The sequence below is a fragment of the Rhizobium grahamii CCGE 502 genome (assembly GCF_000298315.2).
GTDB lineage: Bacteria > Pseudomonadota > Alphaproteobacteria > Rhizobiales > Rhizobiaceae > Rhizobium > Rhizobium grahamii.
In genome coordinates, this window is record NZ_AEYE02000035.1 from 171,099 (window position 1) to 282,100 (window position 111,002).

A 111,002-nucleotide genomic window follows, 5' to 3' on the forward strand; every position below is an offset into this window, starting at 1 on the left:
TCGACCACTTCGCCGGCAATATAACCATGGGCTTCGCGATGCACGCATTGCGCGGTTTCGGCATCCGGCGCATCGATCAGACAGAATGCGGTCCCGCGCCGCTGGTCGTACCAATAGGTGAGGAACTTCACCCCATACCTATCTTCGACAGCCAGATCCTTGCGATGCGCTTCTGCAATGTCTTCAGCGGATGTACCCGCAAGATCATGCCGGTCCATGAAGATAGCCACGTTCGTGCATCCTTCGGAGAGCCCCTCAGCATTGGGCGCATCCTACGCCGTTGCCACCGCAACGTCCACAGCACGGGACGTCGAGCCTCACAGCATCGTCGTGCCCACCACTTCGCGGAGCCAGCCGCGGAAGGAAGCCATCGCCGGGGTCTCCGGTCGGGACTGCAGCCGGGTTAGCCAATAGCTGCCCATGGTGACAGTGATGTCGAAGGGTTGGCGGATCGCCTCGGCAAGCAGATGCCTGGAGAACATCAGCGGCGGCGCCAGCGCAACGCCGACGCCCTGCAGTGCGGCCTCCATCATGGCAAGCGATGAATCAAAGACGATGTTTTTCAACGGCAGCAGGCTCGCCTCCATCCCGGCGGCAGCAAACCATTGCGACCACTCATCGGCCCGGTACGATCGCAGCAACGTCTGCTTCACGAGGTCGCCCGGCGCGCTCAGTTGCGCGGCGATCTCTGGCACACAGAGGGCTGATAGCGGCGCATCCAAGAGCCGCAACGCCTCGATGCCATGCCATGCACCCGAACCGAAACGGATCGCGTAGTCCAGCCCCTCTGCGGCGATATCGACCCGGTTGTTGTTGGTTGAGAGGCGCAGATCGATGAAGGGGTACTGGGCTTGAAAGGCACGCAACCTCGGCAGCAGCCAGCCGACGGCAAAGGTGCCGACAGCGCCGACGCGCAGCACTTCGCGATAGTGCCCGCCCTCGAACTGCTCCAGTGTTCCGGCGATCCGGTCGAAGGCATCACGTAGCGCCGGCAGCAGTGTCTCGCCTTCGCTGGTCAGCATCAGACCGCGCGGCAGCCGTTCGAACAGCGTCACATTCAACCGCGTTTCCAGGCTCTTGACGTGATGGCTGACGGCAGCCTGCGTGACGCAAAGCTCAATCGCGGCCTTGGTGAAGCTGAGGTGCCGGGCGGATGCTTCAAAAGCTCTGAGCGCATTCAGCGGCAGATGCGGACGAACCATCGGATACCCAAATTTTTCTAATGCTTCGCTCTAGATATCGTCGTTTGAGACGGCCGTACAGGCCTCGTATATCAATCGCGCCTGACCCGATCCGTTTCGTGAAAACCGCCGAAACCGTCGGACTGCCCCATATCTCAAGGCATTTTGCATTGGACGCCGCCGCGGTGCCGAGACACCGCGACTATTCCACCAACCTGAGGCACCGTATCCATTATGAGAAATATTTCGCAATCCACGCTTGGCATTCTCGCCACCGCTTCAGTCCTCATCGGCGCCGGCGCGCACGCCGCGGAACGCCAGAGCGAGCTTGCCGGCGTCGTCAACGCCATCGCCGTCCCTTTGATGGCGAAGAACAATATCCCCGGTATGGCAATTGCCGTCACGGTCGGCGGAAAGCATTACACCTACAACTACGGCGTGGCGTCGAAGGCAAGCGGACAGAAGGTGACCGACGCGACGCTCTTTGAAATCGGCTCGGTCAGCAAGACCTTCACCGCGACCCTCGCGGGCTATGCTCAGGCGAGCGGCGACCTCTCCTTTACTGACAGTCCCGACAAATATCTTCCGGAATTAGCCGCCAGCCGCCTTGCCGGTGCCACAATGCTCGACCTCGGCACCTACACGGCCGGTGGCTTGCCGCTGCAGTTCCCCGATGACGTCACCGACCACAAGGCGATGGTCGGTTATTACAAGAGCTGGAAGCCGGCCTATGCCCCGGGAACCTATCGCGTCTATTCTAATCCGAGCATCGGCTTGTTCGGCTACGCCGCCGCAAAGGCGATGGGGTGGCCCTTCGATGATCTGATGCAGCAGAAGCTTTTTTTGGCACTCGGCCTTAGCCATACCTTCATCGCGGTTCCGAAGGCTGACGACGAGAACTACGCCTATGGATACTCAAAGGCCGGCAAGGCCATCCGTGTTTCGCCTGGCGTTTTGGATTCCGAGGCCTATGGCGTGAAAATGTCGGCAAGCGACATGCTGCGCTTTGTCGAAGCCAACATGGATGGCTCCGATCTCGACAAGACCATGCAATCGGCGCTCGCCGCGACCCATACCGGCTATTACAGGATCGGCAGCATGACCCAGGGTCTCGGTTGGGAAATGTATAAATATCCCACCACCCTCGACCAGCTTTTGGCCGGCAACTCGGCCGACATGACACTGAAGGCCAATGAGATCGAGAAACTGTCGCCGCCAAGGCCGCCGGCAAAGGATATGCTTCTGAACAAGACCGGGTCCACCAACGGCTTCGGCGCCTATGTCGCCTTCGTGCCATCGAAGAGTATCGGCATCGTGCTCTTCGCGAACAAGAACTATCCGAACAGCGAGCGTGTAAAGGCGGCCTACAAGATATTGGCGACGCTCGACGACGATCTGCCGGCCGCCAACGCCGACTGAGCGTCTGCAGATAGGGGATAAGGCCGCGCGGCTTCTGCAATGACATCATTGATTATAGCAGCCTTCGTCCACGCCGCACCGATCAACCCGGTAGTGAGCCCGTCCCGTCGCGGATACACTGCAATGCTTTTGCGGCGAGGCGGGATCGGCGCCGGGTGCGGAAGAAGGACGTGAGCTTCCCCATCAGCGGGCCGCAGAAATGGGCTCCCCTCAGGGACGGCGGCGTCCCGCGCGAATGCGGCGTCGAGTTGAGCCTCGGACGTGCCTGTGTGGCGCAGATGGCCCCCCGAAGAAGCGAAGGCTCCCTCTGGCAAGGCTGCAGAGGGACCGGAGTTGCGGGCATAAACCGCCGAACGGGGCGCTCGGAAGCGCCATGTTGTTTTTACTTCAGCGAGGCAATTTCCAGCGCCCCGTCTGAGTGAAGTGCAGCCTGATCGCCGCCTAAACCGCCTTCAGATCTCCCAGCAGTGTCGGGATCAACTCGGACACCGTTGGATGGATCGGCACCGCCCATTTCAGCACCGGGTAGGGGGCCTTGGCGTTCATCGCGTCGATGAAGCCGTGGATCGCCTCGTCACCCTCGATCCCAAGGATCGCCGCACCGAGAATCTGTTGCGTCTCGGCGTCGGCGATCACCTTCATGAAGCCCTTGGTCTCGGCGCGCTCATTGGCCCGGCCGACCCGGCTCATCGGACGGGTGGAGATCATGATCTTGCGGCCGGTGGCGCGCGCTTCCTTCTCGCTCATCCCGACACGACCGAGCGGTGGGTCGATGTAGAGCGCATAGGCGAGGATGCGGTCACTGAGCTTGCGGTCCTCGCCGTCGAGCAGGTTGGCCGCAGCAATCTCGAAGTCGTTGTAGGACGTATGGGTAAAGGCCCCTCGGCCGTTGCAGTCGCCGAGCGCCCAGATGCCCTCGACATTGGTGGCAAGTCTGTCGTCGACGGTGATGTAGCCTCGCCGGTCAGTGGCGACACCGGCCTTGTCGAGCCCGAGGTCGCCAGTGTTCGGCGTGCGGCCGGTGGCCACAAGCACATGGCTTGCCTCGATCGGCGATTGACCATTGCCGATGCTGACTTCGATCCCGTCGGTCGTCTTCGCGAAGCCGATCCCATCGGCGTCCGTGTGCACGGCTATTCCTTCCGAGCGCAGAATGTCGGCGATCGCATCGGAGATGTCAGCGTCCTCGCGCGACGCGAGCTTCGGGCCACGCTCGATGACCGTCACCTCGGCGCCGAAGCGGCGATACATCTGTGCGAACTCGAGCCCGATATAGCTGCCGCCGATGACGGCAAGATGCCGCGGAAGCTGGTCGAGATGGATGATCGACGTGCTCGTCAGGTAATCGATACTGCCGATCCCTTGCATATCCGGAATGGTCGGCCGCGCACCGACGTTCAGGAAGATCTTCGGCGCCCTCAGCGTGTCGCCATTGACCCTCACCGTATGGGCGTCCTCGAAACGGGCGTGGCCGTAGATGACGGTCATGCCGTCCATGCCTGCAAACCAGTTGATGAGCCCATTGCGGGCGTTCATCGTGACGGCCTGGGCACGCTTGCGCACCACGGTCATGTCAATATCTATGGTGCCCGGGATCAGCACCCCATAGTCAGCGCCGCGCCGCGCCACATGGGCGGCCCGGGCGCTGGCCACCAGCGTCTTCGTCGGCATGCAGCCGGCGTTGACGCAGGTGCCGCCGAGGAACTTTCGTTCGATCAACGCCACCTTCATGCCCTTCGCAACCATGCGGGCCGCCAGGAAGGGACCGGACTGGCCGGCCCCGATGACGATGGCGTCGAAACTTGGCATCACACTGCTCCCACGATGATGAGCGCGCCGATGATCGCAACCGCGTCTTCGATCAGCGCTGCCGGTCTATCCTTGCCGAAGGCGGCGGCAAGCTTACCACGAGCCGCCGCACCGCCAAGCGTGCCGACAACGGCACCGACAATGCCCGCGATCAGCCCGCCTGCGAGCGAAGCGCCGGAGGCGCCGATCGTGGCGCCGGTCAGCGCACCCATGATGATGCGCGCAGAGAACTGCATCGGAACCTTGCGGGAAGGCGTCGAGGGCAGCTGGTCGGTAATCAGTTCGACCACGGCAAGCAGGCTGAACACCCACGGTGTCCAGCGATATCCCATAAAAGCAAGCGGTGTCTGCGAGACATCAAACCAGCCGAGAGCCGCGCCCCAGGCAACGGCGGCCGGCGCCATCATGGCCCGAAGCCCTGCGACAATGCCGATCAAAAATGCGAGAAACAAAAGCATGTGATCCGTCTCCTATGCCGCGCACAATTTAATCGCGGTCATGGAAAGCTGGCATAATGTCGCGCGGCTTTCAATTTGCTCGATGGTTGGCTTGACTCAATTCGCGAATGCGGCAATGCCGGTGACGGCGCGGCCGAGGATCAGCGCGTGCACGTCATGCGTCCCCTCATAGGTGTTGACCACCTCGAGGTTGACGAGATGGCGGGCAATGCCGAACTCGTCGGAAATGCCGTTGCCGCCGAGCATGTCGCGCGCAAGTCTTGCGATGTCGAGCGCCTTGCCGCAGGAATTGCGCTTGACGATCGAGGTCAGTTCCACCGGCGGATGGCCGTCTTCCTTCATGCGACCGAGCCGGATGCAGCCCTGCAGGCCGAGCGAGATCTCGGTTATCATGTCGGCAAGCTTCTTCTGGATCAGCTGATTGGCGGCCAGCGGCCGGCCGAACTGCTTGCGGTCGAGAACATATTGCCGTGCCCTGGCATAGCAGTCCTCGGCAGCGCCAAGCGCCCCCCAGGCGATCCCGAAGCGGGCCGAGTTCAGGCAGGTGAACGGACCCTTGAGGCCGGTGACGTTGGGCAACAGGTTCTCGTCCGGCACGAAGACCTCATCCATCACCACTTCGCCGGTGATCGAGGCGCGCAGGCCGACCTTGCCATGGATTGCCGGCGCCGACAGGCCCTTCCAGCCCTTTTCCAGGATGAAGCCGCGGATGACGCCGTCGTCGGTCTTGGCCCAGACGACGAAGACGTCGGCGATCGGCGCATTGGAGATCCAGGTCTTGGCGCCGCTGAGGCTGTAGCCGCCATCGACTGTCCTTGCCCGTGTCACCATCGAGCCCGGGTCGGAGCCGTGGTTGGGTTCGGTCAGCCCGAAGCAGCCGATCCACTCGCCGGAAGCAAGCTTCGGCAGATACTTCTGCTTCTGCGCCTGCGAGCCGAAGGCATCGATCGGCACCATGACGAGGGAGGACTGTACGCTCATCATCGAGCGGTAGCCGCTGTCGACGCGCTCGACCTCGCGGGCAATCAGCCCATAGGCAACATAACCAAGCCCGGCGCCGCCATATTCAGGAGCAATCGTCGGTCCGAGCAGCCCAAGCTCACCCATCTCGCGAAAGATTGCAGGGTCGGTCTTCTCATGACGGAAGGCCTCGAGCACGCGCGGCAAGAGCTTCTCCTGCGCAAAGGCGTGTGCGGTCTCCTGCACCATGCGCTCCTCGTCCGTCAGCTGCTCCACCAGCCGGAACGGATCGGCCCAGTCGAAGGTCTCGCGGGTGTGCTGCATGGTCGTTCCTCCTCGTTCACCTGCCGGCGCGACTATCCTTCGGGCATAGACCCGCAGTCTGGAAGGGTCAACTCGCCGGGCGATTTCAACGTTGATCTAACGCTTGACCCAAGGCGGAATGAACCTGACATCGTTGCCAGTCACCGCCTCGCGCAGGAAGTCGATCACCGCCCGAACCCTCGGCGACTGGCGAAGATCACGATGGCATGTGATCCAGTAGTGCCGCCTGAGATCGACCTCGTCGGGAAGCACCCGTTCGAGTTCGGGATAGCGGCTGGCGAAGAAATAAGGAAGCACACACAGTCCAAGCCCGTTTCTGGTCGCCGTCAGCTGCGCGAAGATGCTGGAACTCTGGAACTGCGGCTTGATGCGCGGATGCACGTCGCCAAGATAGTCGAGGCCGGGCGCAAAGATCATCTCCTCGATGTAGCTGATGAAGGGATGCTCCAGCAGATCGTCGCGGCAGGTAATCGGCGCGCTTCTTTGCAGATAATCCCGCGAGCCATAGAGCTGAAGATGGTAGTCGGTGAGCTTGTCGGAGAAATAGGGCCCGCCCTTCGGCTCATCGAGAACAACGGTGATGTCGGCCTCCTTGCGCGACAGCGACATGATCTGCTGGATCGTTACCAGTTCAAGCGACAGGTTCGGATGGCGCGCGACGAACTGTGGCAGCACCCGCGCGAAGAAAAAGTTCGAGAAGCCCTCCGGCGCGCTGAGCCGCACTACACCACGCTGCGTCATTGCGCCGTCGATCAGGTCGGCGCGCAGCCGTTCGGTCTCCCGCTCCATCTTCTCGGCGGTCTCGACGAAGCGCGCACCCATCGCCGTCATCACGTAGCCTCGCGGGTTGCGCTCGAAGAGCTTGACCTTGAGCGCGAACTCCAGCCGGTCGATGCGGCGTGAGACGGTCGCGTGACTGGTGCGCAATTGCCGCGCAGCAGTCGACAGCTGGCCGGTTCGGGCCACCGCCAGAAAGAACTGCAGGTCATCCCAGGTGAATTGCCGTGAATTGTTCATGCTGCCCCTGCCGGCCGTGGCATTGGCCGCTTGATATTGGTCTTTCGTCTAATGCGCCGCAGTCTGCGCCGCCCTAAGTTCCAACAAAAGCGCCCTAACGATCTGCATTCATTGGGTCGGTGGCGCGGCAAAGCAATAGTTCTGTTCAAAAACGAACAGATACTGTTTGGAATTGGTTGTAAAGCGGCCTTGCCTGATCGGCGCAATTCCATGATCGTAAGGCACGCGCCGGCAGCTTTGAGGAGAGCGGCTGGCCAAATCTGAACAGATCCGCGTTCTGGTCAATCTCTGGGAGGAGAGAAATATGCGAAAGAGTCTCATTGCGTCGCTGGCATTTCTGCTTGCAAGCAGTACCGCGGTACTCGCCGATGGTGCATCCGACGGCAAGGTGAAGATCGGCATCCTGAACGACCAGTCCGGCGTCTACGCCGACTTCGGCGGCAAGTCTTCCGTTGAAGCCGCCAAAATGGCGGTAGAGGATTTCGGCGGGAAGGTGCTTGGCGTGCCCGTCGAGATCGTCGATGCCGACCACCAGAACAAGCCCGACATCGCCTCCAACATCGCGCGTCAGTGGTACGACACCGAGCAAGTCGACGCGATCATGGAATTGACCACGTCGTCGGTCGCGCTCGCGGTTCAGGCGATTGCGAAGGAGAAGAAGAAGATCGACATCGTCACCGGCGCGGCCACGACCGATCTGACTGGCAAGGCCTGCTCGCCCTACGGTTTCCACTGGGCCTATGACACGCACGCTCTTGCCGTCGGCACCGGCGGCGCACTCGTCAAGCAGGGCGGCGACAGCTGGTTCTTCCTCACAGCCGACTACGCATTCGGCTATTCGCTGGAACAGCAGACGAGCGACTTCGTGAAGGCAAACGGTGGCAAGGTGGTCGGCTCCGTTCGCCATCCTCTTTCGAACCAGGATTTCTCCTCGTTCCTGCTGCAGGCTCAGTCCTCGGGCGCCAAGGTTATCGGCCTTGCCAATGCCGGTCTCGATACCTCCAACGCGATCAAACAGGCCGCCGAGTTCGGCATCACCCAGGGTGGGCAGCACCTGGCCGCTCTGCTCTTCACCTTGGCTGAAGTTCACGGTCTCGGCCTGGACGCGGCGCAGGGCCTGACCCTGACGGAGGGCTACTACTGGAACCTCGATGACAAGAGCCGCGAGTTCGGCAAGAAGTTCTTCGCCCGCACCGGCAAGATGCCGAACATGATTCACGCGGGTACCTATTCCGCCGTCCTCCAGTATCTCAAGGCCATCGACAAGGCCGGCACCGATGACACTGACGCCGTCGCCAAGCAGCTGCACGAACTGCCGGTCGACGACGTCTTCGGCCGCGGCGGCACTGTCGGCCCGAACGGTCGCATGATCCACGATATGTACCTGCTGCAGGTCAAGAAGCCGGCCGACAGCAAGGAGCCATGGGACTACTTCAACGTTCTCGCAACAATTCCTGGCAAGGAAGCCTATATCGATCCCGCCAAAAGCGGTTGCACCGTGACGAATTGAACCCATGGCGGTTTCCGCACCTCAATCGAGCGTAACCTCGCGGGTGGTTCTTTCCGCCCGCGGCCTGCGCCGCGACTTCGGCGGCTTTAGTGCCGTCAAGAATGTCGATCTCGATGTCCACGACGCGAGTGTCCATGCGCTGATCGGCCCCAATGGCGCTGGCAAGACGACCGTCTTCAACCTGCTGACGAAGTTCCTGCAGCCGACATCAGGCACCATCACACTGATGGGCACGGACATCACCAAAACGGCACCGGACAAGGTGGCGCGTATGGGACTGGTGCGATCGTTCCAGATCTCCGCGGTCTTCCCGCATCTGAGCGTGCTCGACAATGTGCGCGTGGCGCTGCAACGGCCCAACAATCTGTCGACACAGTTCTGGCGCCCGCTGTCTGCGCTCGACGCGTTGAACGACCGCGCCGAACAGTTGCTGGCGAGGGTCGGCCTCTCCAAGGAGCGCGACGCGATCGCGGCGGATCTTTCCTATGGCCGCAAACGCGTCCTCGAGATCGCAACGACGCTTGCGCTTGATCCGAGGGTGCTTTTGCTCGACGAGCCGATGGCGGGCATGGGCCACGAGGATGTCGGCGTGGTATCGGCACTCATCCGCGATGTGGCGCGCGACCGCGCCGTCCTCATGGTCGAACACAATCTGTCTGTCGTCGCCAACATCTGCCAGCACGTGACCGTGCTGCAAAGAGGAGAAATTCTCGCCGAGGGCGACTATGCAACGGTCAGTTCCGATGCGCGGGTGCGCCAGGCCTATATGGGCATGGAGGAGGGTTAATGGCGGCACTGCTGGAGGCTGAGGGGCTCAATGCCTGGTACGGCGAAAGCCATATCCTGCACGGCGTCGACATGCGGGTCGGCGAGGGTGAGACGGTGACCATCCTTGGGCGCAACGGCGTCGGAAAGACGACGACGCTGCGCACCATCACCGGCATCGTACGCTCCCGCAGGGGCAAGCTGACCTTCGCCGGCCAGGACATGATGCAAGTGCCTCTACACAAGACGGCGCATCGGGGCCTCGGCTTCGTGCCGGAGGAAAGGGGCATATTCTCGACGTTGACAGTGTCCGAAAATCTACTGCTGCCGCCCGTGGTGGCCTCGGGTGGCATGGCGGTCGACGAGATCTACGAGCTGTTCCCGAACCTCTACGAGCGGCGCAACAGTCCGGGCACGAAACTGTCGGGCGGCGAGCAGCAGATGCTTTCGATCGCGCGCATCCTGCGCACCGGCGTTCGCATGCTGTTGCTCGATGAGCCGACCGAGGGCCTGGCGCCTGTTATCGTCCAGCGCATCGGCGAGGTGCTGAAGCAATTGAAGGAGCGCGGCATGACCATCTTGCTCGTCGAACAGAATTTCCGATTCGCTAGCAAGATCGCCGATCGCTTCTATCTTATGGACCACGGGCAGATGGTGTCGGAATTCCCGGTGGGTGAGCTGCCGGAGCGGATGGATACACTGCATAAGGTTCTGGGAGTTTGATCTGATGACGATGATCTTCGGCATTCCCCTGCAGGCGTTCATGGGTCAGTTGCTGATCGGGCTGATCAACGGTTCTTTCTATGCCCTTTTGAGCCTCGGTCTTGCCATCATCTTCGGCCTGCTGCGTGTCATCAACTTCGCACACGGCGCGCAATATATGCTCGGCGCCTTTGCCGCCTATCTTCTGCTTGCGTATGGCGGCATCGGCTATTGGCCGTCGCTGATCCTGGCACCGGTCATCGTTGGACTGGCGGGTGCGGTGATCGAGCGATTGTTCCTTCGACGGCTCTATGACCTCGATCCGCTCTATGGCTTGCTTTTCACCTTCGGCCTTGCCCTGGCTGTCGAGGGGACATTCCGTTACCTCTATGGCTCATCGGGACAGCCTTACGCGCAGCCCCCCGTTTTGGCCGGCGCGGTCAACCTTGGCTTCATGTTCCTGCCGATCTATCGCGGCTGGGTCGTCGTCGTGTCGCTGGTAGTGTGCCTTGGCACCTGGCTTTTGATCGAGAAGACAAAGCTCGGCGCTTATCTCAGAGCCGCCACCGAGAATGCGACGCTCGTCCAGGCCTTCGGCGTTAACGTGCCGGTTCTGCTGACGTTGACCTACGCTCTTGGGGCGGGGCTTGCCGCCTTTGCCGGGGTCTTGGCAGCGCCCATCTACCAGGTGTCGCCGCTGATGGGATCCAGCATGATCATCGTCGTTTTCGCCGTCGTCGTGGTCGGCGGGATGGGCTCGATCATGGGGGCGATCATTACCGGCTATGTCCTCGGCATTGCCGAAGGCCTGACCAAGGTCTTCTATCCGGAGGCGTCCAACATCGTGATCTTCGTCATCATGGCAATCGTTCTTCTCATCAGGCCCGCGGGCCTCTTCGGCCGGGATGCATGACGATGACAGAGATCACCGAAACCATCAGGACGGAAAAGAGCCGGACCGCCCTTTCGGTGCAGACGACCTTCCTCATCATCGGGCTGCTGCTCCTCTTGTTAGCACCGTTCTTCTTCTATCCGATCTTCCTGATGAAGCTCCTGTGCTTCGCTCTGTTTGCCTGCGCCTTCAACCTCCTGCTCGGCTACACCGGGCTCCTGTCGTTTGGCCACGCGACCTTCTTCGGCGGCGCGGCCTATTTTACGGCTCATGCCGTGAAGGAGTGGGGATTTTCGCCTGAGCTCGGCATTCTCGTCGGCGTCGCGGGTGCCGCGGTCCTCGGTCTCGTCATGGGGTTCTTCGCAATCCGTCGGCAAGGCATCTATTTCGCGATGATTACGCTCGCCCTGTCGCAGATGTTCTTCTTCTTCTGCCTGCAGTCAGAGTTCACGCATGGCGAGGACGGAATCCAGTCCGTCCCACGCGGCCATCTGTTCGGTCTCCTCGATCTCAGCAGCTCGACCAACATGTATTACTTCGTGCTGGCCGTCTTCGTCGTCGGTATCCTCATCATCTGGCGCTTCATCAACTCGCCGTTCGGAATGATCCTGAAATCGATCCGCGAGAACGAGCAGCGGGCAATATCGCTCGGATATTCCGTCGCCCGCTACAAGCTTGGCGCCTTCGTGATGTCGGCGGCGCTTGCAGGGCTGGCGGGCGCGGTGAAGTCGCTGGTGTTCCAGTTCGCGACCCTGACCGATGTCGCCTGGCAGATGTCGGGTGAAGTGATCCTGATGACGCTGCTCGGCGGCATCGGCACGCTGATCGGCCCGCTGTTTGGCGCGGGCCTGGTGGTCACGCTGGAAAACTACCTGGCGACATCGGAATTCCCAGTGACGATCATCACGGGTGTCGTGTTCATGATTTGCGTGCTGATCTTCCGCCGCGGCATCATCGGTGAGTTCTATGCGTCGCGCCTCGGTCGGAAGCTCGGCTTCGTCTACCGCCGCTAACCTGCGGGGTGGCAATCACATGGATCGCTTCGACTACATCATCATCGGTGCCGGCAGCGCCGGCTGCTTGCTCGCCAACCGGTTGTCCGAGGATCGCGACACGCGCGTTCTTTTGCTGGAGGCCGGCGGCAGCGACAATTACCACTGGATCCACATTCCTGTCGGCTATCTCTACTGCATCAACAACCCGCGCACGGACTGGTGCTTCACGACGGCGCCACAAGATGGACTGAATGGACGAGTGCTCAACTATCCGCGTGGCAAGGTGCTCGGTGGCTGCTCGTCGATCAACGGCATGATCTACATGCGCGGCCAGGCACGCGACTATGATCTCTGGCGACAGATGGGATGCGCCGGCTGGAGTTGGGACGATGTATTGCCGTTCTTTCGCAAATCGGAGGACCACTATCGCGGCGAGAGTGAACTGCACGGTGCGGGCGGGGAGTGGCGCGTCGAGAAAGCCCGCGTCCGCTGGGCCGTGCTCGACGCCTTTCAGGCCGCCGCCAAGGAGGCCGGCATTCCGGAGTGCCCGGATTTCAATACCGGCAACAACGAGGGATCAGGCTATTTCGACGTCAACCAGCGATCCGGCATTCGCTGGAACACCGCCAAAGCCTTTCTGCGTCCGGCGGTACGGCGTGGCAACCTGACCGTTTTGACAAAGGCCCAGGTATCAAAGCTGGTGATCGAGGAGGGCGCAGTCAGCGGTATTGACTATAACTATGGTGGCAGCACCAAACGTGCCTACGCGGCAAGGGAGACGATCCTTGCGGCGGGCGCCATCGGGTCCCCGCACGTTCTGGAACTGTCGGGAGTTGGCCGCGGTGAGGTGCTCAAGAATGCGGGCATAGACGTCGTCAAGGAGGTGAGGAGCATTGGCGAAAACCTGCAGGATCACCTGCAACTGCGGATGGCTTACAAGGTGACCGGCGTTCCAACCCTCAACGAGAAGGCGACGAGGCTGATCGGCAAGGCGGCGATCGGTCTGGAGTATTTTGTCAGGCGCTCTGGCCCGATGGCCATGGCACCAAGCCAGCTCGGTGTCTTCACCCGCTCCGGCCCCGACAAGGAAACACCCGATCTGCAGTATCACGTGCAGCCGGTGTCGCTCGACAAGTTCGGCGATCCGGTCCACTCATTCCCGGCGATCACTGCAAGCGTCTGCAATCTGAGGCCGGAGAGCCGCGGCTCGGTACACGTGGCGAGCCCGGATTTTGCCGCCCAGCCGACAATCAGCCCAAATTATCTCTCGACCGAACGCGATCGCGACATAGCTATCCGTTCGATAGGCCTGACGCGGAGGATCGTCGCGCAGCCTTCATTCGCGCGGTTCCACCCGGAGGAATTCAAACCTGGCTCGACCTACCGAACGGATGCGGAACTGGAGCAGGCCGCCGGTGACATCGGAACGACGATCTTTCACCCCGTCGGTACATGTCGCATGGGCGCAGATCGCGAAAGTGTCGTCGATCCGCGCCTGAAGTTCAGGGCCCTGGCGAAGCTTCGGATCGCAGACGCCTCGGTGATGCCGACGATCACATCGGGCAACACCAATTCACCGACGATCATGATCGCCGAAAAGGCGGCGGCCATGATCGTGGAAGACAACAGATAGGAGAACCGAATGGCAACGATCGCTTTCATCGGGCTTGGCAACATGGGTGGACCGATGGCCGCCAACCTCGTCAAGGCGGGCCACGCGGTCACAGGCTTCGACCTGGCCGCCCCCGTCCTGCAGGCTGCGGAAGGGCACGGCGTGAGACCGGCAAGCCACATCAGCCAGGCGGTTTCGGACGCGGAGATCGTCGTGACGATGTTGCCGCAGGGCAAGCATGTGCTCAGCGCCTGGACCGATATCCTTCGCTCGATTCCGGCAGGCACGCTTGTGATTGATAGCTCAACGATCGACGTCGACAGCGCTCGCAAGGCGCACGACATGGCGAGCAATACCGGGTGCCTTTCTCTCGATGCGCCCGTTTCCGGTGGCACAGGTGGGGCGGCGGCGGGAACGCTGACTTTTATGGCCGGAGGTTCTGCCGAGGCTTTTGCAAAGGCAAAGCCGATCCTGGAAGCCATGGGCAAGAAGATCGTCCATTGCGGGGAGGCAGGCGCCGGGCAGGCGGCGAAGATCTGCAACAACATGATCCTCGGCATTTCGATGATCGGTGTCTGCGAGGCCTTCGCGCTCGGTGAAAAACTCGGCCTTTCGCATCAGGCATTGTTCGATGTCGCCTCGACCTCGTCGGGGCAATGCTGGTCGATCAGCACCTATTGCCCGGTCCCGGGCCCCGTCCCGACCTCGCCGGCGAACAACGACTATAGGCCGGGTTTTGCGGCGGCGCTGATGCTGAAGGACCTGCGCCTGTCGCAAGAGGCCGCGCTATCGACCGGTGCTTCCACGCCGCTCGGTGCCGAAGCATCTCAGCTCTATGCCCTTTTTGAGAAGCAAGGGAATGGCGGACGCGATTTCTCCGCAATCATCGAAATGCTGCGGGGCAAGACGGAATAGCCGCTGCCTCGGCTTGACACTCCGGTTGATATAGGCAACGGCCCACCTGCTACAGCAAGGCAGCGATGGGTGACAGGAACTCCGACTATGCAGCCACAATCTACCGCGACGGGCCTCAAGAACCTCGTGTTGATGGGCGTCGTCCTGATGCTGCTCGGAGACTTTCTCTTCGCCCTTAACGACGCGATGGGTAAGTGGCTGGTGACGAGCTTTTCCGTCGGGCAGGTGCTGCTCATCCGCTCGCTCGGATGCTTCATCATCCTGGGGCCGCTGATCGCGAGGCAAGGACCCGCCCAGCTTTTCACAGTAGAGCAGAAGGGGCTGCAGTTTCTGCGCGTGCTCTTGGCCACGCTCGATGTCGGCCTGTTCTACGCCGCTGTCGCCTATTTGCCGCTCGCCGATGTCATGACTTTCTACATGGCGGGGCCGATCTATGTCGCCGCACTCTCGCACTTCTTCCTCAACGAGCGGATCGGCTGGCGCCGTTGGCTCGCAGTTTTCGTCGGCTTCTGCGGTGTCGTAATTGCGCTGCGTCCGTCCTCGGCGATGCTATCGCTGCCCTCGCTTTTCGGCATCGTCGGCAGCGTTTCGTTTTCGATGGCGCTGGTGCTCAACCGATACCTCCGCAATACCAGTGACACCACCCTCGTGACCTGGCAGATGGTCGCCGCCCTCATTGTCGGTGCGGTGCTTTCGATCGGGGCTTGGAAGCCCGCGTCGCCGATTGAACTCGGCGGCATGCTCGCCCTCGGCGTCGTTGCCTCCTGCGCCCACCTCCTAATCACGCGTTCGCTAAAGCTCGCTCCGGCGTCGCTGCTTGCACCGTTGCAATATAGTCTGTTGATCTGGGCGATTGCGCTCGGATATCTGTTCTTCGGAGACGTCCCGGATCTCTATGTGATCACGGGTGGCGCGATCATCGTCGTCGCCGGTCTGTTCATCTTCCACCGCAAGAACCTGCTCGAAACGGTGCCGCCGGAAGCTGTTGCCCCCGACGGCCACTGATTTTGCAGTTTGTGTCGGTCGCTAGGCGGCCGCCGGCTTGATCACGCCACGACGGATCTGGTCGGCTTCGATGGATTCGAAGAGCGCCCGGAAGTTGCCCTCGCCGAAACCTTCGTCGCCCTTGCGCTGGATGAATTCGAAGAAGATCGGGCCGATCACGGTCTTCGAGAATATCTGCAGCAGGATCTTTGTCGTGCCGCCATCGAGCACGCCTTCGCCATCGATCAGGATGCCATGCTTGCGCATCCGGTGCAGCGGTTCGTCATGCCCGGAAACACGTTCCACGGACATGTCGTAATAGGTTTCGGGCGGGCCGGGCATGAAGCGCAGGCCGTTCTCGGCGAGGTTGTCGGTCGCCTCGTAGATCGCATCGGTTCCAACCGCGATGTGCTGGATGCCTTCCCCCTTGTACTTCCTCAAATACTCCTCGATCTGGCTGGTCTCGTCCTTCGATTCATTCAGCGGAATTCGGATCTTGCCGCAGGGCGAGGTGATCGCACGGCTCATCAGGCCAGTGATGCGGCCGTCGATGTTGAAGAAGTGGATCTGCTTGAAATTGAAGAGTTCGCGGTAGAAATCCCACCATTTGTCCATGTTGCCGCGATAGACATTATGGGTCAGGTGGTCGAGATAGAAGAAACCAACGCCTTTAGGGCGCGGATCACGTTCGCCGAGCCAATCGAACTCCAGATCATAAGCCGAGCCTTTCTTCCCGTAGCGCTCCACAAAATAGAGAAGCGACCCACCGATGCCTACGATCGCCGGCACATCGAGCGTCTTGTCGTCGCCTTCGTAAGGGATCGCACCCTTGGCAACGGCGTGATCGAAGGCATGCTCGGCATCGACCACACGCCACGCCATCGACGGCGCGCAGGGGCCGTGATCCTCGACGAAACGCATGGCGTGGCTATCCGGCTCGGCATTGACGATGTAGTTGATGTCGCCCTGCCGCCAGACCGTGATGTCCTTGCTCTTGTGCTTTGCGACCAGCCGATAACCCATGCGGGTGAACAGTTCGGCCAGTTGTTCCGGCTCCGGGTGTGCGAACTCGACGAATTCGAATCCATCCGTTCCAGCGGGATTATCCGTGGTGATTTTTGACGGCGGTGCGTCGTGTGGATACGGGCCCATTTGCTCCTCCTGCGGCAGTAGCCATTTGATGCAAATTATGGGCTCTCTTTCGTGCAATGTACTTGCATTGTGAGTGCAGTTTGCAAAATATGCGCATGAAACATGCACGTAAAGGTCGGATGATACAATGTCTGAGCAGCTAGACGGATTTGACCTCAAGATCCTCGCCGAGCTTCAGAACGATGGACGGTTGACCAATATCGAACTGTCCGAACGCATAGCCCTGTCGTCTTCCCAATGTTCGCGGCGGCGAACGCGATTGGAAGCCGAGGGCTTTATTCACGGCTATCAGGCAAACCTCGATCCGGACAAGCTCGGGCTCAACCTGCTGGTCGTCATTTCGGTCACGCTGGCGACCCACAATCGCGACAACGCCCGGCGATTCGCGCAATTGGTGAACGGCCTTCCCGAGGTTCTCGAAGCCTATGCGCTGACCGGCGAGATGGACTATCACCTGAAGATCGCCACCCGCGGACTGTCGGGTCTTTCACGCTTCGTCAACGAGGTGCTGCTGCCGCACGAATCCGTCCAGCATGTGAAAACCTCGATCGTGCTCGACACCCTGAAGAACTTCAAAGGCTATCCCCTCGGCGGAGGGTAGCTCACCTGGATTTACGGTGCAGCCCGGCAGAGGTCTCTATCGCCGAAAGCGCAACTTCGAGGTGCCGGATGGCTTCCTCGCCGAGTGTCATTCGCACCGTCTCCTGATACTTGCGGGCCAGCAGCGTGATCTTTCTATAGTGTTGCTGCCCTTGCGACGTGAGCGCGATCTGCTCGAAACGTCTGTCGGTTTCGCTCGGAATGCGTTTCAGCCAATGCCGCTCCTCGAGTGCGCGGACGGCACGACTGACCTTGGTCTTATGCATGTGCGAATGTGCACCGATTTCCGTCGCCGTCATCACGCCGACACTGCCGAGTGCGGCCAGCGTGCGCCATTCAGGCCGAGTCAGGTCGAACTCCAACTTGTATTGGCGCGCAAACGAAAGACTTATTAGTTCCGACGCGCGGTTGAGCCGGTAGGGAATGAACCCGTCGAGCTCGAATTCACCCGCCATGGCTGCTCCTTGATAGTTACAAAATCGACGGTTACGTTTGTAACTATATGAGTGGAGGAGATGCAAGCATGGACACGACCGACGCACCGCGACCCCGTCCACAGGCTGGAACGAGCGAGCTGGCCTACATGCCCGGCTTCGGCAACGATTTCGAGACCGAGGCACTGCCCGGAGCTTTGCCCCAGGGCCAGAACAGCCCGCAGAAATGCAACTACGGTCTTTATGCTGAACAGCTTTCCGGCTCTCCGTTTACCGCACCTCGGGGAACAAACGAGCGCTCCTGGCTCTACCGGATCAGGCCGAGTGTGCGCCACACGCAGCGCTTTGCCAATGCAGGCTATCCCTTCTGGAAGTCGGCGCCCTGCCTCGAAGACCACTCCCTGACGCTTGGGCAACTAAGATGGGATCCGATCCCCGCCCCCTCCGACCGCAGCGATTTTCTGGCCGGCATCCGAACGATGACGGCTGCCGGGGACGTCATGACCCAGGTCGGCATGGCTGCGCATGCCTATGTCTTCAACGAAGACATGATCGACGACTATTTCTTCAATGCCGACGGCGAACTGCTGATTGTCCCCCAACTCGGCAAAATCAGCATCTTCACCGAGATGGGTGTAATGGAGGTCGGGCCGGCGGAAATCGGCCTTATCCCGCGCGGAATGATGTTCAAGGTCTCCCGTCTCGGGGAGGGCCCGGAATGGCGTGGTTACATCTGCGAAAACTACGGCGCGAAGTTCACCATGCCGGATCGCGGGCCAATCGGCGCCAATTGCCTGGCGAACGCCCGCGACTTCAAGACCCCCGTCGCCGCCTTCGAGGACAAGGAGACGCCTTGCCGGGTGCATGTCAAGTGGTGCGGCAGGTTCTATGTGACGGAGATCGGCCACTCCCCACTCGACGTCGTCGCCTGGCACGGCAACTACACGCCGTTCAAGTACGACCTCAGAACCTTCTCGCCGGTTGGCGCCATCCTCTTCGATCACCCGGATCCCTCGATCTTCACGGTGCTGACGGCACCGAGCGGCGAAGAAGGCACTGCGAATGTGGACTTTGTGATCTTTCCGCCCCGCTGGCTGGTGGCCGAGCATACCTTCCGACCGCCCTGGTATCATCGCAACATCATGAGTGAGTTCATGGGCCTGATCCACGGGCAATACGATGCCAAGGAAAAGGGTTTTGTGCCGGGCGGCATGAGCCTTCACAACATGATGCTGCCGCATGGTCCCGATGCATCCGGCTTTGACAAAGCGTCCAACGCGGAGCTGAAACCGGTCAAGCTCGATCACACCATTGCCTTCATGTTCGAGACCCGTTTCCCGCAACAACCCACAAAATACGCCGCGGAACTGGAAACGCTCCAAGACGATTACATCGATTGCTGGGAGGGGCTCGAGCGACGCTTCGACGGAACTCCCGGCATCAAACCATGAGGTACGGAGCGGTCCCATGAAGCTTGCCACACTCAAGGATGGTTCGCGCGACGGCCGACTGATCGTCGTCACACGTGACCTTAAGCGCTATAGTCACGCGGGCGAGGTGGCTCGAACGATGCAGGCTGCCCTGGATGACTGGATGACGATCGCGCCTCAGCTCGTCCGATTGGCAGAGCGGCTGGAGGAGGGCACCAGGCCATCCGAAGCCTTTGATGCACGGCAGGTGCACTCGCCCTTGCCACGCGCCTACCAATGGGCTGACGGATCGGCGTACGTCAATCATGTCGAGCTGGTCAGGCAGGCACGCAATGCAGCCATGCCGTCGACATTCTGGACCGACCCGCTGATGTATCAGGGTGGATCAGACAATTTTCTTGGCCCTTGTGATCCGATCGTTGCCTGCGATGAAGGCCACGGCATCGATATGGAGGGCGAGGTTGCCGTGATCGTCGACGACGTCCCGATGGGGGCTGCGCCCGATCAGGCACTCAACGCAATCCGGCTCGTCATGCTCGCCAACGACGTTTCGCTGCGCCACCTCATCCCGGATGAACTCGCCAAGGGATTCGGCTTCTTTCAATCAAAACCCGCATCGGCCTTTTCGCCAGTCGCAGTGACGCCGGACGAACTCGGCGACGCCTGGAAGGACGGAAAGGTCCACCTTCCTCTTCTCGTCAGCGTCAACGGGAGACTTTTCGGTCGCGCCAATGCCGGCATCGACATGACATTCGACTTCGCAAAACTGGTCTCGCATGCCGCCAGGACACGCGCGCTGTCGGCGGGCTCGATCATTGGTTCGGGTACCGTTTCCAACAAGAAAGACGGTGGGCCTGGCACGCCGATTTCCGAAGGTGGTGACGGATATTCCTGTATCGCCGAAATCCGGATGATCGAGACCATCCGTCTTGGTCAGCCGGCCACGCCCTTTCTGAAATTCGGGGATATCGTTCGTATCGAAATGAACGACAAGCGTGGCGCGTCGATCTTCGGTGCGCTCGAGCAAACGGTGCAGCGTCAAACTCTGGAGCAACCATGACAGAGATCGTCCTTTACGACTACTGGCGCTCCTCGGCCTGCTACCGGGTTCGGATCGCACTCGAACTCCTGGGGCTTGCCTACAGGACCGTACCGATCGATCTGCTTGCCTTTGCGCACAAGACCGAAACCTACCTCGACTTCAACCCGCAAGGTCTGGTTCCCAGCCTTAGCATCGATGGGCAGACACTGACCCAATCGCTTTCGATCATCGAATATCTTGCAGAGACCCGACCTGACGCGCGTTTGCTGCCCGATACCCCCGAAAAACGGCAGCGGGTGAGGGCGCTGTCCTACGCCATCGCAATGGACGTTCATCCTATATGCAATCTGCATGTCGCAGCACATGTCGTGCGTCTCACAGGCGACGAGGATGCGCGAGGCCAATGGATGAAAAAGTTCATCGGGAACGGGCTTCGCGGACTCGATCGAATGCTCGATGATCCACGGACGGGTCGCTTCTGCGTCGGAGACGAGCCGACCATGGCCGACCTCTGTCTGGTGCCGCAAGTCTACAACGCTCGCCGCTGGGGCCTCGACATTTCAGCTTTCCCGCGTATCGAAAAGATCGCCGAAGCCTGCAGTGCGCTGACGCCCTTCAAGGCCGCTCATCCCGATGTTGCGCGCCAGACCGCTTCGCTTCCTCCCGCTCCGTGAGCGCCCGTCCGGACGTTGTCCTGGGCAACGGCAACTTTCGTGCGAAGCGTAGATGGCAGCGGGTTGACGTTGTCGACGGTTGCCTGATTAAATCAAATTGATTGACTAAGTGACGATCCGCGTCCTGCATTCGTAGCGAATGTTGGAACCAACCAACACGATCGAGAGATATATTCATGTTGACACAGCGCCAGCACGCCCTGCGGCTCGAGGCCACATGGCGGCCTGCTACAGACGAAGCACCACAGGCCTACACTCTCAATCTCAAGAACCTGTCGACCAACACTATCTCCCATTTCACCCTCTGCATCAGCGGTCCGGGTCGGGTGGATCCGGCCGTCCGGATCGAGGGCGGGACCGTCGGCCGCAGACTGTCGAACTTTACCGAGTTCATGCCGCCGGAAAATTTCGAGCTAGGCGCGGGCGAGACGTGGTCACTGGCGATCTCCGCACTCAGCTGGCCGTTCCAGCATTGGACGGACGGTGCAACGGCTGCCTATCTTGCCTTTGCCGATGGCAGCACGCTATCGCTTTCGGTCGAACCGACCCGATCACTCGCAAACAATGCTCCCTTGAAGCGCGGCGCGGAAATCTATCCCGTTCCAGCCAATCCACCGGTGCCGGTCGCGATTGTACCTTGGCCGTCAGAGGTGTCCGTATCGGGGAAGCGGCAAGCCCCACCCGGCTTCTCGATCAACGCGAGCAACCCCTTGGCACATGCCGCGGCTGATGCCTTTGCCACCCTCGTCGAGCAGCTGTTTGCTGTCGAGGGAATTGTTCGGTCAGCCTCTGAAGGCGGCATGCCCGTCAATCTTGATGTCGTCGACGGATTTGCCGCGGAGGCATACGACATATCTTTCGCCGGAGATTCAATACAGGTTTCGGCCAGCACTCGCGCCGGCCTCCTCTATGGCCTGATCACGCTTGGTCAGATCTGGCGAGGCGCGCATCTTCATCCCCACGCCTTCCGCTTTCCTGTCGAAGGCAAGATCCGCGACGAGCCGACCATGGGCTGGCGCGGCCTGCATCTCGACGTTGCTCGACAGTTCTATGCGACGTCCGAAATCAAGAAACTGCTCGCCATCCTTGCCTGGAACAAGATCAACCGTTTCCACTGGCACCTTTCGGACGACGAGGCCTGGCGTGTGGAAATCGACGCCTATCCTACCCTGACCGAAGTCGGCGCCTGGCGCGGACACGGGCTGGCGATCCCGCCGCTCCTAGGATCGGGTGCGGCGCGGACAGGGGGATATTATACGAAGGCGGCGGTCCGAGAGATCGTTGCGCATGCAGGTGGGCTCGGCATCGAAATTGTTCCTGAAATCGATGTGCCTGGACATTGCTTTGCCATGCAACAGGCGATCCCGGAGCTTCGCGATCCGAAGGAAGCCGGAAGCTACTATTCCGTCCAGGGCTTTCCCGACAATTGCATCAATCCGGCGCGCGAGCAGACTTATCAGATACTGGAAACCATCTTCCGCGAACTGATCGAACTCTTTCCCTTCAGGACGATTCATATCGGGGCGGATGAAGTTCCGCTGGGCGCCTGGTCGGGCTCGCCCGAAGCGCTGGCGAAGCTCCGAGAGATCGGTGGAGACATCGTTGCCGATCAGCACGCCAAGCGGCTCAACGTTATCACCAATACCCATGGAGCAGATGATATCGACGGGTCGGGTGCCGCCGTTTTGCAATCTATCTTTCTCGCAAGGATCCAAAAGTTCCTGGCCGAGCAAGGCTGCATCACCGGCGGCTGGGAGGAAGCCGCGCATGGCAATGTCATCGACAAGGACAAAAGCTACCTCTGCGGCTGGCGGAGCGTCGAAGTCTCAGCAGCGCTTGCCGGGCAAGGCTACGAGATGGTTGTCTGCCCCGGCCAGGTCTACTACCTCGACATGGCAAACAGCCCGGATTGGGATGAGCCCGGCGCCAGCTGGGCAGGATGGTCGGAGCCCGAGACGCTCTATAATTTCGATCCGGTCGAAGGCTGGAGCGCTGAGCAGAAAAAGAAGCTGCGTGGCATCCAGGCCTGCATCTGGTCGGAACCGATGACCAATCGCGCCGTCTTCGACCGCCTGGTATTCCCACGGGTCTCGGCGCTGGCCGAGAGTGCCTGGACAAGACCCGAGGACAAGTCCTGGGAGCGGTTCAAGGCGCTCGCGGGCCTGATGCCGATCCTCTACGGCTACTCCTGAGGCTTTTGCCTGAGCGGCTTTTGCAAAACGTCGAACTGTGGGTTCGTTGCCGAGAAGATCGGCAGTGCCGCGGCACCAAGAAGGGCCGTATCCCTACCGATCGCACCGGTTATGATGCGCGGCAGAACACGTTCCTGGCCGGGATCGACCGGCCTGTGCAATGGCTCGAGACGGCGCGCAAGTGCTTCTCAGCAAACGCGTCGGCATCGAGCCGCCGAGAACGATCGTCTGGGGGTCGAAGGCGAGTTCAAGAACATCGATAGTCTGCCGCATGGCTTCGGCAACAGTTTCTGCCCATGCGTCGATCCGGTCCTGGCTAAGCCCGGCCACGATGTCGGGGGAACGGGTCCAGGCCTGTCCATGGGCTGTGATATTCAGATAATCATAGGCAGCCCCGAGAGACACATAACGATCCAGGCAACCGCGCTTGCCGCAGACGCAAGGCAGACCGTTCGAGACAGCATGTGACCGATCTCGCCAGCGTTGCTGCGGCTGCCCTTGTAGAGCTGGCCGTCGAGGAACAGGCCGGCGCCGATGCCTCCGCCAAGAAAGAGATAGACGAAACTGGTCAGGCCGCGCCCACGCCGTAAAGCCGCTCCCCGATTGTCGCTGCGGCCGCGTCGTTTTCGACAAGGACCGGCATACCGAGACGGTCCGCAAGCTTGCCCGCCACGGGAAAGTCCTGCCAGCCGGGCAACGTTACCGGACTAAGTAATGTCACACCCTCGGTAGCGAGCGACCGGGCATTGCGATGCCGGCGCCAAGCAGGCGAGCGCGATCGAGTGGGAAGGCCTGCTGGAGTTCCAGCACGATTTCGGCAAGAACAGGCATCGCCTCAGCTGGCGTTGGCCGTTCGACAGCTCTTTCCACTCGCGCCCGAACGCGTCCCGCAAGATCGGTCAGCACGCCCACCGCAAGGTCGGGCTCCAGTTCCAGGCCAATGGAGTAGGCCCCGTCCGGGTTGATCGAATAGGGCCTGATAGGCTGTCCGCGCGGGATCTTTTTGGGAGCGTCCGCCGTGAGGAGCATCGCCACTTCCAGCTCCTCGACGATATTCGACACCGTTTGCGTCGTGAGGGCCGTCAACCGCGCAATTGCCGCCCGCGACAGGGGACCGTTCGTGCGATCGCTTCAATCACCACACGCCGATTGTGCGATTTGGCCTGCTCGAGGTTGGTTCCTGAAATTGGCTTCATATGCTCGATGCGTCAGTTCAAACAAGGCGTGTCAGTTTTCGCTTACGTTGTTCGACGTGCGATATCCAGTGTCTTGTCCGCGTGGGATTCCGGTGGCCTTTTTCCGGCCGCGCTAGATTTTCATGTTGCCTGCATTGTTTGAGAAGGCAGCACGCGCCAGGTCCGGGTTGACAGCTCCGATCGCGCATGTCACTTATGTAACTAAATAGTTATTTACTGGGAGGAAGAGCAGATGGCGACGATTTCGCTTGGCATCATCATGCATGGTATTACCGGCCGCATGGGCTATAATCAGCACCTGGTGCGATCGATCCTGGCGATCCGGGAGCAGGGCGGGCTCCTGCTCAGAAATGGCGATCGCCTGATGCCGGAACCGATCCTCGTCGGCCGCAACGTGGACAAGATCGAGGCGGTTGCCCGCAAGCATGGACTGACCCGAACGACCACCGACCTCGATAGCGCGCTAGCCGATCCGAACAACAAGATCTTTTTCGACGCAGGCTCGACCCAGATGCGCGTCGCCTTGCTGAGGAAGGCCATCGAAGCCGGAAAGCACGTCTACTGCGAAAAACCGATCTCGGAGACTTTAGAGGAAGCGCTCTCCGTTGCTTCCCTCGCAGAGGAGCGCGGCGTCAAGAACGGCGTGGTTCAGGACAAGCTCTACCTGCCGGGCCTGCGAAAGATCGCCTTGCTGAAGGACAGCGGTTTCTTTGGCAGGATTCTTTCAGTGCGTGGGGAGTTTGGCTACTGGGTGTTCGAGGGGGACTGGGGAGTGGCCGCGCAACGGCCCTCCTGGAATTACCGCGCTGCCGATGGCGGCGGTATGATCCTCGATATGCTGCCGCATTGGCGTTATGTGCTGGACAACCTTTTCGGCGAGGTCAAGGCCGTCAGCTGCTATGCGGCAACCCACATTCAAAGCCGCGTCGACGAAAATGGCGAAGTCTACCAGGCTGACGCTGATGATGCCGCCTATTCGACCTTCGAACTCGAGGGGGGCATCGTTGCTCATATCAATTCGTCCTGGGCGGTTCGCGTCCGTCGTGATGACCTCGTGACCTTCCAGGTCGACGGCACTCATGGATCGGCGGTTTGTGGTCTAACCAAGTGCTGGACCCAGCATCGCGTCAACACCCCCAAGCCGGTGTGGAACCCGGACCAGCCACAAACGATCGATTTTTACAGGACGTGGGACGAAGTTCCCGAAACACAGGTCTTCGACAACGGCTTCAAGGCGCAGTGGGAGGACTACCTGCGTTACGTCGTCGAGGACGCGCCATGGAAGTTCACCTTGAGGGAAGGGGCCAAGGGCGTTCAACTCGCCGAGCTTGCGCACAAGAGCTGGAAGGAGCGACGCTGGGTCAATGTACCCTCGCTCGCTGGCTCCGTCGCTCGCAAGGTTGCCTGAGGATGGCGACGACACTTCACCTTCCTGTTTCTGGCCGCACGCTCCAGCACTACACCATCGCCAACCAACCACTGGCCGCGCCCGAGCGCCCGGCCGGCGGACATGCATTCAATCGCGTCGTTTATGCAGCAGCACACGTGGTCGTCGATCCCCTGGCCGACAACGATCCCTGGCTCGACCGCAACATAGATTGGGAGCGCACGGTGGCGTTTCGCGAACACCTGTGGGACCTCGGCCTTGGCGTTGCAGAAGCCATGGACACAGCCCAACGCGGCATGGGGCTCGACTGGGCGGGAGCCAGGGAGCTGATTGCAGAGGTCCAGTCCGCCGCGCGCAATCGTTCCGATGCATTGATCGCCTACGGCGCAGGCACGGATCATCTCATTCCCGGGCCTGACGTCGGCATCGACGACGTGATTCGGGCCTATGAAGAACAGGTGAACTATATCGAGGGGCAGGGAGGCCGTATCATTCTGATGGCGAGCCGTGCCCTGGCCGCCGCAGCGAAAAGTCCCGAAGACTATGTCCGCGTCTATGACCGGATCCTGCGACAGGTCCGCGAACCGGTGATCATCCATTGGCTCGGTGACATGTTCGACCCCGCTCTTGCGGGTTATTGGGGATCCCGTGACGATATGGCCGCCATGGAGACAGCGCTCGCCATCATCAACGACCACGCGAGCCGGGTAGATGGCGTGAAGATTTCCCTTCTTTCGTCCGAGAAGGAAATCGTCATGCGTCGCCGGCTCGATCCTGCGGTAAAGATGTATACCGGCGATGACTTCAACTATGCAGAACTCATCGCAGGCGACGAGGAGGGATATTCTCACGCGCTGCTTGGGATTTTCGATGCCATTGCCCCTGCGGCCAGCGCCGCCTTGCACAGGCTCGCAGCAGACGATCCCACAGGATTCCACGCCATTCTCGCCCCGACCGTGCCGTTGTCTCGGCACATCTTCAAGGCGCCGACGCGGTTCTACAAGACCGGCGTTGTCTTCCTTGCCTACCTCAACGGCTTCCAGAATCATTTCCAGATGCTCGGCGGTCAGCAGAGCACTCGCTCGATGGTTCATCTTGCCGAGTTGTTCCGGCTTGCCGACCAGGCCCGGGTGCTTCGGGACCCGGATCTGGCAGCTGAACGAATGAAGACGATCCTTGCAACAGCTGGGATCTGAAAAACCAGGGCACGTCACGCAATGACGTCGGAAGGGAGAAACGCGCATGCCAGTCAACGGCCTATCGATCAATCTCGCGACCGTCCGCGAACAGTACAACATGCGGCAGGCCGTCGATGCATGCCTCAGACAGGATATCGTCGCGATCGCTCCATGGCGCGACCAGGTTCACGCGATCGGTCTTGCGGAGGCGTCGCGCATTGTCGCCGAAAACGGATTGAAAGTGACGGGACTATGCCGCGGTGGCATGTTTCCTGCTGGCAATCCAGCGGCCCGCGCCACGGCAATCGACGACAACAGGAAGGCCATCGACGAGGCAGCGGCTCTTAACGCCGACTGCCTCGTCCTTGTTGTCGGTGGTCTGCCTGTCGGATCAAGAAACATCGCCGAGGCCCGCGAGATGGTGGCGGACGGTATCGCCCAGATCCTCCCGCACGCACGCTCCGCCGGCATACCGCTCGCCATCGAACCTCTCCATCCGATGTATGCAGCCGACCGAGCCTGTGTGAATACCCTCGAGCAGGCGCTCGACATCTGCGATCTTCTCGGTGACGGGATAGGTGTCGCAATCGACGTGTACCATGTGTGGTGGGACCCCAAACTCGAACAGCAGATCTCCCGGGCGGGAGCAGCTGGCCGGATCCTCGCCCACCATATCTGCGACTGGCTGGTGCCAACAACGGACCTTTTGCTCGATCGCGGGATGATGGGGGACGGCGTGATCGACCTTAGGGGAATCCGCCGTTCCATTGAGGCCGCCGGCTACCATGGAGCGCAGGAGGTCGAGATCTTTTCGGCAGGGAACTGGTGGAAGCAGCCTGGCGAACAGGTACTTTCGACATGTGTCGAGCGTTTCAGGAGTGTCTGCTGAGCCTGAGAGAGGCGCCGTTAAATACCTGGTTAACCATGATGTTTTTTCGTTACGGAAGCAAATGCGGCTGTTACTTCCGCTATGCATGACGCAATTTTTCCCGGACTTGCGCTTTCGGGCCGTGCTTGCGGGGGGCAAGCTTCGTTCTAGGGACGAAAATCGGTCTTTGAGAGTCGATTCTGTCGCTGCCGCAGTCATTCCGGTCTCCTTCAGAATCCGGATTGGGGGGTGATTTGTCAACCGCAGTTACGACAAATCTTCCCCGTCCGGCGGCTCTGTGGTTCAGGGCCAGGTGAGACGGGTCTGCTCACCGAACGACAACCGTCCTCCGATCGATATCCTGCAGTTCCCCGCGGGGAACTTTCTACTGAATAACCTGATCAATCCTTGCCAAGGACAGGAGACAGCCTTCGCTTAGTCCACGCACGGAACTGTCGCCAACAATCGTTGTCCAGAGGCACGCATGAGACCCTGAGCAGTCGAGGGCGTGCGAGCCATGCCAAGGTTCCCCGCGGGGAACTCTCAAATCGCGACGGCAACTGCCCGATGAACCCTGATCGCGTTGCGGCGCAGCCAGCACAAACCGACGCCTCGCCATTCCCACGGTACGCGCGCCCTATTGGCAGTCAGCGTTGGTCGGCCCGTGTTGTCCATCACGCCGTGAGAAACAGCCCCACTTTCTGCATGCCAACCGGGGCCTCCACCGCAGGCTCAGGGAGACACCGCCATAGCAGACAGGCCATTTTGGTCTGGCACCCTGGCCATTAGTATCATCACCGGATCAAAGCCAACGCGCATCCAGAACCAAACGGGAGCAGGAAACGGTTGCCGCTGAACATTAGCCACTTAAACCGCCCTGCAGAATTCCGACGTCGGTTTCTGGCGCTTCGAACTCAAGCTTGGATCGTTCCCCGCGGGGAACATTCCGACGGGGCCAGCACGTGGCCTCCAAGAGGACTCCGGTTGACATACATAGACGGCCGCCCCCCGAACCTCCAGAAACGGGAGCGTGGTCTGCAATCAACGGTCCTTGGAGCCGTGCGCCAGCGGTGCGGACAACCAAGATCACCGCCGCGCCGCTAATTCTGACAGAATTCAAAAAGCTGCTGCGCGTTCCAGGCGCGTCCAGAAACCGACGACCTCACGCACATCGGCTCTCTCTCACGGTGATCCGGCGACAGGCCCGTTACTGCGACAGCAAAACAAATTCATGGCTCGAAAAGTGCTAACCTGCCGGCGCGGGCGTATCACCAACGTGAGTTCATCCTCGGCAAACTCCAAAACCAGCATGCCATCCTGCGCCGCTCGTCAGCTTCGCGGATCATCTGCACCAGTGCACAGGCAAACAGGTGCCTTCGGGAAAGCCGGCGCGGATGGGACGAGCGTCGTCTCCCGCTTGTCCACACACGCCGTCAACGCAACTGAAATGACGGCGCCTCGGCACACTGGCGTTCGAGCAGCCAGATCAATTCGGGCGCTTGGAAGAAGCAACCGGCCCGACACCAAAATGCAGTGCGCGCAATGCGACCGGACGACTCTAGCGGTTGACGCGCGTCGACAGGATAATCGACGAGAGGGTCTTTTCGACCCCCTCGAGCTCGCCGATCTTGTCAATGACCGTATCGAGCTCGCTGATGGATTCCGCGGCAACGATTGCGATCATGTCGAAGCTGCCGCTAACGGAATAGACGACCCGGACGTGCGCCATCGCCTGCAGCTCAAGCGTCACGCGCCCAAGTGCCTTCGCTGCCAGCGTGATGAGCACATGCGCCTTTATCTGCCCGCTTTCGAAAGAATCGGACAGGCGCACACCGTAGCCGGCAATGACGCCGTCCCGCTCCAGCCGCTCAATCTTCGCCTGGACTGTCGTGCGTGACAGACCAAGCTTGCGGGCCAACATGGCCGTCGGTATGCGGGCATTCTCGCTGAGGATCGACAAAAGTTGCCGATCCTTGTCGCTCATCGTCATATTGACCATCTCCGGCGGCAATCCGCCAAAATAAGGCGGTCATTCTTATCAATATGGCGCTTTGAATCAACCAACCTGACGTGAATAAAAAGGCCATAAAGATTTTTGGATCCAGTTAGGGGAACGCATATGAAAAACATCGTCGTCATCGGTGCCGGCAAGATCGGCTCAACGATTGCCCGCCTTCTCATCCATTCCGGCGACTATCACGTCACGCTTGCCGATCGCAGCAAGCAGCAACTGGAACACATTGAGGCGAATTCCGCCCTCAGCCTGGCGGAAATCGATATCGCTGACCATGCCGCTGTGGTCAAACTGCTCTCCGGCAAATTCGCCGTCCTGAGTGCTGCTCCGTTCCACCTGACTATCGCGATCGCCGAGGCTGCCGCCAAGGCCGGCGTGCACTACCTCGACCTAACTGAAGACGTCGAATCCACCCGCCGCGTCAAGGCGATTGCTGCGAACGCGTCCACCGCCTTCATCCCGCAATGCGGCCTCGCGCCAGGCTTCATCTCGATCGTCGCCAACGATCTTGCCAGCCGCTTCGACAAACTCGATAGCGTCCGGATGCGCGTTGGGGCTTTGCCGCAATATCCGTCGAATGCGCTTAACTACAATCTGACCTGGAGCACCGACGGCGTTATCAACGAATACATCGAGCCGTGCGAAGCGATCGTCGACGGACAATTGATCGAAGTGCCGGCGCTGGAAGAGCGCGAAGAATTCTCGCTCGACGGCGTGACCTACGAAGCCTTCAACACCTCGGGTGGTCTCGGCACGCTCTGCGAGACACTGAAGGGCAAGGTTCGCACGCTGAATTATCGCACCATCCGCTATCCGGGCCACGCCGCCATCATGAAGGCGCTGCTCAGCGATCTCGGCCTGCGCCATCGCCGCGAAGTCCTTAAGGATATCCTCGAGCACGCACTGCCGTCCACGATGCAGGACGTCGTAATCGTCTTTGTTACCGTGTCCGGTTGGAAGAACGGTCGCCTTGTGCAGGAAACCTATGCCAACAAGGTCTACAGCGCCGTTGTTGCCGGCCGCATGATGAGCGCCATCCAGATCACGACCGCCTGCAGCATTTGCGCCGTTCTCGACATGCTCGCCAAGGGCGATCTGCCGGCGAAGGGCTTCATCCGCCAGGAAGATATCGGACTTGATGCGTTCCTGGACAGCCGCTTCGGCCACTACTATGCGCAGAAGGCTTACGGCGAGAAGATTGCTGGCTAAACAATCTTTCGCCAAGAAGCACGCAAGAGAAAACGCCCGGAGACGATCCGGGCGTTTTGCATTCCTCGAAGGCCGAACTTCCGTCGGCCATAGGCAGGCAGCACGCGAAACGGGTAAACCAGCCTCGCGCCGCTGAGGATTAGCCGAGCCGTCGGCAAGCAGCCGCGATACGCTCCAGCGCTTCCTTGAGATCCTGCTCCGCCGAAGCGTAGGAGATCCGGAAGAACGGCGAAAGGCCGAAGGCCGAGCCCGGGACGACGGCGACATTCGCCTCTTCGAGCAGGTAGGTGCAGAACTCGCTGTCCGTCGTGATCGTGCGGCCGGCTTTCGTTGTCCGGCCGAGAATTCCACCGCAGCCGGAGAAGGTGTAGAAGGCGCCCTCGGGCGTGCGGCAATCAAGACCATCGATGGCGTTGAGCCCCGAAACGACCAGATCGCGGCGCCGCCTGAAGCCTTCGGTTCGCTCCGCAAGAAAATCCTGCGGTCCGTTGAGCGCGGCAACAGCCGCCGCCTGGCTGATCGAGGAGGGGCAGGACGTTGCCTGGCTCTGTACGACCGCCATCGCCCTGATCAGCGGCTTAGGGCCGCCGGCATAGCCGATGCGCCAGCCCGTCATCGCGTAGGCTTTGGAGACGCCGTTGATCGTAAGCGTGCGTTCACGCAGACGCGGCTCCAACTGCAACGGCGTGACGAAACGAAAATCGTCGTAGACGATGTGTTCGTACATATCGTCGACCATCAGCCAGAGATGTGGATGCCTGAGGAGCACATCCAGCAACGGTCGGTAGTCATCGGCGCTATAGGCTGCGCCCGATGGATTGGATGGCGAGTTCAACAACAGCCAGCGTGTCCGCGGCGTGATCGCCGCCTCGAGCTTTTCGGCCGTCAGCCGGAAGCCGCTTTCCGCGTCGCAAGGGACAAGAACCGGCTTGCCTTCGCAGATCTGGACGATGTCGGAATAGGACGTCCAGTAGGGCGTGGGGATGATAACCTCGTCGCCGGCATCAATCGTCGCCATCATCGCGTTGAAGAGGATCTGCTTTGCACCGGTGGCGACCGTTATCTCGCTCACGTCGAAACAAACATCGTTCTCGCGCTGAAACTTGGTGCGGATCGCTTCCTTCAGCGCCGGCGTGCCGTCGAGCGCGGTATATTTGGTCTCCCCACGCTGCATGGCGTTCCAGGCTGCCTGCTTGACATGGTCGGGCGTTTCGAAATCGGGTTCACCGGCACCAAGCACGATGACCGGCTTGCCTTGCCGCTTCATGGCCGCGGCGCGTGCACCGATCTGCAGGATCTCGGAGACACCGATAGAAGATATCCTCGAGGCGGGCCGAAAACCCGCCTCCCCAATTTTCACATCGATCGTCATATCAGCTCCTATTCGATTTCGAAGGAGACGCCCTGCGCAAGCGGCAGAGCCCTGGAGTAGTTCACCGTGTTGGTGGCACGGCGCATGTAAGCCTTCCACGCGTCGGAGCCAGACTCGCGGCCGCCGCCGGTTTCCTTCTCACCACCAAACGCGCCGCCGATTTCGGCACCCGAAGTCCCGATGTTGACGTTGGCGATGCCGCAATCGGATCCGTCGGCCGAGAGGAAACGCTCGGCTTCGCGAAGGTCCAGCGTGAAGATCGACGAGGAGAGACCAGCGCCGACGGCGTTGTGGTCTTCGATCACCTTGTCGAAGTCGGTGTATTTCATCACGTAAAGGATTGGCGCGAACGTTTCTTCCAGCACTGGGCCGACCTGCGCGGGCATTTCCACCAGCGCCGGCTTGACGTAGTAAGCTTTGTCGTGGGGCATTGCGACGCGCTCACCGCCGTTGACGGCGCCGCCATGGGCCTTCGCCTCGCCAAGCGCCTTCTGCATGCCGTCGAAGGCAAGCTTGTCAATCAGCGGACCGACAAGCGCCGTCGTTTCGAGCGGGTTGCCGACCGAGACATTGGCATAGGCTTTCTTCAGGCGCGGCACGAGCTGGTCGTAGACGCTTTCGTGCACGAAGAGACGGCGAAGCGTCGTGCAACGCTGGCCTGCCGTGCCCATGGCGCCAAAGGCGATGGCGCGCAGCGCCATGTCGAGATCGGCAGACGGGCAGACGATACCCGCGTTGTTACCGCCGAGCTCGAGGATCGAACGGGCAAAGCGGCGCGCCAGCCGCGGACCGACTTCCCGGCCCATGCGGGTCGAGCCCGTCGCGGATACCACCGGTACCTTCGGATGATCGACCAGAATCTCGCCGACGGCACGATCGCCGATCAGCACTTCGCTCAGACCCTCCGGGGCGTCGCCGAAACGGGCAATGGCACGCTGCAGGATCGTCTGCGAAGCGAGCGCGGTCAGCGGCGTCTTCTCCGAAGGTTTCCAGACGACGGCATTGCCGCAAACCAACGCCAGCGCACCGTTCCAGGCCCAGACGGCAACCGGGAAGTTGAAGGCGGAGATCACACCGACGACACCGAGGGGATGCCAGGTTTCCATCATCCGATGGCCGGGGCGTTCGGTTGCGATCGTCAAGCCGTAGAGCTGGCGGGACAGACCGACGGCGAAATCGCAGATGTCGATCATTTCCTGCACTTCACCAAGACCTTCGGACGGGATTTTGCCGGCCTCGATCGACACCAGTCGGCCAAGCTCCGTCTTCACCGCGCGCAGTTCCTCGCCGAGCAGGCGAACGAGTTCGCCGCGCTTGGGCGCGGGAACCAGGCGCCAGGCCTGAAAAGCGCGGGCGGCTTTTTCGATCTTCGCGGTCGCGGCATCACGGCTGTCCGTCTTCAGGGCTGCGAGCTGTTCACCCGTGACCGGGCTGTAAGAGGCCATGTCTCCGCCGGTGTAGAGCGCCTTGTCGACGCCGATCTTGTCGAGAAGTGCGACGGTTTCCTGGGTCACATTCACTGTTCTTGCTGCGATGGTCATGTGAAAAACTCTCTGTGATGTACTGGAGGATTGTCGGTTTCAGCTCGCTTTATTCAGCCGCTTGCGCCGCAGTCAGAAGGGCGCGGCACTCAGCGATCGATTGCGCCTCGATACCGGCGTAGTGGTCGAATTCGTTGAGAACCGAGGCACCGAGATCGCGCTCGAAGCGCTGCTGGTTAGGGTTTGCGGTAAAATCCTGAGCCGCCTCGTCGCCGAGGTTGGATTGGAAGATGCCAGCCGCGCTGACGGGCAGGAAGTCCTCATAGACGATCGGGTCGAAGCAGACGAGACCATCCGCCACGAGTTGATCAATGCTCACATCAGCCGGGGCAATCGTGCTTTGGCCCTTTGGGGTGAGCGAGTAACGGAAGTAACCAAGGCCCTGGTCGCGAATTTCGGCCCAACTGTCAGGGAAAGGCACGAACGCATCGGCGAGCGCCTTTTCATAAGCTCTCGCGTTCGAGCCATCGGCTGCCGGGCGCACGATCTTGCGTGACCCCGTCAGAAGCTTGTCGTAAAGGCCACGGCCCTTCGGGGTCAGGGCGATACCACGGCTTTCGATTTCCCCGAAGCGAGCCGTATGCGTCCCTTGCTGCCAGGTCCCATCCGCATCCTGGAAGGAGACGGCTTCCTCGAGCGCCTTGAACGACGTCTGCCGCAACAGAATGGCACAGCGCCGGCTTGGCGGCCCCTCGACAACGGCCTTTGGCGCAATGCCATATTCTGGCATCAGGCGCTGCACTTCGTCGATATCGAGGGTACGCGGCGTCAGGTGATTGATGTGCGGGCCCTTGAAGGAGACAACATCGGCGATCAGCCGGTGCGCATCGTGCAGGCGCTTGTACATGGCGAGGTCGACATTGGCCTGATTATGCCAACGGAAAGTCTCCAGAACCTCGGCAACGAAGCGCTTGGCATCGTCCGCGTCGAGACCGCCTTGCTGTTCGGCCTTTTCCGTCAGTTCGGCAGCACTGGCGGTGAAGATCTTACGCTTATGCAGGATCGTCTCGGCTTCGGCGCGAAGTGCCTCGTCAGCAATCAGATCGAGACGCAGGAGAGAGGTGAAGACGCGGAACGGATTGCGCTTCAAGGCCGCATCGCCCACCGGCCGGAACGCGGTGGAATGGACCGGCACCCCGGCCTCGCTAAGGTCGTAGTAGCCGACTGGAAACATGCCCATAACGGCGAAGACGCGCCGCATCATCGCAAGTTCTGCAGCCGTTCCAAGACGAATGGCGCCGTGTCGCTCTTCCGATACACGCTCCAGGGAATCGGTTTCTTCCAGCCGCCGCTTAAGCGCCGGATCGGCGTCAAGCATTGCCGTGTTCACCCTGGCCACGATATTCATCAGCGTGCCGTAGGCCGGCACCTCGGTCCGATACATGGCTGACATGGCCGCGGAAAATGCAGAGCGGATGCTGCAGGAGGACACGAAACTTCTGGTCGACATATTTATCTCACAGTGCCAGTTGGAAGAGTTCATTCTGAATTGCGATCATATCGCGCGTGGAGTAGATGAATAACGATAAATGAAGCTAAGATGATGCGGTTTCGGAATGACTTTGCCTCGAAAGCTTATGCCTGACTTGACTACACTGCAGTCCTTCGAGTCGGCCGCCCGCCACGGCAACTTCACCACGGCAGCCCTCGAACTGAACCTGACGCAGAGCGCCGTCAGCCGGCAAATCAAGGACCTTGAAACGCAGCTCGGTGTCCTCCTGTTCGAACGCGTGCGGCAGCGAGCGATCCTGTCGGAAGCCGGCAAGCGGCTTTTGCCGGAGGCACGGCGTCTGTTGCACCAGACGGAAGAGATGATGATCCGGGCGGCCTCCGGCGCCACGGCAACCCTTTCGCTCGCCACCTTGCCGACATTCGGCAGCCGCTGGCTGACGCCTCGGCTGCCAAATTTTCTGGCGACCCATCCAGGTTCCCTCGTCGACATAGCCTCGCGCTCAGAGCCGTTCGACTTTGAGGAGGAAGGCTTTGATCTTGCCATTCACTACGGCCAGCCGATCTGGGCACGCGCAACCTGCACTTTTCTCTGCGACGAAAAGATCGTTCCGGTTGCCAGCCCGAGCCTGCTGCAATCTGATCCAGTCGCGAGCGCAGCGGAACTTGTAGACAAGCCTCTCCTGCATCTGGCGACGCGCCCGAGACTTTGGCGCCAGTGGTTCGAACACTGCGACATCGACGCCGATCCGTCTTATCGGGGCAACCGGTTCGACCAGTTTTCGATGATCATCGAAGCAGCCTCAGTGGCACTGGGGTTTGCGCTTCTGCCACTATATCTAATCGAACAGGAGCTGAGCTCCGGAAAACTGAAAATCGTTGTCGACCGACCGATGTCGACCGAGAACAACTACTATGTGGTGACGCCGGATGGTAAGCGAGAACACGCGCTCGGCCTGGCGTTCACGGCTTGGCTCCTCTCACAGGTAGGAAATAAGGACGCCATTCAATCGTGAGCGACGAGCCGACACCACCCGATATCCCGACAGCACGGATGCTGAGCTGGGCCAGAAATTCGACGATTTATCGACTCGAGCGACAGATGATGACGGAACGGCAGCTGTTCGATGCCATCATCCGCAAGGCGAAACAAAAATTCACAGACATCAGCGAGGTGCAACTCAAGGCGATCGCGGACTCGGCTGTCGCGTTCGCCTATGAGCATGCGGGCCTGAACGATACTGCCTATGCTGAAATCAGGACGCGCTCCGGGGTTCGCAGTGGCAGATCGAAGCGACACATCGCTCAGAAACTGTCACAGAAGGGTGTCGATCGAGAAACCATCAAGGCCGCGCTCGATGAAGCAGACGACTTGCTGGCGGCCGTGGTCTTTGCGCGCAGACGCGCCTTCGGGCCATTTCGGCGAGGCGACGGCGATCGGGACCGCGTGATCAAGGAGATGGCGGCGTTCGCACGCAACGGTTTCAGCATCGAGATGGGCAGGGCTGTTCTTGGTATGAGCCGCGAAGAGGCGGAAGACGTTGTGATCGCGCGATCTCGATAGTTCTTTCCTATGCAGTAGAACCCCAGCGGGCCGTGCAGGTCAGAGTAATGCTGTGGGGGCCTTCGAGTTCGGCGTCATGGCGCTCGATAAGCTCCATGACGGCATCGATGAAGGCCACATGGTCGAGGCTCAGCGTCGTCAAATCGTTGCAGTCCCATGCCGCCATCGCGATCCCGTCCTGTCCGACGATGGCAATATCATCGGGCGTGTTCTTCCCGAGCACACGCCGTGCCGCATCGCGCGCACCGATCGCCATGACGTCGTTGCCGCAGATGATCGCATCCACCTTGGCGCGGTGAAGAAGCAAAACAGATTCCTTGAAACCGGAATCGTAACTGTAGTCACCGAAGGCCTCGGCCTGTAGCGTCAGGCCGCGCCTGGCAAGCGCGTCAACGAACCACTTGCGGCGCAGCTTGTCGATCCAGCTGGATTTCGTGCCCGAAAGGTAAGCGAAGCGCTTCTTTCCGTCGCTCGCGATCTTGTCGATGATTTCGTCAGCGGCGGCCGATCCGTCTATCCGGACGCTTGAGACCTTCTCATTGTCGAGCGGTTCAAAGGAGACCATGATCGGCTTGGTCGTATGGAATATGTCGACGGCGTCCTGCATCGAGACCATGTCGGAGAAGATGACAACGTGATCCACCTGATAGGTCGAGGCAAGTCGCATGAGTTGCAGCCGATCATCATGATCGGCGCAGCACAGGATGATTGGCAAAAGTTGCCTGGCCTGCAGCCGATGGACGAGAAGTTGCTGTTCTTCTGCTTCGCACGGATTGCCGATCGCGTTGACCACCAGCGCCACCAGGCGCGATCGCTGGTTGTTGAGTGAGCGGGCAATGGCGTTTGGCTGATAGCCATGCTCGCGAGCAACGGCCAGGATGCGGTCGCGAGTTGCGCTTCCGATCCTGGAGTCGGGTGAGAAGGCTCGCGAGATCGTAGCAGACGACACCCCGGCGAGCTTTGCCAGTTCCTTCGAGGTGATGCGTCGCTTGTTCATTCCAATATTCCACGCCTATGGCGCGGCTATCCTGACGGGCACACCGTCTGCCGCAGCCGATTCCTTGATTGCATCCCAGAGCCTAGCGAATCGCAGGCCCATTTCAACGGAGCCGGTGTTTTCCATTGTCCCGTCGCGAATGGCGAGGAAGTTTTTCATCGGATTGCCGAGAATTTCCGCCTCTTCTCGCGGCTGGGCATTGCGCCCGACGCTGATCTCGCGCCATCCGCCCCAGGCATCGATGCAAACGATTGCTTTCGAATAGAAGAAGGTAATGTAGGAAGCGCAGCCGGGAGGACCCTCGCCAGCAGCCGTCAGCGTCGCCAGCGCGCCGTTCTTGAGGCGGGCCGAGACGGCGGTGGCAATGTCGACCTCCTTGCCGTGATTGTTCATATAGGCCGATACGCTCTCGAAATCCGAATTGGCCAGCAGACAGACAGTGTTCATCATATGGGCGCCGGTGTCGAACATGAAACCGCCGCCTGAAATCTCTGGTTGTTGCTTCCAATGACCGTCATAGTTGCCGGACCAGCTCTCCCAGATCATCCCAGATATTGCAATCAGCTGGCCGAACTCCCCGTCAAGCGCCCGTTTGCGCGTATCGATCACCAGGGGCGAAAGACTGCCCTGGAAAGCGGTTACGATGATCACACCGCTCTTCTTCTGCGCCCCAATCAGCCGCTCGGCTTCCGCCACCGTCGTCACCATTGGCTTCTCAAGGAAGAGATCCAGGCCAACTTCCGCGACAGCCGTTGCCTGCTCACCATGAAACGCATGTGGCGTGGAGACGTAGATGATATCAAGCTCGTCACGGCAGGAAGCCAGCATCTCTCGGTAGTCGTCGAAGCTCTTCGGCGCGGCTGCTCCAGCGGCAACGCATACGTCGATCAGGCGCTTTCGAGAGGCAGAAATCGGATCGGCAAGCGCGACAAATTCGATCTCGGGCATGCGTGCCCAGCTTGCCGCATACTCGGCCGCCTTCAGGCCTGCGCCAATGACGCCAAGCCGCAATTTTCGTGACATGCAACATCCTCCCAAATGCAGTGTGCATACGGTTACACAAATGAACCATTGAAGACAACATTTATTAAATCATCATTTTCAATGCGTTACGGCTTCTCAAAAATGGACTCAAAAACCATCTTGCCAGCAAATGGAATGCGTGTACATTTTTGACTGTGGTGCTGGAGGGCGCCGCGAACCAAAAGGGAGGACTTCCGTTGAAGAAGACGGTCATTGGTGGCCTGTGCGCCATTCTGCTTGGCGCTGTTTCCACGCTGGCGCATGCCGAGACAATCCGAATTGCCAATCACGGTCAGGCCGGCATCGACGCCATGAAGTCGACGGTCGAGAAGATCGAAAAGAAATACGGTGTGACCGTCGAGGTCGTCGAATACCCTGCGCCTGACAAGGACTATCTGACGAAGCTGTTGACCGAACTCGGCGCCGGCAACGCCCCGGACCTCTTTTCCATCCCCACGACGGCCGCTGTCGCTGACATGGTCGAGGCCGGTTACCTCGCGCCGGTGACCAAGGAAATCAAGGCATGGGACGGCTACGCCAATTTCTATGATGTCGCCAAGCAGCTGGCCGTCAGCCCGGATGGCGAAACCTATGTAATGCCGTTCATGCTTGGCATTCAGGAAATCTATTATCGCAAGGACGTTCTCGATAAAGCCGGCATCTCGACCGAGCAGCCGAAGACCTGGAAGGAACTGCTCGATCGCGCCGCTGAAATCAAGAAAAAGACCGGGGCCTATGGTCTGCTCTTCCCGGCTGGCGTTTCCTGGGGAAGCGGCGCGTTCGATGAAGGCTTCCAGCATCTGGTCGTCGGTTCCAAGACGCCGCAGCTCGTCGATGCCGACGGTAAGCTCGATTTGAATGGGGAGGGCATCAAGGATGTCTTTGATGTCTACAAGCAGCTGATCGACAATGACCTGATGCCGACGCAGCCGTTGCTTGGTCCAGAGCCCTGGGTTGTGCCGAAGTATCAGATGTTCCCGGCCGGAAAACTGGCCGCAACCACTTGCGGTTCCTGGTGCTACATTTTCGACTGGGGTCGTGAAAGCAAGAACCCCATTCCTGAGGTGACCAAGGTCGTCGGCACGTGGACTGTTCCCGGCCAGACGGGCGGTCAGTATGTTCTCGCCAACTTGGCAGCTCCATGGGCCATCAGCTCGAAGTCCGCCAACGTGGAACTCGCAAAGAAGGCGCTGATGGAGATTGGCTCGGTAGAGACGCAGGTCTCTTATGCGGCCCGTATCGGCAACATCCCGTCCAGCAAGGATGCGGCCAAGAACGCCGACTTCAAGAAGCTGACTGAACTCGTTCCGATCCATGCCGCAGCGGAGAACGGCACTTTCCTTAAGCAGGCTTCCGGCTTCGGCACCGTTTCCGAAGGCGTTGCCCGCGCGACAGAAGCGCTGCTGCGCAAGGAAACCGATGCTGCTGGCGCACAGAAAATCCTGGTCGACTACGTCAAGGAAACGCTCGGCGACGATGTCGTAAAGTAAGCATAGGCCTGCTCATTGCGAGGGAGACGCGGGCCCGCCCGCGTTTCCAGATTTCCCTTCCGAAATGAGTTATAGAGCTTTCAATGGCCAGAAACGTCCATGAAAAGCGCGCCGAACGGCAGCTTCTTCTGATCCTGCTGCCCTCGGTTGCACTGCTTCTGGCCTTCGTGATCTATCCCGCGCTTTACTCCGTCTACCTAAGCTTCACCAATGAAGCGCTGACTGGGGCTGCCGCACTGCGGCCGCGCTTCGTCGGCATTCGCAACTATGCGCGGCTTCTGAACGACGCGAAGTTCTGGAACTCCTTGCTCGTCACCTTTCTGTTTGTCGTCGGCTCCGCAGTTATCGGACAATTCGTGCTCGGCCTCGTCTCGGCGATGGCGCTGCGTCGTCGCATCCATTTCCGTCGCCTCTTCTCTTCGATCATCCTTCTTCCGAACGCAGCGCCGGAAGTCGTTGCAGGCTTCATGTGGATTTCGATGCTGGCCGGAGGCGAGCAGGCAACGCTCAGCCGCATCGTCAGCTTCTTCGGCGTGACACCGGCCGACTGGCTGCAGGTCTTTCCGCTGTCGATGATCATCATCGTCAACACGTGGCGCGGCATCGCGACGGCGATGATCCTGTTGACTGCTGGTCTGAGCACCATCCCAAATGAGATCTATGAGGCCGCACGTATGGATGGCGCAACGCCATCGCAGATGTTCCGCCGCATCACCTTGCCGCTGATGATGCCGACGATCCTGCTCTACATGCTGATATCCGCCGTATCGACTATCGCCGTCTTCGGCCTCGTCTACGCGCTGACCCGGGGCGGCCCCGGCGGGGCGACGGAGCTGGTCAGCATCTACATCTACAATCAATCCTTTACAGCATTCCAACTCGGTTACGGAGCAGCGGTCGCCGTCGTCGCACTTCTGATCTCGCTGGTTCTCGGCGTCGGCTATGTCAGGGCCATGAAGGTGGAAGTCTAAGATGGCGGTAATCTCCCCGAGCGAAAATGCCAACAAGACCCGATCGGACCTGCTTGCCTACGCAACGCTGTCGCTGATCTCGATCTTTTGCGCCGTTCCCTTCTTCTGGGTGCTTCTCGCATCCTTCGACGGCAACGCGCAGCTGTTCCTTCGCTGGCCCGGGCAATGGAGCTTTGCGAACTACTTGCGCGTCTTCACCAAGGAGGACGGCGCGAAGTGGCTGTTCAACTCGCTCTTCGTCGTCGGTGGAGCGACCGTGCTGGTGATGGTGCTGGCCGGCCTTGGCGGCTACGCCCTGTCGCGAACCCGAGCTTGGTGGAAGCTGCCGTTTCTCTATGCCATCCTATTGATCCGTGTCCTTCCGCCGACGGCGCTCGTTGTGCCGCTCTACAAGTTCCTTTTGACATTGAACAATGCTGAAGGTGCCATTCTGAGGCCGATCTTCGGCGATTACACTCGGCCGATCATGCGCTGGACCGGTTTCATCGATGGCTATCTCGGCTTGATCCTCGTGCTCGCGACAATGCAGCTGCCATTGGCCCTGTGGATCATGAAGACGTTCTTCGACGGCCTGCCACGCGACTACGAAGAGGCGGCGCTGATGGACGGCGCGACACTCATACAGCGCATTCGCCGAGTGCTCATCCCCTTGGCGCTCCCGGGACTGGCCGCCGCCGGACTGTTCGCCTTCATGTCGGCCTGGGGCGACTTCCTGCTGCCGCTGATTTTCCTCTCTTCGCCGGAATTGCAGACCCTGCCACTCGGCCTGTTCCGCGCATTCCTGCGCATCAACGAGATCGACTATGGGCTGCTTGCGGCGCTCGCCTTTATCTACCTCCTGCCGGCAGTCGTCGCCTTCGGCTTTGCACGTCGTTTCCTCGTGCAGACATTTGCCGGCGGCGTCAAAGGCTGACACCAGAAAAGAGCTCTACCATGATCAATCTCAGGAACGTTCGAAAATTCTATGGTGCATTGGAGGTCATCAAGGGGGTCGACATCACCGTGGAAGACGGCGAGTTCGCGGTTTTTGTCGGCCCGTCCGGCTGCGGAAAGTCCACCTTGCTTCGGATGATCGCCGGACTTGAGGGTATTGACGACGGCGACCTCATCCTGAACGGCACGCGCATCAATGATGTTTCGCCGGACAAACGCGGGATCGCCATGGTGTTCCAGTCATACGCGCTTTATCCGCATATGACTGTTGCAGAGAACATAGGTTTTTCACTGAGCCTGAAGAAGGTTCCGGAGGCAGATATCCGCCGTCAGGTGAACGCCGTCGCCGAGATCCTGCAACTCACAGACTACCTCGACCGCCGTCCCGCTGCTCTGTCCGGCGGACAGCGACAGCGCGTTGCGATCGGTCGGGCCATCATCAAGAAGCCCTCATTGATTCTTTTTGACGAACCCTTGTCCAACCTCGATTCCGCCCTGCGCGTTCAGATGCGTGCCGAGCTTCAGCGGTTGCACCGGGAACTGAAGGCGACCGTCGTCTATGTTACGCATGATCAGGTCGAGGCCATGACCATGGCTGACCGTATCGTCGTTCTCAACAAGGGGGTCGTTGCCCAACAGGGAGCGCCTATGACCCTCTATCACCGGCCCGATAATGAATTCGTCGCGACCTTCATCGGCTCGCCGAAGATGAACACGCTTCCGGTGATAATCACCAGGCCGGTTGCCGGCACGCTTCGCGCCGAAACCCCGCTCGGCCTGTCGCTGGAGCTTGCCGACCCCGATGGGACGATCGGGCCTGGCAACGCGACACTGGGCATAAGGCCGGAACACCTGAAGATTGCAGCAGAGGGAACCGGTGCTCTTACTGCCGAAGTCATTATCGTCGAACGCCTGGGTGTCGAAACGTACATGACCGTTGGTTCGCCCGAGCAACCGATCGTCGTTCGCGCAGAAGGGGACATTGCCCTTCGCCCCGGCGATCGCGTCTCACTCTCAGCCGACGCATCCGCATGCCACCTGTTTGATTCCACCGGTCGGATCATCCGACCGGCAACCGCTTCATAACATCGAGGATCCCATGACAATCAAGGTTACCATCTGGAACGAAGGCCGCCATGAGCAACTGCACAAGGAGGTTCAGGACATTTATCCCGACCGTATTGACGGCGCGATTGCGACAGGGATCGACAATGCCGACTTCGAGATACGCCGGGGAACGCTCGATGACCCGCATGAGGGATTGCCGGACAATCTTCTCAACGACACCGATGTCCTACTGTGGTGGGGGCATATGGCGCATCAAGAGGTAAGTGACGCCCTGATCGACCGGATCCAGCAACGTGTCCTAAAGGGAATGGGTCTGCTCGTTCTCCATTCCGGCCATCACTCGAAGTTGTTCCGCCGTTTGATGGGAACGAACGCAAACCTTTCGTGGCGCGAAACGCCACAAGGCGATCTCGAGCGGGTATGGGTCGTTGATCCATCCCATCCGATCGCCGAGGGGCTGCCCCCTTATTTCGAAGTCAATGCTTCCGAAATGTATGGCGAACCCTTCGACATTCCTCAACCCGACGAACTGGTTTTCATCTCGTGGTACTCTGGGGGTGAGGTGTTCCGCAGCGGATGCACATTCCGACGTGGCCGCGGCCGCATCTTCTTCTTCAGTCCTGGGCACGAGACTTATCCGATCTACCACGACAAGACCGTGCACAAGGTGATTTCCAACGGGATCCGCTGGGCGACGCAGTCCCATACCGATGGCCGGATCCTCGAGAACTGGCACAGGGCCGTACCGCTTCACGAGCGCCCTGCATAAAAAGTCTTTGGACATTAAAGACCGGCCCTTCTGGGGTCGGTCTAAGATCCTCAGCACACGCAGGCGGCCCCATCTTCCTGGCCGCTTCGAGAGCAATTCTACGTTGCGACCTATTCGCATCGTGTCCGATCCGGTGGCCAGGCATCGATCTTCTCTCCAGCACATCCAGCTGTTCAGGCTTATTCGAGACACGAGGTCGAGCTCACCCGGTCCGGCGCGATCCGGCCCCTCGTGCACGAACCAGTGCCATCAACATTGGACCGATCGAGAACTCGCCGCGCTCTGCCCTTCGCGTCAGATCACGCAGATAGGCGCCAGCTGAATTGATGTGTCCGCCCCGTTCGAGAATGCACGCCATAACGGTTGCCGCGTTTTCCGCTCCCATCGTGTTGCACGCGTCCTCGTACGCTGACGCGCTGACACCGAGGGTGCCCCGCACCACAACCGCTGCTGCCATCATATCTCGCCAACTGGTAATCGAGCCACCCGGGCCATAGCTTGCCATATCCGGGCAGGCCTGCAGAACCATTGCGAGCGGGAAGGACTTTAGACCCGAATTGTCGTTTCCGGAGCGGTCCTGCGGATTGAACCCACTTAGCCCACCTGATCTCTGTCTCGTCCTTTCAGCAGGTGGCTCAATCGTGGACGCCGGATTTGCCTCCTGCTTTGTTTCAAAAGCTGGTTCAAGATCAAAAGTAGAGTCGGGGTTTGAATTATGTATGTGCCGTTCATTTCGGGCGGGATTGCCGCTCGTTTTCTTTGATTTCAGCAATGTTTCCAGTCTGTTGGCAATATCGTCACGCAAGATCTGCATCGCCTCCAGCGCTGCGGCTATTTCATCGGCTGTCGGCGTTCTCGGCAGGGCGTCGACAAGTTCACGGAAATAGGTGAAGGCGGTTTCCCAGTCTCCCGGAAGTTCCTCGTCGATCGCGGTCTCGATCAGTTTGGAAACATCCCGGCGGCAGAGGGTGAATTGCTCCCGCAGTCTTTGCAGGTGCAGCCGCTGCTCTGCGACCTCAGCTGCGAGCGCCTCGATTTCCTCGGCACGGACGATCAAGGGTGCGAGGGAGAAGCCGAACGCATCTCCGACCGCCCCCCCCTTGTTTCTGCGGGCGTACCGCTTTCCATTCGGACTATCCTTGCGGATGATCAGGCCGGCCTCGACAAGCACGGCGAGATGGCGGCGGATCGTCTGCTCGGCCATGCCATGCGAACGCAGTGACAACTGGCTGTTTGACGGGAACACGATAAGCCCGTTTTCCTCGGACAGGAGGCCTGCCGGGTAGAAGCTCAGCAAGGCGTTGAGGACCGCCAGCGCCCGGTCGGTTACGCCGAGCAGTGGCTTTGCTTCGCAAAGCGCCCTGTAGATCTTCCATTTGTCGACCGATCGATCGGGCTTGAGTTCGCTCGCGGCCTTCTGGCTGGAGAGCATGCCAAGTGTCATCGACCGCCGCCCGAAAGGCGTCGTCACATGTCCTGTTTCCATCACCTTCACCTTGACGAAGGCAAAAGAAATCCACTCACCAAAGAGGTGCCCATACTTGACAGGGATTCACGGAAATGCGATTCTCTAGCTGCTAACCTATGAGAAGGGCTTCCGCGACGGCAACGTTCGGGAGCTTTTTTCTTTTGCGACGTTCATCCTTTGCTGTTGCGTTGTGTCGACTGCACGAACTCGCTGTGAAGCGACTCCATGCGATCGTTGAGAAAATCGATAAAACTGGGCGCAACCGCTTTGTTGAAGCTGATCTTCGACCCAGACTTGGCATGACTGACAGTCGCAAGCAGAAAACCGTTTGCGCGAATTTCGGTGGCGGCTTTCAGTGAGGACGCCGGGCCAGGTTCGGACTTCAGGGCCGAGAGAGCCACGGCAAACCGATCCTTGGGGCCGCCATGTCTGTCCTGGCCGAGCGACTGGCGGATACGGTCTGCCCCGTCCTGGCTGGCGGCGAATGCATCGGCGAAATCAATCCAGCGACGACGGCCAATCTCGGGCGAGGGACCAATTTGCACCAAAACGTCTCGCGGGATTGCCGTGGCGATCCGCAGCATCTCGGAGATATGCGACTTTCCGGTCGCAAGTGATGCGCAGATGACATCGCGCCGGTAGCCGGCCTGCTCCTGCGAGAGCGCAAATGCACATTTCTCGATAAAGGACAGATCGTTGCGGTTGGCGTTCTCCTCGCCCTGAAAGATGATTGCTTCTTCATCGCTGAGGTCACGCACGATTGCTCGGAACTTCAACCCAAGCATCTTGACTGCGGCGAGGCGACGTCGCCCGAACACGATCTGATATGGCGCACCACCACCCTTGAAAGGACGGATGAGACCGGGGACGATCTGGCCGCGCTCCCTTATCGACGCAGCTATTTCCTCGATTGCGGCGTCGTCGTAGGCGCCGTCAAAGCGGTCCGGGATGGAGGATGGCGCGACTTCAACCGGGTCGACGTCCACGACCTGGTCTCCGTCTTTCAGCAGTCTGTCGAGGGCCTCGCCTTTTTCCTGGATCTGCCGAACGCCGGCCGCGACCTTGAGGAGGTGCGGGGACGAGGTGGGCTTCACGCTCGGCGCAGCGCTCGGCTGCTCAAGCTGACCGAGCACGTTGGCGAACATTCCGCGGGAATCCTTGCGGCTCATTCGCGCCCCCATGCCGCCCAGAGCAGCTTCTCGATTTCGGCATTGGCGGCGTTGATGGACTCCATGGCTCGGTCATAGGTTTTGGGTGCCGAGAATCGCGAACGCTGCACCTCATAAAGGCTTTGCTTCCAGGTCAGGGCATCGGCAACCGCGGTCGATTTGGTTACCATGTTCAACAGCAGGTCCTCACCGAAGACCTGCCGCATCAACGCGGTCATGTTTGCTTGTGGATGATCGTTGGCCTCGAACTTTGTGACGAGAAATTTTGCGAAATCCCATTGTGCGGAGGTGCCCATCTCGCTCAGGATCTGCATGTAGGACGAAGCGAGTTCCAGGAACTTTCCCGTTGAATCGACGTCCAGCATATGCGCGGGAACCGGGATGATCACACCGGTGGCGGCCGTCAGGGACGATAGTGTGAGGAAGTTCAGGGATGGAGCCGAATCCATCAGGATGACGTCATAATCACCCGCCACCTGCTCAAGCGCCTGGGATACGCGCAGCAGGAAGCTGGTGCCCCCGTTCTTGCGCATCTCGAGTGCAACCGCGGTCTCGAACTCGGTCAGATCAAGACCGGCACAGATCACATCGAAGCCAGCGATATGGGTGGAGTGGATGAGGGACTTTGTCGGCTTCGGGTCCGTGAAGCGGATGGCAGCATAAAGCGTTTCATCTTCGCGCGGATCGAAGTCGGGAAGCATCCCATGCAGGCTGGTCAGTGACGCCTGAGGATCGAGATCGACTGCCAAGACACGATAGCCCTTCAGAGCGAGGTAGTGGCCAAGGTGAATGGTCGTGGACGTCTTGCTCGACCCGCCCTTGAAGTTGGTGACCGCGAGGATCTGGCACTCTTCATCGGCGACGCGTCTCGGGTTCATCCACTTCTTGCGGCCCTTTTCGGCGAGCATCATGCGCAGTTCGAGGATTTGCTCGAGCGTGTACATGCGCCGGCCATTGGTCGTGGTTTCGGGCGCCGGCCCCTTCTCCTTGAGAACGATCTGCCTGATATAGGCTTCCGACACGTCCAGAAGCCCTGCGACCTCGGATGAAGAAAATTTCCGCATCTCGCGGCGCGCGTCAGGTGGATACTGCGCCATCGAAAGATTTTGCAGGGCAAGCTCCAATTTGGTGGAAAAGCTCTGCATAAAGTCGAGGCTGCTCAGGTGCCGATTCACGTTTCTTCCCTCAGTTCGCTTCTATGATCCAGATGCTGGCATCGTTCGCGAATGATTGTTCTGTCAGTTGTTTCGCCGGATGGCGATAATTCGATAATTTTCCGTAGTTTGAGAACTAGCTCGATTCGAGAGATTCGGCAAATGCTTCGCGCCGGCCGCGTCTCTCCGAAAATGGCCAAAATCGCCCGCGGGATGCTACCCGGTCAGTCAATCTGGCCGCCTTTGCAGGACCAAGGTCTGATCTGCCATGGACCGATGGTCTGAACGGGGCTGCCACACCATCCTAACGTTTGACGCGCGGGCCGATCGGAATAATGTTCACGGTCCAGACGAACTGGACGGCCGGACGATGCGGGCCCCCGGCTTCGACTACCAAAGCACGGTGCCACCTGTCACGAGCGAGGAGATCGGCCAGTCATGAAAACAGCAATCCGCGTTGCAGTGGTCGATGACCATCCGCTGTTCAGGGAAGGAGTGGCGCGGAGCCTGTCAGAAATCGAAGGGTTCGAGATCGTCGCGGAAGGACGCTCGAAGGACGATGCCATCAAGATTGCAGAGGATCGGCAGCCCGACGTACTGCTCCTCGATATTTCCATGCCCGGCGGCGGTTTGAATGCGATCTCTGCGATCATCGAACGGGTTCCGACGCAGAAGATCGTCATGCTGACGGTTTCGGAGTCCAGTGACGACGTCACGGCAGCGCTCGATCGAGGCGCGAAAGGCTATGTCCTGAAAGGCGTTGGGGCGAGAACGCTTGCCGAAATCATTCGTAATATAGCAGCTGGTGAAAGTTATGTGGCGCCAGCCCTTTCGGCTCGTCTGCTTTCCAACCGCTCCACGCCGGAGCCCCGCAGGCAAACCGCGATCGCGACCCTCACCAACCGTGAGCACGAAGTGCTTCACCTTGTCGCTTCGGGATTGAGCAACAAGCTCGTTGCGCGCAAGCTCGACCTACACGAGAAGACAATCAAGCATCACATGACCCAGATTATGGCCAAGCTCGGGGTTGGCAATCGAACCGAGGCTGCGATGGCATTGCGCGACGTCATTGACGAGCGAAACGACCAGTGATGCCTTCCAAACCCTTCAAACCGGGACAGACGTCGAATATTTGACGCGTTTCAACGCGAAATGCGATGAGGACGTTGCCACCGCATGGTGTGTCAGTATGCCTTTCATGAGTAAACGCTCGTAGTCCCGTACATCAGCGACAGCGACGCGCAACAGATAGTCCCAATCTCCCGACATCGAGTAACATTCGAGCACCTCTTCATGGCTTTCGGCAAAGCGCTCAAAGTCGCTTCTCGCAACCGGATCATGCAATTTCATGCGAACCTGACAGAACACTGTCAGGCCCCGTCCGACGGACTCGGGGCTGACGAGCCTGACGGTCGGTCCAAGCATTCCGGATGCTTCAAGCGCCTTGATCCGCCGCCAGCAGGAAGCAGCGGAGGCACCTACGCGCTCGGCGAGCGCCGCGTGGCTGAGGTCGCCTTCAATCTGCAGCAGTCGAAGGATTTTGCGGTCCACATTGTCGATATCAGGCGATTTCATCGGCTTCTCTCGGCTTTCGATGCGCATTTCTCGGCGGCGCCTGGTTGAAACAGACCAGCCCCGGACATGTTCATGAATTATTTGGTTCAGCGAACATGCAATGCTGCGGCGCAAATTACACCGAAAAAAGTCTCAACCGAAAAGAACGTTCCAATGAACCGCGTTAGCCTGCCCCAACCGCGCCTATGTCGCCGATCAGGCGGGCTAGCCGAACAGGGTGAAGTATCCCCAGACGGCGACGAGCAGCGCAAGCACGCCTGCTGCTATCGCGAGCTTCCGTAGGCGCGGCCTTGGCGGCCTTGGAGGTTTCGGACGTCGGAACTGAATAACATTATCGTTCATCTGTAGGCTTCTCCGTCGAGACCTACCTGTTTCGGGCGAACCGGGACTGTTGTCAAAAAGAAAAAGGCGCTCAACCCTGTCGGGGAGCGCCTTTTTCTTTCCCGGACAGCAAACGCGACCACCCCAGTGGGGAAGGACTGCAGGCCGTCGATACGGGCGATGAGCGGTACATGGCACCCTCTCCACGAAATATCAAGGGGCTGGAATAAATTTCAGTTCCAGCGCTTGGTGCTTGGCCGGACTGACCCCCCAAATGCTTGGCGCCTCGGCAGTGCTTTCCCTGTAACAGCGGCTTCAAGGGTCGGAAAATTGTGGCGTACTATAAGTGCTGGGGAAACCTGGATCCCATAAATTGAAAGGGTATCGATATGACCAGCTTATCCCACCTGACCGGCGCTTCCGCATGTGAATCTGCCATGGCCTCCTTCTTTAGCAAAAGGCAGAACCTTCAGCACTCTACCCCTGGCAGATCGATTAAGTCCCTTCCAGTTGGTGAAATCGTAACCCGCGACCTGGCGTGATAAATCGTGGTCACGCCCCATATAAGAACGTGCATCCGGTCACGTTCGTAGGAAACTTACCAATGATTTCAGCATTAACTCTCGCGCAAAGCGAGTGTCACGACGAAGTCACGACACAGGCCGCGCAGCCTATGCTCTAAGTCGCCGGGTTAGAGTGAACAGGGAGGCATCGGTGGCGTGAACCACGCAATCGGTGGCATGACGTGAATGCCAATTGTCTACAGATGCATGACCAGGCAAGAGGCGCTTGAAAGCGCGGATATCATTGTGGAAGCCTACGCCAAGCATCCCTGGCATGAAGAGTGGACGATCGAAAACGCAATCTCGCGGATCAATGAACTGACGACGACACCCAAATGCCTGGCAGTGGCTGCATTCGATGGAACGCAGCCGATCGGTTTCGCCTTCGGTCTTCCTCACACCTCCGTCATGGGACGGGGAATACATATCGCGGAAATTGCGATCAGGCCGATGCACCAGCGAGGCGGCATCGGTTCGCGCCTGTTGAACCATCTGGAGGCAGAGGCCCGAATACTAGGTTTCGTTTTCGTCTGGCTCGTCTCTCGAAGCAACGGGGGGGTTGCCGAGTACTACAAGAGTAACGACTACCAGCACTCTGAAAAGCTCTGTGTTTATTCCAAGAAATTGAAGTAGGCCGGCGCAAGATGCGCCGGCCTATCCCCACAGTCCCCTCATTGCTTTCAGTTCAGGCAAATGGAGCCTTTGGTGGCGATCACATCTGCCAATCCATCATGTGGACCGTCGCCGATCTCCCGCAGAACCTCGTTCAATGCCATTCCAAGGCAATGCATCGCCCCGGCCAGATCGATGTCCTCAGCAGCCCCCTTGGCGAACGCGATCATCCGTGCCAGTGCGACCAGTTCATCCAACTCGTCGGATGATCGCTCATCGCCCTGCAAACCTATGGTCCGGCACTCTGATATCGCACTCATCACTGCTCTCCCTCGAACAGAATGGAGACTAATCGGAGCACGCGCAAAAGGCCCGTGAAAAACCCGTGACACACGTTATTGTTGCATTATTCGCTCACGATAGGTAATTTATCGTTCCATAGCGCCAGCGTGTCGTTGAAGATCCATTGGGGTTCTTGTGGGAAGTCCTCGAGATCCGCGGCCTGCACCGCGGTTACAAGTTCGCTCGCATCCATCGCCTTTTGGTCGACCTCCCTCGAAAGGAGCAGAGGTAGCAGGATCTTTCTGTCTGCACTGGCTATGTTCGCCTTCTCAAGGACTGCTTTCCAAGTTCGTTTCTTAAAGAACGTCTCTCCTGCAGCGCGTTCGATCTCTAGACGTAGCGTCAGGTCAAGTTCGCCGAGACCCTCGACTTCATCAAGCGTCGCCCTGACATTAACCATTGGAACGGTGAATGGCCGGTAGCCAAACTCTAACGGTCCATGCAGCAGTGCGACGTCGGAGTCGTCAACGATCGCTCCAGATGCATAGTCGCGGTAGATGCGGCCGACCCCGACCATTCCGAAGGGACTGCACTCGACCGCCCGAAGCGCTCCCATGCTTGCCGCCCCGAAGACGCGAACCCGGTGTGAAAGCGCATGAAGGATTTCCTTGTGCACCACGGGAGCCGTATATTCAAAGCCCCCATCGATGATGCCGATAACCCGCGCTCCGTCGCGCGCGGCTGAAAGCACATCGCCCTGAACTGCGGGCGGGCGAAAAAAAATATCAGTCGGGGAGGGGCGCTGAGCTGCGGGCAGGCTCGGCCCGACGAATATCACCTTCATGAGAAAATCGCCTTAGCCAGCGAACGCGGACCGAAGGTAAACTGGCGCGCGCCCGCGGGATTCTCGAGAGCAGGCACGAAGACCTTGACCACATGGAAAGGCAGGGACTGAGGCGCGAGCGGCAATGCGATCGCCGGACCGACGTTGTGCGCACGCAAGGCTTCGACCACCATGCGGAGGTGGTCCGTGACCCCGCCCGGCTGAACCGGGGTTACCGTGACGCGGCCGTTTGGCACCGCGTCGAGGCTACGAAGGGTCTCGGCAGGAGCCGGCATGCGAAACAGCTCAGCTGGGATATCGTCCCGTGCGCCGCTGATGTAAGTCATCCTGGACTGGACGGCCTCGGTAACGGCCCTGATCGCCGCTCTTGCCATGGATAGGTGGGCACCACTTCCGCCTGTGATTTCAACGAAGCGCGCGCCCTGCCGGTACGGTCCGCGGGCTCCCATGACAGCCGTGATGCTGGGCACCCCAAGGCCGGTCGTCATATTGAACAGCCTTATATCCAGGCCCGCTCCTTCAACTCTCGCAATCAGGCCGTCCAGGACTGGGTCGTTGATGCATGTGGGATCGATACAGCTGGCAAGTCGGCTGTCCTCACTGCCGATCTGCCAGAGGCAATAGGCGTCCCGCTCGATCCGCTCCAGAACACCGTGCAAGATGGCTTCATCCAGGGTGTTGCCCGAGGCGAGCCCGTCAGATGACATCCAGAAGCGATTACGCCGGGTTCTGTCGAGCACGGCCGCATCAACGGGAACGTACACTGTCCTGTTTGTCAACAGATCACAGCCCAGCCCCCAGTCGACCTCTTCATCCGGGTCGATCTCCCGTTGGTGGCGGCCGATCAGGCAAGAGAGGGAATGAAACGCGAGGCTATCGGCACTCAAGTTCCTCGCAGATGCGCGACGCACAGGAACAGACGGGGCGTTCGCCACGACCCGTTCCAATGCCTCCATAATAGCCGATACCTTAGCATCGTCGTCGCTCAGGCCCTTGCCCTGGCTGATGGCAATCGAGCGGCCGTTCGGAATGTAGGCGCACCACACAGGAATCCCGATGTAGTCGAGCCCAGTGTGCCTGGCCACGCGTGTTATGCCGAAATCGGCAAGGAGCGGAACCGTTCGAGCGAGTGTCTCGCTGGCCGCAACCGTACGGTCGGCGTAAAGCGCACGCTTAGACAGGACCAGAGCTCAAGGTTCGACGTGACCGGAAAAGGCTGCCTTCGCGGAAGAAACCGCGACAGCGAAATCCACCTTCTTGACAACCTTCAGGCCGCCTTTCCTCAGGGCAGCAATTTTGGCCAGGTCGCCGGCCGAAGAATCCAGTGTTTTGACCGTCCCGGCTTCCAAATCCGCAATAAAAAGCTTGTCGTCTCCCTCGACGCCGAACACAATTGCCTTTGTCATGACATTCCCTCTCCAGTTACTCAGTCTGTTAGAATCCGGCCTTCAGGAGACCCTCACGGTAGAGATCCTTCTGCCACTGTTCCTTGAAGGGCACGACGGATAGCCACTTTTCCACATCGAACACCGGGTTGAGGGCCGCGGCACGCTGTCGGTACACATGTGCACGCCTGCGATCGCCCATCATGGCGCAGCTTGCAGAAGCAATGCGATGGGCGGGCGTCTTGTCCTTCATGGCTTCGACGAAGCCAACGGCGTCCTCATACTGCTCCAGAAAGTAGCTCGCCCCCGCCGCACACCAGAGATAGCTATCCGGTGCCAAAGGGTTAAGCGCAATCGCCTTCTTTATCTTTTCCAGCGCATCCCTCGGTCTTGAGGCATGGACCAGTGTATCCGCGTGGCTGTAGATCACGTCGGCGAAGTGGGGGCTCAAATCCTCTGCGTGGCTGAGCGCCGCCACACTCTCATCGACATCTCCAAGATAGAGCTTTGTCACCCCGAGTTCGCGAAACCCCCCCGCGGAAATTTCATCATGCTCGATCGCCTTCATTGCATTCCGCTCGGCAAGGTTCAAAAGTTCACCATTCCCTTGAGCGGTCACGAGCCACTCGCTGGTATAAGTTCGTGCAAGGCCCGTGAAAGCGGGTGCGAAGCCGCGGTTGTATTTCAGCGCTTCCTTGAATGCTGATCGGGCCCTTCGTATGTGGGGCAAGGTCAATTTCCCGATGAGGCTCGCGCCCACGAGATATGAGTGATACGCTTGTGGGTCGGCCTCCAGGCTCAATCGGCCTTGCTCGTTCCTAGCCAGTTCATCCACAACAGAGGATGCCAAGTGTTGCGCAATCAGGCGCCGCTGAGTTGGCAACGTTGCCGCGTCCATCGGAAACCGCATCGCCCAGATCACTTCGTCAGTCGGAAAAAAGACCAGTTGGGCATAGAGCCCTTCGCCTGAATGCCGTGTGTCGAGAAGATAGGAAATCGAGTGACGCGCGATGGTCGCCGCTTTGTCGGAGTCACGACGGATCTGCTCTGCGGTGTGGGGAGCAACAATAGAGAGGTTTTGCAGTGCACATAGCTCGATCGTCACATCCTCGATGAGTGCCGCGGCAACTTGCAGCCCGGTAATACCGCCCTGCGATGTCGGGGGAAGCAGTACCAGCCGCGGGAGGCGGCCAAAGCCACGTTGTTCCGGCTGGTCGCGGTCCACAAACGCCTGTCGCACCTCGGCAAACGTTTGAAATGATTGCGTTGCCGCAAGCGGGCGGCTGACGGCGATTCCAGGGAGCGACCGAAGGATCGCTCGTACCGGCTCATCGGCCGGGTTCTGTTCAAGGATTTGGACGGCTGCGCCCGATACAATACGCAAATCATCGGTGCTGGTGGCAGAACCGGCTGCCTCCATGAAGACCTGGCGCATCTTGGTCAGATGGATTTCTTGCTGCCTGGCGATCCAGCTGTCGATGGCCTTGTTTACGGAACGAACGCTGCCGGCGAAATCACGCTGAAGCAGTGCGCTGATCGCCTTCAGCTTTTCCATCGGCGGCCGCGCCTCGTCGAAAACCTGCAGATCTGCGCTCAGCACAGCCTTACGCAGCCGGACACCAGACTGCGTGATTTCCAATGGCCCGCCATCGCCGTCGTCGATCTGGCGCACGCGCGATATCAGCTTCCTGAGGTTGAGGCCAGCCTGATCTGGTTCGGCGTCAAACCAGAGAAACGCGGCAATCTCCTGGCGAGTGAGCGCATGATCGGCGCAAGTAAAAAGATAGGCTATCGTCAGCAACGCTTTGGCGGGATAAGCCAACGCATTGCCCGTAGTATCCGTCATTCGCAGTTCGCCAAAGGTGCGAAGATACAGCACGGACTATCCTCTCAAGTTGTCCATTCGCTCCCAACTTTCAGAGTCTTCAGGGCCTGTTTGAGACGAGCCGAGGCTCCTGGCGAGTGCGAGCAAAGTGCGGCGAACATTCGGATCCTCGATCGCAATGAAGGCCCGGGTGAGGGCAAGGCCTTCCTTCGAGGCGATGAAACTCGCCACCTCGTCGGCATGCGGGCTGAGGTGCTGACCTACAGCCCGATCACCCTCGTCGAAAAAAAAGCCAATCGGAACGCCGAGAACCTCGGAGATCCGCTGAAGACGACTGGCCCCTATCCTATTAACGCCCTTTTCGTACTTTTGCAGTTGTTGAAATGTGATGCCGAGCGATGCCGAAAGGCTTACCTGGCTGAGGCCGAGAAGCTTTCGCCGCTGTCTGACGCGATCACCAACATAGGCGTCGATGGCGTTTGGAGTTTTGGCCTTCATGGCTATCCCGTTCCTCGTGTCAGACTAGCACTATGCGAACTTCGCCAAAAAATACAACCAAGAGTAAATTTATTCAAGAAGCTAAATGCCGTTTCCTCCATTTCCTGTAAAATGGCCGGGATGCTTCGCAACGAGACTACCTGAAATATAAACAACGAACAGAATGTGGCCCGCTGGTACCGACTGGTGGTGATACATGGTCCGGCAACTCTATCTATGCTGGTGTCACGTCGATTTCACAAGCGCTTGCTCATTTTTTGACTAAGGTCTTGCCTAGGGTAAGTTGAACTCCGGGCGCATGGCTAGGTCATTTCAACGAAAAACGCATTTGGCGTGTGCCCGATTGGCGGGAGAGCGAGCATGCAACTACGAGCTATAGAAATCAGTCATGCGGACAGACTTTCTGCATGCCGGGAAAAACTGGAAGAAGCGGTCTACCAGATCATCGAGGGCAACAAGGTTCTAGATTTCACGCCGACGGAAATCGCCATGGCGATCGCCGACATCGCCGATGACTTTATTCTTGCCGCTTCGAGGAAGCGCGCGGCCACGCACTGACGCGCCCTGACGGGTGCTCCAAGTCATGAGCTCTATCAATTGCGCCCCATGCGTGACAAGGCAATGCGGAGGGGCTCGTCCGACACGGATATCAGTCCTCCGTAGGGATGGGCCATGTCGTTGACGATAAAAACCGCTCCGCCCACTGATACCGCGCAGACCACGACAATTGATATGACCGTGCCGTTGAAGGGGGAAAGCAAGCCAAACGTAAAAAAGATTACGATCAGCCAGAACGTCAGCACGACGAGGAAAGCGCCCGGCAGCCCCTCCTGACCCGTTTCAAGGACCAGCCAGTGGGCCTCTGCGACAGCGCCGCTAATTTCCAGTGCGCGGGACTTGAGGAGGCGTTTGACCTCATCGTCTGGCGTCAACGCCCTTAACGCCCTCTGAACCGGTTCGATCCCAACGTCGTCCTGGTGTAGATGCTCGGTAGCCAGTCGCGTTGCGCCTTCAAAACTCCGCTCAATCCGGTCCTCGACGACGCCGGACAGCTGCTTCCGCACATCGAGAAGCTCGGGCCCATACTGCGCCAATACGCGGTCCAGCAGAACCACCCGAGCCGCCGAATCCCTGAGTTCCGTTTCGGCATCGTCAAACGTCGTCTTCGCAGAGGCAACCAGAAAGCCTAACGCGAGGGCGGAAAGAGTTCCGACGACCGCAGTCGCCAGCTTGATTGCCTCCTTCGACTCAGTCGAAAGGTGGTGCCCAGGGAGGCGTCGGCTGATCAACGTGCCGATCAGTGCGCCCGATGCCAGGAGCAGGGCGATGATGCATCCAGTAGAGAGTGCTGTCATTTGAAAGAATCCCGCCTCGCCCGCTCGCATCGAAGCGAAATGGCGGGATCTCGTCAAGCAGTCTGCCAGGGAAGAAAGAGTCGGGGCAGGTATAGAGAGTCGTTCAGTGACAGAAATTGCCCCGAAAAGCGGTGTACGACTTTCCGGGGCAGATGGTGTGTTTGCGACCTGGCCGTTACGGCTGGGTCGTGCCACTGGTTGACGGATTTGCCGGTGCCGGCACTGCCGGTTCGCTGGATGGTGCGGCAGGGGCGGCAGGAACTACCGCCGGCTTCACCGGCTCCGTCTTAATTGTTGAAGCGGTCGGGTTCGGGTCAGTGCCCGGACGATCGAACCACTGAGTGATCGCAAAAGCGGCAACCAGAATCAATGCGGCCGCGACAACCCACCCAATCCAGGAAGAACCTGTGCGACGCACGGGCGCCGTGACCAGTTCCGGACTCGGATCGGGATTTCGAACGGGATCATTGGGGTCATACGTCATCATTTTCTCCTCTCTGCAGAAAGGAAAATGGTTTGCGCGCAAGTTTGTTCCCGACCGTCCCTCAGCCCGGTCCAAGGGACCCGTGAAAGTAGGCGCACCAAGGATCAGCTCATTCAGGCGTAGACGCTCTTTAGTTTGGCGTTGCATCCAATGCGCACAATATGCCGCGAAGTTCGGCGAGGCCACGCATGCGTCCGATCGCAGGATAGCCAGGTGTGACAGTCTTGTTCAGATCGTCTAGCATCCTGTGTCCGTGGTCTGACCGGAAAACGATTGACTGGCTGGAGCTGCGCCGTTGGTCTTCGGCGACAAGTTCTTTAAGAACCGCAACCATATCGACGTCGCCCTCGAGGTGCGCGCTCTCGTGGAACGTCCTTCCGTCGCCTTCGCGCTTGGTCGCACGCAAATGCGCAAAGTGAATTCTGGGTGCGAAGCGCCTGGCCATTGCTGGGAGGTCGTTGTCGGGACGCACGCCCAGACTGCCAGTACAGTAACACATGCCGTTGGACGGAGACGGCACGGCGTCGAAAAGCGCGGAATAGTCTTGTGCCGTCGATGCAATGCGCGGCAGACCGAAGAGCGAACGGGGCGGATCATCGGGATGCAGCGTCAGCTTTACGCCGTGAGCTTCCGCGGCCGGCGTTACCGCTTGCAGGAATTCGATGAGATGTTGGCGCAGCATGTTCGCATCAATCCCGGCATAGGCGGCAAGCTTGTCGCGGAATGCAGGGATCGTCAGCGGCTCTGTCGTGGACCCGGGCAGCGCAGAGGTTATGATCCGCGTGATCTCGGCAACCTCGGCTTCGTCCATTGCCTTGAACACCTCGGTGGCGCGTGTCTTGTCGTCCTCAGAGTACTGCTGCTCGGCGCCTGCGCGCTTCAGCACGAAAAGATCGAAGGCAGCAAATTTTTCATGATCGAACCGCATCGCGGTTGCACCGGTTTCGATGACATGATCGAGGTCGGTGCGTGTCCAGTCGACGACGGGCATGAAGTTGTAGCAAACGATCGGAATGCCGCAAGCCGCTACCGCTTCAAGGCTCGCAATCCAGGCCTCGATCTCCGCCTTCGCCCGGCCACCATTGCGTTTAACGGCATCGGGAATTGGAATGCTTTCGACGACCGACCATGTCAGCTTCGAGCGCCCCGGTGGTGTTGTCTCGATCATGGTCTGACGCTCGCGAACGGCAGCTTCGGTCCAGGCCTCGCCAATCGGGACCTGATGCAGCGATGACACGATGTTGGTTGCCCCGGTCTGACGGACCTCGTCCAGCGTGACCGGTGCCTCAGGCCCAAACCACCTCCATCCCTGGCGCATTTATTCCTCCTCTATATTGTTCAGATAATAGCGCTAATGATCATCTCAGCAAAAATAGTCCGGGTATCGGACGCGAAGCTCGGCGACATCCGGGATGACCGCACTGAGGTGATGCGTCATGGCGACACGAGCCGCTCCGGCATCGTGAGCAGCGATCGCGTCGCGAATGAGACCATGCTCGTAAACCACGTTGTCCATGCGACCAAGCGCTGGCAACGTCAGGCGGCGAGCCCTGTCGATCTGGACCTTGACTGTCTTGAGGATGCCCCAGATGCCCGGATAGCCCGCGATGCCGGCAATCGCCTCGTGAAATGCTTCGTCCTCCTCGTGAAAAGCCGAGGTGTCGGCGAGAGCAGCAAGGGACCTCTGCCTGGAGATAAGGGTGTCCAGGCGTTCGATATCTGCCGGGGTCGCCACCTCGGCGGCGCGTTCCACCGTTGTTCCTTCCAGCGACTTGCGGACCACTACGGCCTCGGGGATCGCGGCGACTGGGACCCTTGATACCACGGTGCCGGACTGCGGGTAGATATCCACGAGCCCGCCCTCCGACAGGCGCAGCAACGCTTCCCGAACAGGGGTGCGGCTAACCTTGAATTCTTCGGCAATCCGCTTTTCCTGCAACTGCATTCCCGGCGGCATGCGCAGCGCGAGAATGTCACTGTAGAGCCGGTCGAAAATGGCGTCTGCCGTCGTGACGCGACGCAGCTTCGCAGGCCTATCGCCTTCGGAAGCGATTGCGTTCGTATTGGATACAACTGCTGCCTGCATGAAATGCCCTGACGTTGACTTGCTCGTGAATACTAGTATATCACTTTCATGCAGCTGCCAAGGCGCACCGAGGAGGACCGGTGTTCCAGCCCTCACTCCGGGAGGTTTTACACATTCGAACAGACGGCCCGGTTCCCCGCATGGACCGGCACGGGACGCAAAGCTTCTTAGTCTGTGCGTCCGGCAACAAGAGGAGGAGAAACAGGATGAACGTTACCCGTAGAACACTTGTCGGCACGGCCGCAGGTGCCGTCGTAGCAACGATGCTGCCAGTAAAGGTCTTTGCCCAGGCAAAGAAGGCGGCAAGCCCCGTCACCATCACTATCGCTGACGTCGCCGGCAATCTGGCGCTGACCCAAGGCATGTTCGAGGCCTATGCCGCGGAGAAGGCCGATTGGGTTTCCAGTTTCGCCTTCACGAAGGCGCCGGCTCCGGAACTGCCCGGCAAGATCAAGGCACAACAGGGAGCTGGCAAGGTCGATATCGACCTCGTCCTGACCGGAACCGACGCGCTCTCCGCGGGTCTTGACCAGGGCCTTTGGATCGACCTTGCGGCCCATAAGTCGGAGCTGCCCAACCTTGAACAGATCCTGCAGCCGCAGGCTTTCAAAATGCAGGGCCTTGCAAAGGACCAGGGCGTCGTCATCACCTATTACCCGTCCGGTCCGCTCATTGAATATATGCCCGACAAGGTGCCGACGCCGCCGAAATCGGCTCCGGAACTCCTTGACTGGGCAAAGGCGAACAAGAACCGCTTCATCTACGCCAGACCCGCCAATTCCGGTCCTGGCCGGACCTTTCTCATGGGGCTGCCTTATCTGCTCGGCGATAGCGATCCGCGCGATCCCGCCAAGGGATGGATGAAGACGTGGGACTATCTGGCAGCACTCGGCGAACATATCGAATATTACCCGACCGGAACCGGCCAGGTGATGAAGGAACTGGGAGAGGGCACCCGCGACATCGTCGTTTCGACAACGGGCTGGGACATCAATCCACGCGCACTCGGCATCGTACCTGCCGAAGCCAAGGTGCAGAAGCTCGATGGCTTCCACTGGGTCACTGATGCCCATTATGCGGTAATCCCGAAGGGCGTGTCGGACGAAAAGATCGGGGTTCTGATCGATGTCCTGAACTACATTCTCCAACCCAAGCAGCAGGCGATCGCCTACGACGCGGGCTATTTCTATCCGGGCCCGGCCGTGAAGGACGTCACCCTGGAGATGGCCCCACAGGAAAGTCAGGATACGATCAAGGAATTCGGCCGGCCGGAATATGCCGACTGGATCGCCAACAATCCGCTGGAGGTTCCGCTGGAGCCAAAGCAGCTGGTGGAAGCCTTCCGCATCTGGGATGAGAAGATCGGCGCCAGGAAGGGCTGACGCGGAAATAGCCGGCCCATGCAACGGGCCGGCAGCCTCATTCTGCAAATGGAGATTGGCTTGACCTCGGTTACGAAAACAACACCGATACGTAAGAACGCACGTCTTGAACTCGACGGGATCCGACGGACATTCGGGGCGTTTAACGCTCTGAATGGCATCGATGTTGCAATTGAACCGGGAGAGTTTGTTGCCCTGCTCGGGCCTTCCGGTTGCGGCAAGTCGACGGCACTCAACTGCATCGCCGGTCTGCTCGCACTGTCGGGAGGGGAAATCCGGCTCGGCGGTACACGTATCGACCAGCTCGAACCGGAGCGCCGCGGGTTTGGCATGGTGTTCCAGAGCTATGCCCTGTTTCCACACATGAGCGTATTGAAAAATGTCGGATTTGGCTTGGCGATGCAAGGCATCAAAGGCGCTGACGCCGACCGCCGCATCCGCGATGCACTGGCCTTAGTGCGCCTCGAAAGCCAGGCCGATAAGCTGCCCGGACAACTCTCGGGCGGCCAGCAGCAGCGTGTTGCAATCGCCCGGGCCATTGTCATACGACCGCCGATCGTTTTGATGGACGAGCCTCTCTCGAACCTCGACGCCAAATTGCGGCTCGAAATGCGTGCCGAAATCCGTGGTATCCACGACCAGATTGGATCGACCACCATCTATGTGACGCACGACCAGGACGAGGCGTTGTCTCTGGCCGACCGCATCGTCGTTATGAGCCAGGGCAATATCGAACAGATCGGCTCACCGCAGGACCTCTACCAGCGCCCCATCAACGTCGAGGTCGCGGACTTCATGGGATTCAGGACGCGCGTTGCGGGCAAAGTTACGCGCGTATCAGCTGAAGAGGCCGAGATCGAGGTTGCTGGCGCCCGGGTTGTCGGCACGATGCGTTCGCCCGTCAGTGTCGGGGACGCGGCCATCTTGTCCGTCCGCCCTGAAGATCTCGTCGCGACAAGCGACGATGGAATCGCAGCAACCGTCAGCAGCATGGAATATCGTGGTCGCGCGTTCTTCGGCATGGCGCGGGCCGGGGACGGATCACAGCTCTATTTTCGGTCCGACGAGCCATTACCCCGCGGCACCTCAACCCGGTTGCAGCCGGCCGTCGGACGCGCCCTGATTTTTGCGGGAGTGGGCCTGGGAGCCGACCAATGAGGGGTCCGGCACTGCAAAATCGGCTTGCCGCCCGCGGCCTCGATGGCACGACACTGCTTTTGCTGCCTGGGCTGCTCTTCATGCTGGCGCTGTTCATCTACCCGTTCCTCTATGGCCTTGCCGACTCCCTCATGCCAAAGGAAGGGCACTGGTACGCGAACTACGTGAAGTTCTTCAGTGACCCGTTCCAGTATCAGACCATTGCCGCAACGATGTGGCTGGCGCTCCCGGTGACGGTGATCAACCTCGCCTTCGCTGTCCCCGTAGCGCTTCGCGTCCGCCTTATGCGCAGGCAACGCTTGCTGACGACCATTCTCGTCCTTCCGATCACGTTGGGTACCGTTTTTGTCGCCGATGGCTTATTGACCTTTCTCGGACCGCGTGGCTGGTTCAACCATACCCTGCTGATCCTCGGCATTCTCGACACGCCCGTGAAACTGACCAACAACTACTGGGGTGTCTTCGCCTCGCTCCTGATCACAGGTTTTCCTTTCGCCTTCCTGCTCACCCTTTCCTACGTAACCGGTATCGATCCAGCAATCGAACAGGCCGCGGCGACGCTTGGTGCGGGTCCACGACAGCGCTTCTTCCGCGTCTTCCTTCCGCTGCTGGTTCCCGGCCTCGCCGTAACCTTCTGCCTTGCCTTCGTGCAGGCCTTCGCCGTATTTCCCTCCGCGGTGCTTCTCGGTGCGCCGGCCGGCCCCACGCGCGTCATCTCGATTGCAGCTTACCAGGCTGCCTTCGAACAGTATGATCATTCTCTGGGGTCGGCGATCGCCCTCATCATGGGCGGCGTTGAACTGGTGGTCGTGCTCGCCGTGCTGGCGACACGTTCCCTCTTCTACCGCGGCCCGGCCAGCGGCACGAAAGGCTAGTCATGATCAGGGACCAAGGCATCACGTCGAAGATATGGCGCTTTGCCATCTGGGCGCTCGCCATCCTTTTCGTCCTCAACCTCCTCGCGGTCATTGCAGCCGTCGTTGTCAACTCCTTCGCGACGAGATGGCTTGGAACATGGCTGCCGGCAGGATGGACAACGCGCTGGTATTTCAGTGCCTGGAAGGAGTTCCAGCTCTCCAGTGTCGTTCTTGTAACCTTCGAGATCGTTTTCACCGTCGTGATAGTGTCGGGTATCCTCGGCGTTACCACGGCCTACGCTCTGGCCCGTCGCGACTTCCCCGGAAAGCGTCTGGTTGTCCTGTTGTTCCTGTTGCCATTGCTCATCCCCCCCTTGACCTATGGCATCCCGCTGGCCACCGTCCTCTATCAGCTCGGGCTCGGCGGAACCTTCTGGGGCGTGGTGCTGATCAACATCGTCCCCTCGCTCCCCTTCGTTGTGCTCGTGATGATCCCGTTCATAGAACAGATTGATCCCCGGATAGAAGCCGCCGCCCGGGTCTTCGGCGCGGGAACCACGAGCCTTTTCCTGCGGATCTTGCTCCCGCTGCTGTTGCCTGGAATGTTGGCCGCGTTGCTACTGGTGCTGGTGCGCACCATTGCCATGTTCGAACTCACGTTCCTAATTGCCGGACCGACAACGCAAACCCTTGTCGTGTCACTCTATTACGCCGTCTTCGCGTCGGGTGTGCGCGCCGGCCAATCGATCGATGCGATGGCAGTCGTCTATATGGTCACCACTTTGTTCTGGCTTGTATTGGCGTTGCAGTTTGTCAATCCAACCCAAATTGTCGCAAGGGCAAAACATCAGAGCAGCCACTAGCCTCAATCTGCCAAGACCGCCTTGACGCTACGACAAGGCGGTCCTTGCGTCTGGTGCCTATCGGCAGCGTGCCTCGTAAGTTCTGCCGTACCGGTCACGATACACGCAATAACCACGGTGTTCGGTCGAGCGTCCGATCAGGGCACCGGCAACACCGCCGGCGACGGCGCCGATCGCTGCACCTTCCCAGCTATTGCTGACCGCACCCCCAATGATCGCACCCGAACCAGCGCCGATGGCGGTTCCCTTCTCCGTGGCTGTGCATGAGGCCAGCGCCGCAACCAAGGCTCCCGCTAGGACAATATTTCTCATTCCGCGCTCCTATCATTAAAATATTGCGACACAGTGCTATAACTAGGGATCATATCAGAAGTTCCAATGGACTTAGGTCTGACCCTCAAACCGCGTCTCGTTCACACCCGGCTGAGGGCTTCCAAGCCGCTGTTCACCAAGCTGATCAATGGCTATAACGCGATGGCCGACACAGAGTGGACACCCTATGACCGATAACGTTCTTGATCGCTTCCTTCGTTATGTCGTCATCGACACCCAATCCGATCCGGGTTCGTCAACCCAACCGTCTACCACGAAGCAAAAAGACCTCGGCCGTCTCCTGGTGGATGAGCTCAGTGCGATCGGCCTGGCCGATGCGCATCTAGACGAGCACGGCTACGTCTATGCGACTATCCCCTCGAACAGCGATAAGACCGTTCCCGTCATCTGCTTTTGCTCGCATATGGATACGGCGCCGGACTACACGGGGACTAACGTCAAGCCGCAGATACGAGAGAACTACCAAGGGGGCGACATCGAGCTTAGAAACAGCTCCCAGATCATTAGGGTCAGTGAGAATCCAGCGCTCCTAGATCAGATTGGCAACGACATCGTCACAACGGATGGGACAACGCTCCTTGGTGCTGACGACAAGGCCGGGCTTGCCGAGATTGTCACAGCCGTCCAGATCCTTGCGGATAATCCAGACATAAAGCATGGTACCATCAAGCTTTTGTTCACGCCTGATGAAGAGATCGGACGCGGAGTCAACCGGGTCGATCTTGCAAAACTTGGCGCCGAGTTTGCGTACACGATTGATGGCGAAACTGCCGGGCACATCGAAGACGAGACGTTTTCCGCCGATGCCGTGGAAATCCAGATATCGGGCGTCGCCATTCATCCGGGTTTTGCCAAGGACAGGATGGAGAACGCCATTAAGATTGTTGGCGCGATTATTAATCGGTTGCCGAGAGACGCAGCGCCAGAGACAACCGAAGGGCGGGATGGCTTCATCCACCCGACGGCCGTCACCGGATCGATGGAAAAGGCCGCTCTCAGCCTGATTGTCCGCGACTTTGACGAGACTGGCCTAACCGCAAAAGTGCAATTGCTCGAAAAAATCGTCAAGGAGGTGATGGTTGATTATCCCGGCTCTACCCATACCTTTGCCGTGAACGAGCAGTATCGCAACATGAAGGTTGTTCTCGATCACCATCCGCAAATTGTCGAGAACGCAATTGAAGCCATTCGCCGCGCCGGCATGTCGCCCGTGCGAGGGAGTATTCGGGGTGGAACAGATGGCTCGAGGCTTTCCTTCATGGGACTGCCGTGCCCCAATATCTTTGCTGGTGGCCACGCGTTCCACTCCCCGAAAGAGTGGATCAGCAGGCAGGATATGGAAAAGGCGGTCGCAACGCTAGTCGAGCTTGCCAAGATCTGGGAAGAAAGGGCGTAAGACCGATTCCATCGCGTTTTGCACATAGGCCACAATTGGCCAAAGTCATCGCGTGATCCTGCTTGGCTTTCACTCTCGATCGCTCAGGCGAAGGTCTCACCGGATCTCGATTTCTCAACCGGGTGATCTCGGCCTTCCTGTGCCTGGGCCATCGCCTTGACCAGGGCTACAATCTTCTCGCGAAGCTGCGTGTCGGTGATCTTCATGAAAGCCCGGTTGAGGGCGAGGCCTTCCTTCGATTGCAGGAATTCGGCGACCGGATCGACCGCACTGAACTCTGTTCCTTGAAGGTTGAGTGAGTCCGCGTCATTCTGCTCGAAAAAAAAGCTCGGTGACACACTCAAGACCTCAGAAATCCGCTGGAGGCGGCTCGCCCCGATCCGGTTCAATCCCTTTTCGTATTTCTGCACCTGCTGGAAGGTAATCCCAATCTGCTCCGCCAGCCTTTCCTGGCTGAGACCCAGGAGTTGCCTTCTCATTCTTACACGGGAACCGACATAGCTATCGATGGCATTCGGTGTCTTTGCATTCATTTTAGAGTTCCATACCGAGGTAGCGTGGAGTTCATCGCTGAGCATCATGCAACGCACTCAAAGTATTTGTATGAGGTGGCGTCCAAATTCAATCGTTAGTTCATACAACTTGGACAATATTGTCCGAAACAATGTGACTGCAACCTGAACAGCTTCAAGGTGCAGCCCGTTCGAGTTGCGGTCGGCGAGTGATTTACCGGACCGGAATTTCGCGCGAGGTCAATCAGCGGTAAAAATGAATCGGCCTGATCTCTCGGTGAACGATCTTCAGCGACCTGTCGGGTTGGATCATGTAGGTCTCCTCAACGCGCTGACCGTACATATCGATGAAATCGTGTGGAAAGGTCGATCCAGGAGGAGACTTGGTCAATTTCGTGCGCGGCTGTCCATTATAAGTGACACTCCCCGGGATGGGTGCAAGACCCGGCGACGAGAAGTTTTTCGTACCCGTACATCCGGCGATAAAAGACAGGCCAATCAATGCCAGAACGGTCTTTCGCATCGAAAAGATACTCCAGCTCAACCTCGAGGGATATCAGCCATTTCTTCACCCGCAACAGGTGAAGGGCGAAGCAGCGCCATTCCATTGCTCCGCTTCCACCCTATAGAAGATTGCGCTGCGCAAGGCTCGCCATGAGTGCCGAAATGCCGAACGTCCATGGCGGACATTCTGTCGACAGTCGCACCGTGTTGACCAGGGCACCGAGTTTTTCTGAAGAGATTTCGACGACGTCGCCGACCTTGTGGGTAAAACCCTGGTTCGGCATGTCACGATCCTGCGTCGGCGCAAACAGTGTGCCGAGGAACAGCATGAAACCATCCGGGTACTGATGGTGGGTCCCGCTGGTCTGCCTCACGAGTTCCGTCGGATCGCGACTGATCTTCGACATGGAACTCTTGCCCTTGAGGGCGAAACCATCTTTTCCCGTCACGCTCAGGTCCAGCTCTGCTCTGCGCACGTCGTCAAGGCCAAAGCTAGAATCAAGCAGCCGTATGAATGGACCAATCGAGCAGGAAGCGTTGTTGTCCTTTGCCTTGCCGAGCAAGAGGGCGGAGCGACCTTCGACGTCGCGCAGATTGACGTCGTTGCCGAGTGTTGCACCTTTAATCTCGCCGCGGCTATTGACCGCCAGGACGACCTCCGGTTCCGGGTTGTTCCACGTCGAGACGGGGTGCAAGCCGACATCGGCGCCCCATCCGACGGCCGAAAGCACGGGAGATTTCGTGAAAACCTCCGCATCAGGTCCGATGCCGACCTCGAGGTACTGGGACCACATGCCCTCATCGATCAGGGCTTGCTTGACCTCAGCGGCTTCTGGCGATCCTGCCTTGAGGTTATCAAGGCTACCGCCGATGAGGTTACTCACACGCTCACGGATCGTCGCGGCCCGTTCCGGGTTTCCGGCAGCCTTCTCTTCGATCACGCGCTCGATCATCGACTGCGCGAAGGTAACGCCACAGGCCTTGATGGCCTGAAGGTCGGCAGGGGCGAGCAGATGGACGCGTGACACGTCCGGCGCACCAATGCCGGCGTCATCAATATCCTTCAATCGGCAAACGACTGGGCCGCGCGCGGCACGGGCAAACGCGGCGGGATCGGGCGTTTCCAAAAGTGAACTGAGCGTCGGCGTTTCCCTGGAAGTAATGTCGATCAGTTCCCCATCCCGAAGCACAACGACGCATGGGCCCTGGAGAGCGGGATTCCAGACCCGCCCCACGAACAGGCCGCTGGCGGCCGCAGAATCCAGAAGTGTGTAAGGCATTGGGGTGTCCCGTGACGCGAGCGGTGGAGTCGCCCAAATATCAGATGTAGAAGAGCCGCCCTCCATCCGGTGGCGGACCGAAATCGAGCACAATCGACGCCGGTCGACAAGCTTAAAAACCGAGATGTGGCACATCTTTTATACTGCTGCAAAGGCGCGGAACCAGAGATGGCACCGCGCCCAAAGTTCTAACCCGGTTTCCGGGCGCCGTCGCGCGCCGGAACCGGAGCGTGCCCTAATGATTATCGCGCGGAATACCCTTGGTCTGGGCGATGCGCTGATACTTCACGGCTGGCTCGAGTACCGCACCGGTTTCCATCTGGCCAACGTAGGTACGCTGGATTTCCTGCCAGGGCGTCTGACTTTCCGGATAGACATACCCGCCGGCTGCCTCGAGCTCTTTGCGGCGGTCAGCAAGCTCCTCGTCACTGATGAGGATGTCGGCAGTGCCCTTCTTGAGGTCAACGCGAACCTGGTCGCCGGTCTTCAGCAGCGCAAGACCACCGCCGGCTGCCGCTTCCGGCGAGGCGTTGAGGATCGACGGCGAACCCGAAGTCCCAGACTGACGACCGTCACCAATGCAGGGCAGGGAACTGATACCCTGCTTCAACAGGTAGTCCGGGGCGCGCATATTGACGACCTCGGCGGCGCCGGGGTAGCCGATCGGGCCTGCCCCGCGCATGAAAAGGATCGTCGAAGAGTCGATTGCCAGCGACGGATCGTCGATGCGATGGTGGTAGTCTTCCGGTCCGTCGAACACGACCGCGCGGCCAACAAAGGCTTCCGGATCGTTCGGATTCGAGAGGTAACGCTGACGGAACTCGGGCGAGATTACGCTCGTCTTCATGATGGCCGAGGCGAAGAGATTGCCTCGCAAGACCCGGAATCCGGCACGCTCCTTTAGCGGACGCTCGAACGGACGGATGACCTTGTCATCTTCGATCGTCGCCGTCGTGTAGTTCTCGCCGACAGTCTTGCCGTTGACGGTCATCGCACTCGTGTTGATCAGGTCATGCTTGATCAGTTCACCCATGACGGCGGGAACGCCACCGGCGTGATAATAGTCCTCGCCGAGATATTCGCCGGCCGGCTGCAGGTTGACAAGCAGCGGGATTTCCTCGCCATAAGTCTGCCAATCATCGACCGTCAGGTCGACACCGACATGGCGAGCCAGTGCGTTGAGATGGATCGGAGCATTGGTGGATCCGCCGATTGCAGAGTTAACGCGGATCGCGTTGATGAAAGCGTCCTTGGTCAGAATGTCAGAGGGCTTCAGATCCTCGCGCACCATCTCGACAATGCGCAGGCCCGATTCGTAAGAAATTTCCTGCCGGTCGCGATAGGGCGCGGGAATCGCCGCCCCACCCGGCAGTTGCATGCCAAGCGCTTCAGCGAGCGAGTTCATCGTCGTCGCCGTACCCATGGTGTTGCAGTACCCCGTCGACGGCGCGGAGGATGCGACGAGCTTGACGAAACCCTGATAGTCGATTTCGCCGCGCGCCATCATCTCGCGCGCCTTCCAGACAATCGTACCGGAGCCAGTGCGCTCGCCGCGGAACCAGCCGTTCAGCATCGGGCCGACCGAGAGCGCGATTGCCGGAATGTTGACGGTTGCCGCAGCCATCAGACAGGCTGGCGTCGTCTTGTCGCAACCGATGGTCAGAACAACGCCATCGAGCGGGTAGCCGTAGAGTACCTCAACAAGACCGAGGTACGACAGGTTGCGGTCGAGACCTGCGGTCGGACGCTTGCCGGTTTCCTGGATCGGGTGGACGGGGAATTCGATGGCGATACCGCCAGCGTCACGAATACCTTCGCGTACGCGCTTGGCGAGTTCGATGTGGTGACGGTTGCAGGGGGACAAATCCGAACCAGTCTGTGCGATGCCGATGATCGGCCTACCCGATTGCAGCTCTTCCTGACTGAGGCCGAAGTTCATATAACGCTCGAGGTAGAGAGCGGTCATGTCGGGGTTGGCGAGGTTGTCGAACCACGCCTTGGAACGAAGCTGCCGCGATCCGTCCTGCTGTTGAATTGCGCTCTGATTCGGGGAGGGGGTCTTCTCTGCCACGATGGATGTCCTTGCGTTGACGCCGTTGTTGTCATGCACTTAGCTGATCGATACAGGAATGTATAATCAGTCTTTCGCATTTTGATATGCAAATCTCTTATATCGGGTGAGGCGTTATGGGATTGGACGGTTTTAGACTGCGGCACTTGAAGATGCTCGTGGCCCTCAGTGAGCATGGAAAGCTTGGTGTGGTTGCCGAGATGTTTGGCGTCTCTCAACCGGCGCTATCGAGAACCTTGAACGAGCTCGAGCAGATGTCCGGGCACCAGCTCTTCGAACGTCACAACCGAGGTCTGATCCCCACACCTCAAGGCGAGGTAATCGTCCGTCACGCCAAAATGCTGATCTCGGAGGCACAGCGCGCCGAGTACGAGATGGTGGTTGCAGCTGCCGGGCAGGGTGGTAGTGTTGCATTCGGTACGATCATGACGCCTGCTGCCGATTATGTCGCCCCCGCTCTAAAACGGATTTTTGAGAGCCACCCGACGATCGATATCAGCATCGCCGTCGGCAGTAGCGACGTGTTGCTTGAGGACGTCCTCAGCAGAAGACTGGATTTTGCCGTATGCCGTGTCCCAAGTGGCATGAACCCACTCTGGTTCGATTATCTCCCCATCGGTCAGGAGACTCTGCGCGTTATCGTGGCAGTTGATCATCCCTTGTGCTCCAAACATCTCGTCACCGAGGACGACCTGAGGCACCAAAGTTGGGTGCTCCAGCCACATGGCTCGTTCCTTCGACAAGTCGTCGATGACTTCATACGCCGTCACGGCATCGTACCGGCGAGCGTCGTGTCGACCTCCGATGCGCTGCTGACCATGTTGCTGATGCTCCAGAGCCAGCGGCTCGGCATCTTTGCCGAGCCGGTAGCAGCACTGCTCGAGCGTCACGGTCTCGTCAGGGCTTTGAACATCGAGGGGGACATCTCGGTCCCCGGGTTCGGGCTCATCAAACTCAGGGACCGCGACCTCCCCGCCTCCGCTGAGATTGTCTACAATGTGTTTGCGACAACGCGAAGCCCGTGAGAAAAAACCAGCCGTTCAAGGCGCATACTGCGTGACCATCCGGGCGTCCCGGCGGAAATCGGACGGTGACATGCCGGCGATGTGGCGGAACGACTTGTTGAAGGCGCTGATCGAGCCGAAGCCACTATCCATGGCAACCTGCAGGACGTTTGCCTCATCGTTCATGAGCATCGCCTGCGCACGCGAGAGGCGCAGAAGATTAACATATTTGTTGAGCGTCATGCCGGTCGTCTTCTTAAACAGGTTCATCGCGTATTTAGGGTGAAGATCGGCGGCGCGGGCGATGTCGACCGAGTCGATTTCCTGCAGGAAGTTGACTGCAATAAAGTCGCACATCCGCGCCACGCTGCGCGACGATTGCGGATAGCATTGCTCGATATCGTCAGCATCCGTCGGCCCGAGTGTCGGGATCATAGAATAAGGCTCCAGTGCAATCCGCTCCATGCGCAATAGCATCTCATCGACGGCGTGTTGTGCCTTCGCCGGATCGCCGGACCTGGTGTAGCGCACCCAACGCGGAAAGTTCTCGCGGTCGGCCGCGTCTGTCGCCGAGGTAAAGAGGATTTCACCCTTCATAAGCCGGCTCGACATATTGATCGGCAGGCGCATTCGAAAAAAATAGACCAGCGGAAGATGCCCGCCAGCATAGATCGCGTTCTCGCTGCAGTCGTCCATCTGGTGCGGTTGGCCGCCCCAGAAGAGGCACATGTCGCCCTCGGACAACGAGATTTTCTGGCCGTTGATGCGATAGTGCACACTGCCTTGCATGACGTAATTTACTTCGACCTGCACATGCCAATGCGGCATCAGCATCACTGGTGGGTGGTTGTGAAACATCTGCAGGGCCGTCGGCAACCCTTCGATACTGCTCGCTCCCGGCTGGTAGACAGCCCGCCTTACGACCTTACTTTCCGCCAATTCCATGTTCCCTTTTTAGGAGACAGCGGCTCCCTTCCAGATAGTCTAGCCGCGTTCGCTAAGGGACGGCAATTGAAAAGGGAGGATTTTCAATGCGCTTCAAACTGATCGGTGCGACGACTGCAGTCGCACTGCTTGCTTCCGGTTCTGCGTTCGCGCAGCAGTCGGGCAATCTCACCATCTGGAGCTGGAACATTGCCGCATCGGCGCTGAAGTCCACGCTCGAAGGCTTCAACAAGCAGCATCCGGATATCAAGGTCACGGTTGAGGATCTGGGCAACCAGCAGGTCTTCGACAAGATGCTGGCGGCTTGCGCTGCCGGCGGCGAAGGGTTGCCTGACATCGTCAGCGTCGAGAATTTCGAAGCGGAAATCTTCTGGAGCCGCTTCCCCGACTGCTTCGCCAACCTCAAGGAACTCGGTTACACGCCGGAAATCCAGGCGAAATTCCCCGACTTCAAGCGCACCGAACTTGAGGTCGGCGACGTCGCCTATGCCATGCCTTGGGATTCCGGTCCGGTCGCGGTCTTCTATCGCCGCGATTTTTATGAAAAGGCCGGCGTCGATCCGTCGACTATCAAGACCTGGGATGACTTCATCGCAGCAGGCAAGAAAATCTCCGCCGCCAATCCCGGTGTTGTCATGGCCCAGGCCGACTTCAACGGTGACAGCGAATGGTTCCGCATGATCTCAAACGAGCAGGGCTGCGGCTACTTCTCGACTGATGGCCAGGCGATCACGATCAATCAGCCGGCCTGCGTCGCCACGCTTGAAAAAGTTAAGCAGATGAAGGACGCCGGCACGCTGACGGCTGCCATCTGGGACGAGAAGATCCAGGCGAATACAGCAGGCAAAGTCGCCAGTCAAATGTATGGAGGCTGGTACGAGGGCACAATCCGCTCCGGTTCGCCCGATCTCTCAGGCAAGTGGGGTGTCTATACGATGCCTAGCCTGACTGCGGACGGCCCGCATGCGGCAAACCTCGGCGGTTCTTCGCTTGCAATCGCTGCCAATTCCCAGAACAAGGAGGCAGCCTGGACCTACATTAACTACGCACTCGGCACCAACGAGGGCCAGGTGACGATGCTGAAGTCTTTCGGCCTTGTTCCGTCACTGCTGACCGCCGTCCAGGACCCGTTCGTCAACGAACCGCAGCCCTACTGGCACGATCAGAAGGTATGGGCCGACATCCTTTCGACCCTGCCGAAGATTGTCCCGAGCCGTGGTACGGCGTTCCAGACGGACGCCGACTCGATCTACAGGGCTGCGCAGACCAAGTACTTCGCCGGCGGCTATCCCGACGCGAAGGCCGCACTCGATGACGCGGCAAGCCAGATCGCCACCGCGACAGGTATTCCCCTTGCGAAATGAGTAACGATGCCGGGCGCCCTATTGGCGCCCGGCTTCTATCCCAAAGGGGTGGCTCGTCTCGTCTGGAAGGAGAACAGGATGCCGATCCGGAACCGGAACGCCTACGCTTTTCTTGCGCCCTATCTGCTGGTGTTTGCCACCTTTTGGATATGGCCGATCATCAGTTCGTTTCTGACCTCGTTTCAGAATACCCGCGTTAATCCATGGAAATTCAGCCTGTCCATCAATTGGGGCCGTCTCATCGGCGATCCGGCCTTCTACAACGCGCTCTACAACACACTGATCATCCTGGTTATCCAGGTACCGGTGATGATCGCCATCGCTACTGTCATGGCGGTGCTGCTGAACTCGCCGCTTCTTAAAGCCCGGCCGCTGTTTCGCTTTGCCTTTTTCGCACCTGTGGTTGTTGGCGAGGTGGCCTACTCCGCAGTCTTCCGGCTGATGTTCAGCTTCGACTTCGGGATCGTCAACAAGATCATCACCTTCGTCGGACTTCCTGCCGTTTCCTGGTTCGATAATGCCAACGCTGCCATGACCCTGATCATCATCGCCGTGACATGGCGCTGGGCGGGGTACAACGCGATCATTATCCTCGCCGGCTTGCAATCCATTCCGGACGACGTCTATGAGGCGGCAACGCTGGACCGCGTCAGCAAGGCCCAGCAGTTCTTCCACATCACCCTGCCGCTCCTGAAACCGATCATTCTTTTCTGTGTCATCCTTTCGGTCATCGGCACAATGCAGCTCTTCACAGAGCCGTTCCTCATCACCAATCGCGGTGGCCCGGGAGGTGGAACAGAAACGCTCGGCCTTCTCCTTTATCGCGAGGGCTTCCGTTCGCTGAATTTCGGCTACGCATCCGCTGTCGCCTATACGATGGCCGCACTGGCGGTCGCAATCTCGCTCCTCAACCTCTGGATCGGAAGGGAGCCGAAATGAGATCGAAGTCCCAATCCTTGCTTCTCCGGCAGATCGGCCTGCATGCCGTCCTGACGCCGCTCGCCATCATCTGGCTGTTTCCGCTGTGGATGATGTTCGTCTTCTCGACGATGTCTGACTTTGGCATCTTCAGCCCGGACATCGTGCTCTGGCCCTCGACCAACTTCGTCGAGAACTTCAGAAACTTGCAGGCCGACACCGACTTCATCCAGGCGATGTTCATCTCCATCGGTGTTGCGACGATCTATACATTCCTGTCAGTGCTCCTCACCTCGATGGCCGGCTGGGCGCTGGCGCGCTATCGCTTCGTCGGACGCTCGGTTGTCATCGGTATTATTCTTGGAACGATCACGCTTCCCTTTGCCGTCGTCGTGATCCCGCAGTTCATCATGGTGGCCCGCGAGTTCAAGTTGGCTAACACCTGGATCGCATTGATCGTGCCGCCTCTCTTCAATTCCCTTGGGGTCTTGTTCATGCGGCAGGCCTTCTCGATGATGCCGGGCGAGTTGTTCGATGCCGCCCGCGTCGAAGGCGTCAAGGAATGGCAGATCTTCCTTCGGATCGCATTGCCTCTGGCAAGACCGACGATGGCGGCGCTGGCCATCATCCTCTTCCTCCATTCCTGGAACAACTACCTCTGGCCACTGCTCATCAACTCCAAACCGGGGATGATGACTGCTCCGGTGGCGCTCGGAACACTGATCGGCCTCACCAAGGTTTCGTGGGGCGGGATCATGGCCGGCGCGATGATGCTCACGGCCCCCATTCTCGTGATCTTCGTCTTCCTGCAGCGCCACTTCATAGCCGGCATTGCCGCCGGCGCAGTCAAATAACCGGGAAACGCCTGATGTCGGAACTTTCGCTCAAAAATGTCGTAAAGCGCTTCGGCGCGCTGGAAATCATTCATGGCGCAAATCTCGAGGTGGAGGACGGCGAGTTCGTCGTCTTTGTTGGCCCGTCCGGTTGCGGCAAGTCGACACTGCTGCGCATGATCGCCGGCCTTGAAGATATTTCCGGCGGCGAAATCAGCATTGGCGGCAGGCTCGTCAATGACGTGGAGCCCGCTGACCGCGGCATTGCGATGGTGTTCCAGTCCTACGCGCTCTATCCACACATGACCGTCGAGGAAAATCTTAGCTTTGGCTTGCGCATGAATGGCAATCAGAAGGACGATACGCAAAAGCGCGTCAAGCATGCCGCCAACATCCTCCAGATCAACGAGTTGATGCAGCGACGACCGAAGCAGCTTTCGGGCGGCCAGCGCCAGCGCGTTGCCATCGGCCGTGCCATCGTGCGCGAACCTCAGGTGTTCCTTTTCGATGAACCATTGTCGAACCTCGACGCGGAACTGCGCGTGCAGATGCGCGTCGAGATCTCGCGCCTTCATAAACAGCTCGGCACGACGATGATCTATGTCACGCACGACCAGACGGAAGCGATGACGCTTGCCGACAAGATCGTCGTCCTGCGCGCCGGCAACATCGAGCAGGTAGGCGCGCCTCTCGACCTTTATGATGATCCGGCAAACCAGTTCGTCGCGGGCTTTGTCGGTTCGCCGAAGATGAATTTCCTGAAGGCGGTGCTCCTCGAGCAGAGCGCTGCCGGGGCAACCGTCGCGCTTACAGGGGACCGGCATGTCCGCCTGACCCTCCCGGTAAGCGGTCCGCTTGCACCCGGCGCCCCGGTAACGCTCGGGATCCGGCCGGAACACTTCGTGGACGCCGGGCAGGGCGACACGGATTTCACCGTCACCGTCGACGTCGCCGAACACCTCGGAAATACCAGCTACATCTACGCGACCACGGCAGGCGGCGAAGCGCTCATCATCGAGCGACCGGAATCGCGCGCCGCTGGCAACCGCGACACGCTGACCGTCGGCCTGAGCGCCGAACGCAGCTTTCTGTTCGACAGTGCCGGCAACCGCCTGCGCTGACCAAGGCCTAATCCCAAGACCCTTGCAATGAAAGAGGAATTTCCATGAGCAAAGAACGGATCCGCTGGGGCATCATTGGCCCCGGAACCATCGCGCGCACCTTCGCGGACGGCATTGCCCATTCGCGAACAGGCAAGCTCGTGGCGATCGCCACCCGTAACCCGGACAAGCCAGGGATAGCGGAGGGCTTTCCCGGCGCACGCATCGTCAACGGATATGATGCATTGCTGACAGATGCCGAGACCGACGCGATCTATATCGCCACGCCGCACACCGGTCATGCTGAATGGGCTATCAAGGCGATCCGCGCGGGAAAGCACGTCCTGGTCGAAAAGCCGATCGCGCTTTCCGCCTTCGAGGCTGAAGCAATTTACCACGAAGCCAAAAAGGCGGGGGTCTTTGCCGGCGAAGCGTTCATGTATCGGCTTCACCCGCAAACGGCCAAGATCGTGGAGCTGGTCAGAGACGGTGGCATTGGCTCCGTGCGCATCATCCGCTCCAGCTTCGGCTTCAACATGGGTACTTACAGGCCGGAGCATCGCCTGTTTGCCAACGAGACCGCCGGCGGAGGCATTCTAGATGTCGGCGGCTACCCCGTTTCGATGGCCAGACTGATTGCCGGCACCGTCGAGGGCCAGCCGTTCCTCGAACCTGAGAAAGTCTCCGGCGTCGGCCACCTCGGTCAATCAGGCGTCGATGAATGGGCCTCGGCCGTCCTGAAATTTCCAAACGGCATCATCGCCGAAGTGTCATGCTCGATCATGGCACAGCAGGACAACACCCTGCGCATTATCGGATCGGAAGGACGCATCGAGGTCAAGGACTTCTGGTTTGCCTCCGGACACCAGGGTGGGGTGGGCAGGATCGAGATCATCAAGGGCAACGAGCTGCAGACCGTCGAGGTCAAGGAAGATCGGTGGCTCTATTCCTTCGAGGTTGACGCGGCTGGTGACGCTATCGGGGCGGGCGAGGCACAATTCCGGTCACCGGGCATGGGTTGGGCTGACTCGGTCGGTAATCTGCGCGTCCTCGACCAATGGCGCGCGTCGATTGGTCTGGAATACGAGATCGAACGGGCGGAGCAGCGGAAGACGAACCTGTCGGGGGCAAGCGTGCGGCCCGGCAACACCGTCCCGCGCCGCCAGATCCCTGGTCTTTCCAAGCCCGCTTCGGTTGTCACCCTCGGGTTCGAATTCTTTCCAAGCTTTGCGGCGGCGTCGCTGACCCTCGACGCGTTCTACGAGGCTGGTGGCAACGTTTTTGATACGGCCTTCGTTTACGGCGGAGGCAAGACTGAAAGCATCTTCGGTGACTGGCATACGAGCCGGCAGGTGCCCCGCGAGGAGATCGTGTTGATCGGCAAGGGCGCACATTCTCCGCTCTGCTATCCCGATGTCATCGCCAAGCAACTCGATCAGTCCCTGAACCGGCTCAAGACCGACTACATCGACATTTATTTCATGCATCGAGACAACGTCGCTGTTCCGGTCGGAGAGTTCGTCGACGCGATGGACGCCGAAGTCCGACGTGGCCGCATTCGTGGTCTCTTCGGCGGTTCGAATTGGACACGCGAACGCATGGATGAGGCCGCAGCCTATGCCGCCAAGAACGGCAAGGCGGCTCCGGCTGCGCTCTCCAACAACTTTTCGCTTGCGGAAATGCTCGACCCGATCTGGGCTGGATGCGTGGCAGCCTCCGACGACGCCTGGAAGACGTGGCTCAAGGAGAAGCAGATACCAAATTTCGCGTGGTCGAGTCAGGGGCGCGGTTTCTTCACCGACCGTGCTGGGCGAGACAAACACGACGACGAAGAAATCGTACGGTGCTGGTATTCGGATCGTAATTTCGAACGTCGCGACAGGGCCATCGAGATGGCATCCACGCTTGGCCGGAGCCCGATCCACATCGCGCTTGCCTACGTGATCGCACAGCCATTCCCGGTCATTCCCTTGATTGGACCACGGACAATCGCGGAGCTTGAGGACAGCCTCTCTGCTCTCGACATCAAGCTTACTCCGGAACAGGTGAAGTGGCTGGAAGCCTAGTGCGAGCAATGACCATGCCCCGGGACCTCGGTCCCGGGCACCTGAAGACACCGGGCAAGGAACGCTGGAGCACGGCGCCCTGAAAGCGTATACTCCACCGCTTTAGGCCGGAAGCGGCCCTAGCTGATCATCAGAGAGGGAGCGAACCATGAAACGACTGGGTCTGATCACGGCGTCGCTGACGCTTGTGGCCTCCAGTGTTTTGGCTCAAGAGCCTGTCGTCGGAACCTGGAAGACAGAAGTCGGTACGACCGCCGCCATTGACGAATGCGCGCAAGGTTACTGCATCACCATGAAAACCGGCAACAACGCTGGCAAACGGATCGGCACTTTCCGCGGTAGCAAGGGTAATTTCACCGGAACCATTGTCGAGCCGGAGAGCCGGAAAACCTTCAATGGCGTGCTCACGCAAACCGGGGATACGGTTCACATGCGTGGTTGCACGATGAAGGTGATCTGCGTATCCCTCATTTGGACGCGGCTATGACATGCGACGCGAAAACTGTCTCGTGTCTTTCATGGAGTCGATTACCTGCCTGTATTCGTCCGCAATCGATATTGCCGCCTTTGCTACCACGGGGTTGACTGACTTGCGGTCAATCGCGTCCGAGCATGCTTCGAATACACCCCGCAGTTCACGCTCGATCCAAGAGAGTTCGGGAAAATGCTTCACAAGGACCTGTGGAAGCAATTTCGCCTTTGCTCTCATTGACCTTGAACGATCAGGGCTGCCTGGGCTTAGATTGGTAACATCAAGAATCGCTGCCTCAAGCTTTCCAGTGGCGCTGACGATGTCGGTAATCATAGAGGCCATTTTTCCCTCCTAAAAAAGCAAAAGCACCGGGAAATACTATGCAATCTTTGTGCCAATCGGTTCGCAAGGTGCGCGGAAACGTTAGGCAAGCCGGTGACGGGATTGTCGCCATCGAAAATGGCCATCACGCCAGTCAGAATGGATTTCGGCATTGTGCAAAATGCGCAGAGCGCCTGTTTTATAGGCGAGATGGCGTGAGCGATGGAGGCAGATCTCATTGCCGGTTCAAGCGTCAGATCCAAGGCATCACATTCAAGCCGCTAACTTTAGACTCAAGCCCTCAGACCCACGCCGCCAAACTCAAGCCGCCAAACTCAAGCCGCCAACCTCAAGGCGCCAAACTAGGCGCCAAACTCAAGGCGACTGGACACGCTGCCCTGTGACGGTCAGGGTTCCAGACGCAAGATCCTCAGAATCGCACCAAGGGGATTTCACTGGTATCGGCCTCGACGATTCTCCAGGATAAGACGGAGCGCCGCAGGATTGGAGAGCGGACGACTGGCGGATGTCATCGCCTCGCAATCACTCGATGCGTGCACCACAACCCTTGAAGATCTCACCAGGGCCCTAAGACGTCCGCCTTCGATCACTCCTGAGGTCGAGCCAAACATCCAGAAACGTTGCCGTGGCCGTATAAGTTTCAGGTGATCAGCAGGCCGGCTTCCTGCCGGCAGCTCAGCATGTAATGCACTATGACCTCCCACGGTCACCTGCAGGAAACATGCCTGACAGCATCTGGAGCAGGTCGATCGTCTCGGAATGGATAACCCGGTAGTAGACCTGGCGCCCTGTGCGTCGTTCCGTGACGATGCCTCCAGACCGCAGCTTTGCCAACTGCTGCGACACCGCCGCCTGAGGCATGTCCAGGGCGTCCTGCAATTCGCCAACGCTGCGCTCTCCGCCAGCGAGCACGCAGACAATTCGCAATCTCGTTTGATGGGACATGTTTCTCAGATAGTGGGCCGCATCGTGGACACGGAAGCGATCGACTGTAGCTTGATCTGGCATCCTGGATCCGTTGCGTTACAGCGCCTGGCGCGGCGGTAGAATCAACCATGTGGCGCGATTGCCGGGATTTACAACAACAGCGACAGAATGACACAGAGGGGGGACAGGAGCAGAATCCTACTGAATTGAGCGGACAAGAAACGGACCGAGCGCTTAAAGCGCGAAAAAAAATACGGCAAATAGCCGCAAGCGACGACGGGCTGCTTCTAGGCGGCGAGACGAACGCTTTGATCGCCTTGAAGGAATCTGGAAATCAATTAATATGACTATTTACTAATCAAGAAACTCGTATACCGTCAGCAAGGACGACCGGAACCGATGCATAGGTCGCTCTCGCGACGCCTTGGAGGAGGCGCATTCACCCGGTCGCCAGTCGCACAACAGGCACACGCAATGGTGCCCCTCGGGAGGTGTACTATGAACCCTATAAAGACTAATGCTGCCCTGTTCTTTGCAGGACTGATCGTGAGCGTCGCGTCTATCACGTCATCCCATGCTGCCGACAAGCCTACGCTTGCCTTCGTGGTCAATGGCGCGTCCGATTTCTGGAAGGCAGCCGAGGCCGGGGTTAAGAAGGCGCAGGCTGAAATGCCTGATTATACAATGGAACTGAAATATCCTGAACAGGCATCCGTTGCCGTGCAGCAGCGCCTGATGGACGATCTTGTGAGCGCGGGCGTCAAGGGGATCATGGTTTCCGCCGTGGATCCGAAGACCTCGACTGACGGGCTGAACAAGATTGGCTCGCAGACCGCGCTCTTCACCACCGACAGCGACGCACCGCAGACCAATCGCGTTGCCTATATCGGCTCTTCCAATATCGACGCAGGCATGCAGGCGGCAGAGATAGCCAAGAAGGCGATGCCCGACGGCGGCAAGTGCATCGGTTTCGTAGGTCTCCTTGGAGCTGACAACGCCAAGGAACGCATCCAGGGCATGAAAGACGGCTTGAAGGGCACGAAGATTGAGCTGACCGACGTGCGCGGTGACGATATCGATCAGACCCGCGCAAAGAAGAACGTCGAGGATGCCCTGGTTGCCAGCCCCGACGTGACCTGCATGGTCGGCTTTTACTCCTATAACACGCCCCGAATCTACGAGGCCCTGCGTGATGCCGGCAAACTGGGCCAGATCACCGTCGTTGGCTTCGACGACGACCCGATCACTCTCGGGGGTGTCAAGGAAGGGACAGTCGCCGCGACGGTCGTACAGCAGCCGTTCGAGTGGGCCTATCAAGGCATGAAGCTGATGGCCTCATACCTGAAGGGCGACAAATCAGGGATACCGGAAAACAAGCTCATCATCATTCCGACCGTGATCGTCGGCAAGGATGATGTCGACGCCTATGCCGCAAACCTGAAGGCCATGGCAGGCAAATAAGGTCTCCTTCACGGCAGGGATGCTAATCGCTGTCGTGAACGATATTCCCAGCCAGTGGCACTTCAGCATGGACCGGTCCATAAACAAAGACGACATACCACCACCCCGTGAGACGCCGTTTCTCTCCCTTTCCGGCGTCGGAAAGACCTATCCGGGCGTGGTTGCCCTCGATGGGCTGTCTATCGATATCTTCCCCGGTGAGGTCATCGGTCTCGTTGGAGAAAACGGTGCGGGGAAGTCCACCCTGATGAAAATTCTCGGTGGTGTCATCGCACCCGATCGGGGCACAATCCTTCTCGACGGGGTGGAACTGCATTCGTTCAGCGTGGAGTCGAGCATCGCCTCCGGCATCGCCTTTGTTCATCAGGAACTCAATCTTTTCGAGAACCTCGACGTCGCTGCCAATGTCTTCCTCGGCCGCGAGCCACTCAGGGCCGGGCCCTTCAGGTTGGTTGACAGGAACCGGTTGCGAGAATTGGTTAAGCCGCTTCTCAGGCGGGTAGGGGCGCATTTTAGGCCCGATACGCCCGTGGCTTCGCTTTCGTTGGCCGAGCAGCAGATGGTCGAGATTGCTAAGGCGCTCTCCATCAACGCCAGACTTGTTATTTTTGACGAGCCGACCTCCAGCCTTCCCTTGGCAGAAACCGAGCGGCTCTTGAGCATCATCAAACTTCTCAAGGTTGATGGCATCAGCGTTATCTTCATTTCCCATCGTCTTCACGAAGTCGAGCGCGTCGCTGACCGGGTGATCGTGCTGCGAGATGGTATGCTGGTCGGTACACTTGCCAGAGACGACATCGGACATGACCAGATGGTCAAGTTGATGATCGGGCGCGTCCTGGCTGCACGCACGGCAAAGCCAAAGCGATCTGCCGGCGCGGTAGCGCTGAAGGCGAGCATGGTGCGGACCGGCGCCTATCCTGGCCGGCCTGTAGACCTCGAGATCCGCTACGGCGAAATTCTCGGGCTAGCTGGTCTCGTCGGGTCGGGCCGCACCGAACTGGCCCGGGTGCTTTTCGGCATAGACCGAAGTTATGGCGGGGAGGTCTTGCAGGATGGCAAGGAGATCGCCATCAACAACGCCCGCGACGCGGTTGAAAGGGGGATCTTTCTGGTGCCGGAGGATCGAAAACGTAACGGGATCCTTCTCGACCTTCCGATCGCAGGAAACATCACGCTCGCCAACCTCCCCTCTCTGGCCACGAATTTCATGGTGTCTACCGAGCGGGAAAGGGCCGCAGCCGAACAGCAGCGTACCCGCCTCGGCATCAAGGCTCCATCCGTTTCGACACGGACAGGAACTCTCTCCGGAGGAAACCAGCAGAAGGTGGTTTTGGCGAAATGGCTGTCGATGAGCCCGAAGGTCATGATTTTCGACGAGCCGACACGCGGCATCGACATTGGCGCAAAGAGCGAGATCTATGGTCTGATGCGCGCGCTCGCGGACGCCGGCGTCGCCATCTTGATGATATCAAGCGATATGGAAGAAGTGATAGGCGTCTCCGACCGGATAGCCGTCATGCACGAGGGCCAGATCGCAGGCATCCTGGAAGACGACGAGATCAGCCAGGAAAGCGTGCTTTTGCTTGCGGTCGGCAAACGGGTAAAATAGGGCCGAGGCCCACGGGAACTGGTGTCGGGAACGGAATGCGCGATGACTAAGAAAGACTTCGGACTTCTGCTGCTGATCATCGTCGTGGGCATAGTCGTCGCGATCATAAATCCACGCTTCCTGCTACCCATCAACCTGGCAAATACGTCAAACCTCATCGGGCTCTTCGGCATCCTGTCGATCGGGCAGGCCTTCGTCATCATCACCGGCGGGATCGAACTTTCCGTGGGATCGCTGGTGGCACTTCTTGGTGTCCTGTTCATCGATTTCATTGCTGTACAGGATATGTCCTGGATCCTGGCACTTCCTCTCATCCTATTGCTCGGATCAGTGATCGGGGCCATCCATGGCTGGCTGATCACCCGGTTGAACCTTCAACCCTTCGTCGTGACACTTTGCGGCCTCCTGATCTACCGTGGTGCTGCGCGTTTTTACACAGCCGACGGAACCGCTGGCTTTGCCTTCGGCCAGAATTTCCCCGAACTCGAATTCCTCACGGCAGGGCGGTTCTACGGGGTGCCCAACACCTTCATTGCGCTCGTTGTCATCACCGCTGTCATGTGGGTAGTGCTGCACCGGTCGGTGTTCGGTCGCTATCTCTACGCAATCGGCAAAAACGAGGAGGCAGCCCGCTACTCCGGCATCCGGACTGGCCGCATGGTCATGGCCGCGTACGTCATCTGTGGCCTGCTCACTGCTCTTTCCGCCATCTATTTCGCCATGTACACACGGTCGATATCGCCTGCCAGCCATGGACAATTCTATGAACTCTATGCGATCGCAGCGGCGGTTCTTGGCGGTTTTTCACTGCGCGGCGGGGAGGGATCCGTTATTGGCGTGGTGCTCGGGACGATCCTGCTTCAGGAATTGCAGAACCTGGTCAACCTGCTCGGCATCCCGTCGTCATTGAACTTTGCTGTCATGGGCGGCGTCATCCTGATTGGGGTGCTTATCGACCAGCAATGGCACTCCATTCGCGCGCAACGCCGGCTTGTAGTGGCGTCCAGGCAGACAGAAAGCCGCATGCAAGCGGAAGGAAAGGCGCCAGCAATAACAAGTCAGGACTGAAAGTGCGCAATTGAGAGAGACAGAGTTTCGCACTCTGATACCAACGGTCCTCCCACCCTGGCGTGGCCCGAGGTCCGTAGCCCAGAGCCTTTTCTGGCCGACAGAAGGGGGCGGCCGCGTTCGCGGTCCTGTGCGACCAACGAAGATAGAATGCCCTCGTTCGCTCGTTACGAAACGGGCACGGTTCATAGCGAAGGCTCACCCGATTGGAAAGCTCCGCGATGATGAGATCGTGATCGGAAATTGCACGTCCGTCCCCGTCGATTGCCGGGGCCGTGGCGGGAGTGGATGCAAGAAGCCCTCGGTAGAAAAAGCCAGTCTAGCCGCGGGAAGGGCGGTTGAGGAGTTCCATCGGGAAAAATCATTCGCGCCAAGCCAGGAATAGCCAGCCGTCGCAAGCAACGCAAAGAGTGGCTCTTCATCCTCCGGTCTTTCGAAACCCTTTCCGAGCGCATTGGTGTTGAAATCACCTCCGATCACGACGGGTCGCCCACTGGCCAAACAATCGACGGCATTTATCAGCCGGCCCGTCTGGTTCGCCCGGTCTTTCGCCTCGCTCTTGCTTTCGAGATGCACCGAGACGGCGACGGGACTTGCGATCAGGCTGGCTCTGGCAATTCGGTACCCGATGCGACCCTGACCATCCCTCGCATCCGTCCACCAAACGGCTCCATCGTCGAGACGGATCAACGCATACAGCAAGTCGGGTGAGTAGGACGTTGCCATGACAGCCGATGCTGTTGCTTTCACCGGCGTGCCACGCCCGCTCGCGGCTATGACCGAGGCCCAGTTCGACGAACTCGACACCGTAGATGTAAGACATGGCAAGATCGGCGGGCAAGTCCATTATGGTGTGCCGGTTTCCCGCACGTGCCATGCCGCAGTCCACTTCCGATAGCAACAGGATGTCGGGATCGCAAAACCGCGCAAGCGCTGCCGAAGGCGTCTGGTATTTGAGGCGTTCGGCGTTCCAAGCCGCAATCCGCAGCGTTGATGACGGCAGGCGAGGCGCCGGTCGGCGACGCACAACCTCCACCGAGGACGATGCACGGAGCAGCGCGGCAAATCGATCGTGCTCCTCGGACAGGAGCTTGGCGTCCCTCGCCTTGTCAAGAAGCCCGTCACATGGTGGCCGCAGGCACCCAGAAACAGCAGTGACGATATCAAGCTGGATCTTGAAAACTGTTCATTGCCTCAGTCACGCTCAGCAGCATGTCGGGAATGATATTCGTCATGGGTCGAAGAACTCAAAACCCTGTTTCGGCAAGTGGGGCGACAATCCGCTTGCCGCTGTCAGCCGCATACAGATGAACGTGGAACCGGTCGATCACGATGCCGGCGGGAACGCCCGGGGGAGAGGTCGACGCTATCGGTCAATGCAGCGGCGAACGGCACCCCGTTCAGATCGGCATGCACGACGCTGCCGGCGCCGAGTTCCTCAACGGCGTCTGCAATCGCGGGGAGTGCACCAGGGGCGTCAGCAGCGGCGAGCCTGGCAGCTTCCGCCCGTATGCCTAGCACCACCCGTTTCCCAACCAGGGGAAGGCCCTGCTCCGGAGTGAGGACGACTTCACCATTCTGGTCCGACACAAAGATGCCACCGGCCTTTACCGCACCTTCGAGAAGGTTCATGGCCGGTGCACCGACGAAATTGGCGACAAACCGGCTTGCGGGGTGATGATAGACTTCTGCAGGGGTCCCCCCTGCTCCACCATGCCGCCGTTCATCACCACGAGCCGATCTGCCAATGTCATCGCCTCCGTCTGGTCATGCGAGACGAAAATCGAGGTCGCGCCCTTCTGCAGGGAGGCGTCGTAGCTGCCTTGGCTGGTGCAGACGACGTAATCCGACTGGGATTGGTTGAAACGGACGCTTTGTTCCTGAATACGCTTTGCGATGTCACCGGAATTGCCAACCAGAAATCGATCTTGGTTTTCTCGGCAGCGAACGAAGGATTGGCAAGGAAGGTTGATGCGAGGATGGCGCCGGCAGCGGCGAAAAGCTTGACTTACATGAGAACCTCAAAAAAAAATGGACGCGCCCCTTTGGCTCGCGCTCTCATAGCGCGTTCAATTTTGGCTCACCAATGAAGTTTGGATGACAGCGCATCCCGTTGACTAACGCGCTTTTTCTGATGGGTCGGGGGCCCGGGCCGATCGGAGGCTGCTGATATTTCCATTCCATGAGAACGGGGTACGGCAACGAAAATGCTCCGGCAAGCGCAGTTCTGCTGGACTCAGGCGTCTGGGTGGGCTGTGCCTTCAATCAGATCGGGCATTGACGCAATCATTCTTCGGCGACCAAACTGCTGCTAGTGGCAGGACATTGGGGTCCAGCCGTGAAGCCGCAACGCAACACGGGCGACCCGACCTGAGAGGATGGTCTGGGGAGGAAGCGGCTTGAGTGACACTATCGACCTGATTGAATGGATCATCGGCTCGGGCCTTTCGGGCAAGGCACTCGAAGAGATTGTCGGAACACTTTCAAAACGATTGATAAAGCTCGGCTTTCCGCTCGTCCGTGTCTCGATCGCGATGCCGTCGATTGATCCGCTGCAACGAGGCTTCTCAGTTTCCTGGTCGAAATACTCACCGGTAGCCACCGAGGTGCAAGGACATGATGACGCCGGTGAGGACATGTTTGTCCGTTCACCAATATACTATCTGCTGTCCAACGATCTTCTCCACGGTCGATGGAGGCTTGCGGAGGATGACACATCTTCGTTTCCCTTGCTTCGCGAACTCTCTGATCTCGGGGCGACAGATTACGTCATAAAGCTTGTTGCGTTTCCAGGTGGAACTGCCCTGGCAGGCGTCGGTTTTTCGATTGCGGTCGATGGTTCGGAAGGGTTCAACGATCAGCAGGTAGCCATCATCGAGAAAATCATGCCGGCATTGGCGCTGGTGTGCTTCCAGATAGCGGCAATGCGCGTCGCAACAGACATGCTTGCGGTCTATACGGGTGCCCGAACGAGCGGCCGCATCCTGAGCGGTCAGACACGCCGGGGTGATGGAACTGCAATCTACGCCGCCATCCTTCTTGCCGACCTCAAGAACTTCACGTCGCTCAACGAGCGCTGGCCTGCGGAGCGTATCGTCGCGTGGCTGAACGAGCATTTCGAAGCCGTGGCCCAATCCGTCGAACAAAATGGCGGCGAAATCCTCAAGTTCATGGGCGACAGCCTGTTGGCGATCTTTCCTGCTGACGTCGAGGATCCGGCCGATGCCTGCCGTCGCGCGTTGTCGGCGGCGACGGGCGCGATGGACGCGACGGTAACACTCAATCAGGCACGCTACCATAGCGACCAGCCTGAAATCCCGATCGACATCGTCCTGCATGTTGGCGAGGTCTTCTACGGAAATGTCGGCGCAGCGCGCCGTCTTGATTTCACCGTTGTCGGAAGAGCAGTCAACGAAGCGGCTCGGATCGAAAAGCTTGCGGATGACGTCGGGCACAGTCTCCTGGCGTCTGCTGACTTTGTCGCACAATGCCCTGACTGTTTCCACAAGGTTGGCAATTTTGCATTGAAAGGCGTCGCCGAGCCCGCCTCGGTATTCGCGTGGGGGCCTCCGACCTTCGAACGCGAATGAATGTGGTAACATCTGCGCTCGACAGCCGTAAGAGGCCAGCAAAAGGCGGCAAAGGCGCGAAACCGCTCAGTTAGAATGGTGTACAAGCGATGATGTCTGCGTACGATCGAGCGGTTTTTGGATACGCACCGGAAGACCGCCTCCTCTCCTTCAAGCATGGGAGCGTCAAGGAAAAGCATTGCGGTGCTCCCAGCGACAAGGCATGACAGGACGGGAGGAACCGAAGCGATCATGCAGCTGTTGTTCAGCTATGCGGCCTCCATCAATCCGACATCCACCACGGTGCAGGCGCCATCCTGATGATACTGATCCTTTCCGAAGTCACCAAATCCTACCCGACGCCGGAAGGTCGCGTGGAAATTCTACGGGGTATCAATCTCGCAGTCCGCGCCGGCGAGAGCGTGGCCTTGACCGGGGAGTCGGGCAGTGGCAAGAGCACGCTCCTCCATCTGATCGGCGGGCTTGACCGGCCCGATGCGGGGGAGATCGTCATGAATGGCAAATACGTCTCGGCGCTCGGTGACGATGGCCGCGCCAGTTACCGAAGAACGGATGTCGGGCTGGTCTTCCAGCAGTTCAACCTTATTCCTTCTCTCAACGTTGCTGCTAATATCTCCTTCCATGCGAAGCTGGCAGGGCGATTTGACAAGGGATGGGAAGATGAGATCACCGATAGGCTTGGGCTGCGGCCTTTGCTGAACCGCTATCCTGAGCAACTATCCGGTGGGCAGCAACAACGCGTTGCCATAGGTCGAACGTTGGCAGCAAGGCCTCCTCTGGTCCTCGCGGATGAACCGACTGGCAATCTCGACGAAGCAACGGGGGATGCCGTCATGGAATTGATGCTGTCGCTCGCGCGCAGTGCCGCTGCCACACTCCTGTTTGTGACCCATTCCACCCGTCTCGCCTCTCGGCTGGACCGGAAAGTGATCCTTCACGGGGGAAGGATCGGAGAGTGACGACGACGGCGTTTGCAGCCCTGCTGTCGCATTGGCGGCGCAAGCCTCTTCAATTGATGACGCTGATCATGGGGATCGCCCTGGCGACAGCCCTCTGGTCGGGTGTTCAGGCCATCAACGCAGAGGCGAGGGCGAGCTACGCGCGAGCAGCCTCGGTGCTGGAGCAAAGCGGGATGGCCCAGATCATCGGGCGGGACGGGGCAGGCATTCCAATCGCGACCTATGCGCGTCTTCGCCGCGCCGGCTGGAAGGTTTCCCCCGTGATTGAGGGAAATTACAGGTTTGGCACGACGCGGGTCCGTCTGATTGGTGTTGAGCCACTGACAATGCCGTCCGAAGCGCAGGTACTCGACGCTTCGAAGGGCGACGACGTTCCCCGGCTTCTGGCATCGAAGGGCCAGTTGATAACGTCTGAAGCGACCGCTCGAAAGCTGCGTGAGGTCACGCACATGGAAATCAGGACATCCGAGCGGGTTCCCGACGACGCTGCTTTTGTGGATATCGGCGTAGCAGACCGGCTTCTCAATGCGCACGGACACTTGACCCGACTGATTGTTGCACCAACGCCAGCACCGGATGCTCCTCCACTTCAGACAGTCGCGCCTGACGTTACATTCAAGGCCAGCGCCGACCGGCCGGACGTTGCCCGATTGACCGACAGCTTTCACCTGAACCTGACAGCCTTCGGCTTCCTGTCCTTTGTCGTCGGCCTGTTCATTGTGTACTCCGCGTCCGGGCTTTCGTTTGAACAACGTCGAGGCACTTTCAGGACCCTGCGTTCTCTTGGTGTTTCGCTGCGCTCACTGACAATGATGATCGTTATCGAACTCGCCATGCTGGCCCTGCTTTCGGGTCTGCTCGGCGTTGCGCTGGGATACATCATCGCCTGGCTGCTCCTCCCGGGAGTAGCCGCAACGCTCCGCGGTCTATACGACGCATCCGTTCCCGAGTCCCTGTCTCTGCGGCCGGAGTGGTGGTTCGCCGGATTAGGAATTGCGCTTGGAGGCACTGCCGTTTCCTCGGCGCAGAGCCTGTGGCGCGTCTGGCGCATGCCAATCCTGTCAGCCGCCCAGCCAAGGGCATGGGCGCGGGCGACAACGCCGGGGCTGGCCTACCACGCCCTCGGTGGCATTCTGCTTCTTTTCACGGCGACCCTCTTGGTTTTCATGGGGGCCGGCCTGTTGTCGGGCTTCGCGGTTCTCGGTTGTCTCCTGCTCGGCGCCGCTCTTCTTCTGCCTGCACTCCTTTCGATCTTTCTGATCATTGCGGAGAAGGCGTCGAAGGGTTCTGCCATGCTCCATTGGTTCTGGGCGGACGCGCGTCTGCAGCTTCCCGGCCTTTCACTCGCACTGATGGCACTTCTGCTTGCCCTAGCGACAAACATCGGCGTCGGCACGATGGTTTCCAGCTTTCGCCTGACATTCAATGGCTGGCTTGATCAGCGGCTGGCTGCGGAGCTTTATGTCACTGCCCGCGACGAAGGGGAGGCTTTTCGGCTTCGTGAATGGTTGCCTCGCCATTCCATTTCCGTGTTGCCGATCTGGAACGCAGAAGCCGATGTTTCCGGCGAACGATTGGCGATCTACGGTGTTGCCGATGATCAAACCTATCGCGACCATTGGCCGTTGATCGAGGCCACAGCCAATGCATGGGACGAAATCGCAGCCGGGCGCGCGTCCCTCATCAATGAGCAGATGTGGCGGCGTGTTAGAATTAAGCTTGGCGACCGGATCTCCATTGGGCGAGATTGGAGCCTGCCCGTCGTCGGGGTCTATTCCGACTACGGAAACCCAAAAGGCCAGATCATCGTGGGAATAGACGCGCTCGTGCAGCATTTTCCTGACGTGCCCAAGCTTCGCTACGGTGTGAGGGTGCCTATGTCGGATGTAAGCCGGTTGAGACGTGATCTCGTCCATGCCTTAGGCGTGCCGGATGGAAACATCGTCGACCAGGGATCGCTCAAACGCCAGTCGAGAGCGGTGTTCGATCAAACCTTCAGGGTCACCGGAGCACTCAATGTGCTAACGTTGGCCGTTGCCGGTTTTGCAATGTTTTCCAGTCTTCTCACCCTTTCGGGCATACGCCTGCCCCAACTTGCCCCGATATGGGCGATGGGGAGCCGCAGACGCACGCTTGTTGCCCTGGAGGTGATGCGGGCTCTCTCTCTTTGGGCGGCGGTTTTCCTGGCCGCGATACCGGTCGGTCTTGCCCTCGCGTGGATCCTTCTGGCAATCGTCAACGTGGAGGCCTTCGGATGGAGACTGCCAATGGCCGTCTTTCCATGGGAGTGGCTGTGGCTCGGACTTGTAGCATTTATTGCTGCATGCCTTTCCGTGGCAGTTCCCGTCAGGCGGCTCGTCTCCATCCATCCCGCCGATCTGCTAAGGGTGTTTGCAAATGAACGTTAGGGCACTGATAGCCGCTGCGCTGGCCGTGGTTCTGAGCTGCCCGTCAGCTGTGGTCCTTGCTCAAGGTTTCGCCGGATTGGGGTCGAGCGCAGAAGGCTTCGATAGTCCGAAGAGAGGCGTTGTCCTTTCATTTCCAGCCGATCATGGCCCTCATCCGACCTTTCGGATCGAGTGGTGGTACGTGACTGCCAATCTTGCCGGCGACGACGGCAAAAGCTATGGGGCTCAGTGGACGATGTTTCGATCGGCAATGGCACCCGGGGAAATGCAGGGTTTTGCCGACCCGCAGATCTGGATTGGTCATGCCGCCATTACAAGCGCGCAACACCATTATGTTGCCGAGCGCCGGGCGAGAGGTGGTATCGGGCAGGCCGACGTTGTGCGCGTGCCATTTGAAGCCTGGATCGACGACTGGGACATGGCGAGCGAGGATCCCGCAGCGCACGATCCCTTGGATCGCATCAGGATCAGAGCCAACGGCAAGGATTTTCGCTATGAGTTGCATCTGGAGGCGAAGGGCCCGCTCGTCCTCCAGGGCGATCGTGGTTACTCGGTGAAGTCGGCAGCTGGACAGGCAAGCTTCTACTATTCGCAGCCTTTCTACGAGGCGTCTGGCCTGATCGATATTGCTGGGAAGACCGTCAGGGTACATGGCAACGCATGGCTGGATCGCGAATGGTCATCGCAACCCCTCGCTGCCGACCAATCGGGATGGGACTGGTTTTCGCTACATCTGGCGACAGGCGAGAAATTCATGGCGTTCAGGCTGCGCGGTGACAAGGGAGGGTTCCTGTCGGCAAACTGGATCGCGGCGAACGGGAACAGTACTCCGCTTTCCTCTGATGCAGTTTCCATCGAGGCCATCGCAACCGCGACCGTCGCAGCGCGAACTGTACCGGTAGCGTGGCGAATTCGGGTTCCGGAGCGATCATTTGATGTGACGACGAGAGCATTGAATGATCAGGCGTGGATGGCAACGTCGACACCCTACTGGGAGGGGCCGATATTTGTCCAGGGAAGCACTTCTGGCAAAGGTTATCTCGAGATGACCGGATACTGAACGGTCGAAATACGGATACCGATCTTCGCACCATCGTCTCCAGCGTGCAATCATGGCGATGGCAGGCGACGGCCTTTGGTTCGTCTGGCCGCATGTGTTTGCGACCGCCCGAGTTGATGGCGATAGAAAGGATTGAGTATCGATCCCGAAACCGAGCCGCAGGTACATGATGCCACTCGTCTTGCAACACCGTGATTTGTGACTACCGCGGCCCCATTGGTTGTCGGTCGGGCCTTCGCCTCGGCAGACAAAACCAGCGGATGTATCTCCGCCCGCCCTGGAGAGGAGGTGGAGACGAACACCTTGACGAACCCGATGAAGATCGAGCGTGCTACTCGATATTGAAGCCGTGGCATGCCAATCGTGAGGGTTGACCAAGGAACGAAAGGTGAACTTTATGTTGCCCGGGGCCCCGTAATCGGTTACTGCGTAAACCAGCATCAGGAAATGTCCTAATGAAGATTGACGTCAAACTCATCCGTGATCAGCGCCGCCTTGCGGAGATGAAGCTTTCCTTGTTGGCGGAAGATCATCCGTTGCGGGAAAAATATATCTTCTGGATCAGCGAGCTGGATCAAAAGCTTCGGGACGCGGACAACTAGCGTTTGCCGCATTCAACGATGCACGGATTATGGGAGCTTCGAGCATCTCCCATAGGCTCACTTGCCCTGTTGGAGGGATAGCCGCCCTTGTCCGGCGCCCGGCTTCAGAGCGAGCCACAACGAGCTGACGGACCAGACCTTTCGCGGGAATACGATGCGTTTCATGGCCGCTCTGCGCTTTCATCAGTCGCCCGCCCCTGCGGCGTCCTATGTCTGCCAGCGACGATAACTGGATATATCCGGCCAAAACACGGTCCGGTAACTTGCGTTGAAAAATCGCACTCGTGTGAGCAAACAGATCGATGATCGCCTCGTGTCTTGAAGACGCCTGCAGGGCCCATCACCAATGTCAGCTGTCCCTTCATCGCCGAGACCGGCATATTACTCGGCAGCCTGGCGCAGTGGCTCCCACCCTGGTTCGTCGACAGGTCCGATGATTTCAAAATCCGAAAGCATGTGATGCTGATCTGAACCGATGACTGCCAAGGTCCAGAAGTCCCGATCCTCGCCGAACACGGTCGAGACTTGCACGATCGTGAACTCATCGTTGCCGGCCAGGGGCCTGGCCCAATAGAAGCTTCCCGGTACCAAACTTGCTACCAACATGAACTCACTCCGGTAGCAGCCGGGATAGTAGCAGGGCTCTTGGAATAAAACAGATGCAAGAAATCGCTTTGCACAGCTACGTTAATCGAGTTTGGGATCGTGGGGAACTGACCAGAAAATGATCTTGAATTTTTGAATGGATCTCGCCACTTCATGGCACGAATTCCAAACCCGACAGGAGAGATATCGCATGACCATCGCCGCAGATAAGCCAGCCGAAAGCCACGCGTTTGAAGCGGACGTTGCGCGACTTCTGCACATGATGGTCCATTCGGTCTATTCGGACCGGGACGTCTTCCTTCGCGAATTGATTTCGAACGCAGCCGACGCGTGCGAAAAACTTCGATATGAGGCGATCGAGACGCCGTCGCTGCTGGGCAGCGCGCCAGATGCTCGCATCACGATCACGCTTGACGAGGAAAACGGACAGCTTCGCGTCGAGGACAATGGCATTGGCATGAGCCACGACGAGATGATCGAGGCTCTCGGCACCATCGCCCGCTCCGGCACGCGGGCTTTCATGGAGCGCGTTGAAGCGAATAAGGCAGGCGAGGGCAGCCAGCTGATCGGGCAATTCGGTGTCGGCTTCTACTCCTGCTTCATGGTATCCGACCGGGTCGACGTTGTTTCCCGGCGCGCAGGCGCCAACGAGGCCTGGCTGTGGAGTTCGGACGGCAAGGGCAGCTTCGAAGTGAAGGGCTTGGATCCTGCCGACGCGCCGGCGCGCGGGACACGGATTACACTTCATTTGATGGATGATGCCCGGACCTATACATCTCGATGGACAGTGGAGAAGATCGTCAAGGAACAGTCTGGCCATGTTCCGGTCGCAATCGGCATGATCGACAAACCGGGTGGCGAGCCGAAGCAGATAACAGACGGCACAGCAATCTGGACCAAGGCAAAGTCGGAGATATCCAAGGACGACTATACCGATTTCTACCGCGGTCTCTCGGGTCAATACGACGAGCCCGCCATAACGGTGCATTACCGGGCCGAAGGGCGTCATGAATACACGACGCTTGCCTATGTACCCGGCTCCCAGCCCCTCGACGTGTTTGACGCTGATCGAAAGGGTCGCATGAAGCTTTATGCGAAGCGCGTCTTCATTACGGATGAAGCCGAAGTGCTGCCACGCTACCTCCGCTTTGTTCGTGGGCTGGTCGATACAGCCGACCTGCCCTTGAACGTGTCGAGAGAGATGATCCAGGACAGCCCCATCTTCGCGGCGATCCGCAAGGGTGTCGCCAACCGTGTCATCAGTGCCATCGAGAAGTTCTCCGAGGATGATGCAGAGGGCTTCAAGACCTTCTGGGTGAATTTCGGCGCCATTCTCAAGGAGGGGATCTACGAGGATTTCGAGCGTCGCTCTCAACTGCTTGCCATCTCGCGTTTCCGAACAACGGCATCGGGCGAGGAGCACCGTTCACTCACCGATTATGTGAAAGAGGCAAAGGAAAGCCAGAACGCTATCTACTATCTCGCCGGTGGTTCGCACGATCAACTCAAGGCTTCACCTCACCTAGAAGGGTTTCGGGCGCGCGGCATCGAGGTTCTCTTGCTGGAAGACTCCATCGACAGCTTTTGGGTCATGAATGCTCCCGACTTTGAAGGCAAGACGTTCAAATCTGTTACCCAGGGATCGGCCGATCTGTCGCAGTTTGCAAAGGTTGATGGCATGGATCAGGCGGAGATTGAGGCTCCCGCCGACACAAAGGCATTCATCGAGTTCGCAAAAGAAAAGCTTACGGATCATGTAGAGGATGTTCGCCTGTCGGACCGGCTGACGGAAAGCGCGGTTTGCCTCGTAGCTACGGAAGGAGGCTATGACCTCCAGATGGAAAAAATCCTGCAGGGAGCGGGTCGCCTCCAGACCGCTGCCAAACCAATTCTTGAAATCAATCCGCTGCATCCGATGATCAGGGCCATCGCTGGTATCGTTGATGATTCGGACTTCCGCGACGATGCCGTCGCGCTCTTGCTGGACGAGGCGCGTATTCTTGACGGCAGCAAACCACTCGATCCCAGAGCCTTCGCAGAGCGGCTTGCAAGGGTTTTCGAAAGAGCGGCGCGATCATAACGCCGCATGGTCCCCGTTTTGATGCGGCGACCGAAACGTGGGGAAGTGATGCCGGAGAAAATCGCGATGGTGACGGTGTCTATGATCAAAGACGAATGCCGGTACATGCCGGTGACGGATCGAGTGCAGCATACGAGGCAGTTCGTTTGCATGACCGTGAGTGGCTTTCATATTTGCTTGGGAGCCGACTCTATACCGCCGGCGATTACGAATACTCACCGGTTTCGTGGAAATGCCAATAATCATGGTCGAGGTAGGGGTATCGTGCGAGCCAGCGCGTTATCATGGATGCTCTTTTCGTAATCAACTGTTCCTGCGATAGTCGCTATTTATCCGCCTACGTATGATGCGGTCGTCGGGAGGATGTCACCCAAGATCTTGCCAATTGAAAGATCGAACGTGCTAACTTCATGAAATCGATTGGAGCGGTCAGTCGCAGGCCGAGGCTGGCACCGCAGGCTCAACCATTGCCGATGATTTTACCTGCGACGATAACCTCTTTTTTGACCCAGTATATGGATTTGCACGCAGGCGTCTCGTCACCGACCAACGCCAGTGCTCGGCAGTTAATCATTGTGGCCAAGGACAGGTCGGAGCCTCTGCTGATTTTTTCTGCCGAGAGGCGCCACCTCTGCGGAGGTGGGTCATGCGCGGACGTTCTTCCTGCCGCTCCATCACGTGGTAGCCCATATGGTGGATGCTGCGGCCCGCCGAGAAAGATTGATGCATTTCAGACGCTGAGCGGGCTACCGAGCCAATCCGTTCATGCTCCGTCCTTTGTCGCAGCGTAGGCCACGAGCACCCTGTCCCGGGCAAACGCGTGGTCCACCACCGGCTCGGGATAGGTCGTGCCGAGCTTGATGGCTGCGCTCGCCAGAACACTGGCCGGGGCGTCGAAAGGCCGATGGATGTACTTATTGTCGAGGTTCGCCAATTCAGGGATGAACTCGCGAACGTAGGAACCGTCCGGATCGAACTTTTCGCCTTGGAGGGTCGGATTGAAGATGCGGAAGAAAGGCGAGGCGTCCGCACCCGATCCTGCGACCCATTGCCAGCTAGCTGCGTTATTGGCGGGATCGGCGTCGACTAACGTTTCCCGAAACCAAGTTTCGCCATGCCGCCAGTCGATCATCAGGTCCTTGACCAAGAAGGACGCTACGATCATGCGAACCCGATTGTGCATGAAGCCATGCCGCCAGAGCTGGCGCATCCCAGCATCCACGATCGGATAGCCGGTCACTCCCTTCGTCCATGCCGAGAAATGCTTCTTGTCATTTTGCCAGGGAAAGGCGTCCATTCGGTCGTTCCAGTTCCTATTGGGCAGCTCTGGAAAGTGATAGATGAGGTGGTAGGAAAACTCCCGCCAAGCAAGTTCCTTGCGGAAGTGCACCAGATCGGCCACTGGCACGCGCTTACTTGACCCCCGCGTCTCGCACCAGATGCGTGCAGGAGAGATGACTCCGAGTGCCAGGTAAGGAGAGAGCAGGGACGTCGCCCGTCGCGACGGTTGATCCCGGTTGCGCCTATAACCTTGTAGGTCATTCTCGACAAAATCGGTCAGTCGTCGATGTGCCGCCTCTTCACCGGGAACCCAGATGTCCTTGAACTCACTCGCCCAGTCCGGCTTTGTGGGCAGCAACCTCCATTCAGCAAGCGGCTCGGATTTCTGAGGCAGGTCAATGAATTTTACCTTTGTCGGCGGATCGAGTGGGTCGTCCGGCTCGCCCAACTTTTCTAAGGCACGCCAGAACGGGGTATAGGTCCGGTAGGGCGTACCTGCGCCGGTCATCAGTCTGGAAGGGTCGTGGAGAAGCTGTCCGGAAAAACTCTTCGCCTCAATGCCTTGCTCTGCCAGCGCTCGCTTAATACGCGTATCGATTGCAATACCGGCCGGGTCGTAGCGCCGATTCCACAGGACCATCTCAGCCCCGCTGTCATCAATAAGGTCGCATAGCAAATCAAGCGCATCACCGGAGATTAAATGCAGTCTCCCGCCGAGTTTGCCGAGCGCCATCTCCAAGCTTTCAAGCGAGTGGTGGAGCCACCACGCCTGTGCTGCGCCAAGCGGGCCGGTGCCATCCGAACGAGGTTCCCGGATATAGATGGCGATGATGGGGCGTCCCAACTTACAGGCCGCGTGTAAAGCGCGGTTGTCGTCGAGGCGCAAGTCCTTGCGAAACCAAAGAATAACAGGCCTCGCGTTTTCGGTCGCCAATGAGATCATCCCTGTTTGCGTGTTTCTTCTGTTACGAAACCACCGCGGGCGTGGATCAGAAACACATCGCCCGCGTCAAGGCCAGATCTTCCTGGACGGCAACCGGCCGGTTGCTTGTCACATTGATGCCTCGTACACCATCGTTGCAGCAACCAGGTCTGCCAAGGCGGTGCCGACCGCCTTGTAGAGTGTAATCTCGGTGTTCGACACGCGCACCGGCCTTTCTGTGCGGCACAGTTCGCCGAGCGTGGCGCGCACCGAGTTCGCGGAAAAGATACCAGACTTTATCGGCTGAACCAGGTCGCCAGCTTCATGCAGCGCTTCCGGTGTGTCTATATAGACCGATGACCGCCTTATCGCCTCATCGTCCGCCTCGCGCATTGCCGGAGTGAAGCTACCGATGAGGTCCACATGCGGGGCGGGTGGGGTGGTGCGGCGGCGGGCGGGCGGTGGTGCGCTTTTGCAAAGCCATTTCACACTAACTAACTATTTAGATACAAAACTATATGGTTATAATTCAAATTCTTAGCGAGAATTTGTGGTCTTCACCAGGTGCCCCAAGCCTTGACAGCCTACGCGTTTCACTGTCTCTTCCCTCGTGACGAATAGACCGGGTTTCGAAAATTTGCGGGAGGACGTTTCTGTTATGTTGAGATTTGCCGTCGTCGGGATGGACCATGGACACACGCTCGACCACGTGAAGGGCCTGCTTGCCGCGGGCGCAGAATTCGCCGGCTATTGCCCCCAGACTTCAGTGCCTGCGCTTCTTGAAACATTCAGGAAAACCTATCCTGATGCACCACAGGTCGATCGCGATGCGATCTTTGCGGATCAGTCAATCGACATCATCTGCATCGCTGCAATCCCACGGGACCGGGCCGGATTGGCGATCCGCGCGATGAAGGCAGGCAAGGACGTCATGACGGACAAGCCCGGGGTTACGACTTTCGCGCAGTTGGAAGAAGTCAGACGCACCGTCGCAGAAACGGGTCGCATATTCTCGATCTGTTTTTCCGAGCGCCATTGTGTGCGTTCTGCCGTCAAGGCCGGAAAACTTATCAAGGAGGGAGCGATCGGCACGGTCATTCAGACGCTCGGAATGGGACCTCACAGGCTACAGCTTCCTACTCGGCCGGACTGGTTCTTCGATCCTCACCAGTATGGTGGAATTATTGTCGACATCGCTTCCCACCAAGTCGACCAGTTCCTGTTTTACACCGGCTCGACGGACGCGGAAGTGGCGGCCAGTTCGGTTGGAAATTTCGGCATGCCCGGCAGACCAAACTTCCAGGACTTCGGTGAGGTGTTGCTTCGCTCCGACAAGGCCTCGGGCTATGTGCGTGTCGACTGGTTTACCCCGGAGGCCCTGCCGACATGGGGGGACGGGCGCCTGACAATCCTCGGTACCGAGGGCTACATTGAGCTGCGAAAATATATCGATATTGCCGGACGCCCGGGCAAGGACCATCTCTTCCTGGTCAACGGCAAGGAGATGACGCACATCGATTGCAGCAGCGAGAAGCTCGATTATTTCGACGCTTTTGCCGCCGACGTGCGCGACCGGACCGAGACGGCGATGCCGCAGGCCCACGTCTATGAAGTCTGCCGCCTGTCGCTGGAAGCTCAATCAAAGGCAGCGCGCCTGGGTCATCGCTGAGGAAGCCAACATGCCCAAGAAGTTTCGCGTTGGTGTCATCGGAGCGGGGATCGCCTCGCGCCACCTGACAGGATTTGCCTGGAACAGGGAATTGTATGAGGTTGCTGTTCTCTGCTCTCTAGACGAAGACCGCGGCAGGCAGCTTTGCGAAGAATTCGGCATTCCCGAATACACTCAGGATGCCGAAACGATGATCGCCCGCTCCGATCTCGATATCATCGACATTTGCACGCCGCCCAGTTCGCATTTCGAGCTTTGCCGCAAGGCGATCGAAGCAGGAAAGCATGTGATCTGCGAGAAGCCGCTGTTCGGCTCGATAGCCGAAGTGGATGAGATGGCTCGGATTGTAGCGCGCGCCGAAGGTCCGAAGCTGATGCCGATCTTTCAGTATCGCTATGGCTCGGGGCTTCAAAAGCTCAAGATGTTGATCGATCTCGGCCTGACCGGCACTCCGTTCCTGACGACGATCGAGACGCATTGGTGGCGTGGCCCCGACTACTATGCCGTCCCGTGGCGGGGGAAATGGGTGACCGAACTCGGTGGCGGTCTCCTTGGCCATGCGATCCACGCGCACGACATGCTGAATTATGTGCACGGCGCCTGTGCGGAGATCTTTTCCTACGGGGCAACCCTGGTGAATCCGATCGAGGTCGAAGACACGGCCGCACTTTCGGTAAAAATGAAGAATGGGTCGCTAGCGACGCTCTCGATGACACTCGGCTCCCGTAAGGAAATCTCCCGCCTGCGGTTCTGCTTCGCCGATCTCGTCGTCGAGAGCATTCTCGAGCCTTACACGATGGGTCGCGACCCCTGGAGCTTTATAGCAGGCACGGAAGAGCATCAAAAGCGGGTGGACGAAGCGCTTGCCGGTTACGTCATCAAGGAAGATGGCTATACCAGGCAATTCGAACTCTTCCATCACGCACTTCTGACCCACGGCGACCCACCGGTAACACTGGAGGACGCCCGCAACTCACTTGAGCTCGTCACCGCCGCCTATCACTCGCAGCGCACCGGGCAACCGACGAAACTGCCGATCCTTTCGGATCATCCACTCTATCATTCCTGGCTGCCGGAAGAAGAGCGCCGTCTGACCGCCGGAGCCTGAGACAATGATCAAAGGCTTCGAACATGTCGGCATGGTGACCGGGGACATGGACCGGTCACTTGCCTTCTACCGCGACCTTCTTGGTCTGCGCCTTCACCTGCGAAAAACCATGGCCAACGGCACGGACGTGGTTTTCCTCGATGCAGGCGGTGGCATGCTGGAAATCTTCGCGCCGCCTGGGGGCGCGTCGCGTTCCACCGATCTGCCGGCAGCAACATCGGGCGTTTTGCATATCACCTTCGTTGTCGAAAGCGTCGACGAAAGCTTCGCGAGCTTGGAAGCGGCCGGTGTCGAGATCAAGGAGAGACCTCGTGCCGCGGTCAATTCGGAAGTGCTGAAGAGGGTCGCGTTCGTTCGCGACCCCAATGGTATCATCGTCGAGTTGGCCGAGCGCGCCACGAGCTGACGTTCCTGATTGATGCGAATGCGATATCGGCCTGCAGTGCAAAATTTCTGGCAGCGGTAACGACTCCGTAATTCCCATTTGCCAGCCTGATGGAGGCGAGACATTCCTTCATGGCTGGGGGCTGACATGTCAGGCAGTAAGGACGACTGGATCAATCAGCGCGCCTACGCGCTTTGGGAAGCCGAAGGGCGGCCGGATGGCCGCAGCGGCGACCACTGGCAGCAAGCCGCACGCGAGTATCAGCAACTCGAATTGACCCGCGCCTCCGTGGACGGAAGCGACCTTGTCGCACGCCTTCGGGCGATGGGGCGCCTGATGCGCGCGGCCGGCCCACAGATCGACACGGTGCCCGCGATAGACGAGCACAAAGCCTCGGCATGACGCGGCCCGCCTAAACGCCGGCAAAGATCGATCACTCACGGACGAGAACATTGCTCGACTGCAGCCAGAATGGTGGCAGATAGAGTGGTGTCGAGGACAGCGGCAGAATGTTGTCGGAAAGCGCGACGCCGAGGCTATCCGCCATAAATGCACGCCGCGCGGCAATACGCGCATGCATATCAGGATAGCGCAGGCGTATCTGCCCGCGAAGTTCGGCATCGGCGAAGGCCACCGTGTCTTCGCAGTTGAGCGCCCAACCAGCCGGCATCGGCACCGGTATGACGTCAACCTGGAAAGGCATGCCGGAACGCAAGCGCTCAGCCGAGCCGGGGCGGACAGGCGAATGAAGCCATTCCTCGTGACTGCCGAGGTGGCCGGGATTCAGCGCCGAATTGAGGCCTGCCGATTTGAGTTTTTCGGTAACCACCGAGAATAGATCACCGCCGGCCACCCCGATATCCGCCGTCTGATACCACGAAATCAAGGCCTCGAAGTATGCCTTCGCAGGCTTCAGGAACGCCTCGTCATGGTCCGTCAGCAGACCGGCGCGCGAAGACAAAGCGCCCCAATAACCGAGCGCCGTTGTGACGCCATCGCCTTTCGTCAGTCGGCGTCCGCTTGGGCTGCGCAGACCGACAATGTTCTCGCCAGCACTGACCGAGGCAAACATCGTGTGGACGTTGACCGGATCCCCCTCATAGCCGAGGCGGCCGAGTGCCTCGAATTCCGTGTCGCCCACCCGGACGCTGGCAACGACCCTGAAGAGTGCCTCCGAGCAGCGCACCGCCGCCCACTCGAAGACTGCAAGCTGATCGACGTCGACAATCGCGCGATGGCCGGTTTCCGGATGCATGAGAACAGATGTAGCATCGATCAGTCGCGCTGAATGACCGATCGCCCGGCGTAACACGTTCACGATGAAATGCGGTACGAAAAAGCTCTGACCGGCGTCTTCGTCTTCATCGGTTGAGAGATATTTCCAGCCCACGAGACCGATAGAATCGCCGATTTTGATGCCCGCGTCGCGCAGCCGATCAATAAGCCGCGGATCTTGGCTGCGATCCTGGCCCATGAGGCTGAAGCTTTGTGCGCGCAGCACCGTGATGCCCGGCAGCCTGGCAAGCGCCGTGTAGCTTTCGGATTCGTTTCCGGTGATGATCACCCTGCGGCCGCATGGCCCCAGGAGCAGCAGCGCCTCCTCGAAGCGCGGTTCGAAACCGGACAGATGCATGATGTTCCCGAAGTGCTCGCGATCGGCATAGACGACAAGCCAGTCAGTACCCGCTGCCTTCAAGGCTGCATCCGCACGCGCGGAATAGGTGGCGGGAGGGATTTGCGGTTGCGTTCCGAGGGCGCCGAAATTCGGCAGGACAACAGATGCGAGAGCGATGGACATGCGGTTCCTCCAACCAAAACGAAAGTCAAATAAAGGTAAAAAGCACAAAATACGTGTATTGCCCGGGGCAGGCAGCCAACACATCAAAGATTAGCATAGCCGAACCCCACTCCGCTGCGGTATCACGCCTCCAAAGGTGGAAGGCTGACAATCATGAATCACGACAACAGTCGCAGTGCCCCTCCCACGATTGCCGATGTGGCGCGCTTGGCAGGCGTCTCTCGTGCCGTCGCAAGTCGGGCTCTTTCCAACGAACCGCGACCGGTGTCGTCCGAGAAACGGGAACGGGTAATCGCTGCCGCTGCCAGCCTCGGCTACAAGCCGAACCTTCTGGCGCAAAGCCTGACGACGAAAACTGTCAATCTCGTCGCCGTCGTGGTCAACCATATCCATGATCTGTCCGACCTCGACCTGTTCGACCGGCTGATTGATCAAGTCCAGATGATCGGCAAGCAGGTCATTCTGATCCGGATCGGGTCGGTGGCACGCGTGGAAGAGTTTCTGCGCAATGGTGTTGCTTATCACGTCGATGCCGCGCTGGTGTTTTCTGATTTCGCGGACGCGCCGACCGTCCGCCGGATGTTCCGCTCGGATCACGTGATCATGTTGAACGGCCTTCATGACGAGTTCTCGCCGGTCGTCATTCCCGACGAAAATGCAGGCATTTCGGAAGCGGTCGCCGACGCTGCGTCGAAGACCGTGAAAACGGCCGGGCTTGTCACTGGGCGCGCGTCCTCTCCGGTCGAGCAGGCCCGGATCCGCTCGTTCCAGGAGGCTTTTTCCCGCTACGGGATCAATCTCGTTCGCTCGGTTCAGGGCGACTACTCCTATGAGAGCGGGCACGCTGCGGCCAACGCACTGGCAGGCGTCGATTGTCCTGACGCGGTCTTCTGCACGTCCGATGCAATGGCGATGGGCATTCTCGACGTCTGCCGGGCGGACTTTCCCGGTGGCCGCCCGTCGCGATTTAGGCTCTATGGCTTTGACAATCTGTCGCTGACCGATTTCGACGCCTATCCGATTTCGTCGATCGGCTACGACAAGTCGCTCTATGTCCGCCATATTGTTGACTCCATTGCCAATCCCGGGAGTTTTTCGTCGGGTCATCCACCTATCACGGTGCCGACGCAGTTCGTGCCACGCCTGACCGCCTAACGAGAACGGGCCACCCGAAGGCAGCCCGCAATCACGTTTACCACTGAGGGTTCAGGGCAGGGGGATTGGACTCCGGACCCCACCACTTCTTGTAGTTCGCCGCATAGGTCCCGGACTGGATGTAATCTGAAACGAACATATCGAGCCAACGCACGAATTCAGGATCACCCTTTGCGACGGCAATACCGATCGGATCGTTGGAATAAAGTCCTGGCAGCGTGACAAGCGACGGGTTCTTGGTTGCGAGATAGTCGAGCAGCGAAGAATCCTCGATCGCCGCATCAACACGCTTCTGCTGCAGCTGCAGTACGCCATCCGGGGCGAACTGATCGACGTAGACAAGCTGCGCCTCGGGAACAGCGGTTTTCAGGAAGCTCTCGCCCGTCGTGCCGCGACCAACAACGACCTTCTTTCCGGCAAGATCCTTCAGTTCCTTGATGCCTGCATCCTTCTGGACGATGACGCGCAAGCCAGCGCGGTTGTAGGGGATCGTGAAGTTCACCGTCTTGGCGCGCTCGAGTGTCGCAGAGGTGTTTGCAACCGCGACATCGATCTGGCCCGAAACGAGCATCGAGATACGCGCGTCGCCCGACACGTCGACAAATTCGACAGGGACACCGAGCTTTTGTGCGAGCATCGTTGCGACATCGACATCATAGCCGACCGGATTATTCTGCGCGTCGCGGAAGCCGATCGGCTCGCCGCCGAGCGACACGCCGATACGAACCGTGCCGCGCGAGCGGATGTCGTCGATCATTCCTGCAAAGGACGGAAATGCCGAGCCGGCCGCAATGGCCAGGGCGGCAAGGGCAGTCAGAATGCGTTTCATCGTTTTCATTCCCTCTTTTGATTATGCCAGTTTCGCTGCCCGCAACTCCGGTTCGGGCATCGAGTCCTCCCAGAGCCAGTAGCGTATCTCGCCCTCGCATCTGAAATTCACGACCTCATGATTTCCTCTGGCGTCGACCGCATGGATCACGACGCCAGCTAGGAAGCCCGAGGAGAGTTCATCGAGCTCATCGACGGCAAGTTTCACCGCGTCGGAGAGCGAATAGCCAAGCTTCATTGCAAGAACGACCGTGCGTGCCGTCGAACAGCGCATCGTCATCTCGCCGGTATGGGTGCAAGCGGCGGCGCCGTAACGGCTATCAGCGTAGAAGCCGGCGCCCGGAATAGGGCTATCGCCGAGGCGGCCAGGATACTTCCACGCCCAGCCGGACGTAGACGTCGCTGCATGAACGCCGCGCTTGGAATCGGCCGACAGGAAGACGGTCGTATCGCGCACGCGCTCCGGATCGGTGATGGCGCGGCTGAGCGGCGCCAGTGGAATATTTGGAAATTTAGCCAGATCCTCGGGCGAAAGCTCCTTTTCGAGCCGCTCCCACCAGACCCGCTTGCTGTCCTCGAACAGGACATCGTCTTCCGAGAAACCGATTTCACTTGCAAAGCGGCGCGCGCCATCGCCGGTCAGCATGACGTGCGGGAGGCGTTTCATCACCTCATGGGCGAGGCGAGCTACCGGAAGCGTGTTCGGGACGGCACCGACCGTGCCGACTTGGCGCGTATTGCCGTCCATCACTGCAGCATCAAGTTCCATGTTGCCGAGCATATTAGGCCAGCCGCCATAGCCGACGCTGCGCACTTTGACCTCGCTCTCCACCTTGCCGATCCCGGCGACCATCGCGTCGAGGCTGACAGCGCCCTCGCGCAACATCTCGACGGATGTCGGAAAACCCGGCCAGGCTTCTTTATTGGCCAAAAGCAGCATCTAGAACCTCTAATCTTTGCGCATCTTGGAAAGGAACTGGGCAACGCGGGGCTGCGCCATGCCGCCGTCGGCGCCGAAGAATTCTTTGGTCGGCAGATCGACCAGCAGCCTGCCCTTATCGAGAAACACGATCCGGTCGGAAATCTGCCTGGCGAACTCGACCTCATGTGTTACGAAGAGCATCGTCGTGCCTTCCTCCGCGAGCTTGGCAAGGATCGTCAGCACCTCCGCCGTCATCTCCGGGTCAAGCGCACTGGTGACTTCATCAAGCAGCAAATAGCGCGGCTGCATGGCGAGCGCTCGGCAGATGCCGACGCGCTGGCGTTGGCCGCCAGAAAGCTGCGCAGGATAGGCGTCGGCCCTGTTCCCGAGCCCGACGGACTCAAGCAGGGCACGCGCAGTCGTCTCTGCCTCGGCGCGCGGCTTTCTCAGCACCTCGATTGGAGCGAGCGTGATGTTGCCGAGCACCGTCATGTGCGGATAGAGGTTGAAAAGCTGGAACACCGTGCCCGAGCGCTTGCGCGCTTCGGAGAGCTCTTTCGGTTTGCTGACGTCAAACTCGTCGACAAGGATCCGGCCACCGCTCAGCTTCTCCAGACCATTGATACAGCGGATCAGCGTCGATTTTCCGGATCCGGAGGAGCCCAGGATCGAGACGACCTCGCCGGGCTCGATCGTCAGGTCAACACCGTCGAGCACGGTGGTGTGGCCGAAGGCCTTCTTCACGTTTTCAACTTTTATCATGTCATAGCCCTCGCCAAGCGCTGTAGGCGCGAAGGCGTTTTTCAAATCGCGATCCGAGCCAGGCAACCAGCTTGGCGGAGGCGTAGTAGAGCAGACCGACCGCCGTCCAGACGATAAACGGCTTCAGCGTGCGCATGTTGAGGATGTTGCCGATCTTCGTCAGATCAACGACGCCGATTACCGAGATCAGCGATGTTACCTGCAATTGATTGACGAGCAGTGCGACCAGCGGGCCGACGGCAAATGCGGCCGCCTGCGGCGCGACTACATAGCGAAGCACCTGCCAACGGCTCAGTCCGAAAACGCGTGCTGCCTCGATTTGATCGCGGCCGATCGACTCTATTGCGGAGACCGCAATCACATACACGAAGGCCGCGGTGTTGGCCGAAAGGGTGATCGCTGCGGCTGTCACCGGCGTCACGCGGACATGCAAGAGACCGGGAAGGCCGAAGAATACCAGAAACAATTGCACCAACACCGGCGAATTCTTCAGGAGTTCGGCGAGGAAGGTGATCACCTCGCCGAGAAGCGGTATGCGATAGAAGCGGACAATGGCCCAAGCTATACCAATCGACAGACCGATCAGCGATGTTCCGAGAAAAAGTGCGACATTGACGCCGATGCCCTGCGCGAGGAGAACGAGATCGAAAGTCGTGAAGTCGGTGAAGCGCATCAGGCGACCGCCTCCATCATGTCGCGGTTGAGGCGACGGTGGAGCAAGGCGATGGCGAGCGAAACAAGATAGGTCAAAGCCGCATAGACGACGAGCAGCACGACATAGACTTCAAACGGCCGATACGTCTGTGAGACTACGATCTGCGCCGAACCAGTAAGCTCGTTCAGCGTGATGGCGGACAGGATCGACGAGGTGAGAATCATATTGATAAGCACCGAGCCCAACGGCCGCACCGAGGTTCTGAGCGCGATCGGCAGAACTATGCGCGTAAACATAACACGCCGCGACAGACCGCTCACCTCTGCCGCTTCGATGATGCCTTGGTCGATTGCCAGGATGCCGGCGCGAATTACATCCGAGGCGTAGGCGCCGCCTGCAATCGACAGCGCAATGACACCGGTCGTGAAGGCATCGATATAGATGCCGATCTCCGGCAAGCCATAGTAGAAGAAGAAGAGTTGCACGATAAACGGCACATTGCGAAATATGTCTACGTAAACGTAAGCAATTCGGCGCAGAGGCGCAGAGGAGGATGTGCGTGCGATTGCAACGAACGCGCCCATGATGACGCTACCGATCAGCGCCAGTGCGCACGCTTCTGCTGTCAGCAGCGCCCCTTGCGCAAGAAAGCCAAGATGAGGCAAGAGAATCGACAGGTCGAGCCGCACGATCTCTCCATATTCATGATTGAAACCGGTTTCATCGTGTCGTGGCTGTCATACGTTGTCAAGACGCAACAAAGAATCCTGCTCGGCATGAACAGATGAATTGCATAGGCTAGCGGATTTCTGCCAGATGATTGTAACATTGGCTTGGGATCGCCTGCCTATCCGATAACGTCACTGCCTAGACCGAATGAGAATTTCCGTGAGCCATATTCCCCAGATCGACTACGCAACGGCCTCCGAAGAGATTCGGTCCGCCCATGACGAGGAGGTGAGGGCACGCGGGCGCATGACGAACATGAAACGCACTTTGTTGCACTCGCCGGCCGCCCACCGCATCTATGCCGAATGGTTCACCTTGCGCGCAGAACTCTCGGCGATCGCTGACCGACCGATCTGGATCTTCTCACATGCCATTTCCAAGGCAGCGAAATCGAAGATCGCCACTACGTTCTTTCGTCGAGCGCTGATAAATGCCGGTTCTAACCCGGACGCGCTGTTGCTTTCGGAAGAAGAAGTATTGCTCGACGCCTTCGGCAGGGCAATCGTTGCAGATTCAAACGCGATACCCACCGAGATCTGGGCGAAGCTGAAGGGACGCTATGCCCCCAAGACGCTCGTCGATCTCGTCGCCTTTGCGGGCATCATGCTCGCCACGGCCGTCTTCAACAATGTTGTCGAAGTCGATTTCGATCCCGAATTGGAAGCGTTCGCCGAATCAGCCAGTGAAGATGACTAAGGGCGCTGGCTCCCGGCAGTCAGCCTCTTGGCAAGCTCAGCGGCCACGAAAGCCGCATGCTCGGTAATCTGCGGCAGGCCCATCAGCTCGCCAAACGTTCCGCGGGCCAGCGGGCCGGAAATGAGCAGGGAAGGATCGGGGCGTCCGTCAGCAGCGACCGCCTCGGATTGCTCGGAACACGCGATGCCGAGACCGGCCGGATCGAGCTGCAGATGTGACTGATCGCGCAGACGCGCAAGCCACGCCTGACTTTCGAGAATACCGCCGTGGGCAGGACCTGTCGTGACAACGACAGCATCGTAGCTCTTCTGCAGCGGCAAGGCACGCCGCCGCTTCAGCTCCACGTTGATCACTTCGCCCTCGCGCTCCACCCGTCCGACAGAAGCCGCCAGCACTTCCATCCGGCCCTGCGCAATCGCCCGCTCCAGAACCTCTTCTACTTGCGGCGCGATGCGGAACCGATGAACGTCCCAATAGGGCCTTACATGCCGCACGATCCGGCAACGCTCGGCAATCGGCAGGTTCTTCCAGAGCGCGTGGCCGTGGCCGCGCACCTGATCGATGACAGGGTGCCATGTCAGCCCCGCTGCCTTGGCTGCCTCAATGGTCTGTCGAACGCTCCGCAACAGTACCGTTGCGCTGTGAACAGGGGCCGCCTCGAATTCCCCGAACGGGTCCTGCGGATAAGGCGCATGGCCCCTCGATCTCAGGCCTCGCCGCGAGATCGACGTAATCGGTCCGCGATGGCCGGTGCGGGCAAGTGAAGCGACGATGTCGGCTGCGGTCAAGCCATTGCCGACAATCAGCAAGCGATCATCTGGGCGGACGGGATCGAGCGCGCCGGCAGCGGTCGAATCGGTGACGAACCGAGGGTGTCCTTGAAGGGGTCGCAGAGCGACTGGCGTAGATGGAGCAGGATGGCTAGTGGCAATCACCAGAAAATCGGCAGCTGTCCGCGAGCCATGGCTATCGAAGATCTGCCAGTGCCTGCCTTCCCTGCGCACGTCGGTAACGACAGCGCGACGATGGTGCACAGCGCCGTTCTCCAGGAGAGGGTGCAGTGCCGCGGCTATGTAGGTGCCGAAAACGTGGCGTCGAGGAAAGAGGTTCCCGTCAGGTCGATGTGCTTCTGGATCGTCGGCGACGGCGTCATTGCGTGCGATCCATTCGAGAAAATCCTCCGGCTGATCTGGCAGCAGGCTCATACGGGCGGCCGGCACATTGATCCGATGCGCGGGGTCGGTGGTGTCATAGGCAAGCCCCCTGCCGAGCTCCTGCCGTGGCTCAAAAACGACAACTTCAGGCGGCTGGCCAGTTGTCGAGCGTGCCAAGTGGTAGGCAACGCCCGCACCCGAGATGCCACCGCCAACAATCGCGACCACGGGTTGGCGTAAGTCGCCGCCGGTCTCATGTGGAGATTTCACGCTGTCCTGCTTCAATTTCCGCGGCCCAGACCACCTTGTTTATAAGAGCGCGAGTTTGTCGTTCGCGTTCGGATGGGTTAATCTAGAGTCAGGCAAGCAGCCCTGCAACTTCGATATTCTACAAAATCAGTAGAATTTTTATCCCGCTATTTGGTGCAGGCACCGAAGAGTTTTTCAGTGCTGCAGTGCAATAGAGATCGACTTGCTTGGTTTACCATCGGCGGTTTTGAAATTATCTGGCCGTTCGAGGCTCGCCTCACCAATTTCAAGACGGGAAACACCACAATGAACAAGAAGACGTCCGCCACTTCAAGCTTGACGCGTCGTGCCAGCCTTGCTGCAATCGCCGCCTCGGCAGTCGCAATCGTGGCATTTGCAGCGCCTGTTGCTTCCTTCGCTGAGGACAAGTCGATCAAGGTCGGCATCATGAGCGGCGAGGACGAAGACGTCTGGCGTGTTGTGACCGAGGAAGCCGCCAAGAAAGGCCTCAAGATCGAGACGGTCGTCTTCAACGACTACACGCAGCCGAATGAGGCGCTGGAGCGCGGCGAAATCGATGCCAATGCATTCCAGCACAAGCCCTATCTCGACAACCAGGTCAACCAGCACGGATATCATATCGTTCCGGTTGGCTACACCGCTGTTTGGCCGATCGGGCTCTATTCCAAGAAGCACAAGGCGGTCGCGGAAATCGCCGAAGGCGCCACCATCGGCGTGCCGAACGATCCGTCGAACGAAGGCCGCGCGCTGCGTGTGCTGCAGAACGAAGGCATCATCAAGCTCAAGGACGGCACGGGCATTCTCGCAACGGTGACCGACATCACCGAAAATCCGAAGAACGTCGAGATCAAGGAACTCGATGCCGGCGTGGTCGGTCGTGCCATCGAGGATTTGGATGCTGCCGTTATCAACACCGACTGGGCTCTGAAGAGCGGGCTGTCGGCTGCCGATCGCATCGCGCAGGAACCGATTGCCGACAATCCGTACCGCAACTTCATCGCCGTCAAGCAGGACAGCGAGAACGAGGCTTGGGTCAAGACCCTCGTATCCTCCTACCAGAACGATACGGTTAAGGCCGAGTTCGACAAGGTGTATAAGGGAACCGGCGTCAGCGCTTACTGATCAACATTCGCGCCGAGCTTTAGGCGCGTTGAACAAGGCGGTCCGGGCGTTCCTTG

General features: G+C 59.1%; 105 protein-coding genes and 4 pseudogenes (1 of these 109 only partly in view). 58 read left to right on the forward strand and 51 right to left on the reverse strand.

Features of this window, described 5'->3' with window-relative positions:
• Both RGCCGE502_RS28215 and RGCCGE502_RS28220 read right to left on the reverse strand, forming a co-directional pair.
• Positions 1–230, reverse strand: the 5' end (the start) of a protein-coding gene (locus RGCCGE502_RS28215; RefSeq protein ID WP_016557627.1) for a nickel-binding protein. 607 nt of this gene lie to the left of the window's left edge; the window shows 230 of its 837 coding nt (coding positions 1–230); its start codon is at positions 228–230; its stop codon lies beyond the left edge, outside the window.
• 87 nt (positions 231–317) lie between these two features.
• The gene (locus RGCCGE502_RS28220) at positions 318–1,202 is read right to left on the reverse strand and encodes a LysR family transcriptional regulator (RefSeq protein ID WP_016557628.1); all 885 of its coding nucleotides are present in this window, start codon (positions 1,200–1,202) and stop codon (positions 318–320) included.
• A 213-nt stretch (positions 1,203–1,415) separates the two neighbouring features.
• Between RGCCGE502_RS28220 and ampC the strand changes: the two genes are divergently transcribed.
• A complete protein-coding gene (gene ampC, locus RGCCGE502_RS28225; RefSeq protein ID WP_016557629.1) occupies positions 1,416–2,600 on the forward strand; it encodes a class C beta-lactamase in 1,185 nt (394 codons plus the stop codon).
• A 441-nt stretch (positions 2,601–3,041) separates the two neighbouring features.
• Here ampC and RGCCGE502_RS28230 read toward each other — a convergent pair whose 3' ends face one another.
• The 4 genes from RGCCGE502_RS28230 to RGCCGE502_RS28245 all read right to left on the reverse strand — a co-directional run bounded on the left by RGCCGE502_RS28230 (position 3,042) and on the right by RGCCGE502_RS28245 (position 7,168).
• Positions 3,042–4,409, reverse strand: a complete 1,368-nt coding sequence (locus RGCCGE502_RS28230; RefSeq protein WP_016557630.1) for an FAD-containing oxidoreductase — start codon at positions 4,407–4,409, stop codon at positions 3,042–3,044.
• Positions 4,409–4,867 carry a DUF4126 family protein gene (locus RGCCGE502_RS28235; protein WP_016557631.1) on the reverse strand — a complete coding sequence of 153 codons (459 nt, stop codon included), beginning with the start codon at positions 4,865–4,867 and terminating at the stop codon, positions 4,409–4,411. Before RGCCGE502_RS28235 ends, RGCCGE502_RS28230 begins: the two co-directional genes overlap by 1 nt.
• A gap of 96 nt (positions 4,868–4,963) precedes the next feature.
• Positions 4,964–6,151, reverse strand: coding sequence for an acyl-CoA dehydrogenase (locus tag RGCCGE502_RS28240; protein WP_016557632.1), 1,188 nt, complete (start codon positions 6,149–6,151; stop codon positions 4,964–4,966).
• A gap of 96 nt (positions 6,152–6,247) precedes the next feature.
• Positions 6,248–7,168, reverse strand: coding sequence for a LysR family transcriptional regulator (locus tag RGCCGE502_RS28245; RefSeq protein ID WP_016557633.1), 921 nt, complete (start codon positions 7,166–7,168; stop codon positions 6,248–6,250).
• 304 nt (positions 7,169–7,472) lie between these two features.
• Between RGCCGE502_RS28245 and RGCCGE502_RS28250 the strand changes: the two genes are divergently transcribed.
• From RGCCGE502_RS28250 to RGCCGE502_RS28285, 8 genes are all read left to right on the forward strand, one after another.
• Positions 7,473–8,678 (forward strand): ABC transporter substrate-binding protein, encoded by a 1,206-nt coding sequence (locus RGCCGE502_RS28250; RefSeq protein ID WP_016557634.1) that lies wholly within the window; start codon positions 7,473–7,475, stop codon positions 8,676–8,678.
• A gap of 4 nt (positions 8,679–8,682) precedes the next feature.
• Positions 8,683–9,465, forward strand: a complete 783-nt coding sequence (locus RGCCGE502_RS28255; protein ID WP_016557635.1) for an ABC transporter ATP-binding protein — start codon at positions 8,683–8,685, stop codon at positions 9,463–9,465.
• Positions 9,465–10,166, forward strand: coding sequence for an ABC transporter ATP-binding protein (locus RGCCGE502_RS28260; RefSeq protein WP_016557636.1), 702 nt, complete (start codon positions 9,465–9,467; stop codon positions 10,164–10,166). Before RGCCGE502_RS28255 ends, RGCCGE502_RS28260 begins: the two co-directional genes overlap by 1 nt.
• Positions 10,167–10,170: 4 nt before the next feature.
• Positions 10,171–11,058, forward strand: coding sequence for a branched-chain amino acid ABC transporter permease (locus tag RGCCGE502_RS28265; RefSeq protein ID WP_016557637.1), 888 nt, complete (start codon positions 10,171–10,173; stop codon positions 11,056–11,058).
• Positions 11,059–11,060: 2 nt separating this feature from the next.
• Positions 11,061–12,050, forward strand: coding sequence for a branched-chain amino acid ABC transporter permease (locus tag RGCCGE502_RS28270; protein ID WP_016557638.1), 990 nt, complete (start codon positions 11,061–11,063; stop codon positions 12,048–12,050).
• Between the two features lie 19 nt (positions 12,051–12,069).
• Positions 12,070–13,665 (forward strand): GMC family oxidoreductase, encoded by a 1,596-nt coding sequence (locus tag RGCCGE502_RS28275; RefSeq protein WP_016557639.1) that lies wholly within the window; start codon positions 12,070–12,072, stop codon positions 13,663–13,665.
• Between the two features lie 9 nt (positions 13,666–13,674).
• Positions 13,675–14,559, forward strand: coding sequence for a 3-hydroxyisobutyrate dehydrogenase (mmsB, locus tag RGCCGE502_RS28280; protein ID WP_016557640.1), 885 nt, complete (start codon positions 13,675–13,677; stop codon positions 14,557–14,559).
• 87 nt (positions 14,560–14,646) lie between these two features.
• Complete coding sequence (locus RGCCGE502_RS28285; RefSeq protein WP_016557641.1) at positions 14,647–15,564, forward strand: DMT family transporter; 918 nt, start codon at positions 14,647–14,649, stop codon at positions 15,562–15,564.
• Positions 15,565–15,585: 21 nt separating this feature from the next.
• Here RGCCGE502_RS28285 and hppD read toward each other — a convergent pair whose 3' ends face one another.
• Entirely contained in the window at positions 15,586–16,695 is a 1,110-nt protein-coding gene (hppD, locus tag RGCCGE502_RS28290) for a 4-hydroxyphenylpyruvate dioxygenase (protein ID WP_016557642.1), read from the reverse strand.
• Between the two features lie 127 nt (positions 16,696–16,822).
• On the opposite strand from hppD, the gene RGCCGE502_RS28295 reads away from it, so the two are divergent.
• Positions 16,823–17,296, forward strand: a complete 474-nt coding sequence (locus tag RGCCGE502_RS28295) for an Lrp/AsnC family transcriptional regulator (RefSeq protein ID WP_016557643.1) — start codon at positions 16,823–16,825, stop codon at positions 17,294–17,296.
• Position 17,297: 1 nt separating this feature from the next.
• Here RGCCGE502_RS28295 and RGCCGE502_RS28300 read toward each other — a convergent pair whose 3' ends face one another.
• Complete coding sequence (locus RGCCGE502_RS28300; protein ID WP_016557644.1) at positions 17,298–17,750, reverse strand: MarR family winged helix-turn-helix transcriptional regulator; 453 nt, start codon at positions 17,748–17,750, stop codon at positions 17,298–17,300.
• A 68-nt stretch (positions 17,751–17,818) separates the two neighbouring features.
• Here RGCCGE502_RS28300 and hmgA point away from each other — a divergent pair, with 68 nt between their 5' ends.
• From hmgA to RGCCGE502_RS28320, 4 genes are all read left to right on the forward strand, one after another.
• On the forward strand, positions 17,819–19,180 hold the full coding sequence (hmgA, locus tag RGCCGE502_RS28305) for a homogentisate 1,2-dioxygenase (protein ID WP_016557645.1): 1,362 nt from the start codon (positions 17,819–17,821) through the stop codon (positions 19,178–19,180).
• Positions 19,181–19,196: 16 nt separating this feature from the next.
• Positions 19,197–20,219 (forward strand): fumarylacetoacetate hydrolase family protein, encoded by a 1,023-nt coding sequence (locus tag RGCCGE502_RS28310; protein ID WP_016557646.1) that lies wholly within the window; start codon positions 19,197–19,199, stop codon positions 20,217–20,219.
• The gene (gene maiA, locus RGCCGE502_RS28315; RefSeq protein ID WP_016557647.1) at positions 20,216–20,875 is read left to right on the forward strand and encodes a maleylacetoacetate isomerase; all 660 of its coding nucleotides are present in this window, start codon (positions 20,216–20,218) and stop codon (positions 20,873–20,875) included. Before RGCCGE502_RS28310 ends, maiA begins: the two co-directional genes overlap by 4 nt.
• A 176-nt stretch (positions 20,876–21,051) precedes the next feature.
• A complete protein-coding gene (locus RGCCGE502_RS28320) occupies positions 21,052–23,067 on the forward strand; it encodes a beta-N-acetylhexosaminidase (protein ID WP_016557648.1) in 2,016 nt (671 codons plus the stop codon).
• Here RGCCGE502_RS28320 and RGCCGE502_RS28325 read toward each other — a convergent pair.
• Positions 23,058–24,263 (reverse strand): annotated as a pseudogene (locus RGCCGE502_RS28325) (ROK family transcriptional regulator). The gene RGCCGE502_RS28320 and the pseudogene RGCCGE502_RS28325 overlap by 10 nt on opposite strands.
• 232 nt (positions 24,264–24,495) lie before the next feature.
• Between RGCCGE502_RS28325 and RGCCGE502_RS28330 the strand changes: the two are divergent.
• Genes RGCCGE502_RS28330 through RGCCGE502_RS28340 form a run of 3 tightly spaced genes read left to right on the forward strand, consistent with a single transcriptional unit; the run spans position 24,496 to position 27,717 of the window.
• Positions 24,496–25,671, forward strand: a complete 1,176-nt coding sequence (locus RGCCGE502_RS28330) for a Gfo/Idh/MocA family protein (RefSeq protein WP_016557649.1) — start codon at positions 24,496–24,498, stop codon at positions 25,669–25,671.
• Between the two features lie 2 nt (positions 25,672–25,673).
• Positions 25,674–26,846, forward strand: a complete 1,173-nt coding sequence (locus RGCCGE502_RS28335) for a dihydrodipicolinate synthase family protein (RefSeq protein ID WP_016557650.1) — start codon at positions 25,674–25,676, stop codon at positions 26,844–26,846.
• A gap of 46 nt (positions 26,847–26,892) precedes the next feature.
• Complete coding sequence (locus tag RGCCGE502_RS28340) at positions 26,893–27,717, forward strand: sugar phosphate isomerase/epimerase family protein (RefSeq protein WP_016557651.1); 825 nt, start codon at positions 26,893–26,895, stop codon at positions 27,715–27,717.
• Between the two features lie 1,537 nt (positions 27,718–29,254).
• On the opposite strand, the gene RGCCGE502_RS28345 is transcribed toward RGCCGE502_RS28340, so the two are convergent.
• Entirely contained in the window at positions 29,255–29,686 is a 432-nt protein-coding gene (locus tag RGCCGE502_RS28345; RefSeq protein ID WP_016557652.1) for an Lrp/AsnC family transcriptional regulator, read from the reverse strand.
• 129 nt (positions 29,687–29,815) lie between these two features.
• Here RGCCGE502_RS28345 and RGCCGE502_RS28350 point away from each other — a divergent pair, with 129 nt between their 5' ends.
• Positions 29,816–30,919, forward strand: coding sequence for a saccharopine dehydrogenase family protein (locus RGCCGE502_RS28350; protein ID WP_016557653.1), 1,104 nt, complete (start codon positions 29,816–29,818; stop codon positions 30,917–30,919).
• A 139-nt stretch (positions 30,920–31,058) separates the two neighbouring features.
• Here RGCCGE502_RS28350 and RGCCGE502_RS28355 read toward each other — a convergent pair whose 3' ends face one another.
• From RGCCGE502_RS28355 to hglS, 3 genes are read right to left on the reverse strand one after another with little or no spacing between them, the layout of a single operon-like run.
• Positions 31,059–32,291 (reverse strand): pyridoxal phosphate-dependent aminotransferase, encoded by a 1,233-nt coding sequence (locus RGCCGE502_RS28355; protein WP_016557654.1) that lies wholly within the window; start codon positions 32,289–32,291, stop codon positions 31,059–31,061.
• 8 nt (positions 32,292–32,299) lie between these two features.
• Positions 32,300–33,832, reverse strand: a complete 1,533-nt coding sequence (gene amaB, locus RGCCGE502_RS28360; protein WP_016557655.1) for an L-piperidine-6-carboxylate dehydrogenase — start codon at positions 33,830–33,832, stop codon at positions 32,300–32,302.
• A 49-nt stretch (positions 33,833–33,881) separates the two neighbouring features.
• Positions 33,882–35,282, reverse strand: a complete 1,401-nt coding sequence (gene hglS, locus RGCCGE502_RS28365) for a 2-oxoadipate dioxygenase/decarboxylase HglS (protein ID WP_016557656.1) — start codon at positions 35,280–35,282, stop codon at positions 33,882–33,884.
• Between the two features lie 106 nt (positions 35,283–35,388).
• On the opposite strand from hglS, the gene RGCCGE502_RS28370 reads away from it, so the two are divergent.
• Positions 35,389–36,297 (forward strand): LysR family transcriptional regulator, encoded by a 909-nt coding sequence (locus RGCCGE502_RS28370; protein WP_040675826.1) that lies wholly within the window; start codon positions 35,389–35,391, stop codon positions 36,295–36,297.
• Entirely contained in the window at positions 36,294–36,845 is a 552-nt protein-coding gene (gene recX, locus RGCCGE502_RS28375) for a recombination regulator RecX (protein WP_016557658.1), read from the forward strand. The genes RGCCGE502_RS28370 and recX overlap by 4 nt, the downstream gene beginning before the upstream one ends.
• 7 nt (positions 36,846–36,852) lie before the next feature.
• Here recX and RGCCGE502_RS28380 read toward each other — a convergent pair whose 3' ends face one another.
• Positions 36,853–37,842: a LacI family DNA-binding transcriptional regulator gene (locus tag RGCCGE502_RS28380; protein ID WP_016557659.1), complete on the reverse strand. Its 990-nt coding sequence runs from the start codon at positions 37,840–37,842 to the stop codon at positions 36,853–36,855.
• 15 nt (positions 37,843–37,857) lie between these two features.
• Positions 37,858–38,865 carry a Gfo/Idh/MocA family protein gene (locus RGCCGE502_RS28385; protein WP_016557660.1) on the reverse strand — a complete coding sequence of 336 codons (1,008 nt, stop codon included), beginning with the start codon at positions 38,863–38,865 and terminating at the stop codon, positions 37,858–37,860.
• A gap of 197 nt (positions 38,866–39,062) precedes the next feature.
• On the opposite strand from RGCCGE502_RS28385, the gene RGCCGE502_RS28390 reads away from it, so the two are divergent.
• From RGCCGE502_RS28390 to RGCCGE502_RS28410, 5 genes are all read left to right on the forward strand, one after another.
• Entirely contained in the window at positions 39,063–40,355 is a 1,293-nt protein-coding gene (locus tag RGCCGE502_RS28390) for an ABC transporter substrate-binding protein (protein WP_016557661.1), read from the forward strand.
• 83 nt (positions 40,356–40,438) lie between these two features.
• Positions 40,439–41,326: a carbohydrate ABC transporter permease gene (locus tag RGCCGE502_RS28395; RefSeq protein ID WP_016557662.1), complete on the forward strand. Its 888-nt coding sequence runs from the start codon at positions 40,439–40,441 to the stop codon at positions 41,324–41,326.
• 1 nt (position 41,327) lies between these two features.
• The gene (locus RGCCGE502_RS28400) at positions 41,328–42,239 is read left to right on the forward strand and encodes a carbohydrate ABC transporter permease (protein WP_016557663.1); all 912 of its coding nucleotides are present in this window, start codon (positions 41,328–41,330) and stop codon (positions 42,237–42,239) included.
• A 20-nt stretch (positions 42,240–42,259) separates the two neighbouring features.
• Positions 42,260–43,345 carry an ABC transporter ATP-binding protein gene (locus tag RGCCGE502_RS28405; RefSeq protein ID WP_016557664.1) on the forward strand — a complete coding sequence of 362 codons (1,086 nt, stop codon included), beginning with the start codon at positions 42,260–42,262 and terminating at the stop codon, positions 43,343–43,345.
• Between the two features lie 13 nt (positions 43,346–43,358).
• Entirely contained in the window at positions 43,359–44,096 is a 738-nt protein-coding gene (locus RGCCGE502_RS28410) for a ThuA domain-containing protein (RefSeq protein WP_016557665.1), read from the forward strand.
• 202 nt (positions 44,097–44,298) lie between these two features.
• On the opposite strand, the gene repC is transcribed toward RGCCGE502_RS28410, so the two are convergent.
• The 3 genes from repC to repA all read right to left on the reverse strand — a co-directional run bounded on the left by repC (position 44,299) and on the right by repA (position 47,908).
• Positions 44,299–45,582 carry a plasmid replication protein RepC gene (gene repC, locus RGCCGE502_RS28415; RefSeq protein WP_016557666.1) on the reverse strand — a complete coding sequence of 428 codons (1,284 nt, stop codon included), beginning with the start codon at positions 45,580–45,582 and terminating at the stop codon, positions 44,299–44,301.
• Between the two features lie 152 nt (positions 45,583–45,734).
• Entirely contained in the window at positions 45,735–46,733 is a 999-nt protein-coding gene (repB, locus tag RGCCGE502_RS28420) for a plasmid partitioning protein RepB (protein ID WP_016557667.1), read from the reverse strand.
• A complete protein-coding gene (repA, locus tag RGCCGE502_RS28425) occupies positions 46,730–47,908 on the reverse strand; it encodes a plasmid partitioning protein RepA (protein WP_040675829.1) in 1,179 nt (392 codons plus the stop codon). The genes repB and repA overlap by 4 nt, the downstream gene beginning before the upstream one ends.
• Before the next feature lie 417 nt (positions 47,909–48,325).
• Here repA and RGCCGE502_RS28430 point away from each other — a divergent pair, with 417 nt between their 5' ends.
• Positions 48,326–48,979 carry a response regulator gene (locus RGCCGE502_RS28430; RefSeq protein WP_016557669.1) on the forward strand — a complete coding sequence of 218 codons (654 nt, stop codon included), beginning with the start codon at positions 48,326–48,328 and terminating at the stop codon, positions 48,977–48,979.
• Positions 48,980–48,994: 15 nt separating this feature from the next.
• Here RGCCGE502_RS28430 and RGCCGE502_RS28435 read toward each other — a convergent pair whose 3' ends face one another.
• Positions 48,995–49,462, reverse strand: coding sequence for an Lrp/AsnC family transcriptional regulator (locus RGCCGE502_RS28435; protein WP_040675895.1), 468 nt, complete (start codon positions 49,460–49,462; stop codon positions 48,995–48,997).
• Positions 49,463–49,666: 204 nt separating this feature from the next.
• A complete protein-coding gene (locus RGCCGE502_RS37570) occupies positions 49,667–49,804 on the reverse strand; it encodes a hypothetical protein (protein WP_019280338.1) in 138 nt (45 codons plus the stop codon).
• 728 nt (positions 49,805–50,532) lie between these two features.
• Here RGCCGE502_RS37570 and RGCCGE502_RS28440 point away from each other — a divergent pair.
• Positions 50,533–50,979, forward strand: a complete 447-nt coding sequence (locus RGCCGE502_RS28440; RefSeq protein WP_040675832.1) for a GNAT family N-acetyltransferase — start codon at positions 50,533–50,535, stop codon at positions 50,977–50,979.
• A gap of 47 nt (positions 50,980–51,026) precedes the next feature.
• On the opposite strand, the gene RGCCGE502_RS28445 is transcribed toward RGCCGE502_RS28440, so the two are convergent.
• From RGCCGE502_RS28445 to RGCCGE502_RS28470, 6 genes are all read right to left on the reverse strand, one after another.
• Positions 51,027–51,278, reverse strand: coding sequence for a hypothetical protein (locus RGCCGE502_RS28445; protein ID WP_016557672.1), 252 nt, complete (start codon positions 51,276–51,278; stop codon positions 51,027–51,029).
• Between the two features lie 86 nt (positions 51,279–51,364).
• A complete protein-coding gene (locus tag RGCCGE502_RS28450; protein ID WP_016557673.1) occupies positions 51,365–52,084 on the reverse strand; it encodes a TfuA-like protein in 720 nt (239 codons plus the stop codon).
• Complete coding sequence (locus tag RGCCGE502_RS28455; RefSeq protein ID WP_081647327.1) at positions 52,081–53,265, reverse strand: YcaO-like family protein; 1,185 nt, start codon at positions 53,263–53,265, stop codon at positions 52,081–52,083. Before RGCCGE502_RS28455 ends, RGCCGE502_RS28450 begins: the two co-directional genes overlap by 4 nt.
• Before the next feature lie 9 nt (positions 53,266–53,274).
• Positions 53,275–53,490, reverse strand: coding sequence for a hypothetical protein (locus RGCCGE502_RS28460; RefSeq protein ID WP_016557675.1), 216 nt, complete (start codon positions 53,488–53,490; stop codon positions 53,275–53,277).
• A 28-nt stretch (positions 53,491–53,518) separates the two neighbouring features.
• Positions 53,519–55,348, reverse strand: coding sequence for an SARP family transcriptional regulator (locus tag RGCCGE502_RS28465; protein WP_016557676.1), 1,830 nt, complete (start codon positions 55,346–55,348; stop codon positions 53,519–53,521).
• A gap of 3 nt (positions 55,349–55,351) precedes the next feature.
• On the reverse strand, positions 55,352–55,792 hold the full coding sequence (locus tag RGCCGE502_RS28470) for a helix-turn-helix domain-containing protein (protein WP_016557677.1): 441 nt from the start codon (positions 55,790–55,792) through the stop codon (positions 55,352–55,354).
• 360 nt (positions 55,793–56,152) lie between these two features.
• Here RGCCGE502_RS28470 and RGCCGE502_RS28475 point away from each other — a divergent pair, with 360 nt between their 5' ends.
• On the forward strand, positions 56,153–56,350 hold the full coding sequence (locus tag RGCCGE502_RS28475) for a hypothetical protein (RefSeq protein ID WP_016557678.1): 198 nt from the start codon (positions 56,153–56,155) through the stop codon (positions 56,348–56,350).
• Positions 56,351–56,385: 35 nt separating this feature from the next.
• Here the strand turns inward: RGCCGE502_RS28475 and RGCCGE502_RS28480 are convergent, their stop codons facing one another.
• The 4 genes from RGCCGE502_RS28480 to RGCCGE502_RS28495 form a co-directional block, all read right to left on the reverse strand.
• Positions 56,386–57,147, reverse strand: a complete 762-nt coding sequence (locus RGCCGE502_RS28480; RefSeq protein WP_040675901.1) for a bestrophin-like domain — start codon at positions 57,145–57,147, stop codon at positions 56,386–56,388.
• 175 nt (positions 57,148–57,322) lie between these two features.
• Positions 57,323–57,631: a hypothetical protein gene (locus tag RGCCGE502_RS28485; protein ID WP_019280339.1), complete on the reverse strand. Its 309-nt coding sequence runs from the start codon at positions 57,629–57,631 to the stop codon at positions 57,323–57,325.
• A gap of 130 nt (positions 57,632–57,761) precedes the next feature.
• On the reverse strand, positions 57,762–58,949 hold the full coding sequence (uxuA, locus tag RGCCGE502_RS28490; RefSeq protein WP_016557681.1) for a mannonate dehydratase: 1,188 nt from the start codon (positions 58,947–58,949) through the stop codon (positions 57,762–57,764).
• A 45-nt stretch (positions 58,950–58,994) separates the two neighbouring features.
• Entirely contained in the window at positions 58,995–59,717 is a 723-nt protein-coding gene (locus tag RGCCGE502_RS28495; RefSeq protein ID WP_016557682.1) for a GntR family transcriptional regulator, read from the reverse strand.
• 206 nt (positions 59,718–59,923) lie between these two features.
• Between RGCCGE502_RS28495 and RGCCGE502_RS28500 the strand changes: the two genes are divergently transcribed.
• The 4 genes from RGCCGE502_RS28500 to RGCCGE502_RS28515 are packed head-to-tail and all read left to right on the forward strand — an operon-like array spanning position 59,924 to position 63,977.
• A complete protein-coding gene (locus RGCCGE502_RS28500) occupies positions 59,924–61,099 on the forward strand; it encodes an extracellular solute-binding protein (protein WP_016557683.1) in 1,176 nt (391 codons plus the stop codon).
• A 48-nt stretch (positions 61,100–61,147) separates the two neighbouring features.
• Complete coding sequence (locus RGCCGE502_RS28505) at positions 61,148–62,257, forward strand: ABC transporter ATP-binding protein (RefSeq protein WP_040675904.1); 1,110 nt, start codon at positions 61,148–61,150, stop codon at positions 62,255–62,257.
• A complete protein-coding gene (locus RGCCGE502_RS28510) occupies positions 62,254–63,132 on the forward strand; it encodes an ABC transporter permease (RefSeq protein ID WP_016557685.1) in 879 nt (292 codons plus the stop codon). The genes RGCCGE502_RS28505 and RGCCGE502_RS28510 overlap by 4 nt, the downstream gene beginning before the upstream one ends.
• 2 nt (positions 63,133–63,134) lie before the next feature.
• Positions 63,135–63,977, forward strand: a complete 843-nt coding sequence (locus tag RGCCGE502_RS28515) for an ABC transporter permease (RefSeq protein WP_016557686.1) — start codon at positions 63,135–63,137, stop codon at positions 63,975–63,977.
• Positions 63,978–64,034: 57 nt separating this feature from the next.
• Here RGCCGE502_RS28515 and RGCCGE502_RS28520 read toward each other — a convergent pair whose 3' ends face one another.
• Entirely contained in the window at positions 64,035–64,289 is a 255-nt protein-coding gene (locus RGCCGE502_RS28520; RefSeq protein WP_016557687.1) for a YMGG-like glycine zipper-containing protein, read from the reverse strand.
• Positions 64,290–64,355: 66 nt separating this feature from the next.
• Here RGCCGE502_RS28520 and RGCCGE502_RS38825 point away from each other — a divergent pair, with 66 nt between their 5' ends.
• A complete protein-coding gene (locus RGCCGE502_RS38825) occupies positions 64,356–64,487 on the forward strand; it encodes a hypothetical protein (protein WP_280114308.1) in 132 nt (43 codons plus the stop codon).
• A complete protein-coding gene (gene pepT, locus RGCCGE502_RS28525; protein WP_016557688.1) occupies positions 64,477–65,706 on the forward strand; it encodes a peptidase T in 1,230 nt (409 codons plus the stop codon). The genes RGCCGE502_RS38825 and pepT overlap by 11 nt, the downstream gene beginning before the upstream one ends.
• Before the next feature lie 83 nt (positions 65,707–65,789).
• Here the strand turns inward: pepT and RGCCGE502_RS28530 are convergent, their stop codons facing one another.
• The 4 genes from RGCCGE502_RS28530 to RGCCGE502_RS28545 all read right to left on the reverse strand — a co-directional run bounded on the left by RGCCGE502_RS28530 (position 65,790) and on the right by RGCCGE502_RS28545 (position 70,037).
• Positions 65,790–66,239 (reverse strand): helix-turn-helix domain-containing protein, encoded by a 450-nt coding sequence (locus RGCCGE502_RS28530; protein WP_016557689.1) that lies wholly within the window; start codon positions 66,237–66,239, stop codon positions 65,790–65,792.
• 223 nt (positions 66,240–66,462) lie between these two features.
• A complete protein-coding gene (locus RGCCGE502_RS38330) occupies positions 66,463–66,741 on the reverse strand; it encodes a hypothetical protein (RefSeq protein WP_016557690.1) in 279 nt (92 codons plus the stop codon).
• 100 nt (positions 66,742–66,841) lie between these two features.
• Positions 66,842–68,002, reverse strand: a complete 1,161-nt coding sequence (locus RGCCGE502_RS28540; RefSeq protein ID WP_016557692.1) for a fumarylacetoacetate hydrolase family protein — start codon at positions 68,000–68,002, stop codon at positions 66,842–66,844.
• Positions 68,003–68,237: 235 nt separating this feature from the next.
• Positions 68,238–70,037: an IlvD/Edd family dehydratase gene (locus RGCCGE502_RS28545; protein ID WP_040675907.1), complete on the reverse strand. Its 1,800-nt coding sequence runs from the start codon at positions 70,035–70,037 to the stop codon at positions 68,238–68,240.
• A 152-nt stretch (positions 70,038–70,189) separates the two neighbouring features.
• On the opposite strand from RGCCGE502_RS28545, the gene RGCCGE502_RS28550 reads away from it, so the two are divergent.
• The gene (locus RGCCGE502_RS28550) at positions 70,190–71,098 is read left to right on the forward strand and encodes a LysR family transcriptional regulator (protein WP_016557694.1); all 909 of its coding nucleotides are present in this window, start codon (positions 70,190–70,192) and stop codon (positions 71,096–71,098) included.
• A gap of 15 nt (positions 71,099–71,113) precedes the next feature.
• Here RGCCGE502_RS28550 and RGCCGE502_RS28555 read toward each other — a convergent pair whose 3' ends face one another.
• Positions 71,114–72,022, reverse strand: a complete 909-nt coding sequence (locus tag RGCCGE502_RS28555; protein WP_016557695.1) for a helix-turn-helix domain-containing protein — start codon at positions 72,020–72,022, stop codon at positions 71,114–71,116.
• An 86-nt stretch (positions 72,023–72,108) separates the two neighbouring features.
• Between RGCCGE502_RS28555 and RGCCGE502_RS28560 the strand changes: the two genes are divergently transcribed.
• The 6 genes from RGCCGE502_RS28560 to RGCCGE502_RS28585 all read left to right on the forward strand — a co-directional run bounded on the left by RGCCGE502_RS28560 (position 72,109) and on the right by RGCCGE502_RS28585 (position 78,790).
• Positions 72,109–73,386 (forward strand): ABC transporter substrate-binding protein, encoded by a 1,278-nt coding sequence (locus RGCCGE502_RS28560; protein ID WP_016557696.1) that lies wholly within the window; start codon positions 72,109–72,111, stop codon positions 73,384–73,386.
• Between the two features lie 78 nt (positions 73,387–73,464).
• Positions 73,465–74,325 carry a carbohydrate ABC transporter permease gene (locus RGCCGE502_RS28565; RefSeq protein WP_016557697.1) on the forward strand — a complete coding sequence of 287 codons (861 nt, stop codon included), beginning with the start codon at positions 73,465–73,467 and terminating at the stop codon, positions 74,323–74,325.
• A complete protein-coding gene (locus RGCCGE502_RS28570; protein ID WP_016557698.1) occupies positions 74,322–75,158 on the forward strand; it encodes a carbohydrate ABC transporter permease in 837 nt (278 codons plus the stop codon). Before RGCCGE502_RS28565 ends, RGCCGE502_RS28570 begins: the two co-directional genes overlap by 4 nt.
• A gap of 14 nt (positions 75,159–75,172) precedes the next feature.
• On the forward strand, positions 75,173–76,258 hold the full coding sequence (locus RGCCGE502_RS28575; RefSeq protein ID WP_016557699.1) for an ABC transporter ATP-binding protein: 1,086 nt from the start codon (positions 75,173–75,175) through the stop codon (positions 76,256–76,258).
• Between the two features lie 44 nt (positions 76,259–76,302).
• Entirely contained in the window at positions 76,303–78,303 is a 2,001-nt protein-coding gene (locus RGCCGE502_RS28580; protein ID WP_016557700.1) for an aldo/keto reductase, read from the forward strand.
• Between the two features lie 148 nt (positions 78,304–78,451).
• A complete protein-coding gene (locus tag RGCCGE502_RS28585) occupies positions 78,452–78,790 on the forward strand; it encodes a DUF2147 domain-containing protein (RefSeq protein ID WP_016557701.1) in 339 nt (112 codons plus the stop codon).
• On the opposite strand, the gene RGCCGE502_RS28590 is transcribed toward RGCCGE502_RS28585, so the two are convergent.
• Together RGCCGE502_RS28590 and RGCCGE502_RS28595 are read right to left on the reverse strand one after the other, a co-directional pair.
• A complete protein-coding gene (locus tag RGCCGE502_RS28590) occupies positions 78,785–79,108 on the reverse strand; it encodes a hypothetical protein (RefSeq protein ID WP_244441808.1) in 324 nt (107 codons plus the stop codon). The genes RGCCGE502_RS28585 and RGCCGE502_RS28590 overlap by 6 nt on opposite strands.
• 699 nt (positions 79,109–79,807) lie before the next feature.
• Positions 79,808–80,125 (reverse strand): ArsR/SmtB family transcription factor, encoded by a 318-nt coding sequence (locus RGCCGE502_RS28595; protein WP_016557703.1) that lies wholly within the window; start codon positions 80,123–80,125, stop codon positions 79,808–79,810.
• Between the two features lie 417 nt (positions 80,126–80,542).
• Between RGCCGE502_RS28595 and RGCCGE502_RS28600 the strand changes: the two genes are divergently transcribed.
• From RGCCGE502_RS28600 to RGCCGE502_RS28610, 3 genes are all read left to right on the forward strand, one after another.
• Positions 80,543–81,505, forward strand: a complete 963-nt coding sequence (locus tag RGCCGE502_RS28600) for a sugar-binding protein (RefSeq protein ID WP_016557704.1) — start codon at positions 80,543–80,545, stop codon at positions 81,503–81,505.
• 67 nt (positions 81,506–81,572) lie between these two features.
• Positions 81,573–83,117 carry a sugar ABC transporter ATP-binding protein gene (locus RGCCGE502_RS28605; protein ID WP_040675910.1) on the forward strand — a complete coding sequence of 515 codons (1,545 nt, stop codon included), beginning with the start codon at positions 81,573–81,575 and terminating at the stop codon, positions 83,115–83,117.
• Between the two features lie 42 nt (positions 83,118–83,159).
• Positions 83,160–84,185, forward strand: coding sequence for an ABC transporter permease (locus RGCCGE502_RS28610; RefSeq protein ID WP_016557706.1), 1,026 nt, complete (start codon positions 83,160–83,162; stop codon positions 84,183–84,185).
• 198 nt (positions 84,186–84,383) lie between these two features.
• On the opposite strand, the gene RGCCGE502_RS37575 is transcribed toward RGCCGE502_RS28610, so the two are convergent.
• Positions 84,384–84,911, reverse strand: coding sequence for an endonuclease/exonuclease/phosphatase family protein (locus RGCCGE502_RS37575; protein ID WP_016557707.1), 528 nt, complete (start codon positions 84,909–84,911; stop codon positions 84,384–84,386).
• Between RGCCGE502_RS37575 and RGCCGE502_RS37580 the strand changes: the two genes are divergently transcribed.
• Positions 84,910–85,083, forward strand: coding sequence for a hypothetical protein (locus RGCCGE502_RS37580; RefSeq protein ID WP_019280342.1), 174 nt, complete (start codon positions 84,910–84,912; stop codon positions 85,081–85,083). The two genes, RGCCGE502_RS37575 and RGCCGE502_RS37580, sit on opposite strands and share 2 nt — an antisense overlap.
• A 349-nt stretch (positions 85,084–85,432) precedes the next feature.
• Here RGCCGE502_RS37580 and RGCCGE502_RS39310 read toward each other — a convergent pair.
• A pseudogene (locus RGCCGE502_RS39310) lies at positions 85,433–85,990 on the reverse strand (TOBE domain-containing protein); the annotation flags it as partial.
• Positions 85,985–86,166, reverse strand: a pseudogene (locus RGCCGE502_RS35825) (extracellular solute-binding protein); the annotation flags it as partial. The pseudogenes RGCCGE502_RS39310 and RGCCGE502_RS35825, both read right to left, overlap by 6 nt.
• Positions 86,167–86,584: 418 nt before the next feature.
• Here RGCCGE502_RS35825 and RGCCGE502_RS28630 point away from each other — a divergent pair.
• The 5 genes from RGCCGE502_RS28630 to RGCCGE502_RS37585 all read left to right on the forward strand — a co-directional run bounded on the left by RGCCGE502_RS28630 (position 86,585) and on the right by RGCCGE502_RS37585 (position 92,804).
• Positions 86,585–87,775 (forward strand): adenylate/guanylate cyclase domain-containing protein, encoded by a 1,191-nt coding sequence (locus RGCCGE502_RS28630; protein WP_016557711.1) that lies wholly within the window; start codon positions 86,585–86,587, stop codon positions 87,773–87,775.
• Between the two features lie 299 nt (positions 87,776–88,074).
• The gene (locus tag RGCCGE502_RS28635) at positions 88,075–88,734 is read left to right on the forward strand and encodes an ABC transporter ATP-binding protein (RefSeq protein WP_016557712.1); all 660 of its coding nucleotides are present in this window, start codon (positions 88,075–88,077) and stop codon (positions 88,732–88,734) included.
• Positions 88,731–91,142, forward strand: a complete 2,412-nt coding sequence (locus RGCCGE502_RS28640; protein ID WP_016557713.1) for an FtsX-like permease family protein — start codon at positions 88,731–88,733, stop codon at positions 91,140–91,142. Before RGCCGE502_RS28635 ends, RGCCGE502_RS28640 begins: the two co-directional genes overlap by 4 nt.
• A complete protein-coding gene (locus RGCCGE502_RS28645; RefSeq protein ID WP_016557714.1) occupies positions 91,132–92,202 on the forward strand; it encodes a lipocalin-like domain-containing protein in 1,071 nt (356 codons plus the stop codon). Before RGCCGE502_RS28640 ends, RGCCGE502_RS28645 begins: the two co-directional genes overlap by 11 nt.
• Before the next feature lie 455 nt (positions 92,203–92,657).
• A complete protein-coding gene (locus RGCCGE502_RS37585; protein WP_019280346.1) occupies positions 92,658–92,804 on the forward strand; it encodes a hypothetical protein in 147 nt (48 codons plus the stop codon).
• Positions 92,805–93,185: 381 nt separating this feature from the next.
• Here RGCCGE502_RS37585 and RGCCGE502_RS28650 read toward each other — a convergent pair whose 3' ends face one another.
• The gene (locus tag RGCCGE502_RS28650; protein WP_016557715.1) at positions 93,186–93,410 is read right to left on the reverse strand and encodes a hypothetical protein; all 225 of its coding nucleotides are present in this window, start codon (positions 93,408–93,410) and stop codon (positions 93,186–93,188) included.
• A 190-nt stretch (positions 93,411–93,600) separates the two neighbouring features.
• Here RGCCGE502_RS28650 and htpG point away from each other — a divergent pair, with 190 nt between their 5' ends.
• Positions 93,601–95,490: a molecular chaperone HtpG gene (gene htpG, locus RGCCGE502_RS28655; RefSeq protein WP_016557716.1), complete on the forward strand. Its 1,890-nt coding sequence runs from the start codon at positions 93,601–93,603 to the stop codon at positions 95,488–95,490.
• A gap of 763 nt (positions 95,491–96,253) precedes the next feature.
• Here the strand turns inward: htpG and RGCCGE502_RS28660 are convergent.
• Positions 96,254–97,714, reverse strand: a complete 1,461-nt coding sequence (locus RGCCGE502_RS28660) for a cryptochrome/photolyase family protein (RefSeq protein WP_016557717.1) — start codon at positions 97,712–97,714, stop codon at positions 96,254–96,256.
• 108 nt (positions 97,715–97,822) lie between these two features.
• Positions 97,823–98,128 (reverse strand): annotated as a pseudogene (locus RGCCGE502_RS28665) (bifunctional Delta(1)-pyrroline-2-carboxylate/Delta(1)-piperideine-2-carboxylate reductase); the annotation flags it as partial.
• Positions 98,129–98,351: 223 nt separating this feature from the next.
• Between RGCCGE502_RS28665 and RGCCGE502_RS28670 the strand changes: the two are divergent.
• The 4 genes from RGCCGE502_RS28670 (at position 98,352) to RGCCGE502_RS28685 (ending at position 101,257) form a co-directional block, all read left to right on the forward strand.
• On the forward strand, positions 98,352–99,362 hold the full coding sequence (locus tag RGCCGE502_RS28670) for a Gfo/Idh/MocA family protein (RefSeq protein WP_016557719.1): 1,011 nt from the start codon (positions 98,352–98,354) through the stop codon (positions 99,360–99,362).
• 10 nt (positions 99,363–99,372) lie between these two features.
• Positions 99,373–100,470, forward strand: coding sequence for a Gfo/Idh/MocA family protein (locus tag RGCCGE502_RS28675; protein ID WP_040675918.1), 1,098 nt, complete (start codon positions 99,373–99,375; stop codon positions 100,468–100,470).
• A gap of 4 nt (positions 100,471–100,474) precedes the next feature.
• Complete coding sequence (locus RGCCGE502_RS28680) at positions 100,475–100,876, forward strand: VOC family protein (protein ID WP_016557721.1); 402 nt, start codon at positions 100,475–100,477, stop codon at positions 100,874–100,876.
• A 126-nt stretch (positions 100,877–101,002) separates the two neighbouring features.
• Positions 101,003–101,257, forward strand: a complete 255-nt coding sequence (locus tag RGCCGE502_RS28685; protein WP_016557722.1) for a DUF2934 domain-containing protein — start codon at positions 101,003–101,005, stop codon at positions 101,255–101,257.
• Between the two features lie 31 nt (positions 101,258–101,288).
• Here the strand turns inward: RGCCGE502_RS28685 and RGCCGE502_RS28690 are convergent, their stop codons facing one another.
• Positions 101,289–102,653: a M24 family metallopeptidase gene (locus tag RGCCGE502_RS28690; protein WP_016557723.1), complete on the reverse strand. Its 1,365-nt coding sequence runs from the start codon at positions 102,651–102,653 to the stop codon at positions 101,289–101,291.
• Positions 102,654–102,806: 153 nt separating this feature from the next.
• Here RGCCGE502_RS28690 and RGCCGE502_RS28695 point away from each other — a divergent pair, with 153 nt between their 5' ends.
• Complete coding sequence (locus RGCCGE502_RS28695; protein ID WP_016557724.1) at positions 102,807–103,808, forward strand: LacI family DNA-binding transcriptional regulator; 1,002 nt, start codon at positions 102,807–102,809, stop codon at positions 103,806–103,808.
• 37 nt (positions 103,809–103,845) lie between these two features.
• Here RGCCGE502_RS28695 and RGCCGE502_RS28700 read toward each other — a convergent pair whose 3' ends face one another.
• The 5 genes from RGCCGE502_RS28700 to RGCCGE502_RS28720 are packed head-to-tail and all read right to left on the reverse strand — an operon-like array spanning position 103,846 to position 107,664.
• The gene (locus RGCCGE502_RS28700; protein WP_019280347.1) at positions 103,846–104,637 is read right to left on the reverse strand and encodes a transporter substrate-binding domain-containing protein; all 792 of its coding nucleotides are present in this window, start codon (positions 104,635–104,637) and stop codon (positions 103,846–103,848) included.
• Positions 104,638–104,658: 21 nt separating this feature from the next.
• Positions 104,659–105,576: a glycosylasparaginase gene (locus RGCCGE502_RS28705; protein WP_016557726.1), complete on the reverse strand. Its 918-nt coding sequence runs from the start codon at positions 105,574–105,576 to the stop codon at positions 104,659–104,661.
• Positions 105,577–105,585: 9 nt separating this feature from the next.
• A complete protein-coding gene (locus tag RGCCGE502_RS28710) occupies positions 105,586–106,320 on the reverse strand; it encodes an amino acid ABC transporter ATP-binding protein (protein ID WP_016557727.1) in 735 nt (244 codons plus the stop codon).
• Between the two features lies 1 nt (position 106,321).
• Positions 106,322–106,993, reverse strand: coding sequence for an amino acid ABC transporter permease (locus RGCCGE502_RS28715; protein WP_016557728.1), 672 nt, complete (start codon positions 106,991–106,993; stop codon positions 106,322–106,324).
• A complete protein-coding gene (locus RGCCGE502_RS28720) occupies positions 106,993–107,664 on the reverse strand; it encodes an amino acid ABC transporter permease (RefSeq protein ID WP_016557729.1) in 672 nt (223 codons plus the stop codon). The genes RGCCGE502_RS28715 and RGCCGE502_RS28720 overlap by 1 nt, the downstream gene beginning before the upstream one ends.
• A 199-nt stretch (positions 107,665–107,863) precedes the next feature.
• Between RGCCGE502_RS28720 and RGCCGE502_RS28725 the strand changes: the two genes are divergently transcribed.
• The gene (locus RGCCGE502_RS28725) at positions 107,864–108,400 is read left to right on the forward strand and encodes a carboxymuconolactone decarboxylase family protein (RefSeq protein WP_016557730.1); all 537 of its coding nucleotides are present in this window, start codon (positions 107,864–107,866) and stop codon (positions 108,398–108,400) included.
• Here the strand turns inward: RGCCGE502_RS28725 and RGCCGE502_RS28730 are convergent.
• A complete protein-coding gene (locus RGCCGE502_RS28730) occupies positions 108,397–109,824 on the reverse strand; it encodes an FAD/NAD(P)-binding protein (protein ID WP_244441810.1) in 1,428 nt (475 codons plus the stop codon). The two genes, RGCCGE502_RS28725 and RGCCGE502_RS28730, sit on opposite strands and share 4 nt — an antisense overlap.
• A 285-nt stretch (positions 109,825–110,109) precedes the next feature.
• Here RGCCGE502_RS28730 and RGCCGE502_RS28735 point away from each other — a divergent pair, with 285 nt between their 5' ends.
• The gene (locus tag RGCCGE502_RS28735; protein ID WP_040675921.1) at positions 110,110–110,946 is read left to right on the forward strand and encodes a MetQ/NlpA family lipoprotein; all 837 of its coding nucleotides are present in this window, start codon (positions 110,110–110,112) and stop codon (positions 110,944–110,946) included.
• Positions 110,947–111,002 lie beyond the last annotated feature (56 nt).

Excerpts from the sequence above, each read along its gene's own strand:
- RGCCGE502_RS28220 (WP_016557628.1), bottom strand. The coding sequence starts at position 1,202 with ATGGTTCGTCCGCATCTGCCGCTGAATGCGCTCAGAGCTTTTGAAGCA.
- ampC (WP_016557629.1), top strand. The coding sequence starts at position 1,416 with ATGAGAAATATTTCGCAATCCACGCTTGGCATTCTCGCCACCGCTTCA.
- RGCCGE502_RS28230 (WP_016557630.1), bottom strand. The coding sequence starts at position 4,409 with ATGCCAAGTTTCGACGCCATCGTCATCGGGGCCGGCCAGTCCGGTCCC.
- RGCCGE502_RS28235 (WP_016557631.1), bottom strand. The coding sequence starts at position 4,867 with ATGCTTTTGTTTCTCGCATTTTTGATCGGCATTGTCGCAGGGCTTCGG.
- RGCCGE502_RS28240 (WP_016557632.1), bottom strand. The coding sequence starts at position 6,151 with ATGCAGCACACCCGCGAGACCTTCGACTGGGCCGATCCGTTCCGGCTG.
- RGCCGE502_RS28245 (WP_016557633.1), bottom strand. The coding sequence starts at position 7,168 with ATGAACAATTCACGGCAATTCACCTGGGATGACCTGCAGTTCTTTCTG.
- RGCCGE502_RS28250 (WP_016557634.1), top strand. The coding sequence starts at position 7,473 with ATGCGAAAGAGTCTCATTGCGTCGCTGGCATTTCTGCTTGCAAGCAGT.
- RGCCGE502_RS28255 (WP_016557635.1), top strand. The coding sequence starts at position 8,683 with ATGGCGGTTTCCGCACCTCAATCGAGCGTAACCTCGCGGGTGGTTCTT.
- RGCCGE502_RS28260 (WP_016557636.1), top strand. The coding sequence starts at position 9,465 with ATGGCGGCACTGCTGGAGGCTGAGGGGCTCAATGCCTGGTACGGCGAA.
- RGCCGE502_RS28265 (WP_016557637.1), top strand. The coding sequence starts at position 10,171 with ATGACGATGATCTTCGGCATTCCCCTGCAGGCGTTCATGGGTCAGTTG.
- RGCCGE502_RS28270 (WP_016557638.1), top strand. The coding sequence starts at position 11,061 with ATGACAGAGATCACCGAAACCATCAGGACGGAAAAGAGCCGGACCGCC.
- RGCCGE502_RS28275 (WP_016557639.1), top strand. The coding sequence starts at position 12,070 with ATGGATCGCTTCGACTACATCATCATCGGTGCCGGCAGCGCCGGCTGC.
- mmsB (WP_016557640.1), top strand. The coding sequence starts at position 13,675 with ATGGCAACGATCGCTTTCATCGGGCTTGGCAACATGGGTGGACCGATG.
- RGCCGE502_RS28285 (WP_016557641.1), top strand. The coding sequence starts at position 14,647 with ATGCAGCCACAATCTACCGCGACGGGCCTCAAGAACCTCGTGTTGATG.
- hppD (WP_016557642.1), bottom strand. The coding sequence starts at position 16,695 with ATGGGCCCGTATCCACACGACGCACCGCCGTCAAAAATCACCACGGAT.
- RGCCGE502_RS28295 (WP_016557643.1), top strand. The coding sequence starts at position 16,823 with ATGTCTGAGCAGCTAGACGGATTTGACCTCAAGATCCTCGCCGAGCTT.
- RGCCGE502_RS28300 (WP_016557644.1), bottom strand. The coding sequence starts at position 17,750 with ATGGCGGGTGAATTCGAGCTCGACGGGTTCATTCCCTACCGGCTCAAC.
- hmgA (WP_016557645.1), top strand. The coding sequence starts at position 17,819 with ATGGACACGACCGACGCACCGCGACCCCGTCCACAGGCTGGAACGAGC.
- RGCCGE502_RS28310 (WP_016557646.1), top strand. The coding sequence starts at position 19,197 with ATGAAGCTTGCCACACTCAAGGATGGTTCGCGCGACGGCCGACTGATC.
- maiA (WP_016557647.1), top strand. The coding sequence starts at position 20,216 with ATGACAGAGATCGTCCTTTACGACTACTGGCGCTCCTCGGCCTGCTAC.
- RGCCGE502_RS28320 (WP_016557648.1), top strand. The coding sequence starts at position 21,052 with ATGTTGACACAGCGCCAGCACGCCCTGCGGCTCGAGGCCACATGGCGG.
- RGCCGE502_RS28330 (WP_016557649.1), top strand. The coding sequence starts at position 24,496 with ATGGCGACGATTTCGCTTGGCATCATCATGCATGGTATTACCGGCCGC.
- RGCCGE502_RS28335 (WP_016557650.1), top strand. The coding sequence starts at position 25,674 with ATGGCGACGACACTTCACCTTCCTGTTTCTGGCCGCACGCTCCAGCAC.
- RGCCGE502_RS28340 (WP_016557651.1), top strand. The coding sequence starts at position 26,893 with ATGCCAGTCAACGGCCTATCGATCAATCTCGCGACCGTCCGCGAACAG.
- RGCCGE502_RS28345 (WP_016557652.1), bottom strand. The coding sequence starts at position 29,686 with ATGACGATGAGCGACAAGGATCGGCAACTTTTGTCGATCCTCAGCGAG.
- RGCCGE502_RS28350 (WP_016557653.1), top strand. The coding sequence starts at position 29,816 with ATGAAAAACATCGTCGTCATCGGTGCCGGCAAGATCGGCTCAACGATT.
- RGCCGE502_RS28355 (WP_016557654.1), bottom strand. The coding sequence starts at position 32,291 with ATGACGATCGATGTGAAAATTGGGGAGGCGGGTTTTCGGCCCGCCTCG.
- amaB (WP_016557655.1), bottom strand. The coding sequence starts at position 33,832 with ATGACCATCGCAGCAAGAACAGTGAATGTGACCCAGGAAACCGTCGCA.
- hglS (WP_016557656.1), bottom strand. The coding sequence starts at position 35,282 with ATGTCGACCAGAAGTTTCGTGTCCTCCTGCAGCATCCGCTCTGCATTT.
- RGCCGE502_RS28370 (WP_040675826.1), top strand. The coding sequence starts at position 35,389 with ATGACTTTGCCTCGAAAGCTTATGCCTGACTTGACTACACTGCAGTCC.
- RGCCGE502_RS28380 (WP_016557659.1), bottom strand. The coding sequence starts at position 37,842 with ATGAACAAGCGACGCATCACCTCGAAGGAACTGGCAAAGCTCGCCGGG.
- RGCCGE502_RS28385 (WP_016557660.1), bottom strand. The coding sequence starts at position 38,865 with ATGTCACGAAAATTGCGGCTTGGCGTCATTGGCGCAGGCCTGAAGGCG.
- RGCCGE502_RS28395 (WP_016557662.1), top strand. The coding sequence starts at position 40,439 with ATGGCCAGAAACGTCCATGAAAAGCGCGCCGAACGGCAGCTTCTTCTG.
- RGCCGE502_RS28400 (WP_016557663.1), top strand. The coding sequence starts at position 41,328 with ATGGCGGTAATCTCCCCGAGCGAAAATGCCAACAAGACCCGATCGGAC.
- RGCCGE502_RS28405 (WP_016557664.1), top strand. The coding sequence starts at position 42,260 with ATGATCAATCTCAGGAACGTTCGAAAATTCTATGGTGCATTGGAGGTC.
- RGCCGE502_RS28410 (WP_016557665.1), top strand. The coding sequence starts at position 43,359 with ATGACAATCAAGGTTACCATCTGGAACGAAGGCCGCCATGAGCAACTG.
- repC (WP_016557666.1), bottom strand. The coding sequence starts at position 45,582 with ATGGAAACAGGACATGTGACGACGCCTTTCGGGCGGCGGTCGATGACA.
- repB (WP_016557667.1), bottom strand. The coding sequence starts at position 46,733 with ATGAGCCGCAAGGATTCCCGCGGAATGTTCGCCAACGTGCTCGGTCAG.
- RGCCGE502_RS28430 (WP_016557669.1), top strand. The coding sequence starts at position 48,326 with ATGAAAACAGCAATCCGCGTTGCAGTGGTCGATGACCATCCGCTGTTC.
- RGCCGE502_RS28435 (WP_040675895.1), bottom strand. The coding sequence starts at position 49,462 with ATGAAATCGCCTGATATCGACAATGTGGACCGCAAAATCCTTCGACTG.
- RGCCGE502_RS37570 (WP_019280338.1), bottom strand. The coding sequence starts at position 49,804 with ATGAACGATAATGTTATTCAGTTCCGACGTCCGAAACCTCCAAGGCCG.
- RGCCGE502_RS28440 (WP_040675832.1), top strand. The coding sequence starts at position 50,533 with ATGCCAATTGTCTACAGATGCATGACCAGGCAAGAGGCGCTTGAAAGC.
- RGCCGE502_RS28445 (WP_016557672.1), bottom strand. The coding sequence starts at position 51,278 with ATGAGTGCGATATCAGAGTGCCGGACCATAGGTTTGCAGGGCGATGAG.
- RGCCGE502_RS28450 (WP_016557673.1), bottom strand. The coding sequence starts at position 52,084 with ATGAAGGTGATATTCGTCGGGCCGAGCCTGCCCGCAGCTCAGCGCCCC.
- RGCCGE502_RS28460 (WP_016557675.1), bottom strand. The coding sequence starts at position 53,490 with ATGACAAAGGCAATTGTGTTCGGCGTCGAGGGAGACGACAAGCTTTTT.
- RGCCGE502_RS28470 (WP_016557677.1), bottom strand. The coding sequence starts at position 55,792 with ATGAAGGCCAAAACTCCAAACGCCATCGACGCCTATGTTGGTGATCGC.
- RGCCGE502_RS28475 (WP_016557678.1), top strand. The coding sequence starts at position 56,153 with ATGCAACTACGAGCTATAGAAATCAGTCATGCGGACAGACTTTCTGCA.
- RGCCGE502_RS28480 (WP_040675901.1), bottom strand. The coding sequence starts at position 57,147 with ATGACAGCACTCTCTACTGGATGCATCATCGCCCTGCTCCTGGCATCG.
- RGCCGE502_RS28485 (WP_019280339.1), bottom strand. The coding sequence starts at position 57,631 with ATGACGTATGACCCCAATGATCCCGTTCGAAATCCCGATCCGAGTCCG.
- uxuA (WP_016557681.1), bottom strand. The coding sequence starts at position 58,949 with ATGCGCCAGGGATGGAGGTGGTTTGGGCCTGAGGCACCGGTCACGCTG.
- RGCCGE502_RS28495 (WP_016557682.1), bottom strand. The coding sequence starts at position 59,717 with ATGCAGGCAGCAGTTGTATCCAATACGAACGCAATCGCTTCCGAAGGC.
- RGCCGE502_RS28500 (WP_016557683.1), top strand. The coding sequence starts at position 59,924 with ATGAACGTTACCCGTAGAACACTTGTCGGCACGGCCGCAGGTGCCGTC.
- RGCCGE502_RS28505 (WP_040675904.1), top strand. The coding sequence starts at position 61,148 with ATGGAGATTGGCTTGACCTCGGTTACGAAAACAACACCGATACGTAAG.
- RGCCGE502_RS28510 (WP_016557685.1), top strand. The coding sequence starts at position 62,254 with ATGAGGGGTCCGGCACTGCAAAATCGGCTTGCCGCCCGCGGCCTCGAT.
- RGCCGE502_RS28515 (WP_016557686.1), top strand. The coding sequence starts at position 63,135 with ATGATCAGGGACCAAGGCATCACGTCGAAGATATGGCGCTTTGCCATC.
- RGCCGE502_RS28520 (WP_016557687.1), bottom strand. The coding sequence starts at position 64,289 with ATGAGAAATATTGTCCTAGCGGGAGCCTTGGTTGCGGCGCTGGCCTCA.
- RGCCGE502_RS38825 (WP_280114308.1), top strand. The coding sequence starts at position 64,356 with ATGGACTTAGGTCTGACCCTCAAACCGCGTCTCGTTCACACCCGGCTG.
- pepT (WP_016557688.1), top strand. The coding sequence starts at position 64,477 with ATGACCGATAACGTTCTTGATCGCTTCCTTCGTTATGTCGTCATCGAC.
- RGCCGE502_RS28530 (WP_016557689.1), bottom strand. The coding sequence starts at position 66,239 with ATGAATGCAAAGACACCGAATGCCATCGATAGCTATGTCGGTTCCCGT.
- RGCCGE502_RS38330 (WP_016557690.1), bottom strand. The coding sequence starts at position 66,741 with ATGCGAAAGACCGTTCTGGCATTGATTGGCCTGTCTTTTATCGCCGGA.
- RGCCGE502_RS28540 (WP_016557692.1), bottom strand. The coding sequence starts at position 68,002 with ATGCCTTACACACTTCTGGATTCTGCGGCCGCCAGCGGCCTGTTCGTG.
- RGCCGE502_RS28550 (WP_016557694.1), top strand. The coding sequence starts at position 70,190 with ATGGGATTGGACGGTTTTAGACTGCGGCACTTGAAGATGCTCGTGGCC.
- RGCCGE502_RS28555 (WP_016557695.1), bottom strand. The coding sequence starts at position 72,022 with ATGGAATTGGCGGAAAGTAAGGTCGTAAGGCGGGCTGTCTACCAGCCG.
- RGCCGE502_RS28560 (WP_016557696.1), top strand. The coding sequence starts at position 72,109 with ATGCGCTTCAAACTGATCGGTGCGACGACTGCAGTCGCACTGCTTGCT.
- RGCCGE502_RS28565 (WP_016557697.1), top strand. The coding sequence starts at position 73,465 with ATGCCGATCCGGAACCGGAACGCCTACGCTTTTCTTGCGCCCTATCTG.
- RGCCGE502_RS28570 (WP_016557698.1), top strand. The coding sequence starts at position 74,322 with ATGAGATCGAAGTCCCAATCCTTGCTTCTCCGGCAGATCGGCCTGCAT.
- RGCCGE502_RS28575 (WP_016557699.1), top strand. The coding sequence starts at position 75,173 with ATGTCGGAACTTTCGCTCAAAAATGTCGTAAAGCGCTTCGGCGCGCTG.
- RGCCGE502_RS28580 (WP_016557700.1), top strand. The coding sequence starts at position 76,303 with ATGAGCAAAGAACGGATCCGCTGGGGCATCATTGGCCCCGGAACCATC.
- RGCCGE502_RS28585 (WP_016557701.1), top strand. The coding sequence starts at position 78,452 with ATGAAACGACTGGGTCTGATCACGGCGTCGCTGACGCTTGTGGCCTCC.
- RGCCGE502_RS28590 (WP_244441808.1), bottom strand. The coding sequence starts at position 79,108 with ATGATTACCGACATCGTCAGCGCCACTGGAAAGCTTGAGGCAGCGATT.
- RGCCGE502_RS28595 (WP_016557703.1), bottom strand. The coding sequence starts at position 80,125 with ATGCCAGATCAAGCTACAGTCGATCGCTTCCGTGTCCACGATGCGGCC.
- RGCCGE502_RS28600 (WP_016557704.1), top strand. The coding sequence starts at position 80,543 with ATGAACCCTATAAAGACTAATGCTGCCCTGTTCTTTGCAGGACTGATC.
- RGCCGE502_RS28605 (WP_040675910.1), top strand. The coding sequence starts at position 81,573 with ATGGACCGGTCCATAAACAAAGACGACATACCACCACCCCGTGAGACG.
- RGCCGE502_RS28610 (WP_016557706.1), top strand. The coding sequence starts at position 83,160 with ATGACTAAGAAAGACTTCGGACTTCTGCTGCTGATCATCGTCGTGGGC.
- RGCCGE502_RS37580 (WP_019280342.1), top strand. The coding sequence starts at position 84,910 with ATGACAGCCGATGCTGTTGCTTTCACCGGCGTGCCACGCCCGCTCGCG.
- RGCCGE502_RS37575 (WP_016557707.1), bottom strand. The coding sequence starts at position 84,911 with ATGGCAACGTCCTACTCACCCGACTTGCTGTATGCGTTGATCCGTCTC.
- RGCCGE502_RS28635 (WP_016557712.1), top strand. The coding sequence starts at position 88,075 with ATGATACTGATCCTTTCCGAAGTCACCAAATCCTACCCGACGCCGGAA.
- RGCCGE502_RS28645 (WP_016557714.1), top strand. The coding sequence starts at position 91,132 with ATGAACGTTAGGGCACTGATAGCCGCTGCGCTGGCCGTGGTTCTGAGC.
- RGCCGE502_RS37585 (WP_019280346.1), top strand. The coding sequence starts at position 92,658 with ATGAAGATTGACGTCAAACTCATCCGTGATCAGCGCCGCCTTGCGGAG.
- RGCCGE502_RS28650 (WP_016557715.1), bottom strand. The coding sequence starts at position 93,410 with ATGTTGGTAGCAAGTTTGGTACCGGGAAGCTTCTATTGGGCCAGGCCC.
- htpG (WP_016557716.1), top strand. The coding sequence starts at position 93,601 with ATGACCATCGCCGCAGATAAGCCAGCCGAAAGCCACGCGTTTGAAGCG.
- RGCCGE502_RS28660 (WP_016557717.1), bottom strand. The coding sequence starts at position 97,714 with ATGATCTCATTGGCGACCGAAAACGCGAGGCCTGTTATTCTTTGGTTT.
- RGCCGE502_RS28670 (WP_016557719.1), top strand. The coding sequence starts at position 98,352 with ATGTTGAGATTTGCCGTCGTCGGGATGGACCATGGACACACGCTCGAC.
- RGCCGE502_RS28675 (WP_040675918.1), top strand. The coding sequence starts at position 99,373 with ATGCCCAAGAAGTTTCGCGTTGGTGTCATCGGAGCGGGGATCGCCTCG.
- RGCCGE502_RS28680 (WP_016557721.1), top strand. The coding sequence starts at position 100,475 with ATGATCAAAGGCTTCGAACATGTCGGCATGGTGACCGGGGACATGGAC.
- RGCCGE502_RS28685 (WP_016557722.1), top strand. The coding sequence starts at position 101,003 with ATGTCAGGCAGTAAGGACGACTGGATCAATCAGCGCGCCTACGCGCTT.
- RGCCGE502_RS28690 (WP_016557723.1), bottom strand. The coding sequence starts at position 102,653 with ATGTCCATCGCTCTCGCATCTGTTGTCCTGCCGAATTTCGGCGCCCTC.
- RGCCGE502_RS28695 (WP_016557724.1), top strand. The coding sequence starts at position 102,807 with ATGAATCACGACAACAGTCGCAGTGCCCCTCCCACGATTGCCGATGTG.
- RGCCGE502_RS28700 (WP_019280347.1), bottom strand. The coding sequence starts at position 104,637 with ATGAAACGCATTCTGACTGCCCTTGCCGCCCTGGCCATTGCGGCCGGC.
- RGCCGE502_RS28705 (WP_016557726.1), bottom strand. The coding sequence starts at position 105,576 with ATGCTGCTTTTGGCCAATAAAGAAGCCTGGCCGGGTTTTCCGACATCC.
- RGCCGE502_RS28710 (WP_016557727.1), bottom strand. The coding sequence starts at position 106,320 with ATGATAAAAGTTGAAAACGTGAAGAAGGCCTTCGGCCACACCACCGTG.
- RGCCGE502_RS28715 (WP_016557728.1), bottom strand. The coding sequence starts at position 106,993 with ATGCGCTTCACCGACTTCACGACTTTCGATCTCGTTCTCCTCGCGCAG.
- RGCCGE502_RS28735 (WP_040675921.1), top strand. The coding sequence starts at position 110,110 with ATGAACAAGAAGACGTCCGCCACTTCAAGCTTGACGCGTCGTGCCAGC.